This is a genomic window from Vibrio phycocola, from assembly GCF_054404255.1.
The window spans coordinates 346,029-461,371 of sequence record NZ_JBTAMQ010000004.1; the positions used below are offsets into that span (position 1 = coordinate 346,029).

Sequence of the window (115,343 nt, forward strand, 5' to 3'; positions counted from 1 at the left end):
GTTGCTTCAAATCGTTCATTCTCAAATCCTCTTACTATTAAGTCGTCGGTATTCTCAACAAATTGATGGAAATTTAAATCACCATATCTGGTGATTCTAAGCTTGGTCATGATTGTTAATCTGATTCTTTTTACAGAAAAGGAGACAGCTTGTCATGACTTCAATTAAACAGGCTCAATACGCGCTTGTCGTGAACCTAGTATGTTTTGCTTATGGTTTCGCTCTGTTGGTGGGAAATTTTACTTACCTTGACGGGCCTTTTAACCATAGTCACACGATACTCGAATCCTTGCTATCTGATGTTTATCTTTACATCAGTTGGAACGTGGCGATTTATTTTGTCTATGGCATTTCCTTATTTGTTCTGAGTCTCTCATTTTTTAATTTAACAAGAAAAGTATCTCCAGACGTCGCTATCGCGATGCTAATTATTGGCAGTATTTGGTCTGGTTTTATGCTTCTAAGTGGTGGTATTTCGATAGAAGCCATTCATCAAATTTCTAAGTTGTACCCTGAAAATAGCCAAGCTGCAATTGACCTTTGGCTAATGCTTGGCGTGATTCAAGAAAGTGTTGGTGGAGGCAATGAACTGGTTGGTTCGATATGGATTTCTTTGGTTTCTCTTTTATTGGTCGCAGAAGACAAACTAAGTCGGACGACAAAATGGATCGGGTTCTCGATAGCGATAATAGGGCTCGGAACCTTGGTTGAATCTGGAGATGTGTTTGCCAGTCTATTTGGCGTCGCGTTCATTGCTTGGTTTCTTCTAATGATTAAAGTGCTGCCATTGGCCTTTGCGGTTCAGCGTTAATGACAATGCTACGGACTAACTTGGCATCCGGTCAGAGCAACAGGTGTTGTGCGGTTATTTTTGCCGATCTTGAGTTGCACAGTGATGTCGAATATTGCATCTTAGATCTTAAATTTAGACTTCATGCTGGCTATTAATACCGATTAAGGGTGTACCATGATTATCAAAACGAAGCTCTATTGCCCAGTACTTAAATCTAACGCCATTGCTAGGCCAATATTGACAGAAAGGCTTGGTAGGGCGTTAGACATTAAACTCACGTTAGTTTCTGCTCCTGCCGGTTTTGGTAAAACTCAGTTGGTTGCCTCATGGTGCGCTGAAGCAAAAAACACGATTTGTTGGGTGTCGTTGGATTCAAAAGACAAAAATACCGATACCTTTGTGACTTACTTAATCGCCGCAATCAGAGAAATGGATAGCACACTTGTACTAGAGGCGTGGAACCTAGTGCAAGCAGGAAATGCGAACCACCAACATGTAATTACCTCCCTCACGAATGAATTAACGTATTACTCAGATCAGATCACGATAGTGTTAGATGATTATCACCTTGTGGAGTCACTACAGGTAAACGAGTTAATGAATGCCCTCATTGAACAATTACCGCATAACGTTCACATCGTGCTTATTACGCGATCCGATCCCACGCTAGCTTTGGCAAAGTTAAGGGCATCAGGTGAGCTTCTTGAAATTAGGTCGTCCGATTTAAGGTTTAGTGATGATGAAGCCAATGAGTATTTAAAGCTAAATACGACTGCAGACTTAAACCGAGCAAATATCGTTGCGGTGAATCATAAAGCTGAAGGATGGGCGGTTGGTTTGCAGTTGTCTTCTTTACTGTTTTCTAACAGTGACACGATTGAAGAAATCGTATCTCAGTTTACAGGTTCCAATACCTTTGTTCTGGATTATCTGACCGAAGAAGTTATCGCCAACCTGCCAAATTCAATTCGTCATTTCTTACTCGAAACCTCAATACTTAGCGAGTTATCTGTCGAACTTTGTAATGCTGTTTTGGATATCGACAATAGCGCTGAACACCTTAGCTATTTAGAGCAAAATAATGTTTTTTTAATTCCTCTCGATAATCAAAAAACGTGGTTTCGTTACCACCATTTATTTGCTGACGCGCTTATGACTCGAGCGCAAATGACCACAGAGCGAAGAGAAGAACTTAATTGGCGAATTGCAACCTGGTATGCGGATCGTGGGCGTCTATCAGATGCGATTTCCTATGCCTTTGCGACTCGAAACACAGAGAGAGCATTAGAGCTTATTGAAACCCATTGGCCTCAACAGCGAGCTGATGGTCATGATTCTATACTGGTTGAATGGTTATCAAACATTGATATAGACGTTATTCAGAAATTTCCCGTGTTGGCTGGCTACTATGCACTTGCCATGCTCTATTCTAACCCTGAAAAAGGCATGTATTTGCTTGATACAACCAGAATATATTTTGAGAATTTAACGTCACGATTCACTCCTCAAGAGAACACAGCATTTGGCATTGTAAATATCGGAGAAGCCTATATTCATGCTGCTCAAGGCAATACCGAAGAGGTGTTATTGAGAGTGCGAAATGCACAAGCGGTGCTCCCATTCGAAGAGCAGGTGTGGCGAGGCTCCTCCAGAGCGCTAGAAGGGATTGCCTTATGGCGCCAAGGAAACATTGAAAAAGCAGAAGATTGCCTTAAAGCCGCCGTTGCCAATATGGATCATTCCAATGATCTAAGTGCTCAAATCACCAGTCGTTTTTTACTCGGTGATTATTACTATCAATTAGGTTGGCTAAACAAGGCGAAAAAGGTTGCCGAGACAGCGGTGACAATGAATGAGCAGCACTCTGGATATACCGTCGAAGGAAGTGCAGATGTGTATCTATTGCTGGGCGAAATAGTGTTTGAACAAGGTGATATTGTTAGCGCGCAAAACCTTCTTGATATCGCTAAGCAGTTCGGTGTGCTGGGTTTTATGCCCGAGGCTCGATACCGATATCTATTAATTGAAGGGAGAATAGCCTTAGCTCAAGGACAAGATGAACAAGCACAGCGTTTGTTTTATGAAGCTGATCAATGTTTCTGTGAACCGCCTAATCCGTGCCACCGTCCACCCTCTTTTTGGTTGAAGTTATATCAACTTAACAAGGGTAACTCGACCAGCGTGACACAAACTCCTCCTTTTGAACTTTCGGTTTCTAGTCATAGTTATTCTTATCTTCTCTATATGTTGGCAGAGCCGACCTCGCGGCTTGATGTCCAACAAGCTCTGCATTCTTTACCATTGAATCGGAGTTTTCCTTGCTTACTGTTTACGCAAAAAATTTCTGAAGTGTTAAACGCTGTTGAAGCAAAGAACAGTGAGCTTGTTAGAGAGACGTTCGATCGACTAATACTCATTCAACAAGAACACCAGAATACGATTTGGATGAGTGAGATCGGTCCGATCCGTGAACTTATCGAATTGAACCAGATCAATGTTGAAAAACCTAATTCAGAGGTTATTGAAACGACGCTACTCGACCCATTAAGTACAAAAGAAACTGAAGTGCTGAAATGGCTAGATACAGAGCTAACCGGCCCTCAGATAGCATCTAAATTGTTTGTTAGCCTGAACACGTTTCGCACTCATACAAAAAGCATATATTCGAAGTTAGATGTGTCCAACCGTCGAGCGGCCATTAACAAAGCTCGCCAATACCAAATCCTCAATTAACCTAAATTATTAAATATCACATCATGTGGTGATGTGGGTAATCTGCACTGTGAGTAATCTAGTGGTTAAGCAATAAGGCTTAACCATTTTAGAAATTAAGGACTCACTATGAAGAACACTTTTAACACTGTTGCTATTGCCAGCTTATTACTTTTACCGTTCGGGTTTGCAAATGCGACCGGTGGAGACGCGTCTGTTAAAGTACTACTAGGTACCAAATCCCTTGAATCCGATTGGGGAGACGACGATGTGATGGACACTATCGGGTTTCAGTTTACCTACTTACCATCCTCTATGCCGCTAGGTGTTGCACTCGACTTTTACGGCAGTGGGAGTGAGAACAAAACCAATGGCGTGAAGACAGAAACCACTGTTGGTGAAATTAACCTAGGTTTACGTTGGCAAGCTCCTGTCTTAGCCGACTCATTTATGCCTTATTTAGGTGGTGGTGTAAGTTTCGCTGCAGCAGAACTTCAGACTGTCAATTCAGGCTCTAAGAATACTTATGAAGATGAGTCAACAGGCTACTGGGTTGGCGGCGGCGTAGATTACATTGTTGCTGACAATTGGTCTGTTGGTATTAATGCTCACTATTCAAGTATTGATGTAAAACTGAATGGTAATGAGCAAGATGCTGGTGGGGTAACTTGGGGTGCGACTGTAGGTTATCATTTCTAAGTAAGATAAAGGCAGAAGCGCATGACAGATTCAGCAATGGATACTCCTAAAGCATATAAAATCTATGTAGCCGAAGCTCTTTCGTCTGATTGGCAAAAAACATTCACAAATTTGGCAATCAGACACCGTGATGGTGGGACATGCATCACCGTTATTTGTCGTGACCAATCTGAGCTCCATGGGGTGATACGCATGGGGTTCAATATGGGTCTAACGCTGCATGCTGTTGTCGAAGAAGGCTACTTCATTGATTAGTAACAAATTTGGCATCGCGGCTTCAAGGTTTCAGTTTGTGAGCCTTTGGATAGCCGCGGTTCATTTAAAGCATCTTAAACGTTTCTAATTTTAACTTTTTATCCAGTCCGTTCACATAAAAGCGGACATGTATAAAAACGGACATGTATAGAATAGGTTACCTATGATCGAACTTGCTGCAGTTTTGTATTCTGTAATGATTGTCGCCGTGATTATCTTTCAATTTTGCTTAATTGGCGGAGCGCCTTGGGGAAGAATAACACAAGGGGGCACTCACGAAGGTTCTTTGCCAATTACTGGCCGAGCCTTCGCCCTAATATCTGTTTTTGTACTGTTCGCTATGGGAGCAGGAATTACGTCGGCTGCTAATATTGAACCGAATTGGCCGATCTGGACAACTTACGCCGCCCTAGGTGTACAAGCTCTTAGCATGATATTGAATTGGGTCACGCCATCTCAACTTGAAAGGCAGTTATGGGCACCAATTACTGCGCTGATGTTTTCATTGGCTGCTTATGTGGTACTAGGATGAAAACGATTATAGTTGCGCCACCTTTAAGGGGAATATGGCACGCCATCACCACACCAGGAGATAAAGTTCCTAGTCATGGTACTGATGAATGGGGAATGACTTATGCTTATGATTTTATTAAAACACAAGCTGGAACCGACGGTAAACAGAGCTGGCATCGAAAATCAAACAGAGATTACTATTTAGGCCAAGTGACGTTACTTGATACTTATGGTTGGGGTGAACCTATTTATGCACCGATGAAAGGAAAAATCATCGCCATTGAAAACCACGTACAGGAGCGTCATCGTTTAAATATCTTCTCTGATTTAGGTTTAGCGATTATAAATAACCTGTTTTTCTCGTATCAATCTGGTGATATAAAAAAGTTAAGTGGGAACTATCTTATGATCGAAGGTAAGTGCTGTGTTGCGTTGATCGCTCACGTGAAAGCTGGCTCCATAAAACATAGTGTGGGTGACATTGTTGAAGTGGGTGAACACATCGCACAGGTTGGACATTCAGGAAACTCGACTGCACCACACTTACACTTTCAAATAATGGACAATGCCGATATTAAACGAGCAAAGGGGCTTTTATGTGGTTTTGAGGGTTATGAAATATGCAAAAATAATGTGTGGCTTACTGCTACAGAAAAGGTCCCGCGCAGCACCTATCCAATGAAATTTCGCGTTTAACTTTTCGTTTTACATTCCAACTCTTAGTAAGGTAATCCGATGTTTAGACTAGAAACGAATCGCATGATTCTTCGAGACATGAAGCCAGAAGATGAGAGTGTATTTGTTGAAATATCTCAAGATCCCAAGTATCAGCGTTTCTACGATGAAAGGGATTGTGAACCGAGTAAGTATCGAGAGCTTACTCAGTTGTTTATCTCTCAGGCTTTTGAAAGTCCGCGCCAGACTTATCAACTTTCGGTTGAAAGTAAACGAACAGGAAAGTTTATTGGTACCGTTGGCCTACGTCTTGAAAAGAACCAACAGGCGTCTATGGGGTGCGCTTTCTCCAGGGAGGCTCAGGGAAGTGGATTAAGTCTTGAGGCAGCAAAGGCTCTTGCTCATTATGGCTTCACAGAGCTCGGTATTCATCGAATCTATTGTGAAACGATCAGTAAAAACTTAGCAGCAATTAAATTATGTTATTCGCTAGGTATGAGGCAGGAAGCGTATTTTAAAGAGCATCGATTTTTCAAACAGCAGTGGTGGGATACCGTAGTATTAGCAATGCTGCGAACGGAGTGGAACAATATTACGAGTGACCATTAAATCAGATAGGTAATCATTAAAGAGTGAGTTAATAGGTGAGAGTTATGGAAGATAAAAGTCAGGTATATTTGGATGCGTATCTAGGTTCTTTGCCTCTAGAAGATGCGAAAAAATACACCTCGTTCAGTAGCGATTATTTTTGCGCTGATGAATATAACGCCAATGTTTGTGCTGATCTTATTTTGCGTGGAGAAAAGCGCGCATCGTGCAGTATGGAATATTGGTATAGCCATGAAGGTGAGTTAATGCCAGAAGTTGGTCATCTCCAAGTCGTCACGGATTGGAATGGTAAACCAATCTGTATCATTGAACTCACTTCTGTGACCAAAAGTAAGTATTGTGATATTACCGCCGAGTTTGCTGCCGAAGAAGGCGAGGGCGATAAATCATTAGCCTGGTGGCGGGAAGCCCATTGGGAATTCTTTAGCCTAGAGTGTGCAGAATTGGGTATTGAGCCAACAGAAGATATGTTGTTGGTGTTAGAGCACTTCAAGGTTGTCTATAAGTGAATATTTGCAAATATTTCTTTCGCTTTTAGTAATCGTATATCCTGACAATCAACATCTTGATAGCTTAAGCCATCTTTTTTAGTCGGTGGCCCTTTCTTGCAAACGCAAAAATTGAGTATATGAACCTTGTAAAGATTGGATGATGTAACCGCCTTAATAATCAGTGGCCCTAGAGACCAAAATGTTTTGCTTCAAATCGTTGATTCACAAACCCTCTAACGATTAAGTCCTCGGTTTTATTTTCAACGAATTAACGGAAATTTAAGTCACCATATCGGGTGACTTTGGATTAGCAAATTGCTGGGGCAGTTACTGAGTTTGGGGTAAATGGCTAACCAGTAACGCTCAAATGGTGGATCTGTGGCGCTTCTTCTAGTGCGTTTTGGTAATACTCAAAGATAGGCGTAATGTAAGGTTGAGCATAATGTTCTTCTAGTGCAGCGTGATCTGCCCACGTTTCAACTAGAACCAATTGTTTCGTGTTTTGTTCTTCATATACCTCAAAGCGCAAGCAGCCGTCCTCCGCTCTTGTGGCCTCCACGATATTTGTGATTTTATCTTTGCAAGCTTGGTAAAACTCAACTTTAGGTGTGATAAAGGCGACGATGTTTAACATTTTAGATTTCTCCTTTGGCTAATGTATTAATTAAAAAGTGGGTAAATTTCATAACAGAAGAACTAAGTAGGTATGCTGCGGTAAATGCGGCTGGCCATGCGTTTACAAATGCAAATGCCCATCGATCAATAAAGTCATGGGTTAACCCAATATTTATGTACGTTACCCAAGCTGACACAATGAAAGAAAGGCAACATGAAAACAGAACTGTAAAAATTAATTTGGTCATATGTTTCTCCTTGTGTTTGTATGTTATGAAGATACCTTCACGCTGACTATGTCAGATTTAGAACTCTAAGATTGCTAGGATTTACATGCTTGATGACTTTTTATTATTTGTTGAAGTGGCGCGCCGAGGCAGTTATGCCAAAACGGCGCACGACCTTAAAATTACGGCTCCAACGCTTTCGAAACGTATTCAGTTCTTAGAAGAACAGCTCGGAGATTCACTTTTTATTCGTTCATCACGAGGGGTGAAGTTAACCAGTTTTGGTAAAGGGTTGTTCGATAAACTTGGAGAGATGACATTAGATTTACAGTCAGCGATATCTGAAAGTAGTGAGCAAGAAAGTGTTTCTTTTGTTTTACATTGCCCACAAAATTTAATGACAGGGCTTCTTTATCCCGCAATTGAAAAATTTGTGTTGGAAAAGCAGCAAGTCAATATGGTGATTGAGCCTGCAAATAATAATGTGTTGTTGAGTCAGACATCATTTGACTTGGCGGTTCGGATAGGTAAACAAAAAGATTCGAGTTTCTATCAAAAACGTATTGCTGATGTGGCTGTGTGCTTAGTTGCGAGGAAGGATAGTAATAACAAAGGGCGGTTACTTATCCCATATTCAGATTCACAGTTACAAGGGAGTAAATTAAGCCAAATAGACAAAATGTATGCGCAAAAAAACTTTGTAAACGATATTACCTTGGTTCGAAAATTGGTGGCGTCTGGTGCGGGTGTTGGTTTATTACCGATGACAGAAATCAGTGAGTTATGTGACGGTTTACCAGGTCAAATACAATATCAATCGGATATTCTTTTTACTCGTCCAGTCTATGCTCTATGGGCGAACAAGCCGAAACCAACTCTATTAGCGGCTTCTTTAATTCGTTCAATAGAAGAGTGTGTTGAGAATACATCTGCGTTGCAAGGCAAAATGATCGCGACGGAATAATATAACGCTCCACATTATAACCAACTACTCTAGTCCGCTTAAACTGGTATGTGTATATGTCAATTTTCATTTTGTAGGAGATAAAATGAAGTATATAACGCTATTATTTTCTCTTTTTTCATTTTCTCTGTTTGCTGGAGATAAACATATTAATGAACCATACCTAAAAGACATCTATCTGATAGGGAATACGGCTATTAAGTTACGCTTTTCAGAAAGAATGTCTGGAGAGGCGTTATTAAACTTTGAGAGTTACGTGCTAACGGGGAGCCAGCAAACAGGCGTTGATCATTACACTTCTAGAACTTTAACTATCAGTTCAATAGAAAGTGTTTTAGGGGAAAGTGAGAAGACAGTGATCCTTGTTACTTTTATTGAGCCACTTGAGTATTTTGAAACAATAGTAGTCACTGTCGTTGGGGTTAAAAGCAGAACCGGAATTATGATTAATCTTGATAGAAATTCGTTAAGTGATAATTCATTCACCCCGCCTTTACTTATATAGTAAACAGCCATTTAATAAGATATTTGGCCCCTCGTGGGCAGAATCCCTATAGCCACGTTATGTATTTCAGTTAAGGATTGAATCACCTGTGAAAAGTTCTTTAATTCAAAAGCAAAAAATTGCAGTAGAATTTATTGAAACTGCTGTTGAACTTTTTGAAAAAGGAAAATATTTTTCTTCTTTACATTTAGCGGGTGCCGCAGAAGAAATTTTTTAAGCATACAAGTGTCTCAACAAAACTTTTAACTACATCTATCTAAAGGCCTAACCATGATTAAGCTCAGACCAATGGTCTCAAATGAATACCCAGCGTATTGTGATTACTTCATTGATGATTACAGCCGTGAAATAGCTGAAAACTATGGTCACTCAATGGATAAGTCGACTGAATTGGCTAAATACGAGCTCCTTCGTAGTTTTCCCAATGGTTTGGACACCGATGACCATGAATTATTGTGTATTGAATCAGGGTCAGACTTGGTTGGTTACTTGTGGCACTCGATAAACGCAAATGAGAAATCGACGTTCATTTACGACTTCTACATTTTTCCAAACTGCCGCAATAATGGTTATGGGAAATTGGCCATGACTATTCTCGATTTACAATTGAAATCGATTGATATTGAACAAATAAAATTACGTGTTGCGTATCAAAATCAAAGAGCGTTAAAACTGTATCAAGAGGTGGGTTTTGCTATTTCTGGCTACAACATGTCAAAGAAACTCGTAAGTTAGCGGTCTCGATATAACAAATACATCAACAAAATTTACGACACCATGAACCGTTATATGTTTATTCAAATCAAGGACAAGTAAATGAAAAAATCACTTTTATTTCTTTTGGTTACATTTAGCTCTCTAGCCAATGCTTACGAAGGTACGCCTTTAGATCAAGTTGGTGCTTTCTTTAAAGAATTAGGCTCTAATTCAAACAAGGCTGTCGATGAGTTGTATGCCAGTAACCCGTCTATCTCTCAACAGCCTCAAGCATTGACTATGATGAAGGGGCAAGTAGGGCAAATAGCGGCTTTGTATGGCGAATATTTAGGGTCTGAAATTATTTCGGTTGAAGAGCTATCACCATCATTAATAAGAATCTCTGCTTTGGAAAAGCGTTTGCGGCATCCTCTTACATGGGAATTTTACTTCTATAAACCCGAAGATAATTGGTTATTGAGTCAAGCTATTTTCGTAGATCAATTTCAAAATTTGGGTGTTAAAAATTAATATATAACAATTACTTAAACACTATAGTAAGCACATTTATAGCCTTATTAATGTTTGTCCCTTTTGTGAATTTTGTCATGATTTTCGTTCTAGGTGCGAAAGGGAACGAATGGGCTTGGAAGAATCGAACTTGGCGTGATGTTGGTGCACTTCAAAGTTTGTCGAAAGATGACATGATACTCGTCTCTTAGCTAGCGTTTTCTACGCATGCTCCTAACCGGTTATGTCATCTTCCTTTTACGGTTTTTCATCTCTCCAATATAAATAAGCCCAGACAAAAATCCGGTATCGTAACTTGATTTTATTGTTGCCTAAATTAGAACAATTTGTTGGTTAAATAGCACTATTCCTGCCCGATTGCCTATGGTCTAATCAAAATAGTTCAAGTTGTTTATCTATGTATGCAAGGACGCAAGTGTAGAAACTGATTCTTTTTTATTTGCGTGAATAACATATAAAGATCGACGTAATTTATATTTAATAAGGAAGTTAACGTATGGATAACTTAAAAAATCAGTTGGGAAACTGGAAACTGCACCTTTTGGTTATTGGCATATCGGTTGTTGCTGAATTGGTTGGTGTATTAAAAGTGCCACTTGGTGGTGGAATTGTCATCGTTCTATTGCCTCTATTCTACGCTTTTATCATTGGGTTGTTGTTTAACCCGAACGTCGTTAGTAAAGCAAAAGTGGTTCTGACGTCGAAACAAGCAGAACGCGCCACTCCAATTATTATCATTTCAGTTCTGCCTTTCTTAGCCAAATTCGGTACGCTTATTGGGCCATCACTCGATAAAATATTAGCGGTCGGTCCCGCCATGATTTTTCAGGAATTGGGAAATCTAGGAACGCTAGTTATCGCAATACCTGTTGCTGTCATCATTTTGAAAATGGGCCGAGAATCCATTGGCTCGTGTTTTTCCATTGCCCGTGAGCCAAATATTGCGTTAATTTCCGATAAATATGGCCTCAAGAGTCCCGAAGGGATTGGTGTTATGGGGGTTTATGTCATGGGTACCATGTTTGGTACTTTATATTTCTCGATCTTAGCGTCTTTCTTAGCGTCCACCGGCTGGTTTGATATTCGCGCTCTTGCGATGGCTTGTGGTGTGGGTAGTGGCAGTATGACAGCAGCATGTTCAGGTTCTCTGGGTGAAATGCTACCGAATATGAAAGAAGAGATCATTGCGTTAGCTGGAGCCAGTAACTTGCTCACCAATGCGACCGGTTTATTTGTGGGTCTATTTATTGCGTTACCTTTAGCCGAGCGACTCTATAAAATTTGTTCAAAAGTAAGCACGAATAAAACCTCAGAAGAAACAGTAGCGGAGTAATGACCATGACAAATTCAGCAGTTAATAAAAACGTAAATTCATCGATTGATCTTGTGAATTATACTTCGACGTTAGTGATTGTGTGTTTGGTTGCGCTAATCAGTAACTGGGCGGGCACGGGTACGACGCCTCTCGCTTCTCTACCTGGGATGTTTATTATCTTTTTGATGGTAGTGGCGAGCTTAGTTATCGCTAAAATTGTGCCATTTTATTTACCTTCAGTTGCTTGGCTCTCGTTAATCAGTGTATTACTTACCATACCAGCGTCACCTGTTTCTGAATGGATGTTAGGATATATTAGTGAGGTGTCATTCTTAAGCCTTGTAAGTCCTGTTCTTGCTTATGCAGGTATCGCAATCAGTAAGCAAGAAATTACGACGTTTAAGTCGTCTGGCGTGAAGATTGTTGTTATTGCAGTGCTTGTGTTTTCAGGTACATTTATTGGCTCGGCACTGGTTGCGAACCTTCTACTGTAGTGCGTATTCATTAAGTTGATATTCACCAGCGTTTTTCTAAATTTAAATGAGCGAAGTTAAGGCTATGATAAAAGATATTGAACATAATTCTGAATTCCACGAACAGCTGATTCAATGGAGAAAAGATATTCATGCGAATCCAGAAACAGCTTACGAAGAGTTTAGAACATCTGACATTGTTGCTGATATTTTGAGTGCAAACGGGCTACAAATTCATCGTGGCCTCGGTGGTACAGGGGTAGTCGCAACTCTACATGGTAATTTAGGCGCTGGTGATTCTATTGCACTTAGAGCCGATATGGACGCATTGAACTTAACCGAATTAAACTCTTTTTCTCATTGTTCTAAGCACGAGGGAAAAATGCACGCTTGTGGGCATGACGGCCACACGACGATGTTGTTAGGAGCCGCGATCACGTTAGCGAAAAACCCTATATTTAAAGGTACGGTCCATTTTATTTTTCAACCTGCGGAAGAAAATGAAGCGGGCGCAAAAGCAATGATTCAAGATGGGTTATTCGATTTATTCCCCGTTAAAGCTGTTTATGGTTTGCACAACTGGCCTGCATTACCTTCAGGAAAGGCAGCCGTACATGATGGTGCAGTGATGGCCGCGTTTGATACGTTCGACATCCGTATTATTGGCTCGGGTGGGCATGGCGCGATGCCACATGAAGGTGCTGATCCTGTTTTGGCGACTAGCCTTATTATCACGGCGTTACAAGGTATTGTAAGTCGTAGTCTAGACCCTCAAAAAGCTGGCGTTGTAAGTGTAACTCAGGTCAATGGCGGTCATGCGTATAACGTGATCCCTGAAGATGTCACCATTAAAGGGACAACACGATCATTTTGTCCCGATGTTCGTGACTTGATTGAGAAGAGAATGGCCGAAGTTGTCAATAGCATCGCTGCCGCTCAAGACTGTAAAGCTGAAATTACCTACACAAGATGCTATCCCGCAACCGTCAATGTTCCTGAGGAAGCTCAGAAATGTCGAGAAGTGTTGGAATCGATGTCAGACATTGAGAGTGTCGTGGTCAATCCTGCCGCGAGTATGGGAGGTGAAGACTTCGCCTTCATGTTAGAGCAATGCCCAGGAGCGTACATTTGGCTTGGAAATGGCGATGCTGAACACTGTCATAGCTTGCATAATCCTAACTATGACTTTAATGACAAAGTATTACCTATTGGCGCGAATTTCTGGGTCAAGTTGGTACAACATATTCTGGCAGCATAATATATTTAAATGACAATTGATTAGGCTGAATTTATAAGATGGATAATCGTGCATTAAAATATTTTGAAGTGGTCTGCAATACGGGTAGTGTTCGATCTGCGTCAGAAGTACTGCACGTTTCTCCGTCGGCAATCAGTCGCAAAGTAGCTCAACTTGAATCTAAGCTGGGTGTGAAGTTGATGGAGCGAGTAGGGCGAGGGATAAAAATTACCGAGCCGGGATTAAGGTTAGCGGAATATATTCGAGATGTTAACTTGCGTCAAAACATACTCATCACAGAACTTTCAGAGTTAGATAATCTAAAAACAGGGACGCTCCAAATCTCAATTGGTGGCGGCTTTATTCCCGATTTTGTCGATACGGCTTTGTCTAAGTTTTCGAGTCGACATCCGGGAATTAAAACTATTCTTCATGTTGGTGGTGGTGATGACATCATTGAGCGTATCACCCACGATGTAACCGATATCGGAATACTGCTCAACGCTAAGCCAGATCCCAGAGTTGAGGTGCTTTATTCATGTCGTTTTCAGGAACTGAGTCTACTTGTTCCTAACTCAAGCCCGTGGGCAAAGCTTAAACGTTGTTCATCTCAACAGTTAACCGATATCCCATTAGCGATTCTGAATAATACTTTCGACATCCGAAGAGCGATTGACCTGTTTGAAGTTAGGCAGGGAATTCGTCTAAAACTGGCGATGGAATGCAACTCTTTTGAGGCTCTGAAACAATACGTTGAAGCGGGATTAGGGGGAACGTTGTTGCCACAAGTCTGTGTGACTAAAGAGTTACGTAATCATCATTTTACGACGGTACCTGTTGATGGAATGCACTCACTGGATACGACAGTAGATCTAATTATCCGCAAAGGTAAGGCACAAAGTGCGTCGGTGAAGGAAATGAAAGCGTGTATTATTGATAATATGGGAGCTTTCAATATCAAAGATAATTGCACTTGTGGGACAAAAAGCTAGCTGTTTTATTATTGATAGTGAATAATTTAGATTCTAGAGAGCTCTATATATTACGAGGATAGATAATGAAACTCCAGCAACTGCGTTATATTCGAGAGATACAAAGAAATAGATACAATATATCGTTAACGGCTGAGACGTTATTTACTTCTCAGCCGGGTATAAGTAAACAAGTTGGCTTACTCGAAACAGAGCTCGGGGTTCAGATATTCGAAAGGAGTGGTAAGCATTTATCCGGTGCAACAGAAATTGGCCAAGAGATAATTCGAGAAGCATGCCAAATGCTCGATATCGAAGATAGAATCAAGTCTATTTCTTCCGAGCTAACATCGCCCGATAAAGGTCGTCTAAATATATTTACTACCAACGCAATTGCGAATTTTCTTTTACCAGAAAGTGTCGGTTATTTTATCAAACGCTATCCCAAAGTTGCTCTACACATGGGAACGATAGAGCCAGGTTCAACGAACAATACCTTAGATGCTGGCCCACATGATTTGTTTATTATCGCCCAGGATATTGAAGAAAATAGCGATCTTAGAGTGTTACCTGTTTACAAATGGTCTCTGAGCCTTGTTGTGCCATCGGATCACCCACTCGCAACAGAAGAAAACCTCACGCTAGACTTAATCGCAAAAGAGAAACTGATCAGTTACGAACCCAAATCGACAGGGCGTATGGCCGTCGACAGTGCGTTCCAAGCTCACGGGTTAGATCCTGAATACATTATTACCGCAATGAATGTTGAAGTAATTAAAGAATATGCGAAAACGGGGCTTGGTGTTGGAATCGTTGCGTCCGTTGCGAAAGATAAAGCGGATGATTCGCTTACTTTCCGATCATTAGATGGTTTAATTCCAGATTGTTATGCTTGGCTCTGTTACAGCAAGAATACGTATTTAAAAAAACATGCTTATGACTTTATAGAGAAATTTGCCCCGCACTTAACTCGTTCCGTTATTGAAGAAACATCGACAATGAGTAAGGCAGAATTGGTCGAACGATTTAAAGATTTGGTGACGTATCGGTAGGGTGTCAGTTCAGACAATTTAAAAGTGATTCGTAACGTCTGGCATTGCACCTTTGCTTAATTCCAGCATCGTTGCGAATCACTTTTAAGCTCACAAAATATTGGACAGGAACTTTTTCAATCTTGGGTGAGAAGGGTTGTCGAAAAAGTTTTCCGGCGTGTCATCAACAAGCAGTTGTCCATCTTCCATGAACAATACTCGGTCGGCAACTTCATTAGCAAACCCCATTTCATGAGTCACCACAACCATTGTCATCCCTTCTTCTGCCAAGGACTTCATGACATCGAGAACCTCACCGACCATTTCTGGATCTAGCGCTGATGTTGGTTCGTCAAATAGCATCAGGTCGGGATTCATCGCCAGTGATCTGGCAATAGCAACACGCTGTTGCTGCCCACCGGATAATTGACTTGGGAAAACATCGACCTTGTCTGCGAGACCAACTCGCGTAAGCAGTTTTACCGCATCTTTATCAACTTGCTCTTTATCTTGGTTTAATACCTTTAGAGGAGCGAGCATGACATTTTTCTTCACCGTTAGATGAGGGAAGAGGTTAAATGATTGGAACACCATCCCGACATTTTCACGCAGCGTATTAATGTTGGTAGAGGGGTCATACATATTGATCCCATCGATAATAATCTCGCCTTCAGAAACGGTTTCTAGCTGATTTAGCGTACGTAAAAATGTCGATTTACCTGAGCCAGATGGGCCAATAATCACAACAACTTCACCACGTTTAACTGTAACGGAGACCTTTTTAAGGGCGTGACAATTATTAGCGTAGATCTTATCGACACCAGAGGCGATCACCATATCTTCGCCTTTATATTCAGTTCTAGTCACTGTTTGATAACCTCTTCTCGATACGTTGAACACCAAAGGACAATGTGGAAGTCAGTACAAGGTAAAGCGCCGCGACTGCAAACCATACTTCAAAGGTGGCGAAACTGCCGGCAACGACCTCTCGGCCTGCCTTGGTTAGATCGGTGATGGAGATAACAGACACCAGTGATGAATCTTTGATCAGGTTAATTAACTGCCCAGCCATTGGCGGTAGGGTACGTTTAAAGGCTTGAGGCAAGATAACGTAGGTCATCGCCTTTGGGTAACTCATTCCTAGAGAGCGCGCGGCTTCCATCTGCCCAGGAGGAATAGATTGAATGCCCGAGCGTATGATCTCGGCAACATACGCACCGGTAAAAATCGACAATGCGGTTATACCAGCGGTAAATCTATCTAGGTCGAAAATGGTTCCCAAGAAAAAATAGACAATAAATATCTGAACAAGCAGTGGTGTACCGCGAATTATTTCAACATATAAGAAAGAAAAATTTCGGTTGAGCGGATTACTTGAAATACGCATCAATGCTGCAATTAGACCAAGTATGATTGCGAAAAATAGAGAGATAACAGAGAGCTTAATGGTCATTAATAGACCTTTTAATAGCACCCCCATACTTTGCTGATCGACGCTAGAGATTCTGTCGCCGGCAAAAACAATGTCGCCATCACTCACAAACACTTCATCCGCTTTTTCAATCACTAAAGCGGGATCACCATTGTCAAAATTGACCGTCATAATGCCCGTATCACTAATGGATACCTCACCATCACTTTCAACAATCGTTTCTATCGGAGATGAATCGATTATATAAGGGACAATTCGACCCCATTGCCAAGTATAATCAATCTTTTGCGATGCAGAATAGACTGCATATCCAACCGCGAGCAAGGAGAGTATAAATAGTACCGTCCACTTCCAGTTGCTTTTTTTATATTGCATTTTAATACCAAGATAAACGTGACAAGTAGCCAGACACACAAAGTATCTGGCTTAATGAGCTTATTTAATTTGCTTTAACCAAGCGTCACTCTTGAACCATTTGTCGTAGATGCGATCATAAGTACCATCACCTTTGATCTGGCTAAGGAAGTTATTTAAAAAGTTAAGCATATCTGGATCGCCTTGTTTCACAGCGATACCGAGTGGCTCAAATGTGAAGGGTTCAAGTATTGATGCGACTTTATCGCTATTTTGAGCGGCATAGATAGAGACAAATGGCATATCATAAATCATGGCATCGGCTTTACCATTGATGACTTCCATTGCAGCATCGGTTTCTGTTTCAAATGCGTTGTATTTTGCTTTGCTCAGCATTCTCTTAACTACTACTTCACCTGTTGTACCAAGCTTACTGGTTACCGTGTGTTCAGACGTGTTCAGATCTTTATAACTCTTTATTTTACCCTCTAGCTTTGGGTTAAGAATAATAGATTGACCAACGATGATGTACGGGTCTGAAAAGTTCACTTTCATATTGCGCTGCGCATTGATAGTCATGCCCGCAATGATCATGTCACATTTACCTGTGATAAGAGCTGGAATAATCCCATCCCACGCGGTGTTCACTGGCACATATTTTACGCCCATCTCCTTTGCCATCACTTTACCTAAGTCGATGTCAAAACCTACGTAGCTGTTATTTTTTGATTTCATTTCAAATGGCATGTAGCCAGCGTCAAAACATGCGCGTAGCTCACCAGATTCGGCAATGCGATCCAATCCTTCACTCGCGTTTGCGGTAGCAGAGCAAAGCACTATTGCACCAAGAGCGAGAGCTTTATTTAATGTCACCTTCATTCTATCAATTCCTTGTTATATTTAAATACTATATGGTATGAATGATTATTCATTTATCTGCATAAATTTTCATTTTAGCGGAATAAAAATGTATTATATTTAATATTATTATTTAAATATTGATCTCTCAGTGTATTTATATGCATTCTGGTGGTTGTTTGAGCAATATGTCTGATGTTTGTGATGATATCCAGTTATTTGCTCTAGCTTTGACGGTGAGCTTTAGCGACTTTTTCTAGATGACAAAACGTGTTTAAACTGGATATGGGTGGTAGAAATAAGCTGGCTGGCGAATAGAAATGTTATGTTTTTGAGGAAAAATCATGTTTACATTAGAAGTAGAGCAGGGCTTAGAATTAGCGCTCATAGAACCTAAATTTGCTCCTTTATATTTTGATATCGTATCAAAGCAGCAAGAATACTTGAGTGAGTGGCTCGCGTGGCCGGCTCATGCTGAAAATGAAGAGTTCTTCCTTAGGTTTATTAAGCGTTCACTACACGACTATGCAGACGGAAAATCTCTTGTATGTGCGGTGCTGTACAACGAACAGCTGGTAGGAAATATTAGCTTTAATAGCATTGATCATTCATTACAAAAAGTTGAGATTGGCTATTGGTTGAGAAGTGACTATCGAGGTAAAGGGATAATGAGTAAATCGGTTTCTAAATTGGTCGACTTTGCTTTTACCGAGTTAGATATGCAAAAGATCCAAATTTCGGTCGCTGTTGAAAATAACCCTAGTCGGAGTATTTGTGAGCGTCTTCAATTCAATTTAGAAGGTGTTGTCACAAGAGCAGAAAACTTAAATGGTAAGGTTGTCGATCATGCTATTTATGGGCTTAGCCGTACAGAGTGGGTCAAAATTCATTGCTTAGTCCCACATGGAGTAAGGTGATCGACATACCATTTAGTTTTTTGCAAATAGTGTAATGGCTTATGGTGGAGGTTGTCGAAAAAGCTTTCATCCTGGGCTAATATGTACTCAGTTGATTAATCGTTAGATTCAGTCCGCGTTTATGATATTGCTTATATGATATATGACGAGGCGATTCATAAGATCTGCAAGTTATATTTACAGGTAAGTATGGTTACACGTAAAGAACATAGTCGAAGAGTTAAACGTAAAAGATTAATAAATAAAGTTTTAATTTCGATAGGACTGTTAGTGTTGATTCTCTTGTTAATTGGGGACTATTTTGATAACCAAAACAATGATATCACGATAAATTATGAATCTTATGAATGTAAACCTAACGTGTGTAATTATAGCTTAACTATTCAAAACACGACTAAATTAAGAAAACCCGCTTTTGTTAGAGTAACCGCATATAATAGGAAGTTCCAAGATGGTGTTGATACATATCCGATTGTGAGTTCAAAGCGTATTGAAATCAATTTAGAGCAGCTGGAAGAAAGGGAACTTACTGGTAATATAAAAGTTCCTGTAAAAGCTCATATGGTGAAGTTTAGTGTAGGAACGATAAACTGACTCGGTAATTCAAACTTATGTCAAAGTATCACTCAGAATAACTACTTTAAAAATTTAATTCTCGTTTGGTACTGCTAACAAGATTTTGTCCAAATGCTTGTTATGGCTAACTCAGAAATACCCCAAAACGTTTCAGGAGCCATGGTAAAGCCCATAGGATTAGCGAATGAGCAACTACCAAGGAATCCTCAGTAGTTGGAGAATTTGCTACAACTCCTCCATGCCCTAATTCTCCAACAGGCTGTTGGAAAAAACTCTAGTCTCCAATTTTGCAAGAGGGTCTTGCACAATTGCGAAACAACCTGTTTCGTGAATTATTTCTGCCCCATTCCCAATTTAACGCAATTACTCTGTGGGAGATCGTGCCTCTGGAATCACCATATTTTTGTTTATGGTTATCATCATAGATATCGTGACTAGCTTCCATTTTCATTTACGCTTTTCCTGTCTACTATCACATTTGCATATACCTGCGGGCGATACTGACACCGAATCCAGCTAAAATGCCTACATCGGTTAGTGGTTAATAAGAGTGTGCTTATATGCCCAATCTTCGGGCGTGTTCTATTAAGAAAGGAAAATAAGTGATGTTTAATGTATTCAAAAAACAAGTATCTTGTTATGGATTTGCTTCAAATGCTTTGAAAGTGTGCCGTTCCGTTCTAAATCATATCTCTAGGGGGGAATTTTCTATATCTCCTAATAACCCTGAAGATGGGACATTAAGTGAACATGAAACAATTAGGGCTATGCACTATGAAACTAATCATCTAACTATGATAAACGCGATCAATAACTCTCAAGATAAAGTGAGGCCATTAGTTGTTGCATTAGATAATAAATCTACAAATGAAGCTATCCAATATGCTGTATCAATGCTTACTGAACTAGATAATTGGTGGAATCACTTGGTTCCAGATGTCAATGCTACAAATAGATTTTCAGAGCTGCAGGACATGCATATAAAATTAAATGAAATATGGAGAGATACTGAATCTGGGAAAATAATCATGATTGATGATTTCGAAGAACGTAGTTAGCGTGAAAACACCTACAACAAATTACTAATGTTTGGTTGACTGTTTTTTCTTAGCTTACAATTCTGTTGTATCTTAGGTGCTTCGTTTAACGGTGCTTTTGACGTTTGAGATGCTTTTTCTAATGCTATCACTTACGCCAAGACAATTGCATTGAGCTGTCAATAAACTACGGTGTTTTGGATGAGATGCGAAACCAATTAATCCAAGGTAGTTCTAGGAATGTCTCGATTTTGTCGCCATATACGCTAAGTGTTTGCTTATATTGTGGTTTGTTGTTTTTTATCAATAAAAGTGTAATCAACTTAACTTGTAAAGTCAATCTAGATACTATATGTTGTAGCTTACTGGTTTAGATTGCACTACATATAGCATCATAAGATTCGGACGATCGAGGGGACCTATGAGCATTCAAGCAAAATTTATTAAGTTTCACGATAAGATTAAGATAAGCCGTGAAGATAGCGAGTACAAAGATGCTCGTGAAAAAGATGACAGTATCTTAAAGGCTATTAAAAGTACCTTGAAGGACGAAGGCTACCCAGTAATAGAAGATTTTCTTCAAGGGTCTATGTCAACAGCTACTGGGGTCAAGAATCCGGGTGAAGATTTCGACATTGATAGAGCTATAGTGATTGCTTTTGATGGTTCACCAGATGACCCTATCAAAGTTAAAGAAATCGTTCTGAAAGTACTAGAAGACCGAGGCTTCAAAAACGCCAAGATTAAAAAGCCATGCGTAACCGCCGACTACGCTAGTAAAAATCTACATATCGACATCCCGGTTTATCGGGAGCAAAACGGTGAGTATGAGTTAGCTGTAGGCAAAAAGAACTCTAGCGAAGGCAATAAGGAATGGTCTGGCTCGGATCCTAAAGGGCTAAAGGACTGGATAAATGACTCTTCAACTCACCTCGGTTCAGCGAGTAAAAAGCTTGGGCAATATAAGCGTATCGTTAGGTACCTTAAGCGCTGGCGAGATTACAAATTTAGTACAGATGTTTCTAAGAAAGTTTTTTCCATCGGCTTAACAGTGATGGCAAAAGAGCAATTTTCGCCAAGCTTGGATGATAGTGATAAAGCTAACGATTTAGTTGCACTTCGAAACACAGTAAATGCCATGTTGAGTGGTGGTTATTTTAGTGATCAAGGTGACGATCTTTATAAGGTGAGGGTTTATTTACCCAAATCACCATGGAGAGATATCTTTGATGGTAGCAGTCTAAATACCGGAACTCAGTTCTATAACAAGCTGAAGTCGTTAAGAGATAAGTTAGATAAAGCTATTGATGAAACAGATTTGGTTAAGCAGTGCGAGATACTGAACCAAGCGTTTGGCAATGATTTTGAAGTACCTAGTAGTTCATCCAATATTAAAAAGGCTGCATATTCAACAGCTGGAGCCTCGGGTACATCACAGGGGGCTTAATGATAGCATCTGACGAAATTGTCGAGCATTTGATCAGTAGAGGCTTTGATTGCAAAGCACAGGATTTTAATGGGGCTGGCGCTATTACAGTCAGCCTTGAAATTGCAGGAAAAAAAATATGTCTGATACATTTTCTAACATCAGAGATCACTCACTTACCTGTTTTTTTGCTTATAAATCCACGCGATATAGGGCATCTGGCGCATGTCCTAATTTTCAAAATTGCTGACGTTGAGTATGGCAGTATCTGTGTCAATGATAAGGATTCTGTTTCAGTAAACTTCAATATGCCATTGCTGGCGATTGAGGAGTCTCTTAATCGCCACATAGGTATTTTGGATAGAGCGGTTACTGACCCCGACTGGAACCGGAAAGAGCTGTTACGAGAGTTCAAGTCTTGCTGGTTAAATGTTTGTGATTTTGATGAAAGACCTGTACTTCTTACTAATGATAGCGGGGCACTGGAAGAGATAGATGTTTATAAGCCTGTAAAAAATTTTAAGTTTGGTGTTGGGTCTTACTATTTGGCGCAATCTGAAAGTACTGATCTAGCAGCAGCGGCGAAAGTTTACTGGCAGGATAGTTCAGGAAGAAATCTTGCTGGTAAAGCTGTGGTTTTGCCTCTCACTGAAATTGAGCCAGCACCGTTAGAAACAGACCAGCTTACAACTTGGTATTTAGCTGTATTGTTGAAACAAGAACCTGACCTTCTCAAAATGTTGAGTGACAATTATGGGAGGTGGAAGACTCATGAGTACTGGATTGTTTTCAATGCTCAAGTACCTTCAGGAACGGTCTGGTTTTGCTTATATTTCAAAAGTAGAAAAGGTAAAAAACATTCTCTGCCGTTAATTGAAGCTCAGTTAAGACACTGGAAGATTAAGGCTGTTCCTATAAGGCTTTTTAATAAAGGAGCTGTGCTGCCAAGAGGTGGTGCAAATTTAGATTTAGCGACAAGCAAGGTTGCCTTGATTGGAGCTGGATCTGTTGGGAGCGAGATAGCACACAAGCTTTCTGCGGCCGGGGTTCAAAACTTAGATATCTATGACAATGATATTTATCAGACAGATAACTTGTACCGGCATATTTTACCTGAGGAGTATTTAAATCTAGAGAAGTCTTATGGCCTCAGTTACCACCTAGCTCGTCAGTTCTTATGGTCTAAGGCTGTTCCCTCGAAAAAGAAACTACTGGAACTCAGAAACTCTCAGTTGATTAGCTCTTATGATTTGATTGTTATAGCCATTGGTAGCCCAACTCATGAGCGACTTTTTAAAGAGTATCTTTTGGAAAAAGGCATAAAAGTTCCGGTCATTAACACTTGGCTTGAAGGTTTTGGTGTAGGTGGGCATGCTGTATTGGATATGCCGGATAGCGCTGGTTGCTTACTTTGCGCCTATGTTTGCCCTGATATGTTGACCAGAGGGCTTAACTCTAACCTTAACTTCATCGAGCCAAACCAAGACGTCACAATTAACATGTCTGGTTGTGGTGAGCAGTTTATTTCCTATAGCGCTATTTGCTCTGCGCAAACAGCTCTAATTGCGAGTGATTTGGCTATCAAGTGCCTGGAAGGGAAGATTACTGCCAGTTCAAAAGTTAGTTGGAAAGGCAGTGAACATGATGCAGTGTCTCATGGAGTATCGCTGACTAATAGGTTCTATCAATTTAGTGACTCTTTGCAGGTTAAATCTCTGATTCATGAGGATTGTGATGTCTGTAACTGATGAAGATATCTTGTTTGTAGGTTCAAGTGTCGAACTACGAGTCAACAAGCAGGTCTATGAATGTTGGCTAGAACACCGCCAAATCAAGAGAAAGAATACAGAACAGTTTGGGGCGTTGATAGGTTCACGAGTTGAAAGTGAATGCAAGATTTGGATTGACAGGTGTACAACACCAAAGATAAAAGATATTAGCCAGCGAGCAAGGTTTGTGATGAGAGACCCATGTCATCAACAGGCAATAGACAAAGCATTTGAACAATCAAATGGTGAGCTGGGCTATATTGGAACTTGGCATACGCACCCACAATGTGTACCAGAACCCTCATCTATTGATTTGAATGACTGGGCTCAATGTACGTTGAGAAATCCTGACAGGCAACTTGTGTTTGTAATAGTGGGTAATGAGCAGGTGAACGTTTACATTAACGTTAACGGTAATTTAGAAATAGCAAAGAGGAGCATTGATGGGTAACAAGGCAGATCAATTCTGTAATCAAGCGGCAAGCTCACCATTAGATTCGATGGATACTTTTTGTCAGTATCTCGACAATCTGCGAAACTTGGTTAGTTGGAACCGTGTAGGGATTTTAACTGACGAAGGTGATAGGAATACCATCATTTTGCTAATGTTAAGCGAAGAATTGACTGCCACAATGCGCCTTTGCTTTGAGCCAAGTCAGATTAAGTCTTGTATAAATACCTTATCTGGTGGATCTGAAATAGTCACTTACAGATGTATTCAAGGTTATGCAATAACGCGCGATGATTTAACCAATTTATCTAGTATAGCGAGTATCTGGGAGAAAGCCGAGGAACAGAGCACTCAGCTAACACAAGATGATTTAGAATTGTTGTTCACTCGTTTTGAAGGAGAAAGGAAAAAAACGGGCCGTGGTCCAGATTTCACAAAAGGCACCAAGGAGACCGTTTGGCGGGATAGTTTTGGTCGTTGCATGTTTACTGGGTGCGGTGAAAAGCTTGATTACGATGAGGTTTCAGGTACTTCAGGCAACTATGCATACTTGGCTCACAATGTTGCATCGTCTGAAAAAGGCGCAAGAGGGATTACCGAGTTATCAGATAAACTGTCAAATGATCCGAGCAATGTATTGCTTTTATGTGATAAACACCATCGGTTAATTGATAAGGTTGCCGCTAGTGATTATTCTGCATCGACACTGTCTGCGATGAGGAAAGAATTCGATCTTATCGCAAATAGTTTGTTAGATGGCTTGAAGTACCAACCAATCCCTGTTTACGCTGTGTTGTGGCCTGTAAATTCTCAAACAGTTTCTCCCCCTTCATACCTGCAAGTTGCAAATAGTCTTTCTAGAATTAAAAGAAGGATGCACCAGCAGATCAATATATTGAGTCATAATGAAGAGCTTTTAGTTGATTCTCCAGATGTATTTTGGGCTCTAATGCCGAATATTATTCAGGCTTCCGCCGATAAGATTATCCAACAAACCAAAGAGTTTGGATTTAATGCTGCGTTGTTTGGTTTTGGTCCAACTTCAGCTCTTATTGGTTTCGGCGCAAAAATTGGGAACAAGAATGCGGTTACTCCGATGCTTAGATTTAGAGAATCTGGCAGTTGGTCATGGCCTGCAATAGATCCTATCGGTGAGTTTTATGAAGTGGTTGGGTTTGATGAATTAGAGAAAGGAACTGATTTTGTTATAAATATTGCCTTAACGGCTGAACCAGAAAGCTTGGTTCAAGCTTCTAATTCAGTTTGTGCGAAGGCAGGTGCCCAAATGATTACAATTCGCGCGAAGGAACAGTTTATGGGCAATAGTGCAATATCGCATCCAGATGACGGAAAGGCCTTTGCTGCTGTTCTTCAGTCAATGTTTCATACCCTCAAATCAGAGTATGGCGCACAAACTATCCATTTGTTTCCTTGCGCGTCAAACGCTGCATCAGTGTTTATTGGACAAGCATATGATGTGCACCACCCTAAGGTGATTGTATATGATTTTGACAGTGGAACGATGGTTCCAAGAATATGTTTAGAAAGTGAGAACCACAAGTGTTCTATATCATCAATTTAATACTGTTACTGAAGCTGTCCTATTAAATAGTAAGATCGTGGTAGCCCCACAGTGTCAGGATAATTGTCCAGATCTTAAAATGATCTGCACCAATTAGACTAGACACTTTACGACGCGATTTTATGATACAAAAAGTTATCTATATTCCTATAATTTAAGTAGCTACTCTAAGAAGGTTTTGTCCAAAAACGTGTTTAGGGGAAAACGTAGAACAACTCGTTTTCCTATTTCTAAGCTACTTTTAATACTTAAGGTTTCTGGGCGAGAATAGGCGTGAATTTTGGGATTTCAAACTACTGTGTTGTAGTGGTAATTTTATTTAATTACTTAGGTGTCTTAGATGTTTTAGCTCTCCAAAACGGCGAAAACCCAGATGTTGGTAGCATCTGGGTTTTCTAATTTTTAGATGTCTCGGATGGTAAGGCCGATAATCTTTATGCAAAAGGCTGGATTAAATCCGGCGTATTCCTTGGTAGGGAATTAAACGCGGATGAAGTCCATGTGTTCAACTTTTGGCTTGAAAGCGTGACGTTGAACGTCTTGAGGCTTAACTTTCACTTCTTTGCCGTCGATCACTAGAACGATACCTTCGTAGAACTCAGGCTTGTCCATTTGGTTGATCACGTTTGAGTGATCAAGAGCGATAGATACTGGTGCTGCTTCACCACCGTAAATAATAGCTGGGAATTGACCAGCATGGCGTAGGCGGCGGCTCGCACCTTTACCTAGTTCAGTACGTACTACTGCTTCAAATTTCATAGTAATTACTCTTAAATTTGTGTAATAAAATTCACGTGAATAATGCGACCTTATTCTACGCGGTTAAACTTATGACAAAATTATGCCGATAAGCGAGCGCGGATACTAACACTCACGGGTATTTTGAGCAACATCTTCACTACGAAAACCGAGTAAATTATTGAATTGCTGATTGTTAGAGATAAGTGTGTCATCAAAAGTGTTGGAATTCATGCCTACTGGCTGAGTTCGTCATCAAATATCTTATCTCGCAGTTTCCAAAAGCGCCCCGATTTTCGAGCGATAACAAATTGAGGAAGCCTAAATCGATGTTGGTTATTGGCAACTTGAGTCGGAGAGCTGTGGGAAAAAGGGCGATGTCGATCTGCAAGGTGAGGGCGTACAAACTTGCTTTCGAATGCGACTTTTTGAGCCTTCGTTCGCAACGACCAAAACTCGTGAACTTGTGCGTTGTTGTCACCAATATAGGTTACTTTGAGTTGGGTTTTATCTTGTTCATTTTTGACAACCGACAACGTCATATCTCTACACTCAAACACCAAGGCATCTTTTAAGTTTAACGCTTCTTTTAGTTTCTTGTCGGGGTCGACTAGTGTCGTGTCGCACTCATGGCATATTCTTGCGGCAATGTCGTTATCTGCGCCGCATTCAGAGCAATATTTGGCGCGAAAACGGTAGCCACAATGTTCGCGTTCCCCGGTCTCTTTATCTTCAAAATAGCCCTGACAACGGCGACCAAAATGCTCAAGTAGGAAGCCATTACTATCCAATTTCCCCCAGAAATTATTGTTAAAGCCACAGGCAGGGCAGGGAATGGTGACGATCTCACTGTCACTGTCTGGTTTTTCAGCGCCGATTTCCGGTTGATATAAATCGTATTGGTTACCCGCATAATCGAGCACCAGACACTCAGACTTACCTTCTGCAAGACGCAAACCACGGCCAATGATTTGTTGATATAAGCTGACCGATTCTGTCGGGCGCAAAATTGCAATTAAATCGACATGCGGCGCATCAAACCCAGTAGTTAACACCGACACGTTCACAAGGAACTTAATCTCCTGTTGCTTAAATTGCGCAATGATCGAATCGCGTTCAGTGGCAACGGTATCCCCGATCACGATTGCACTGTGTTCCGGTGGAAGTAACGATAGAATTTCCTGAGCGTGACGCACAGTTGCGGCGAAAATCATTACTCCTTTTCGAGTGCGAGCCTGCTGAATGATCTGTTCCACGATTTGGGGAGTCGCACGTTTGTATTGGTCGATCACTAAGTCAAGTTCCGACTCTTTATAACGACCAGTAGACGCCGGTTTAAGCTGAGAAAAGTCATAGCTAAGAACTGGAGCGTCAATTAACTTCGCGGGGGTGAGGAAACCTTCATCTAAAAGATAAAATATTGGAAGCTCGAAGATACAATCACGAAAGAAGCGGGGTGTTTCGCTGCGAATTAAACCGCGAGTGTGATATTGGTAAATCCAACCTACGCCTAATCGATAAGGGGTCGCGGTTAACCCTAGAACTTTGATGCCCGGATTGACTTGTCGAAGATGTGAAATCACCTTTTGATAGCTACTGGTTTTTTCTTCAGGAACGCGGTGGCATTCATCAATAACCAGAAGTGAAAATTTATTGGTAAATGCGTCTAAGTTGCGAACCACCGATTGTACCGAAGCAAACACCACTTGTTGATCGGTTTCTTTGCGACCGAGCCCAGAGGAAAATATCGCGCCTTGGAGGCCGTAGCTTTCGTATTTTGCGTGGTTCTGTTCAACCAGCTCTTTGACATGAGCAAGAACAAGGACGTTGCCTTTTGCTAAACGAGCCAGTTCAGCAATCACCAAACTTTTTCCGGCACCTGTTGGGAGCACAATCACTGCCGGTTCCGAGGTACGGCGGAAATAATGAATAACGGCTTTTACCGCATCGGCTTGATAAGGACGTAATGCATACATAGTAAATGAACGCTGCAACAAAGCAGTGAAATGACTCAACTAAAACCTATTGGGCGGGTATAATAGCGCACTTAATCACAATGAGGTAAGTATGCGTCTCGATAAGTTTTTATCTGACACTTTGGGAATTACGCGTAAAAACGCGACTCAGTTAATTAAATCCAAAGAAGTCGAAGTCAACAATATTATTGCCAAAAACGGCGCACTCAAGCTAACCGAAGAATGCGAAGTGACGTGGCAAAATCGCACTTTAGAGTTACGTGGTAACGTATATATCATGCTGTATAAACCCGAAGGCTATGTTTGTTCTCATGAAGACGCGTATAACCACTCCGCCTTTTTATTACTCGATGAAGCGAATGTTCAAGACCTGCATTTTGCCGGCCGGCTCGATGTAGATACCACTGGCTTAGTTTTAATTACCAACGATGGAAAGTGGTCGCACCGAGTGACGTCACCGAAACATAAGTGCGATAAAACTTACCGAGTCTGGTTAGCCGATCCCGTTCAAGATCATTATTTTTCAGCTTTTGAGAGTGGTATAGAATTACGCGGTGAGAAAAGTTTAACTAAGCCTGCACAGTTAAAGGTTCTTGATAGCAATGAGGTGTTACTCACCATTCATGAAGGAAAATATCATCAAGTAAAACGAATGTTTGCCGCGTTGGGAAATAAAGTCGTTGGGTTGCACCGCGAACGTATCGGTACGATTGAGTTAGATGATATGTTGGAGCCGGGAGAATATCGGAATTTAACTCCAGAAGAAGTGGCGTCTTTTTTGCCGTAGCGAAATGATCGCGAATAGATTAACAGTGAATGAGGGTTGGTTAAGCGAAACCATTAACAGCCTTTTAATATCGTAAATAGTGTGTGGAAGAAAAGTACCGTGACTCAATATTATCAAGAGATTCAAAATGTCGTAAACCAAGCGCTAGAAGCGATGGAAGCGTTACATCAGCAAGGAAAACTGATTGATGCTCCTAATTCAAACAAGCAGTTTTTAGTGCGTTGGGTCACCAAGGCGATTAAAGATCAGCGCTTCGATACCTGCGTCGCACGTGATCTGATTAGTTGGCAGAAAATGGGACGTTCACAAGGAAATGGCCTGGCGCTTGAGCAGATCTTTAAACGGATATCTAAGTTTTATGCTCAGTTCTTTACCGAGCAAGCAAAAAACATTACTGATGCAAATATTGAAGCGTTTCTTGATTTGATGGAAAGTTTAGATTGGGAAGTCTCGACATCGGAAGCGATTGTTGGCCAAGGTAAAGTACAGATCTATAGCGAAGGGCAAAACTCGTTCGCATTGTGTGCTGACCAATGTGATTCGTGTTTTGATGGTGAACAGTTGGTGAAACCAATGAGTTTCTTCGTCCGTGGAAATCATGCTCAATTTGTTGAACAAGCGAGTCAATCGGGCTTTATGCTGCATAAACGTACCGATTATAAATCGAACGTGAAATACCATGGCGAGTATCTTATTTTCCCGAGTAATCAGGGCAAACAATTGGCAGAGATACCTTTAAGCTTTAACGTTTAGTAGGAATTAGAAAAACGTTGGCGCACTTTTTTTGCTGGCGTTTTGGTTAGCTTTTGAACAAAGTCAAAAGGCACAGTTGAAAGTTGGTAGCTGTGCTGAATCTGAATGAGCATTTCGAGCCAAACTTTTGCTGTCATCTCTGAATCGTATAGTGCGCGGTGAAACTCTCCATCGCTGGGAAGGTTAGTGTATTCAACTAATGTACCCAACTTATGATTGGGCGCATCTTGCAATACTCTTCTCGCTAACAGCATCGAACAGACAAATTGCCCGCTATATTGATGCGAAATACGCTCAAATTCAGCATCGAGAAAACGTTTATCGAATGATGCGTTGTGTGCGACTAGGTTGGCGTTTCCAATGAAATTAGCAAACTCTAACATCACCTCATCCGCTGGTGGGGCATCCATCAACATCGCATTACTGATACCAGTATAGTTTTCGATAAAGGGGCTGATTCGTCGGCCGGGATTCATCAGAGCTTGAAAACGATCGGTAATCTCTCCGTTTTCTATGCGCACAGCACCAATCTCGATGGCACGATCCCCCATATCTGGTGATAACCCGGTGGTTTCAAAATCGAGTACGACAACGGAATATGCATTGGCCATGGGAACGTTCCTTACTAACTAGAGCCGGATGTTGTGGAGAATATTGTCACTAACGGTAAAGTTAAGCGGCGATTTAACCGCTTTGAAAGCTGCTACACACGAAGCGCTTTTTTCACAATGGCACGTACCATACCACGAAAAATAAATAAGTGAGCAGGCATCATGGCAAACCAATAAAGTAACCCACGGAAGCCTTGTGGGTGCCACCAAGCGGTAATGTTTAGCTCGCGCGTATCGCCATGGTCGACAACCGTGAACTCCAACCGGCCTAATCCTGGGCCTTTTAGACCAAATAATAGTGAAAGAAAACGCTGTTCTTCACAGCGGATAACTTTCCAAGAATCAATAAAATCGCCCGCTTTGACTTCGTCGCCGGCAGGAGAACGCCGAACAGGGACTCGTCCACCAAAGGGTACATCGAGCCATTCACGTATACGCCAGAGTGCATTGGCGTAAAAATACTCTTCTTCTCGACTGCCTATTTTTTTGATGACTTGCCATAACTGCTGGGCAGATGCCTGAGTGGTTATCTTGGCTCCGGTCTGTTTAGGGTAATAGCCATATCCGGGTTGCCAACGTTTTAACGCATTCGGGTCAAACCCCCACACTTGGCTCCGAATGAAGGTGCCTTCTTCTGCAATTGTATGGTGAACCGAATCGTAATAACTCAACAGTGACTGTGGATACTTAGCGTGAATTTCTCTGTTGTTGGCAACGTAATCATGAGATAGGCCAGCCAAGAGCGCTTTACCAATATTACTGGGTACAGATGTCACCATGCCTAGCCAATAAGAGGCGAGCTTTGGCGTTAGCAGTGGCGTTGAATGGAGTCGAAATGGTTTATGTGCAAGTTGACAAATAATTCGAAACTGTTCTCGATAAGTCAACGTATCAGGGCCGCCAACTTCAAATGTCTGGTGTTGATCTGGCGTGTCGTCGATAAGTTTAAGCAGGTAAAAATTGAGGTTTTGCAGCGCGATTGGGTTTGCACTTGAATATACCCACTTCGGCGTAATTAATACGGGTAAATTGTAGACAAAGTCACGCATAATTTCAAACGCTGCTGAGCCGGGACCGATGACGACACCGGCGCGTAATTCTGTTACCGGAATCGGTAATTGACGCAGGAGTTCTCCTGTTGCTTTGCGAGCTAATAGGTGCTCTGATGCTGCCGATTGCGGCTGAATGGCACTGAGATAGATAACATGTTGAGTCGTACTTTTTTTGAGTGCAGCGACCACGTTTTTGGCCATGGATATTTCGTAGTCGAGAAAATCATCGCCGTGGTTCATACCATGAACAAGAAAAAAGACGAGATCGTAACCTTGGAGCTGCTCTAGGGTTGAGTCTGGATCGCTAAGATCGAGGTATTGTAGCTGCAAATTAGGGTGCGGTTTTGTCCGTGCGCTTAAGTAATCTATTTGTCGACCAGATGCGGTGACATGGTGGCCTTTGTTGATCAGCAGTGGCAGAAGTTGAGAGCCAATATATCCAGAAGCGCCTAAAACCAAGATCTTTTTCATTTTATAGTCTCGCGAAAATGAGCTCTTTAATCTAGCGTGATTGATTCAATCAGTGAATGAATATTCCAGAGAAGAGTCACAAAACCTTTATTTCGGCTGATTCTAGAGAACAATTTGGTGTTAATTTTACTATTTCATGTCGACATCTAGCACGAAAATAGCCCGAACACTAGCTAATTAGTCTCAATTTTACGGCTAAAACTTCCTCATTTCTATTTTTTGGTGTAGATTCACATTCCCATACGGAAATTATGTGAGTTGGTTAATGTTATCTCTGAAAGATCTCTGCAAAGGTTACGTTGATGGTGATGAATTTCATCCTGTCTTGCAGGGTGCCAATCTTACATTAGAACGCGGCCAACAATTAGCATTAATGGGAGAGAGTGGTTCTGGAAAAAGCACATTGCTCAACCTTATTTCAGGTCTCGATAAAATAGATTCAGGTGAGATATGGTTTCCTAACTTTTCGATGCATAAAACATCGGAGCATAAAAGGGCTGCATTTCGTCGACATACTATTGGCCATGTATTCCAGCAATTCAATCTTCTTCCCACGTTGAATGTTGCAGATAACATTCGATTCTGCCGTCAATTACGCGGATTGCCTGAGGATAACAACCTATGGCGACAAATCATTTCTAATTTAAACTTAATGCCGTTGCTTGGTCGTTATCCAGAAGAAGTTTCGGGTGGTCAGCAGCAAAGAGCAGCCATTGCAAGGGCGCTCTATATGGAACCCAAGTTGCTACTTGCCGATGAACCTACAGGCAGTTTAGATGAACGCAACGCAGATGCGGTTATGCGCCTCTTAACATCGCTGACTCGAGAACTCGATTGTACGCTTTTGCTTGTGACACACAGTGAAACTGTCGCCAGCCATATGGACGGGTGTATCCGGTTGCAAGGGGGCCAGCTGCATGTTGTTGCCCGTAGTTAAAGCACTATTAGGACACTATCGTCGCTACCCTTTACAATTTATTCTGGTTTGGTTGGGGTTAACACTGGGTGTTTCTCTGCTGATTGGTGTTACCACCATTACCTATCATGCCCAGGTCGGTTATCAAGAAGTTGATCAGCTCACGGCGAATCCATTTCCGTATCAAATAAAAGCTAAAAAAGGGGAGGCGATTCCGAACTCTCTGTTTGAAACTGTTTCAAATGCTGATGTTGGCCAGTGTACCCCTTATGCTCAAGCTAAAGTTACGACTGACTTTGGCGCAGACCTGACTATTATTGGGATTGATAGAACGATAGCGAATCGCGCTTTTAGCTCGCCTATTCCAGATAAGTATCTGGTTGTCGTTAGTCGAAAATTTGCGCAACAGGCGCTACTTGATTCCGGCGATTCTTTGGTTTTAAAAAACGGAAAAACACTTGGGCCAGTTTGGGTTGAAGATAACAATATTGTTTATGGTCTTCGTGCGGCTTCCAGTATTCAATTGGTTCAATCTCTCAATGACAAACAGTCTTTATCTATGGTGGCATGTGCTGATATGCCTCCGTTTAAACTCACAAAACTCAAATCGATCTTGGGAGATAAATACAAAGTTAAGCGCAATTATCGCTCGGAATTAAGCGCATTAACTCAAGCTTTCAATATGAATTTAAAGGCGATGGGTCTGCTTGCTTTCTTAGTGGGGCTGTTTATCTTTTCTCAAGCCATTTCACTGTCGTTTATTCAACGCCAGCGTTTGGTCGGGATGCTACGTCAGGCGGGTGTTGCGAGACGAGACCTTACCAAAGCGATCGTTATTGAATTATTGTTTTTTATTATCATTTCTTGGTTGTGTGGCAATATTTTCGGATTGGTGTTAGCGAACCAATTACTCCCTAGTGTCTATGGCTCTGCAGGGATTGTGGAAAATCCGAATATGTTTTATGGAATCGATCTGTGGTGGTGTTTCTATAGTTTGATATTAACCATCGTCGGAGCTGCATGCGCATGTATCTGGCCGTTAATTCGCCTACTAAAATCCGAGCCTATTCGATTAACCGAACGTTTATCTTTGATCCGGTTTGCTGGCTCTGAGTTTACGGTTCAGACCTATTTTTCTATCGTATTTGCGATACTGGCCATTGTGCTTTTTTACTATATCCATATCCCAGAGGTTGGGTTAGGGGTGTTGGTGTTAGTGCTGGTGAGTGTGGCATTTATTACGCCTTTTATCGTATGGAAGTTATTTGATTTTCTCTCTTATAGTTTGAGTTCGGTTAGGCTTCGATGGTTTTTTGCCGATTCCGCTGCCAGTATGAGTTACCGTGGTATTGCGACCATGGCATTTCTGATTGCACTTGCTACTAACATTGCCGCAGAAACCTTGGTTGGCAGTTTTCGAGAAACCACTTCTCAATGGTTAGAACATCGTCTTGCAGCTGACCTCTATTTTCATGGTACCGCAGAGCAGTCTCAGTATATTGATGAATGGTTACGAGATCAGCCAGAAGTGAGAGATTTCTGGCAACGCTGGGAAACGGATGTCACTACCGATAATGGAACTGTGCAAGTGGTGAGTGTCGGAAGAAGTGACGTTGAGCTTCAAGCGTTAACCATTAAAGTGGGCGCTCCTGATTATTGGTATAAGTTACATCACAGTAAGACCGTATTACTGAACGAATCAACGGCGAGTAAATTGGATTTGCGACCTGGAGATCACCTGAATTTGCCAAGTGAAATGGGTGATGATTGGCTAGTGGGGGGGATCTATTATGATTATGGGAATCCACACTTCCAAGTCGTGATATCCGACTTTGAATGGCGGCATCATTTTCAGACTAATGGAGATTTGATTTACGCTGTTGATCTTCATCACTCAAGCTATTCAGACTCAGTTCGCTCTAAGTTGGATAACATGTTCCATCTGACGCCTGACCAAATTTATGGCAACAGTCAGATTTATAATGCGGTGATTCGAGTTTTTGATAAGACATTTTTGGTGGCAAAGAAATTAGGAAATATCACACTTTTCATTGCTATCTGTGGTGTGTTTGTTGCAACACTCGCCGGAGAAGCCGCCCGTCAACGTCATTTTACTCTGTTACGTTGCTTCGGAGTATCTGGTAAAGAGCTCATTCTTATCGGAAGTTTGCAGCTTCTGACGTTTGGGCTTATCTGTTTAGCGATAGCAGTACCGCTTGGTATCGGACTCGCTCAGTTAATTATTAGCACTTCTATAAAAGGCTCGTTTGGTTGGTCTATTCCTTTAGATTACTTCAGCGCAGACCTATTTTCTATGGCGGCATGGTCGTTGGGCGCCTTAGTGATTGCAGGCGCATTTCCTATCATCCGCCTCGTTCGTCGGTCACCAATGAACATTTTACGCAACTCAATGTAACCTCAAAAATCATTTAGTTCGATATTTCCGAGGTTTAACGCTTTTTAAATCGATTTTTATATTCCTTTCAATCCGACTAAACTTTTACTATAACTAGTTAAGTCAGTGTTGGTTAAAAAAGGTACGAATATGGATAATTTTCTTCGCGATTTTTTCAAGAACGACTCATCAGGTGGGATTCTACTCGTTCTCGCGACCGCGGCAGCTATGATGTTGGCTAATTCAGGTTTTTCTGATGTGTATCACGGATTTCTTCATGCCAAAGTTGTCGGTATGTCATTGAGCCACTGGATCAATGATGGTTTGATGGCGGTCTTTTTTCTTTTGATTGGGTTAGAAGTTAAAAGAGAATTGCTTGAAGGTGCTTTAAAAACACGAGACAGCGCCATTCTTCCGGCTGTGGCAGCATTAGGTGGTATGGTAGTACCTGCGTTAGTGTACGCCAGTTTTAACATGGGTGACCCAGTGACCTTGAGTGGTTGGGCGATACCTGCGGCAACGGACATTGCGTTTGCTTTGGGTGTTATGGCACTGTTGGGTGATCGCGTACCTCTGAGTTTGAAAGTATTTTTGCTCGCACTCGCGATTATTGATGACCTTGGGGTTATCGTTATTATTGCTTTGTTTTACAGCAGTGACCTATCCACACTTGCGTTGACAGTTGGTTTTATTGCAACGACTGCCTTATTAATCATGAACTATTTAGGTGTGACTCGTTTGGCAGCTTACCTTGTGGTTGGGTCAATCTTATGGATTGCGGTGTTGAAGTCCGGGGTTCATGCCACATTGGCAGGGGTTGTTATCGGTTTTGCGATTCCTTTAAAAGGTAAAACTGAAGATGCACCATCACCATTGAAATCTCTTGAACATGCATTACACCCCTATGTCACATACGCGATTCTACCTTTATTTGCATTGGCCAATGCAGGGCTAAGCCTAGAGGGCGTTTCTATCGAAAGCTTGAGTAGCGCTGTTCCAATTGGTGTTGCGTTAGGCTTGGTGTTCGGCAAACCTGCTGGTATCTTCTTGTTCAGTTGGCTAGCAATTAAGTCGGGTGTGGCAAGTTTGCCCGTTGGTGCCAATTTACGACAAGTGTTTGCTGTTGCGTTACTCTGTGGTATCGGGTTTACGATGTCGATCTTCATCTCTTCGTTGGCCTTCGGTCAATTGCATCAAGACTTGGATACATTGGCGAGAATGGGGATTTTGATGGGTTCAACTATTGCGGCGGTCTTAGGTTATGTAGGACTTTCTCTATCACTACGAAAAGCCTAATGTAAAAGATTAATACACACTGGTTCCCATCGGATAAATCCCTAGCTTGGTCATTGGCTAGGGATTTTTTATTAGCGCTAACATTTTGATTTTAGAATGACTTCATTTCTTATGTTGATTATGTTGTTAATTACACAGCAAAATTCATTGCTTTTATCTCTATTTTTGTGGTAATTTCCGCAACAATCTCGGAGTAATTGTGATCTGGGGGATACGCGAAGTGAGCATTCAAGCTGATTGTGTCATTTCGTAGGGTAGGTACTGATAAAAGCCTATTTATCAGTAGAAGGGATACTCTTGTCGTGGGAACGGCATTAATTATGGGAAACCCAACAGTGAATATACGTACAATACCTTCAATAATCAGCTTTTTGCTACCAGAATGCCCTGTTTTAGAAAATAGAAGCATTACCGAACCTTGATTATCTAGGTCTATTCAAGTTTGCCATTTTAATTGGCTATTAACTCATCCTATTTTGCGAAATTTGGGTGGTTTGATGTTCGTCCGTTTTATTAATTCTTCAGTTTGATGGATGAAAACGGTTCGGTTTTGACATTTTTATAAGGGGCGCCTAATGAGCACAGCCTTTATCGTTGATGATACATTATCATCTCCATTTTCTAATCAAGTTCCTACGCCAACAGGAATTTATGATCTTACACCCGATCAAGTCTTGCTTGATCAAGAAGAGAATGAGTCTGCTGTTCGCTCATATCCTCGTCGTTTACCGATAGCGATTAAACGCGCCTCAGGTTTGCTGGTGGAAGATACGCGTGGTCAGGTTTATCTAGATTGCTTAGCGGGTGCAGGTACTTTGGTACTGGGCTATAACCATGCTGAGATTAATCAAGCATTAAAAGATCAACTTGATTCCGGTTTACCTTATCAAACACTTGATATTACTACTGAAACGAAACGAGATTTCATTAATCAAGTTAATGCGTTTCTGCCTAAAGAATTAGCTGATAACAGTGTGATTCAGTTCTGTGGTCCCTCTGGTGCCGATGCTGTAGAAGCGGCGATCAAGTTGGCGAAACAGACAACAGGTCGCAATACCATGTTTTCGTTTCGCGGTGCTTATCATGGTATGACAAACGGAACCATGGGCATGATGGGCAACTTAGGAACAAAAGCGCGCCGCACTGGCTTGATGTCAGATGTGCACTTTATGCCTTTTCCATATAATTTACGCTGCCCATTCGGCCTTGGCGGTGATGAGGGGGCGAAAGCCAGCATTCGTTACATCGAGCGCCTATTAAATGATGATGAAGCTGGGATAATGAAGCCAGCTGCCATTATTGTAGAGCCGGTTCAAGGTGAAGGCGGTGTTATTCCTGCACCTGCATTTTGGTTACGCGAATTACGTCGTATTTGTGATGATCACGGAATCTTATTAATTTTTGACGAAATTCAGTGTGGCGTTGCGAAAACCGGATACAACTTCGCCTTTGAAGAGTCGGGTATCGTTCCTGATGTTTTGTGCTTGTCAAAAGCGATTGGTGGTGGTTTACCCATGTCTCTTCTTGTTCTTAAGAAGGACATTGATACATGGAATCCAGGAGAGCACACTGGAACGTTCCGTGGTAATCAATTAGCGATGGTGTCTGGCGCAAAGGCACTCGAAATTATTCAACGCGATAATTTAGTCGAACATGCCAATATTGCGGGTCAATATTTGCGCATGGGATTGGAAAAAATCCAAAGCCGAGTTAATTGTATAGCGGAAGTACGTGGCAAAGGGTTGATGCTTGGCGTTGAAGTTAAGCAAACAAGTGGAGAGCTCAATAAGTTTGATGAGCCTCTACCGGATGGTGATCTAACCCTAAGAATTCAACGCGCAGCTCTGGAACGAGGATTGATGGTAGAAAAGGGTGGCCGAGACGGTTCGGTAATTCGATTCTTGCCGCCTATTATTATCTCGTTTGAGCAGATTGATTTTGCACTACGTGTACTTGAAGAGGCCATAATTGTGGCTGGTGGTGACTATAAGTCATCAAGCGATACGACCAGTGATTGGAGTGATCACTTTGTTCAAACTGGTCTATCGGGAAGCAATGAATTTGCGGCAGTACTCAATCACACTGCTTCATCTTTGAAGACCGTTTTTGAATCTGTGGATGCTCCTTATTCTGGCTTTGAACCCAAATTATTAGAAAAGATAATTCATGAAGTCGATATGGATCATCAAAATGCGCCATTGAAAGATGTGGTAAGCAATATGTCGGAATTGATCGCAAAAAATTCCATTATTGTTCAACATCCCGACTGCATTGCGCACTTGCATACACCACCACTTTTAGCATCGATTGTTGCTGAAACCATGATCGCGGCGTTAAACCAATCGATGGACTCTTGGGACCAAGCTTCGGCGGCAACGTACGTTGAACAGCGGGTGGTTGATTGGGTTTGTGATAAATACGATTTGGGTGATCAGGCTGATGGTGTGTTTACCAGTGGCGGAACTCAAAGTAATCAAATGGCGTTGCTGCTTGCTCGTGATTGGATTGCAGATAAACTCTCAGATCATTCTATCCAAAAACTCGGCTTACCGGATTATGCAGATAAGCTGCGAATTATTTGTTCCGAGAAGGCGCATTTTACGGTGCAAAAATCTGCATCGTGGATGGGATTGGGAGAGAAATCCGTCTTAACCGTTAGCTCTAACGCAAATGGCACAATGGATGTTTCATTGCTTGAACATGAGGTTACAAAGGCAAAAGAGGAAGGACTCATTCCGTTTGCGATTGTAGGCACAGCAGGAACGACCGACCATGGTGCGATCGATAACTTAAATGCTATTGCAGATGTCGCTGAAAAACATCAGCTGTGGATGCATGTTGATAGTGCTTATGGTGGCGCGCTGATGTTGAGTAGCCATAAAGCGCGGTTATCTGGTGTGGAGCGGGCGGATTCGGTGACGGTAGATTTCCACAAGATGTTCTTCCAAACAATCAGTTGCAGTGCGGTGCTGTTGAAAGATAAGTCACGCTTTAAGTATTTACTTCATCATGCGGATTACTTAAATCGTGAGCATGATACTTTGCCAAACTTGGTGGACAAATCGATGTCGACAACCAAGCGCTTTGATGCTTTAAAAGTCTTTATGACAATGCAAAGTGTTGGCCCTACAGCCTTGGGTGAGATGGTTGATCATCTCATCACACAGACAAAACGGGTTGCGGATAAAGTAGATGCGCTACCTTCGTTTGAGTTATTGGCAGAGCCGTCTTTATCGACTGTACTGTTCCGAGTTGTAAATGAAGAAGTAACAGATCTGGACGCCTTGAATCAAGAATTACGCCTTGAAGCGTTAACTCGTGGTATTGCAGTACTTGGTGAAACGGTTGTTGATGGAAAATCAGCACTTAAATTTACAATTTTGAATCCATGTTTAAAAATGTCGGATTTCGACGCATTGTTAACAAAAATTGAAGATCTAGCCGTGAGGCTAATCCAACAAAGGGACAGAAACTAATGTCTATTTTACAGATTGGCGCAGGTGGCGTCGGTTGGGTTGTTGCACATAAAGCAGCACAGAATAACCATATTCTCGGTGATATTACGATTGCCTCTCGCACGATAGAAAAGTGTGAAAAAATTATTGAGTCAATTAAAGGTCGTAATAACTTAAATGACTCGGCTAAGAAGCTCGAAGCTCGCTCGGTAGATGCCGATGATGTCGGAGCATTGGTTGTTCTCATTCAGGATGTTAAACCGGACTTGGTGATAAATGTCGGTCCTCCTTGGGTTAATATCACCATCATGGAAGCGTGTCATCAGGCGAAAGTGTCGTATCTTGATACCTCAGTAGCCGTCGACCTGTGCTCTGAAGGACAACAAGTACCACAAGCTTATGATTGGCAGTGGGAATTCCGTGACAAATTTAAAGAGGCGGGTATTACCGGTATTTTAGGGGCCGGCTTCGATCCTGGAGTGGTGAGTATTTTTGCCGCTTACGCAGTGAAGCACCTTTTCGATGAGATCGACTCAATTGATGTGATGGATGTTAATGCTGGCGATCATGGCAAAAAATTTGCGACTAACTTTGACCCAGAAACCAATATGCTTGAAATTCAGGGAGATTCGTTTTTCTGGGAAAATGGTGAATGGAAGCAGGTAGAGTGTCACTCACGGATGCACGAGTTTGATTTCCCGGTTGTTGGCAAGCATAAAGTGTATTCAATGGCGCATGATGAAGTGCGTTCACTAAAAGAATTCATTCCCGCGAAACGCATTGAATTTTGGATGGGCTTTGGCGACCGTTACTTAAACTACTTTAACGTGATGCGTGATATTGGTTTGTTAAACCCAGAACCAGTAACGCTACCGGATGGTCGTGAAGTTCAACCTTTGCATGTCTTAAAAGCACTTTTACCAGAGCCGACTTCTTTGGCTCCGGGATACAAAGGTAACACCTGTATTGGTACTTGGGTTCAAGGCACCAAAGATGGAAAACCTCGTAGTGTATTTATCTATAACATTGCGGATCATGAAGTGGCGTATAAAGATGTTGAACATCAAGCTATCGCTTATACCACAGGTGTTCCTGCGATTACAGCCGCGATTCAATATTTTGCTGGGAAATGGGCAGAGCCTGGCGTGTTTAATATGGAACAGCTCGACCCGGATCCGTTCTTAGACACAATGCCTACGCTTGGTCTTGATTGGGATTATCAAGAGTTGGATGTGCGTCAACCGGACATTCAGATTCTTAAGTAACGTTGTAACAGAATTAAAAGCACTTTATGTAAGTGCGCTTTTGTTATTGTAAACCTCAGCCATGGTAAATACTGTGGCTGTTTTTATTTTATTCGGAGCGATGAGCTGCTGAGCCATTATTCCGATGATTAGGAGTCGAGTAAGATGGAACTATCATCTCTTAATACACCTTATTTTATGATCGATGAATCTAAGTTGATTCGAAACCTCGAGATAGCGGCACGGTTGAAGACACTCTCTGGGGTTAAGCTGGTGCTTGCTCTTAAGTGTTTCTCGACGTGGGGCGTGTTTGACATCATTAAACCCTATTTGGACGGTACAACAAGCTCTGGGCCTTATGAAGTAAAATTAGGGCATGAGACGTTTGGTGGTGAAACGCACGCGTATAGTGTTGGCTACAGTGAGCGGGATGTTGTTGAAGTTGCGGATATCTGCAACAAAATGATTTTCAACTCGCAAAGTCAACTTGCCGCATACCGTCATCTTGTTGAAGGTAAAGCTTCAATCGGACTGCGATTAAACCCGGGTGTGAGTTATGCGGGGCAAGATTTAGCGAATCCAGCGAGAACTTATTCACGCCTAGGGGTACAAACGAATCATATTGAACCAGCGGTGTTTGAGACAATCGATGGTGTGATGTTCCATATGAATTGTGAGAATAAAGATGCCGACGCTTTTATTTGGTTACTTGATTCAATATCTAACGACTTTGGAGAGTACCTCGATCAATTAGATTGGGTCAGTTTAGGTGGTGGTGTGTTCTTCACATGGCCCGATTATGAAATTGAAAAGCTTGCTGCGGCACTGAGAGCCTTTGCTGATAAACATGGAGTTCAACTTTACCTAGAGCCGGGAGAAGCCATTATCACCAAGACGACAGACTTAGTGGTGACGGTTGTCGATATTGTCGAGAATGAAATGAAAACTGCCATCGTCGATTCTGCGACAGAAGCTCATCGGCTTGATACGTTAATTTATAATGAACCTGCGGAAATTTTAGAAGCTTCAGAAAATGGGCAATATGAATATGTCATCGGGTCGTGCTCTTGTTTGGCGGGGGACCAGTTCTGTGTTGCCAAGTTTGATCAACCCTTAGAGATTGGACAAAAGCTTCATATCTTAGACAGTGCAGGTTACACAATGGTCAAATTGAATTGGTTTAATGGTTTGAAGATGCCTTCGGTGTATTGTCAACGCCAAGATGGACGAATCGAAAAACTTAATGAGTTTGGCTATGATGATTTCAAACGTTCTCTTTCTCAGTGGTCGGTGAGCTAAGTGCTAGTGTTTGAAGTAACTGAAGCAAGCTAACTGATTGATTTAAGGTAATAAAAAACGCCAAAAGATTATTCATCTTCTGGCGTTTTTATTATCCTGTTGTTTTAGGATCGAGTATTGTTTGACCGAGTGTTTAAATCGTGAACTGGGCAAGCCTGTCATCGAGTTGACGAGACATATCCGCAAGTGTTTCACTCTCGCTGGCCAAATGATTGGCCGCTTGAGACATTTCTAATGCTGAATCACTGATTCCAGCGACATTACGGTTCATGTCTTCTGTCACGGCATTCTGCTCTTCAGCAGCGGTTGCAATCTGTACAACACTTTCATTAACATGGCGAATGTGTCCTTCAATTAAATCAAGATCAGAACCACAACTCTCTGCTTGTTTAACACTGTTATGAGCTAAGTCTTGACTGCGCTTCATTACATCAGCAGTACCCAAAGCTAAACCTTGTAAGCGGTTAATGGTGCTTTGAATTTCTTCGGTTGACTGGCTGGTTCTTGCAGCTAGGTTCCTAACTTCATCAGCAACAACGGCAAAACCACGACCTTGTTCACCGGCACGAGCTGCTTCAATTGCTGCATTAAGTGCTAGTAGGTTGGTTTGCTCTGAAATACCGGTAATTACGGAGGTGACTTCACTAATTTCCATCACGCCTTCTTTGAGCTTTTCGACTTGATCTGTTGCAGAATCTAGTTCAGTAACCAATGACTGAATACTCTCGACATTTGAAACTAAATCTTGGCTGCCTTTTCCTGCTTCACGAGTCGCTTCTTCTGTGTCATTTGCAGTGGATTCGGCATTATTGGCAACCTCAGCGACTGTCGTGCTCATTTGGTTCATCGCCGTGGCTAATTGATTTAATTGGTCGCGTTGACTCATTACAGCGGTCGATGTTTCTTCGGCTGAAGAAGCAATTCGAGTCGCTGCGTCAGCAAGGTTTCTCGATGACTGAACTGAGCTACCCAATGCTTCTCGAATTGACGCTAAACTTTTGGTAGTCTGTAACGCGACTACGCCAATCTCGTCAGTTCCATACGTGGGAATTTCGGCAGTAAGATCGCCCTTAGCAACTTTGTCCATAGCGCCCTGAATGGCTTTAAGTGGCACAACAATCGCTTTGCTAATAATGTACCCGCATATGCCCATCACAGCAGATATTGCTAATGTAATAAGCCCCATTTGAAGGTATTGCTGATTGATTTCTGCATTGATGGTATTTGTTAACATTCCAGCGCCAACAATCCAGCCAAGTGATGGAACCGAATCAACATAAGCGAGCTTGTCTGCTGGTTTACCATTGGTATCTTGCCATGGATACATTACAGTGCCACCTGCCACACCTACCTCGACCATCTGAAACCAAAAGTGATCCTTGGCATTGACATCACGACTCCCCATCTGTTTACCAATCAAACCTGCATTGGGGTGAGCCAAAAGATAGCGATTTGTGTCAATTACGTATAGATAATTATCTCCGTCAAAGCGAGTTGCATTGATAAGTGCTTTCGCTTGAATTTCAGCTTGGTCAGTGGGAAGTGTATTGGTGAGGTACTCGATTTGTGAAATAGTGGAATGAACGACCGCACTAAGACGTGCTTCTTTTTCATGGAATAAGTTTCGTTTAAGAGCGTTTTCGGATATGACGAGTAGTGCGATAAACCCTACAACACCCACACCAATGATCAAAGCAGGCTTGCAGCTCACTCTCATATTTTTTAAAAACATCAATGTTACCACCTTAGCCAAAGGACAAATTAGTTATTACTTTAAATGTATATATTTGAGTCTAAATTTATATTTTTTATTATGAGTATTGGTTTATATAAATATGCAATCAATTTCGTATTAATATTATGTGTTTAAGTTCGTATGTATATTATTGTCATTTAAATCATTAGCTTAAATAATAATAACTATATTTTTTATTCTTCTAACATATAGTTTTGAAATAGGTGATTTGCAAGATTTATTCGTCATAAGTGTATGAATTAAATAATATTTAGCATATGGCATTAATGTTTTATTTACATTGTCTATTTTCAAGCATTACCTTAGTTTCTTCACTTAATGATTCCAGCTCTTTTATTATGTCGTCGATAGAGAGTAGTTTTGGAAGTTTTACCGAAATATTAGCGGTAAAAATGGTTGAGCTTATTCCTGAATTACCCGTTATAAAAACACGCTGACAATTGAGATCGAGCACACGTACTCGTTGGCTGTCGAGCAGATGAGTAATGTCATTTACAATTCCAGCTCGATCTCGAGCATCCATACGTAGTTGGTAGATATGTTCATCGTTGTTATCGATGATTTGATTGCATTCGCTAACCTTGGCAGTTAAATTGGGATGAGAAATAAACGCATCAATTACCGCGTCCTTATGTTCAGTGGGTAATTCAATTTTAATTACGGCAGCGACTTGGCTATCGAGAAAATTGACTTTGCTGACGAGCCAAGTTCCAAAGTTTTCATGAGTTATGGTTGCCAGCTGTTGAATATCGCTCGGGTTTGCTTCACCGATGAAACTCACGATAAATGTAGACATCATAATTATTCTCCGACAGTTATATATGAGGTGATTCGTTTTATTCCTTATACTGTAATAGTTTAGATGCAGCAGTTTGAATTGCCGTGTTGTCGCTAGAAATTGCTGTTGGGATCTAACTTCATTGCGATTAAAATACAAAAAATGTGGATTAGGTAAAGTAAACCGTTATGTCCATTTCATTAAGTTCGCGTCATTATTGTCGATAGCACTAACCATCTAAGTTGAGAGTAAAAAATGTTAAAACTGGCAATGTTAAGTACTGGTGAAGAAGTGTTGCATGGGGATATTGTTGATACCAATGCTTCATGGTTGTCGGGTCTTCTTTTTGAAGAGGGATTTAGCTTATCAAAACGTTCTACGGTCGGCGATAGTCACCAAGCTTTAACCGAAGAGTTGATCTTACTGACGTTGAATTCAGATGTCCTAATCGTCAATGGGGGGCTTGGTCCTACATCCGATGATGTTACAACAGAAGTTGCTGCTAATGTCGCTGGTGTGGAATTAGAGCTGTTTCCAGATTGGCTCGAGCAAATGAATGCTTTTTTCGCAACTCGCAACCAAGTTATGCCCGATAGCAATGTCAAACAAGCCATGTTGCCAGCGGGCTCAACATTTATTGATAACCCAATTGGAACCGCATGCGGTTTTCAGTGCGTGATCAATGAGTGCCTTTGTTATTTTACACCAGGTGTACCGAGTGAATTTAAACGGATGGTTGTAGAACAAATTGTTCCTGATCTTCAACATCGTTTTCCAGAACTTGTTGGGTCGGATTGTCATCGTATATATACGGTCGGGAGTTCTGAATCTGAACTTGCTCAGTGGTTAGAGACCATTCCGTTACCTCCTGAATATCAACTTGGCTATCGTTCTTACATTCCTTTTATTGAAATCAAGGTTTTTGGGCCTAAAGGGGATTATGAAGGTGCGCTAGAGCTGATTGAACAGATTAGAGATAAGGTAGAAGACAAGGTCGTTAGTATCGATCAGACCATGTTGACTCGTTTAGGAGATTGCGTTGCCAAAACTGAAGTAACTTTAGCACTCGCGGAGCAAAGTACGCGTGGTTGGTTAAGTAATTGGTTATTTTCAGACCCGAGTATCAGCGAAGCGCGAGGCAGTTGCTGGATACTGAGTTCACACGTTGCTGGTGCCATGGATGATAAGGATGCGTTAAGTGCAGCATTAGCATTAGCTGCAGCGACAAAAGAGAAAAGTGCAACAGATATCGCCATCGCGACCGGAGAATATCGTAACCGAACCTTTACTTTAGCCCTGTCTACACCATACGGAGAATGGGCTCAGAGTCATTCATTCAATCGAGATTATTCCGATGAAGATAGTAAAATTGTTATTGGTACCATTGCCGCTGATATGTTGTTGCGCTATCTAACAGGTAAACCGGTATTTGGCGAATATCGTTTTTCTAAAACAATTAAGAAAATCTATTTGCCTATCGAATCATTAAAGTAGGTGAATTTTGAGGATTTATCAGCGACTCAAATGGGCAACATGCCCACTTGGGAAGCGATAAGACTGGAAGGTATAAAAAAGGGCAGGCTATGCCCTTTTTACATTTAAATGAACATTAACTTCTTCAAGTTCTACATCACCATTGGCTCGGCTAATACATGGGAGTACTTCGTCTCCAGAGGTATAGGCCATGGCAAAACCAACGTAATCGACGTTGCCTTTCGCTAATTTGCAGCGACACGCACCACAATGCCCTTCTCGGCATTGATATTCGACTTCTAAACCTGACTGTTCCATGGTTTCAAGAAGTGTGTTGGACGAGTTAGACTCGACGACGATTTTTTGGTTTATCCGTAGTTGTGACATTAGAGTTCGAAGTCCTCAAAGTCATCTAGGCTAACTTCATTATCAATTTGACCGACAAGGTATGAGCTTATTTCAGCTTCTTGTGGTGCAACTTGTACGTTATCAGAAGAAAGCCATGCATTGATCCAAGGAATAGGATTGCTAGTCGAATCTGGGTAAGCCACGCCTAAGCCAACGGCTTGCATTCGAATATTTGTGATGTATTCAACGTATTGGCACAGAATATCTTTGTTTAATCCAATCATTGAACCGTCTTTAAAGAGGTAGGATGCCCACTCTTTTTCTTGTTCTGCAGCTTGCTTAAACAGGTCAAAGCATTGCTGTTTACATTCCTCAGCAATTTGAACGAACGCAAAGTCATCTTGGCCATTGCGCAACATATTAATCATATGCTGTGTACCCGTTAAGTGAAGAGCTTCATCACGGGCAATAAGTTTGATGATTTTTGCATTACCTTCCATGAGCTCTCGTTCAGCGAATGCGAAAGAACAGGCAAAACTAACGTAGAAGCGGATGGCTTCTAAAGCATTTACGGACATTAAACAGAGATAAAGTTTTTTCTTCAAATCCATCAATGAAACTGTGACGTTGTCACCATTTAGTTTGTGTGTGCCTTCACCAAAGCGATGATAGTCATTGGTTGCTTGAATCAATTCATCATAATAATACGCAATATCTTTTGCTCGTTTGATGATTTCTTCATTTTCGACAATGTCGTCAAACACAGTACTAGGGTCATTAACGATATTACGAATGATATGAGTGTACGAGCGTGAATGTATTGTTTCAGAGAATGACCATGTTTCGATCCAAGTTTCGAGTTCTGGAAGCGATACCAAAGGAAGGAGAGCAACGTTAGGGCTGCGGCCTTGAATCGAATCGAGTAGAGTTTGATATTTTAGGTTAGAGATAAAAATATGTTGTTCATGCTCAGGAAGCTTATTGTAATCGATGCGGTCGCTTGAAACGTCGACTTCTTCTGGACGCCAAAAGAAGGACAGTTGCTTTTCGATTAGTTTTTCGAAGATTTCATATTTTTGTTGATCATAGCGAGCAACGTTAACCGGTTGCCCAAGAAACATTGGTTCTTTTAATTGATCATTTTTGTTCTGAGAAAAAGTGCTGTAAGCCATGTTTTGCCTCAACTTTCATAAGCCCTCTACCGAGGGCAAATAAGTGGAATCTAATAATTAGGGAAATGCAGGTTAGATTTTGCACGCTCCGCCGGAACAATCATCGTCTGCTGATGCAACGTCTTTCTGATCATCTTGAGCACCGTCACGCGTATTATGGTAATAAAGCGTTTTAACACCATATTTGTATGCAGTCAGTAAGTCTTGAAGAAGTTGCTTCATAGGAACTTTGCCGGAGTCGTAACGACTTGGATCGTAATTCGTATTGGCAGAAATCGCTTGGTCGACGAATTTTTGCATAATACTAACGAGATGCAGATACCCATTATTTGAACCGATATTCCAAAGCAGTTCATAGTTATCTTTGTATTCGATGAACTCAGGGACAACCTGTTTCAAAATACCGTCTTTAGACGCCTTAATCGAAACATAACCACGCGGTGGTTCAATCCCGTTGGTCGCATTTGAAATTTGTGAAGAAGTTTCAGATGGCATTAATGCGGTCAACGTTGAATTACGTAAACCATATTCCATGATCTCTTCACGCAATGCATCCCAATCGTAATGTAATGGCTCATCACAAATATCATCGATATCTTTTTTGTAGGTATCGATTGGGAGTAACCCTTTCGCATAATTGGTTTCGTTGAAGAGAGAGCAACGGCCTTGTTCTTTTGCAAGTTCCACTGATGCTTTGAGTAGGTAATATTGCATCGCTTCAAACGTACGGTGGGTCAGATTATTGGCGCTACCATCAGAGTATTTCACGCCATTTTTCGCTAGGTAATAAGCGTAGTTGATTACACCAACACCTAACGTTCGGCGATTCATCGATGAACGGTGTGCTGCTGGAAGCGGGTAATCTTGATAATCGAGTAGTGCATCAAGTGCACGAACGACTAGATCCGATAACTCAGCAAAATCATCGAGAGACTCAATAGCACCAAGGTTAAACGCCGACAGTGTACACAGGGCGATTTCACCAGATTCATCTTCTACGTTTTCAAGAGGCTTGGTTGGAAGCGCAATCTCAAGGCATAAGTTTGACTGACGTACAGGAGCCACAGAGGCATCAAATGGGCTGTGTGTATTACAATGGTCGACATTTTGGATATAAATGCGGCCGGTTGACGCTCGTTCTTGCATTAATAACGAGAATAGCTCGATTGCTTTAACGGTTTCCTTCTTGATTGAAGGATCGTTTTCGTACTTAACATATAGGCGTTCGAATTCTGCCTGATCTTCGAAAAAGGCATCGTACAAACCGGGGACATCCGAAGGGGAGAATAACGTAATGTCACCGCCTTTTACCAAGCGCGCGTACATTAACTTATTTAACTGAACGCCATAATCCATATGACGGACGCGGTTCTCTTCAACACCACGGTTGTTTTTTAACACGATTAACGATTGGGATTCACGGTGCCAAAGTGGGTAGAAAACAGTTGCTGCACCACCACGTACGCCACCTTGAGAACAACATTTTACAGCTGTTTGGAAATACTTATAGAATGGTACACACCCAGTATGGAATGCTTCGCCGCCGCGAATTTCTGATCCTAATGCACGAATTCGTCCCGCATTGATACCAATTCCGGCGCGTTGCGAGACATAACGTACAATTGAGCTTGCGGTAGCGTTGATTGAGTTTAAGCTATCACCACATTCCACCAATACACACGAGCTAAATTGGCGCGTAGGAGTACGAACGCCTGACATAATCGGCGTTGGTAATGAAATTTTGAAGTTAGATGTCGCATCGTAAAAGCGCTTTACGTAGCTCAGGCGAGTCTCTTTTGGATAGTTAGCAAATAGACAGGCTGATACTAGGATATAAAGAAACTGAGCGCTCTCATAAATATCTCCAGAGACTCGGTTTTGGACAAAATACTTCCCCTCTAACTGCTTAACAGCCGCATAGGAAAAATTAAGATCACGACGATGATCAATATACTTTCCAAGTTCGATCCACTCTTCTTTCGAGTAGTCTTCCATTAAGTGCTTGTCGTACTTACCTAACTCAACTAGCGCAGTAACATGATCGTACAACTCTGGTGGAGTGTACTGACCATACGCTTTTTTACGTAAATGGAAGACGGCTAGGCGAGCGGCAAGATACTGATAATCTGGCGATTCTTCAGAGATTAGATCGGCGGCTGATTTAATTATGGTTTCGTGAATGTCGGATGTGGTAATGCCATCATAAAATTGAATTTGAGCTTTAAGTTCAACTTGGGATACAGATACATTGTTGAGATCTTCTGCTGCCCATGTGATCACTCGGTGGATCTTTTCAAGATCGATGGTTTCTTTGCGGCCGTCACGCTTGGTGACTGTAAGTTGCTGGTTCATTCTACTATATTTCCCTAACAAAACTGAAAAGCCGAAGGGTTAAATTTCTTATTGTAAAGTTTCTACTGTCGGCTTTGTGATATAAATTCACGTCTACATATAATGCTTGAGACACTATATGTAGGGGTAAAATCAATTTCGAGTACCAAGATAGTGCTATCGTAACGTCATTGCAAGTAACAATCGTTGGACAGGTTGTGGATAAGTAAAATTTTCCATCAAGAAAGTTAGTGGTTACTTACTGATGGTTTTAGAAATGAAAAGCACTTGAAGAAATGTAATGATAAAGTTGCTTAATTTATAACTGGTAACAAAAAAAAACAGCTTGATCTTTGACAAAAATTTGTCGTGAAAGATCAAGCGTTAAAATGAGATCCTAGTACACAAATGTTGCACAATAATGTGACCATATACAAGTGATGTGCTAGCGGAATTTTATGGTTTCAATGTGTGTACAATATAGTTCACGTCAACATTTTGACTGAGCTTGTAAGAGTCGGTTAAGGGGTTATAGGCAATGCCTGTAATACCATTAGATTGAAGCGGGGTTTTGTCAATTTTCGACATCAATTCTGAAGGCCGAATAAACTTTTCATGATCGTGCGTACCTTCAGGAACGATTTTTAGCAGTTTTTCTGCTCCTACGATCGCAAACAGGTAAGATTTAAAATTTCGGTTGAGCGTGGAGAAAAATACGTGACCGCCAGGTTTAACGAGCTTAGAACATGCTTGGATAACAGATAAAGGATCTGGAACATGTTCTAACATTTCCATACATGTTACTACATCATAGCTTTCTGGGTGCTCATTGGCATGAACCTCCACAGGACACTGGATATAGTTGATGTTCTTGGTTCCTGTTTCGAGCGCATGTAATCGAGCAACTTCAAGTGGCTCTTTACCCATATCAAGTCCAGTAACGTGAGCACCTTGTTGCGCCATACTTTCTGATAAAATGCCGCCACCGCAGCCTACATCAAGAACTTTTTTACCGAACAAGCCATCGCTTTTGGTTAAAACATAGTGCAATCGCAGCGGGTTGATTTGATGCAACGGTTTAAATTCACCATTTAGATCCCACCAGCGAGATGCCATATCAGCAAATTTTTGTATTTCTTTTGGGTCGACATTGTGTGGTTGATTCATGTTTAACTCTTTTTAACACATCAATACTCATTGATACCGACGAACGATACCAAGGTTGGGTTTAAGCTCTTAAGATTAAAATAATATACCTAGTCGATGCAATCTGGCTAGAGAAAGCCAATTTAAAGCAAAATACGGTCGTAAAATAGGGAGGTGAATCGACATTTAACTATGGATTGAGTATATTATAACCAATTGATTCACAACAAATGTCACATCCCATTAAAACCGATGGGAAAGAGATGCCCCCATGTGTAAATCTATGCTATATTTTCCAACCTTATACGTATAAGAATACGAAAGAACAAATAGAGGGATATTGGCTCTATGAGCGAGTTAGCTAAAGAGATAACACCCGTCAACATCGAAGAAGAGCTACGTGGTTCTTACCTTGACTATGCGATGTCAGTTATCGTTGGTCGTGCTCTTCCAGATGTACGAGATGGCTTAAAACCAGTACACAGACGCGTACTTTTCGCGATGAATGTACTAGGCAATGATTGGAATAAAGCATACAAAAAATCAGCCCGTGTGGTTGGTGACGTAATCGGTAAATATCACCCTCATGGTGATGGTGCAGTGTACGATACTATCGTTCGTATGGCTCAACCGTTCTCGCTACGTTACATGTTAGTGGATGGCCAAGGTAACTTTGGTTCCATTGACGGTGACTCAGCTGCTGCGATGCGTTATACCGAAGTTCGTATGGCAAAAATTGCGCACGAGCTTTTAGCTGATCTAGATAAAGATACGGTTGATTACGTACCTAACTATGATGGCACGGAACAGATTCCTGACGTTTTACCAGCAAAGATACCGAACCTTCTTGTCAATGGTTCATCGGGTATCGCGGTTGGTATGGCAACCAATATCCCACCGCATAACTTAACTGAAGTAATCGATGGTTGTCTTGCTTATATTAATAACGAAGACATCACGATTGATGAGCTTATTGATTATATTCCCGGACCGGATTTTCCAACTGCAGCTTTGATCAGTGGGCGCAAAGGTATTATTGACGCTTACAAAACGGGTCGCGGTAAAGTTTACATGCGCTCGAAAGCGGATATTGAAGCCGATAAGAACGGTCGCGAAACGATTGTGATTACGGAAATTCCTTATCAGGTTAACAAAGCTCGTGTAATCGAAAAAATTGCTGAGTTAGTAAAAGATAAGAAAGTCGAAGGCATTAGTGCACTACGTGACGAATCTGATAAAGAAGGTATGCGTATTGTTATTGAATGTAAGCGTGATGCTGTGGGCGAAGTTGTATTAAACAACCTATACGCTCAAACTCAGCTTCAAACCACATTTGGTATCAATATGGTTGCGCTCGACAATGGCCAACCAAAACTGTTCAACTTGAAAGAAATGTTGAAGTGTTTTGTTAACCACCGTCGCGAAGTTGTAACTCGTCGTACTATATTTGAATTACGCAAAGCTCGTGACCGAGCTCATATCCTTGAAGGACTTGCACTCGCGCTTGCGAATATTGATGAAATCATTGAATTGATCCGTAAAGCGCCAAGTCCAGCAGAAGCGAAAGCTGGCTTGTTGGCTCGTGGCTGGGACCTGGGTAATGTTGCTTCGATGCTCGAACGTGCAGGAACAGATGCAGCACGTCCTGAGTGGCTAGAGGCTGAGTTTGGTATTCGTGATGGTCAATACTTCCTCACAGAGCAACAAGCTCAAGCGATTCTAGATCTTCGCCTACACCGCTTAACCGGTTTAGAGCACGAGAAGATTTTGAACGAGTACAAAGGACTATTGGAAGATATCGCGGCACTAATGCTGATTCTTTCAAGCACTGAGCGCTTGATGGAAGTTATCCGTGAAGAATTAGAGACAGTTCGTGATGCCTTTGGCGATGCTCGTCGTACCGAGATTACCGCTGCTACCCATGACATCGATATGGAAGAGCTTATCGCTCGTGAAGATGTTGTAGTGACGTTGTCACACGAAGGTTACGTGAAGTATCAATTGCTTAATGAGTACGAAGCGCAGCGTCGTGGTGGTAAAGGTAAGAGTGCCACTAAGATGAAAGAAGAGGATTACATTGAGCGTTTATTAGTTGCGAATACGCACGATAACATTCTTTGTTTCTCGACACGTGGCAAAACGTATCGTCTTAAAGTATATCAACTACCACTAGCGAGTCGTACTGCTCGTGGTAAACCAATCGTGAATATTCTTCCGTTAGAGGAAAACGAGCGCATTACCGCTATCTTGCCTGTGAGTGAGTTCTCTCCTGAGAAATTTATCTTTATGGCAACAGGTGATGGTACGGTTAAGAAAACGTCATTAGACCAGTTTGCAAATGTTCGTTCTAACGGATTGATAGCGTTGAACCTGCGTGAAGATGATTCATTAATCGGCGTAGACATTACCAATGGCGACAGTGAAATTATGCTGTTCTCGAAAGCGGGTAAAGTTGTTCGCTTTAAAGAAGCAGAAGAAATTCCTGTTGTTGATGAAAATGGTAACCCTGTTCTTGATGAAAACGGTAATCCTGAAATCAAGTTTAAAGGTGTTCGCCCAATGGGTCGTACTGCTGCTGGTGTCCGTGGTATGAAACTCGCAGAAAATGATCAAGTTGTTTCTCTGATCATTCCATCGAGTGAAGCTGATAATGTACTAACAGTGACCGAGAATGGCTACGGCAAACGTACAGCTTTGACAGAGTACCCAACCAAAGGTCGTGGTACTCAAGGTGTGGTTTCTATCAAAGTGTCTGAGCGAAACGGCAGTGTTGTTGGCGCAGTTCAAGTCTCAGATGGTGATGAGTTTATGATGATCACCAACGCAGGTACATTGGTACGAACTCGCTCGGCCGAAGTAAGCCAAGTAGGACGTAACACTCAAGGTGTCACATTAATCCGAACGTCTGAAGAAGAGCAAGTCGTTGGTTTACAACGTATTGATGAGATCGAAGAGTTGGAATTAACAGAAGAAGAGCAAGCGGTGTTAGATGCCGATGCTGACGATTCTGCCAACAGCGTTGATAGCTCTAACCCTGAAGATGATAAAAATGACAATGACGTCGACGAGAAATAAACTCTAGACCGTACATTGATACCGGGTCGATAAGGCCCGGTATTTTTTTATCCTTATTTCGTTGAACACTGCGTCGAAATGATTCTTTGATATAACGAGATTCAAGGTTATTTCTAAGTTGCTTTGTTATAATATAACAAACGTATTTGGTCGTTTTATTGAATTTAACTGCATGTCGACTCATGGTTGTCTAGGTTACAATTGACGATACAGTGCTAGTAACAATCATTATAATGTTTAAAGCTAATTTTCTGAGTGAGAGTATGTATGGCGGAAGTTAGAGCCAGAGTTGATCTAAAAGTCGGTGCAAAAAGTAATATAGAGGCTGAAATCCTCTCGTTTAGTGGTCTTAAGACGGAAAAAGAACACGTAGCGATCATATTCAAATCTGCCGATAAGTCGCAGTCTACGCCATTTGTGAGAATGCACTCCGAATGTCTGACGGGTGATGTGTTTCATTCGTCTCGTTGTGATTGTGGTGAACAGCTTGAAGAAACCATCAATAAGATGGGTGAGCATGGTGGGATTATTTTGTATCTGCGTCAGGAAGGGCGTGGCATCGGTTTATATAATAAGATCGATGCTTATCGTTTACAGAGTGAAGGATTAGATACCTATCAAGCGAATCGTCACCTCGGTTTTGATGATGATATGAGAGACTTTAGTGAAGCGGCGCAAATGTTAGAAGCGTTGAATATCAATTCGATTAAGCTAATCACTAATAATCCAAAGAAAGTTCGTGAACTTGCCGAGCATGGTATCGAAATCGCAGAAGTGGTTAATACACTTGCTCACATAAAGCAGGGTAATGAAGACTACCTAAAAGCGAAAGTTGATCACGGGAACCATAACCTCGATATTTAATCATTGAGCCTATTTTTTCAAAAGTAAGAAAGCCCTAACGTTTGTTGGGGCTTTCTTACTTTTTGTAGTTGAAAAAAATATTTTTATCATTAGTATAGTCGATACAATTGCCAATGATAATAATTTGCATTAACATTTATAGCAACAAAATAACAAGGAAGAGTCATTAATGAAAGCCAGATTAACTCTATCAGTATCGACAGCTGTGGCACTTGCCCTTTCAGCAACCAACGTAAATGCAGCTCAAATTACCGAAAGCCAAGTTGTAGAACACTATGCGAATGTGGCACACGCCGTATTTGAAGATTCGTTGATAAGTGCTAAAAAACTCAACAATTCTATTGAAAATTTCTTAGCAAATCCGACTCAAGAAACTTTTGCACAAGCGAAAGTCGATTGGCTTGCTGCTCGAGTTCCATATCAACAGTCTGAAGTGTTCCGTTTCGGTAATGCCATTGTTGATGATTGGGAAGGTCAATTAAACGCATGGCCTCTTGATGAAGGTCTGATTGACTATGTGGCAAAAGACTACCAACACGAATTAGGTAACGAAGGTGCAAGTGCAAATATTATTGCTAATACCTCTTTGACTATTGGTGCAGCGACGGTTGATGCTAAAGAGATTACCCCTGAGCTTATCGCCAGCTTAAATGAAGTCGGCGGATCTGAAGCCAACGTTGCATCTGGTTATCATGCGATTGAGTTTCTTTTGTGGGGACAAGATCTCAATGGAACCAATGCCGGTGCCGGCAATCGCTCATACACCGACTATCTGAATGGCGATCAGTGTACCAATGGTAATTGTGAACGTCGCGGTGATTACTTACAAGCGACGGCACAACTATTGGTTCAAGACCTTGAATGGATGGAGCAGCAATGGTCTGCACAACAATCTGATAATTACCGTCAGACATTACTAGCAGAAAGTGCCGAAAATGGCCTACGTAAAATGCTGTTTGGTATGGGGTCGCTTTCACTAGGCGAACTGGCTGGTGAGCGTATGAAAGTGGCTTTGGAAGCGAATTCAACAGAAGATGAGCATGATTGTTTCTCAGATAACACTCATAACTCTCACTTCTATAATGCTCAAGGCGTATACAATGTCTTTACTGGAGAGTATGCCCGTATTAATGGTGAAGTGGTTTCTGGTCCAAGTATCAAAGATCTTGTCGAACAAAAGAATGATACTGAAGCTGTAGCTATTCAAGGCGAATTTGATAACACCCTGAAGCAAGTACACGCGCTTGTTGATTCTGCTGAGAAAAATAATGTCTATTTTGATCAGCTTATTGCAGCAAATAATAGCGAAGGGCATAAAATTGTAAACAGTGCTATTTCTGCTTTAGTTATGCAAACAGCCGCTATTGAAAAAGCAGCAGGAATCTTGGCTATCGATAATTTGAACCCTGATACCGCAGATCACGAATTTTAATATATTTGACGTTAATATATTAGGTAATTCAGAGTAAATATTGAACCCAGAGCCTCGCAATTTTATATAATTCGAGCTCTGGGTTTTGTCGTGTTAACCAAAAGAGTAATTTATGATACAACTTCTTCCAACAGTGGCTCGTCTATCGATTGGCTCAATGATGGCGTTGATGATTGTTGGTTCCGTATTTGCTGAGGCTCCGTATTCGGGTGGGAAAACGACGACTCAGCAACGTGGAGCGAATGCTTATTCTCAAGCAGCACCCAATTTACCTCTTTCCAAGCAATTGGATTTTAGTGTTGGCAACAGTTTTTTTCGTAATCCTTGGGTGCCAGCACCGTCATCAACCGATGCGCGAGATGGCTTAGGACCGCTGTTTAACACAAACGGTTGTGAAAACTGCCATCTCAAAGATGGGCGAGGCCATGCTCCTTCGAATCAAACCGATCTTGCTGTTTCGATGTTGATTCGAATGAGTATACCTGTTGAGTCGGAAGAAGAACGGCGGTTGTATGCAAAATTGGGTGTTAACCCAGAGCCAACATATGGAACTCAGTTGCAAGATTTCGCGTTACCAAACCAGATGCCGGAAGGTCGGGTTGAAGTGAATTATCAACCCGTAACGGTTACCTTTGAGGATGGCGCTACGGTTGAATTGAGAAAACCAAGCGTTACGATTGCAGACCTTAATTATGGGCCACTTCATCCCAATACAATGATCTCGGCTCGTATCGCTCCAGCCATGATTGGACTGGGTTTGTTAGAGAATATTAGTGAAGAGACTATTTTGTCATTCGCTGACCCTGATGATTTGGATGGTGATGGTATCTCCGGTCGACCAAATCGTGTATATAACGTTGAAACTGAGCAACAAGAATTAGGGCGATTTGGATGGAAAGCTGGGCAGCCGACATTAATGCAACAAAATGCCGCCGCGTTTAGCAATGATATTGGCCTCACAAGCCGTTTGTTTCCCGCGGCTAATTGTAGCTCTAAGCAAGAGATATGTGCAGAGCAGCCTAATGGCGGTGAGCACGAAGTTAGTGATAATATACTCAATTTCGTCGAATTCTATAGTCAGCATCTTGCTGTCCCTGCTCGTCGAAATATGAGTAATGAAGAGGTTGCTCGTGGAGAAACGATATTCAATGAAATCGGGTGTGCTGGGTGTCATAAGTCGAATATTCGAACCGCAGAAAATGCAGAGTTACCAGCACTTAGTCAGCAGCTTATTGACCCGTACACAGATTTGCTTTTGCACGACATGGGGCCAGACCTAGCAGACAATCGCCCTGAAGCGTTGGCCAATGGTCGTGAATGGCGTACCGCCCCATTATGGGGGATAGGTTACAGCAAAGAAGTGAGCTCAGAGGCTAACTTCCTTCATGATGGCCGAGCACGAACACCATTTGAAGCCGTATTGTGGCATGGTGGTGAAGCGGACTTAGTGAAACAACGCGTATTAAAGCTCTCTCGTAATGAACGTGAAGCATTGAAAGCGTTTATAAATTCTTTATAGGTGAAATGAATGCGAATAAAAAATCTGATCATAGGCTTGGGATTTCTCGGGTTGGCAGGATGCTCAACATCTGACACGCTTTCTGGGTTTAAGCCTCAACAAACAACGCATATTAGCCAACCTGTGTATCTTGCCGAGTTTAATGCGGCTCAGGAGTTCTATACACAAACTGAAGCTCTTACTTCTAGTTTTCAGCAATACTGTAGTCGTGAAACATCACTTGAGGATGTGCAACAAGCATGGCGCGCGACTGCTTCAAAGTGGATGGCACTTCAAGGACAGGAGCGCGGCCCAGTAGACGCACTTGAGCAAAATTGGAATATTCAATTTTGGCCAGATAAGAAAAATACCACTGGGCGTAAGATGACTGAGTTAGTCAATACGAGTGAATCTCTTAGCTCGGAATATATGAGTCAACAGAGTGTGTCAGTCCAGGGGTTAGGTTCAATGGAGTGGCTCTTATTTGACAGTGCTTCACCCATCTTTAGCAGTACTCAAGCTGATGCGTGTCGAGTTGGTATCGCGGTTACGGAGCATTTGTCTAGCAACAGCAGCATTATTGTTGATGCATGGCAGAGTAATCCGTGGTTAGAGCTGGATGAGACTACATGGGAGTCGGAATACCTGTCCTTAATGTCAAATCAGCTTTCATTTGCGACGTCGAAGTTGACACGTCCTCTCGCTAATATCGGCCAACCTCGACCATATTTTTCTGAAGCGTGGCGATCGAAATATTCGTTGCATTTACTGCGGCTCAATATAGAAGCACTGAGTAGGTTATATCATGTAGAGAATGATGGTTTGGATACTCACCTCAGAGCAGAAGGGCATCAGGTAATCGCAGATAGAGTCGAACAGCAATTTTTGAGCATACTTAACGAATGGCCAGAAAATGACGATCTGTTTGACTCTCTGCAAACTAAGGCTGGCTACCGCCAAGCTTTAGCTTTATTGAATAAAATTGAACAGCTTGATTACTTATTGAACCAAGAAGCGGCAGTAGCGCTTGGTGTTGTGATAGGGTTTAATGCTACCGATGGTGACTGATCGTTCGAGACGAACTTTATTAAAAGCGGCGTTATTGGGTTCGAGCTTACCACTATTGCCTCTAGGTTGTGCGAGTACGGCAATCCAAAAGAGATCAGCGCTGATAGGGTGTTCGTATTCTTCTCGCAGTGATTATCGCGTGGTGGTGGCCAGTCTTGATGGCAAGATGCAGCGAGAGTTGCCATTGCCGGGCCGAGGACACGGCATTGCGATTCACCCTACTCAGTCTCATGCTGTTGCGTTTGCTCGACGACCAGGGCAATACATGTTGGTGTTTGACTACTTGACTGGTGAGACGATTAAGCTGCAGTTAGCCACAAAAGATCGTCACTATTATGGTCATGGTGTGTACAGCTTAGACGGTGCTCTACTTTACGTTACGGAAGGTGAAAGTGCGACTAGCCAAGGTATTATTGGTGTCTATTCAATTGAGCAAGGATATAAGAAAGTAGCTGAATTCACTGAGTTTGGTATCGGACCTCATGAGATTGTTATTAAAAATAATGGACAGTTAGTGGTTGGTGTTGGTGGTGTTCAAACTCAGAATCGAAAACCGACCAATCTTGATAGCATGTCACCATCACTGGCGTATCTCTCTGATGAAGGTGAGTTGCTCGATCAAGTGAGGCTAGGGGATCATCACCTTAGTATTCGCCATCTTGCCCACGATGGTGCTGAAACCATTCTTTGTGGTCAACAATACCGAGGTGAACCCGATAACTATCCAGCTTTAGTCGCCATGCATAGGCCGGGGCAAGCGATGGTTGAACTTAATGCGGAGCCGGAGCAATGGGCTCGATTTAACCATTATATTGCGAGCATCGCGGCGAATAACGACTACATTGTTGCCACGTCGCCTCCCGGTAATTGTTATGGCATTTGGGATAAACACAGTGGTGACTTAGTTGAATTAGCCTCCTTACCCGATGCGTCTGGAGTTGTCGTTGCTGATGAGGCTTTTTATATAAGTTCCGGTTCCGCTAAAATTGTGGAAAGTCATTTCCCGGCATCTCCCATTATACATTCGGGTTCTATTCAGTGGGATAACCACTGGTCATCGATTCCTAGTCAACCAAATTCGTTTCTTTCGTAATCGACGTTGAAAAATCAACGCTGTATTAGGGTGTAATGTTTACTTGTCAAGTTACCGGAGCAGTGTCATAGTTCCAGTATAAAAATACAGTAAATAAGGTGAACTATGTCTCTTAAATATCAGATTGTTCCAGTGACATCCTATGCGCAAAATTGTTCGATCGTTTGGTGCGATGAAACGATGAAGGGTGTTGTGGTCGATCCCGGTGGCGATGCTAAACAACTTGGAATGATGATCGAAGAGTTGGGCGTCGAGGTTGAGCAACTTATATTAACTCACGGACATCTCGATCACGTTGGTGGCACATTAGCGCTATCTGAAATTTTAGGAGATGTTTCGATTGTTGGGCCTCATAAAGATGACAACTTCTGGTTACAAGGGTTAAAAAACCAATGTGAAATGTTCGGTTTTCCTCAAACCGAGGTGTTTGAACCATCAACATGGTTGGTTGAAGGCGATACCATAGCATTCGGCAATCAAACGTTGGATGTTTTGCATACTCCGGGTCATACACCAGGACATGTGACATTTTATAGCCAAGGTGCTCAGCTTGCGTTTGTTGGTGATGTTCTATTCCACGGCAGCATCGGGCGCACTGATTTTCCAAAAGGGGACTTTGATACCTTGATTAGCTCTATCAAAACCAAACTGTGGCCTTTAGGCAACGATGTCACGTTTGTACCTGGTCATGGACCAAACTCCACGTTTGGTAAAGAACGTGCTTCCAACCCATTTGTTGCAGATGAAATGCCGCTTTACTAGTGTGATATTAATCGGGCTCGGCGGCAGCGATATAGCGCCGAGCCAGACCGATAAACTCGTCTGCATCGCAACCTAAATCATGAATCGAAATAAAGATGTCAAAACCAATCGCTTGTCGTTGGTAGTGCATTCGATTTGCCATCATAGCCAGTAACCCTTTATACATCTTGCCGTTTGGACTGGTATATGGGCTGTCATCGAGCATATAGTCTTCAAACTTACTTCGCATCCCTTGTTGTTTTAATCCAGAATACAAAAGTGCACGTTGCTCTAGTAATTGGTCACTAATGATACGGGGACAAATACTATCCAAATATGGGTCTGGTTGTTTTAGTCTAATGCCAATCCATGGTAATGGATGCGAGTAACCTTGCTGATCGATGTAACACATTTCAATGCTTGAGATGTTATTCCATTTTACCACCCAACCACCTTTAAAAAAGTGCTGCTGAAAGTGGCTTGGTGTCATGGTGTACTTCACTAATAACTTCTGAATAATAAACCAAGCTATTAACGCTATTCCGGAAAAAAGCATGAGGATGGCGATCGCATTGCTGAATTTATCGACTTGAACCGCGGCGATCAGAGCGATGGCTAGGTACAAATAAAAAATGAGTACGCGCCAGCGTGGTGTTAGGCCAATTTGTAGGTTTGCGAATTGACGAGTCTGCATTTAATCACTCTTAAATAACGTTGGACTCACTATATAGTTATCGTAAGGAATCAACCAACAAGTTTTTATCAATGATGAGAGCCCGAGTCTTAGCATTATGGCTATATTCAATCAGCACTGAGTGTTTTTGCGGCAAATCGCCTAAATAACTATTGAAAGGTGAAAGCAAAGTCTTGTTTTTTGTCTCTCTTTCTAGTTGAATACTCGTTCAGTTATTATTTTCTCAATTTTAAGGCATTGTGTAATGGGTCGTCCTAAGATTCCAAGAATTATATGCGGTTCTCCAGCAGATAGTTGTTTTAAGCCTAACGGTATTCCTATGAAACAGCTAGACCAAGTTTTTTTACAACCTGATGAATTTGAAGCGTTACGCCTTGTTGATTATCAAGGAATGTTACAACAAGAGGCGGCAGTTGTTATGGGCGTCTCACGCCAAACACTGGCCAACTTAGTCAAAGCCGCTCGTTTAAAAGTGACAGATTGCTTGGTAAACGGAAAAGCGCTCATGATGCACACCGCCGAGTCGTAAGAACAGCCACCTCCTTACGCGTCTTTCCTTACGGCATTTCATTTAATGCTGTAGGGCTTCCACTGATTACTCCCACTCTTAATCGATTTTTTATCTCATTTCTTTGGTCAAAATAATTGGCATATGATATTTACACGTGTATGTTTAGCATATGCTATTTAAATAAGGAGTACATTATGTACATAGCGATGCCATTACAAGATAAATCTCTATCAAATCATTTTACTAAAGCAAGCTCATTTGCGTTGTTTAACCAAAACGGTGATTTCATCAAGCAGTTTGAAAATCCTGGATTGCAAAAAGGCTGTGAAGGAAAGAGCAAACTGGTTGAATTACTCAATTTGTATCAAGTGAGTCAAGTTGTCGTAAAAAACGTTGGTGAAAGAATGTTAGGAAAACTTCTCGATTCAAAAATTGTGGTTAAGCAGGTCAATCAACGTGGATTGGACGTGGTGAGTATTTTTGAACATATGGAAGCATTGCCTACGTTAGCCACTGCTGACCAAGGGCGTGAATCAATAAACTATCGTGAAAAGCAAAAAACGGGAGGTTGTTGTAACCACGAACACAAACATGCGCATAAACACGAACACAAGCACAAGCACATACATGGGCGAACTAACGGTGGTTGTTGTAGCGATGACGAACGTCAACAACATGGACAAAAACAGGGTAAAGGAAGATGTTGCCAACGATGAGTCAAATTATGGTGGGTGTAACACAGGATTTAGACAGTCTAAACGACGCTCAAAGATTGCACCAACACTGTTTTGTATGTGGTTCGAGTATTGATGTGCCCGCTGGGCTCGGGATTAGCTATTCACCGGTAGATGAGCAGTCGGTACAGGCTGAGTTTGTGGTTGAAGTGAGACATCAAGGTTACCAAGGGTTACTACATGGTGGAATAGCAAGCTCACTAATCGATGGAGCAATGACACATTGCTTGCTTCAGCAGAATATTCCCGCGTTAACGGCTGAATTGAATATGCGATTTCATCAACCTATTAAGCTCGGTGATACTGTCAATATCAGTGCGACGGTTACTCGTCAACGACGAGGTATTTATTGCGTAGAAGGGGAGTTGACGGTTTCTGGGCTGTGTTGTGTGAGTTCAAAGGCCAAATTCTTACAGCCCAAGCTAGCGTGACAGTTATTGAAATTAGTACGACTCGTGAAATTGTTTTCGAATGAGTAAAGTAAAAGTGCCACCAGTAATCCCAGTTACTATAAGGTGGCACTTCGTTTATGTTATGCGCTAAGCTTAAATTCTTTCAGTAGTGAGACCATCTCTTGTGCTAGTTCATTTAATTGGTCTGCGTGTTGATAAATTTCACTCGATTCGGATTGGAAAGAGTGCGTTGTTTTAGCTGCGTCATCGGTGTTGCCTGAAATTTGTCCATTGGTAACCGCTTGCTGTTCCGCTGCAGCTGCAATTTGTTCAATTCGAGCATTAATGGAGGAGATGGCGCTCGAAATTGACGAAAAGTTATGATGTACCGTATCGGCTCCGCCAACGGTTGAGTCGGCTAGATTCTGACATTTATTCATGGTATCAACAGCTTGGTTGGTTGTGGTTAATAGACTAGAAATCATCTTGGTTATTTCTTCAGTAGAGTCATGAGTTCGTTGGGAAAGTACACGAACTTCATCAGCAACTACGGCAAACCCACGACCTTGATCTCCAGCTCTCGCTGCTTCAATTGCAGCATTAAGCGCGAGTAGGTTCGTTTGTTCAGCGATGCCACTGATCGTAGCAACAATACTATTAATATGTTGACTGCCTTTTTCAAGCTCTTTAATGATACCGGATGCTTGATTAACCGATCCTGCGAGAACGTGAATGGTTTCTTTAAATTCTCCAGCGGTTTGCATACCTTCAGATGCGAGATTGACGCATTCTGCAGAGCTAAGAGAGGTTTGCTCGGCACTTTCCGCGACTTCATTTGTTGCGGCAGACATGTCTTGAAGTGAGTCAGATATCGTTGTCATGCTTGCTTGTTGATTCGAAGCATCATCCGATAAGCGCTCTGCGGATTTATTCAAGTTAGACGTGTGCTGAGCGAGGTTGGTTGAGACTGTATTCATGCTTATCAAAGTGCTTGATAACTTACTAAACAAACTGTTGGTTTGATCAATGAGCACGGAATCATCAACATTTTCAATTCGAGTAGAAACATCACCTTGATAACCTTTTTCAATCGCACCGATGACAGACTCAGATTCCACAAACTTTTTATTTCCTTCCAGTACATAGAATGACGCAACTGCAAATGCCAAGATGCCAAGAACTAGATGGTAGGCAAGTGGTGCCAACAAACCATACGCCGTTTCATCACCCCAAGAGAACATTATCAATGGGATGTTGCCAAGCTCGGCTCCGATAGACTGACAGTAAGTAAGACCAACGTGATAAACTACACCAAGAACTAACCCTACAAGCGTAGGAAGGTAATCGCGATATCGTGAAAGTATCATAAAGTTTAGAAAGTAAGCGAAATGACCTTCACCTAGGCCATTGGCTTGTTGAGCGGTAATGGCGAAGAAAGCGGTAATAGCTGTAGCCATAATTACTCGAGATGCGACTGTTCCCCGGATTGTCATATAAGCGATGACTGAAATTGCTGTGATAATACCACCGCCGATGAGACCGAGGTAAAAATACCCGTTTTGCCAAGAGGTCACACACGTTACTAGGAAGAAATAAGCAAATATAATCTTCAACATGACGCCATCAGTGAGTTTAAAGTCACGATTAAATGCCTCGTTGATATTCGTTGATAGCTTATTGCTATAGCAGATAAAAAAGTATTTAAGCATAGTTATGGTTCCAGTTTTTGAAGGTCTGAACTTAATTGCGCAAGCGTGTATTCATTTGGGTTATAGGCTCTAATTATCGACCACTCGTCTTGCTCTCGTTTTAAAAGGTAACTCCTGGCCATATGAGTGATATCATCTTTTAGTTTGTGAATATTCAATCCAAAGTCGGCTTTATATTGGGCAAACTCTGTTTCACTCGGCATATGACCAATAAATTCTGAATTGTATGCTTGTGCATATTCCATCGAAGCATACTGGGTACTGTCTTTATCGATGTTAATAAAGATAACTTGAGGCATTTTCACCTCATCTTTATCCCAATTCTGTTCCAGTTGAGATAAATAACTCAATGTTAGAGGGCAAGCGCCACTGCAGCTGGGAAAGCCGAAAAACACAATTGCATAGGGATCAGGAATGTCAGTATTAGGTAAGCGCACTTTCTGGTTCAGTGTGGCAGGAAGCAAGGCCACAGCAGCAATTACACCGACCAACATAAGCCATAGTGAGCTCCCAATGAGCCACATTTTTGTTTTTGCCATAGGTTTCCTAGTTATTGCGTTTCGCTACTAATTTAAGCGTAGGCGCATAACTGAAAAACTGCCAAAAATCTATAATATTAATAAGGCTGGGAAATGAGTCAAACCAACAACGAACGATAGAGACTAGATAAAAAAGAAGTGGACAATATTTTACGTATATTGACGTTATTTAAATTTAGTTTCCTTCTAAAATTCGGATGGAAACACTCGCCGCTGCGGTGCGGTTGTCTACGTTTAATTTCTTGTATACCTGTTCTAAGTGCTTGTTAACGGTCCTCGGGCTCATTTCTAGGATTTGTGCGATTTCCCAATTTGTTTTACCAAAAGATAGCCAATACAAAACTTGAGACTCGCGTTTGGTTAACCCCAGTGCGGCTTGCAAATCCTGTTCTGAACCTGTTTTCTTTGGTGTAGAAATACGCACCAATGAATGCAAGCTATTGTAATTACCCGCATAGTGGGCTTCTAAATTTGGGGTGAACTGCTTGAGAATCAATGGCGTAGATTCAGGGGTTTGCATTAACCAAAGCGCAATATCTTGCTGGATGGTTTGCCAAGTATCAGAGCTCTCTTCACCAAGTTCATTGAGCAACTCTTGGGCATGAGGAGTTGCCCATTCAAGATTACCGTTATTGGATACGCAGAAAATATACTGACCAGCATAGTCGAGTGCAGCTTGTGCGGATTTAGCTAATTGCGCGGATTGGCTGTGAACGCGGATCCTTGCCAGTACTTCATCGGGGACCACTGGCTTAGTAATATAGTCTGTGCCACCTGACTCAAAACCTTGAATAACGTGTTTAGAATCATCAAGCCCGGTCATAAAAATAATCGGTGTAGCAGGCAGTTGTTCCTTGAGTTTGATGCAGGTTTCAAACCCATCCATTTCTGGCATCATCGCATCAAGCAAAATTACATCGGGTTGAACTCGCTCGACGATCGACAGCGCTTGCTGACCGCTCAATGCCACGAGCACCGTGAGCCCTGCTTGATTGAGCGTGGCGTTTAACATTCCCAGTGATTCGGGGGAATCATCCACAACCAAAACAATAATATTATTACTCGGGATAATGCTCATTTAATAGTCCGTTAATGTGGATGATGATGTTATCAAAATGGCAGTTTTGAACTTCCTCTTTGAAGTATTTAATTAAACTTGGCGAGATACTTTGATTTTGTTCTATCGTCGTAAGAGTTTGGCTAAATCCGGACATAAATCCTATTTCAGCTTGCTCGCGTAATATTATTAATTGCTGCTTTGTCGGTATGGTATGGCAGACGTCGTTGTCGACATAAGCGTTTCGAACACTACTTTCATCATAACACCACTCAATATCGAGCAAGCGGCTCAATTTTGCCAGCAACAAGGAAATCGACACTGGTTTGGTAAGGTAATCATTGTGATAACGTAAGAGCTGGTTGTTGGTTTCTAATTCTTGGATATTGGCCGATAGCATTAAAATAGGTTGTTTACATTCAAGTTTTCGAAGCTGAATAGCGAGTTGCCAACCATTAACTTGTGGCATGAAAATATCGAGCATAAACAGGTCAATTGTCTGAGAATTTACGAGTGAAAGAGCCTGCTGAGCACTATCAGCAGTAAGAACATTAAAACCAAGAGGGGTGAGGATACGCTGAATCAGCAAGCGTTGATCCTCTATATCATCGACGACTAAAATCGTTTTTCGGTTACCCAGATAGCCAGTTACTGCTTCGTTAATGAGTTCCGGTTCGGGCAATTGATTACTAACCTCAGGTAGCATTAACTTTAATACGAATACACTGCCGAACCCGCTTTGACTTGTGCAGGATATTTCGCCCCCCATCATATCGGCCAACGCATTTGAGATGGTTAACCCTAAGCCAGTACCCGGTATCGCATTTGTAGCTTCATTTTGAATGCGTTCAAAGGGTTTGAATATCTGCAGCAATTCACTTTTGGATAACCCGACTCCGGTATCTTGAACAGTAAAGCGTACTACTTGATTGCGATAGTCGATACGAAACGTTATCTTTCCACTCTCTGTGTATTTAATCGCATTGCTTAATAGATTAATTAATATTTGGCGTAAACGTTGTTTGTCCGCAGCAACAAACACAGGAACATGGCTAGCGATCTCGAATTCAAATTCAATACCTTTCCGTGTTGCCTGCATTGAGAACATATCAGCTAATTGATCCAATAAGACGCTGAGACTGAATTCGTCTCTATGAAGTTCAAGTCGTCCAGCTTCTATTTTTGAAATCTCGAGTAATCCTTCAATGAGATCGGACAGATGCTTGCCATTTCGCTTCAGGATTTCGGCATACTGGCGTGTTTGCTCATCCAATTTTTGATCATTGCTTAATAGCTGAGCATACCCAAGTAAGACGTTTAATGGTGTGCGTAGCTCATGACTTAGACCCGCCAAATATCGACTCTTTGCATTATTCGCAGTTTCAGCACTTTTCTTCGCTTGCTTTAACGCTAAGGACGTTTTTTGGTGCGCGTTGACTTCTGTTGTTAGAAGGACCGTGTGAGCTTGAACCTCTTTTAATGCTGTGCGATTACTTGTTCGTGCAAGAACAAACAACCAGCTTACGATTCCAATGGGGATAAGTAACAAAGCAAATGCTTTCAACAACCCGCTTGATACCGCTTCCATTTGAGCAGAATCCAATTGTGGAACATGTGCATAGGCAAGGGCGAGTATTGCTCCCATTGCCGCGCTGACAATTATCATCACGCCGATAAACTGAGCGACGGTGGATGAAAGGCCATCAATCCAGCGTTGCGGCATGTAAGGGGCAAGTAGCTGTTTTGTTTGAGCGTTAATCGTGGCGTCGGGGCGACATTGATCGTGGCAACGAACATCTAGAGAGCAGCAAAGTGAGCAAATATGACCTCCATACGCAGGACACCAAGCCATATCTTCATGTTCAAAATGTAGCTCGCAGACACTGCACTCGTGCTCTTCTTTATCTGTAACAATCGTCGTCTCGGATTCAACAAGGTAGTAACGGCTCTTGGTCAGCAAGGCAATAAGTGGCACTGTCACAAATGGTAAAAGAAAAGCAATATATGACGCAAAGGCTTTGAATATTTCGCCATAACTGTTGAGGTGTGCAAATATACCAATAACCGAGGCTATGATCATTGAACCTACGCCAACAGGGTTGATGTCATATAGCTTCGAGCGTTTAAATTCGATAGTTTTGGGGCTTAACCCAAGTGGTTTGTTGATGACTAAATCGGCGACGATAGAGCCAATCCATGCCAATACCAAGACAGAATATACCTGCAGTGTTTCCTCAATTAGCTGATAGACACCAAGTTCCATGAGTAAAAGCGCGATAATGACATTAAACACCATCCATACGACACGACCGGGATGATGGTGGGTTAAGCGCGAGAAGAAATTTGACCATGCCAATGAGCCGGCATAAGCATTTGCAACGTTGATTTTAAGCTGAGAAATGATGACAAATAGCCCAGCACACACGATCGCAAACTGAGTATTATCCGAGGTATAGGTAAACACTGTGTAATACATATGAGAGGGATCGCCAGCTAGGTTAGGCAGTACGCCATGGCTTATTGCGAGCCATGCCAAAAAACTACCAAGCACCAATTTTGCTGAGCCAAATAACATCCACCCTGGACCGCCGAGTAACATGGCACTCCACCATTTAACTTTGCCACATTTTTCTTTTTCGGGTAGAAATCGAAGAAAGTCGACCTGCTCACCAATTTGAGCGACAACGGATAGCAAAACCGCAGACGCTGAGCCAAATAAAAGCCAATTAAACTCACTACCAGAATCATTGATTCCGGCATAGTCAAGCCATTGGTCAATATCAGCATCGGCGTGAGTGAATACATACATTAGAGGTACGATTTGCAGCAGTAGCCATATGGGTTGCGACCACATTTGAAAGCGGCCGATATTGGTAATTCCAAGAATAACCAGTGGAATAACAACAACCGCACTAATGATATAGGCAACGGGTAAAGGAATACCAAATAGTAACTCAATGGCCATCGACATGATTGCTGCTTCAAGAGCGAAGAAAATGAATGTAAAAGAAGCATAAATCAGAGAAACAATCGTCGAGCCAATATAGCCAAACCCCGCACCACGGCTGAGTAAGTCGATATCAACCCCATGTTTGGCTGCGTAGTAACAGATGGGGATACCAGAAAAGATCACCACGATGGCGACAGCAAAAATAGCCCATAGGGAGTTTGTGACACCGTAATTAAGAGTGATGGTGCCGCCAAGAGCTTCTAACACTAAGAAAGAGACAATGCCGAGGGCTGTATTGGCTATCCAGCTTGCCGACCACTTGCGCGCTCGTTTTGCAGTAAAACGTAACGCGAAATCTTCGAGTAATTCGTTGGCGACGAGTTTGTTATAACGGCGTCGTGTTACCGGGACTTTTTCCATACTACTGTACTATCTTCCTTGATAGAGCAAATGTAACGATAACCTACTAACGCGCGATTATACCGCGGTCGTTTTATTAAGACTATGCGTCATTCTACGTAGTTTTTGTGCCCTAACTGCGCATACCCATTCTGTCTAAAGTGGTAAATACTAATTCCAGTTCAATTTTGTGTTCATCATGAAATGAACCAACCCCCGATACTTAATGTTGTTATTTCAAAACGAATGGAAGGAAGAAGACCAATGAAAAGGAATTTTCTCGCGACTTCAGTACTAGCGGCAACGCTACTTAGTGGTCATGCAATGGCTGAAGACACTATCAAGGTAGGCGTTCTCCACTCTTTATCTGGCACTATGGCGATCAGTGAAACGACGCTAAAAGACACCATGCTAATGCTTATTGATGAGCAAAATAAAAAGGGCGGCCTTCTTGGTAAGCAGCTCGAAGCCGTTGTTGTTGACCCAGCGTCGGACTGGCCATTGTTTGCAGAAAAAGCACGAGAGCTAATATCAAAAGAGAAAGTAGAAGCTGTATTTGGTGCTTGGACTTCCGTATCACGTAAGTCAGTTCTTCCGGTATTTGAAGAGCTTGATAGTCTACTGTTCTACCCAGTTCAGTATGAAGGTGAAGAGTCGTCGAAAAACGTATTCTACACTGGTGCTGCGCCAAACCAACAAGCCATTCCAGCGGTTGATTATTTGTTCGACCAAGGTGTCGAGCGTTGGGTTTTAGCGGGTACAGACTACGTTTACCCACGTACCACCAATAAGATTTTAGAAGCATATTTAAAATCGAAAGGCGTGGCTGAAGAAGACATTATGATCAACTACACCCCGTTTGGTCATTCGGACTGGCAGTCAATCGTATCCGACGTTAAGAAGTTTGGATCGGCTGGCAAGAAAACCGCCGTTGTTTCGACCATCAATGGTGATGCTAACGTTCCGTTCTACAAAGAATTAGGGAACCAAGGCGTATCAGCAGATGATATTCCAGTGGTTGCTTTCTCTGTTGGTGAGGAAGAATTGTCAGGTATGGATACATCTGCACTTGTTGGTCACTTAGCGGCGTGGAACTACTTCATGAGCGTTGAATCCGACGTCAATGATGAGTTTATTGATAAGTGGCATGCGTTTATTAAAGATGAAGCGCGTGTAACAAATGACCCAATGGAAGCGCACTATATTGGCTTTAACATGTGGGTAGAAGCGGTTAAGAAAGCTGGAACAACGGATCCATCTGTCGTCGGCGATGCACTGATTGGTGTGACGGTACCTAACTTGACTGGCGGTTATTCTGCGATGATGCCAAACCACCATATTACGAAGCCCGTTCTTATTGGTGAAATTCAAGACGATGGTCAATTTGAAACGGTTTGGGAAACATCTGGCTTAGTTCCTGGCGATGCTTGGTCTGATTATCTTCCTGGTTCAAAAGACCTGATTTCAGATTGGAGACAACCTCTTTCTTGTGGTAACTACAACATCACAACAGGAAAATGTTCTGGCCAGAACTTCTAAATTAGCTAAGGAGTTCTCGTAAGAGTTCCCCAACGTTAAACGTAATTTTGCAAAATGTGGTGACAGTGATATCTATAGTTACGCTGTCACCACTTTGCAGCTTGCCAGTTTATTATTTCTCCTTCAACTCGAGTATGTATCGATACTGTTTTATGAAGAAGAATTATTCGTTTAACCTGAGGTATGTCAGTGATGTCTTTCACTATTTTTCAGTACTTAATAAAACAATTTCGGCATTGGAGTTCATCTTTGATAACTCTCTTCGCCACAATACTTCTTTGCTGCGCACCATTTGTTAGTGCAGCCACCTCTGATTTTGAGCAACAACTCGAGCGCCTTACAACGCGCGATTTCAAAGAAATTACCCTTGCAGTCACCGAACTTGGTAAGAGTCAAGATGCGCGAGCGATCACCGTTCTAGAATTGTTATTGGACGGGAGTATCTATCTCGACAAATCAAAGAAAACACTGGTAGAGGTTGTCGATAAGAAAAGTGGTCGTTACGCCATAAGACCATTACTCACAGAAGATGCGACCACATCGGTTAAATCCAGAAGTGTTAAAAAAATAAGCATTAATAACCGCTTACGAGGCCAAATAAAGGCGACGTTGGCAGGGTTAAATATTTCTCACCCTAATGTCGATGTCCGTATCGCGGCAGTGACGCAATTAATGGGCTCGCTGGATGAATCTGGATACGCTCTATTAAACAACGCGCGTCAAACAGAGCAGGATTCCAGTGTTATTGATGTACTCGATACCGCTATGGCGATTTATCAACTCAATACGTCGGAGCAAGAAAGTGAGCAAGCACAGGCAATTGAGCTATTAGGACAAAGTTATCAACCGACTGCACGAAATGCACTCACTCGCTTTTTAGAAAAAGAGCCGAGTGATGAGCTTGCTGACGCGACGAATAAGGCGTTAGGTCTTATCGAGCAACGAGCCAATATCGCCAATTTAGGAGAAACCCTGTTCTTTGGTTTAAGCCTAGGCTCGGTGTTGGTTTTAGCTGCAATTGGTTTGGCGATCACATTCGGTGTAATGGGCGTGATTAACATGGCGCATGGTGAACTGATCATGCTAGGGGCCTATACCACATATATGATGCAGTTGCTGATGCCAAATCATATTGGTTGGGCTGTTGTGTTGTCGATACCGGTTGCTTTTCTAGTGTCGGGGTTTGTCGGTATTTTAATCGAACGCGGTGTGATGCGATTTCTCTATGGTCGTCCACTTGAAACCTTACTCGCTACCTTTGGTATCAGTTTGATTCTTCAGCAAACGGTACGAACTATTTTCTCACCTTTGAACCGCTCAGTTTCAACTCCAGATTGGATGCAAGGCGTGATTGAAATTAACCCATTGCTAAGTCTCACACTTAACCGACTCTACATTATTGTGTTTTGCTTAATTGTTTTTGCACTGCTGTTTATGGTGCTGCGATACACACGTTTAGGAATTGAAGTTCGTGCCGTATCGCAAAACCGAAGTATGGCTCGAGCGATGGGAGTTCGTTCTGAGTGGGTTGATGCCATGACATTTGGTTTAGGCTCGGGTATCGCAGGTATTGCGGGTGTTGCCCTCAGTCAATTAACCAATGTTGGTCCAAATCTTGGACAAGCCTATATCATCGATTCATTTATGGTGGTGGTGTTTGGTGGCGTGGGTAACTTGTGGGGAACGCTCGTCGCAGGAATGTCGCTTGGGATTGCGAACAAGGTTCTCGAACCGTGGGCAGGTGCAGTATTGGCGAAGATCCTTGTACTGGTCTTTATCATTCTATTTATTCAGAAGAAACCTAGAGGCTTATTCCCTCAGAAAGGTCGCTCAGCGGAGGGCTAAAAATGAATCTTCAATCAAAATTGTTCGACCGCTCTACCTTAATGTTTTTAATCGTGTTGAGTGCTGCTCTTTGCCTAGTTCCGAGTTTGAACCTATTTTTTGAACCGGGTAGCGCACTGCATATTTCAACCTACACCATCACTTTAATGGGTAAATATTTAACCTATGCACTGTTGGCGGTTGCCGTCGATCTCGTATGGGGTTACCTAGGTATTTTAAGCCTTGGGCACGCGGCATTTTTTGCACTTGGTGGCTACGCCATGGGGATGTACTTAATGCGTCAAATTGGCGACCGTGGTGTATATGGAAATCCAGAGTTACCTGATTTCATGGTGTTTCTAAATTGGCAAGAATTACCATGGTTCTGGCAAGGTTTTGACCAATTCTGGTTCGCTATGTTGATGGTGGTTCTAGCACCAGGCTTACTCGCGTTTGTCTTCGGGTGGTTTGCCTTTCGTTCTCGGGTAACGGGAGTGTATTTATCCATTATTACACAGGCACTGACTTATGCATTGCTCTTGGCATTCTTCCGCAATGAGATGGGATTTGGCGGTAATAATGGTTTAACCGACTTTAAAGACATACTTGGATTCGACCTTAAATCTGATATGACGCGCCTTACTTTATTTGGATTATCAGGCATTGCGTTAGGGCTCGGTTACATTGCTTGCCGATTTATTGTGGTGAGCCGTTTGGGGCGCGTTGCGATGGCCGTGCGAGATGCCGAATCTAGGACTCGTTTTACTGGGTATAAAGTGGAATATATCAAGCTAGCGATATTTACTTTTTCTGCGGTGTTAGCAGGGATAGCAGGGGCTTTGTACGTTCCACAAGTTGGAATCATTAACCCTTCAGAGTTTTCACCGCTCAATTCAATCGAATTGGTTGTGTGGGTTGCATTAGGTGGGCGAGCAACTTTATATGGTGCGGTAGTGGGGGCTCTGGCAGTGAACTACGCCAAAACTTATCTAACCGCAGCATTACCGGAAGTTTGGTTGTTTAGCCTTGGTGCCATGTTTGTTTTTGTTACATTATTCCTACCTAATGGGGTCACAGGTCTTATTAAACGCAAAGAGGTTCAGTCATGAGTGTAGTGGATTATGCCAAAGCCTTAACCGATCGTAACCATGTCTACGACTTCATGCAGCCAGTAGTAAATCCAATGCTTACCGTTGGGCAAGGTTATTTGCTCTATCTCGAAGGTATTAGTGTTTCGTTTGACGGTTTTAAGGCGATTAATGACTTGAATTTGTACGTCAAAGAAGGGGAGTTACGTTGCATCATAGGCCCAAATGGAGCGGGGAAAACCACGATGATGGATATCATTACCGGTAAAACTCGTCCTGATTGTGGTAGTGCATGGTTTGGTCAAAACATCAATTTGTTGTCGATGAATGAGCCTGAGATTGCGCAAGCGGGGATTGGTCGCAAGTTTCAAAAGCCCACCGTATTTGAAAGCCAAAGTGTGTTTCATAACTTAGAGTTGGCCATGGCGGGCCCGAAAACGGTGATGTCGAGTCTATTCGCCACGCTAACGTCGAGTGAAATGGATCATATTGATCACGTACTCAAGCAGGTTGGGCTCTATGACCAACGCACTTTGTTGGCTGGCGCGTTATCTCATGGGCAAAAACAGTGGTTAGAGATTGGAATGTTGTTGATGCAGAATCCGAAGTTGCTCTTGGTCGATGAGCCGGTGGCAGGAATGACACACCAAGAGATGGACCGAACCGGAGAACTCCTCACTTCTCTTGCTGGCGAACGAACCATTATTTTGGTTGAGCATGATATGGATTTTGTTCGTTCCATCGCACGAGACGTGACAGTGTTACATCAAGGTCATGTGCTTGCCGAAGGGACGATGGATCAAGTTCAAAGTAACCGAAAAGTGGTCGAAGTGTATCTTGGAGAAGAGGCATGATTGAGATTAAAGGTTTAAACCAATTTTATGGCCAAAGTCACACGCTGTGGGACCTCGATATGCATATTCCAGAAGGTCGATGCACCGTGCTTATGGGGCGTAACGGGGTAGGTAAAACGACATTATTGCAATGCATTATGGGGCTTCTTCCGACCAAGAGTGGCGAAATTAACTTTTTGGGTAACAACATTGCGACGAGCGCTGCAGAAAAACGAGCTTCGATGGGGATTGGCTATGTACCGCAAGGGCGTCAGATTTTTCCCCTGCTCACTGTAGAAGAAAACTTACGGATTGGGTTGCCAATGCGTGGCGATAAAGCCAAACACGTCCCTGAATTTATTTATGAGTTGTTTCCTGTATTGAAAGAGATGTTACATCGTCGAGGTGGTGATTTATCGGGTGGTCAACAGCAGCAGTTGGCGATTGGTCGAGCCTTGGTGATCAACCCTAAATTACTGATCCTTGATGAACCCACAGAGGGTATTCAACCCAATGTCGTTGCTGAAATTGGCGATATTATCCGACGACTAAATAAGGAGATCGGATTAACCGTATTGCTAGTGGAGCAGAAGCTACCCTTTGCCCGCAAAGTGGCCGACAACTTCTGCATATTGGACCGAGGACGTCAGGTTGCAATGGGCGAGATGGGTGAGCTCAGTGACGAGCTCGTAAAAAAATACTTAACGGTGTAATGGATATGAGTAATACCTTTGATATGTCTACCCAAGCTCAGCGCCATTGGCCAGCGTATTTGTCGTTAGGATTTGATAAAGCCGCGGATAAGACACGAATGAAGCACATGGAGTTTCATGGACCACTGCGCGTGCAACGCCCTTTTTATCCAGAAGACGACGTTTGTCATGTGTATTTGCTTCATCCACCGGGTGGGCTGGTTTCCGGTGATGATCTTAGTATTCATATTCATTGCCAAACCGACAGTCATGCACTGATCACAACACCATCGGCAGGAAAAATTTACAAAGCTGACAGCAAAGCGATTGAGCAAAAACAGCATGTCGACATTGAAGTCGATCATGCCGTTTGTGAATGGATGCCAATGGAAACCATCGTATTTGATGGCGCACATGGCAAACTGAGTACCCAAGTCAACTTATACGGCAATGCCAAATTTGTTGGCATCGATGTGTTCTGTTTGGGCCGACCGAAAAGTCACCTTCCGTTTGTTCATGGCAGTGTCGAACAACGTCTTTCTATATATCAAGATGGCAAACCGATATTACTTGAACGTCAATTTCTTGCGGCAGACGATCCCTTATTAACGGCAGTAAGTGGGTTCAATGGCCACTTAGTCTCGGGAACATTGGCGATCGTTGGTTTGGAACAAACTGGTATAGAACAGGGCAATGAGATGGTCAATCAACTTAGAACGCATTTTCAAGCGGACCAAAAAGGGTGTTTAAGCATTACCTATCGCTTGAATGTATTGTTGGTTCGTTATCTTGGCGATTGTAGTGAGCAAGCACAGCAGCAATTGCGTCAGTGTTGGGAGTTGGTTCGTCCAACCCTATTAGAGCGACCAGCTTGTGCCCCCCGTATTTGGTATACCTAACAACTTGGTTTATCAGGATAAGAACGATAGAAAACCACCTGGCTAGAGGAATAATACATGGAACTCTCTCCAAGAGATAAAGATAAGCTTCTGCTTTTTACTGCGGCTTTGGTTGCAGAGCGACGTTTAGCACGAGGCGTGAAGCTTAATTACCCTGAAGCATCGGCTTATATTTCAGCAGCGATTATGGAAGGGGCGCGCGATGGAAAGTCGGTTGCGCAATTAATGAGTGAAGGACGAACATTACTCAGTAAAAACGATGTAATGGATGGAATCGCCGAACTGCTTGAAGAAGTCCAAGTCGAAGCCACATTTCCCGATGGAACCAAACTGGTTACCGTCCATAATCCAATTCAATAGGAGGAATGATGAATCCTGGTGAATATATTTTGGGAACCGACTCTATCGAGCTTAACAAAGGCCGTAGAACGGAACAAATTGCCGTAATTAATCATGGTGATCGCCCAGTGCAAGTTGGCAGTCATTATCATTTCTTTGAAACCAACCCCGCACTTGAATTTGACCGAGAGAAAACTAAGGGCATGCGCTTGAATATTGCCGCTGGTACAGCGGTGCGCTTTGAGCCTGGACAAACTCGTAATATTGAGTTGGTTGAGATTGATGGTGACAAGACCATCTACGGTTTCCGTGGCGATGTGATGGGCAAACTTTGACAGTGATATCACTAGACAAAAATGGTTAGGGAGAACAAATAATGGCAGAAATTTCTCGTCGTGCGTACGCAGATATGTACGGCCCTACTGTCGGCGATAAAGTCAGACTTGCAGATACAGAGCTGTTTATTCAAGTCGAAAAAGATTTCACGACATATGGCGATGAAGTGAAATTTGGCGGTGGTAAGGTGATCCGTGATGGTATGGGACAAGGTCAATTGTGTCGTGATCAAGTGGTCGACTGTGTGATTACTAATGCGCTGATTCTTGATCACTGGGGTATCGTTAAAGCGGATATCGGAATTAAAGATGGCAAGATTGCCGCCATCGGTAAAGCAGGCAACAAAGACATTCAACCCGATGTAACAATTAACGTTGGTGCGAGCACCGAAGTCATTGCCGGTGAAGGCCACATTGTTACCGCGGGCGCTATTGACGCGCACATCCATTTTATTTGTCCTCAGCAGATTGAAGAAGCACTGATGTCGGGAACGACGACTATGATTGGTGGCGGTACTGGTCCTGCAACCGGGACGAATGCAACCACCTGTACCCCGGGCGCGTGGAATATGCAGCAAATGCTCCGCAGTACCGATCAAATGCCAATGAACTTTGGTTTCTTGGGTAAGGGCAATGCAAGCTTGCCCGAGCCACTCGCTGAGCAAGTAGAAGCAGGTGCATGTGGCTTGAAGCTACATGAAGATTGGGGAACCACACCAGCTTCTATTGATAATTGTTTATCGGTTGCCGAACAATACGATATTCAGGTCGCTATCCATACCGACACACTCAATGAGTCTGGTTTTGTTGAAGACACACTCGCGGCATTTAAAGATCGAACCATTCATACTTACCATACCGAAGGTGCGGGGGGGGGACACGCGCCAGATATTATCGTTGCTTGTGGCCAACCCAACGTTTTGCCTTCCTCAACGAATCCAACTCGCCCATACACTGTGAATACGGTTGATGAACATTTGGATATGCTGATGGTATGTCATCACCTTGATCCAAATATTCCCGAAGATGTTGCGTTTGCCGATTCTCGGATTCGTAAAGAAACCATTGCTGCTGAAGATATTCTGCATGATTTGGGGGCATTCTCGATGATTGCATCAGATTCTCAAGCCATGGGGCGTGTTGGCGAAGTGATTTGTCGAACCTGGCAGACGGCTCACAAAATGAAAGTACAACGTGGTTATCTTGAAGAAGATAAAGAGATTGAAGCGGATAACTTTCGCGCAAAACGTTACATCGCTAAATACACGATTAACCCAGCGATAGCCCATGGAGTATCACACATGGTTGGTTCATTGGAAGTTGGTAAAATGGCTGATATCGTCTTATGGAAACCGGCTTTTTTTGGAATTAAACCTGCTCTGATCATTAAGGGTGGCTTTATAGCAGCTGCACCAATGGGAGATGCAAATGCGTCGATTCCAACGCCTCAGCCAGTTCATTATCGTTACATGTTTGGCGGCTTTGGCTCTGCTGCCTCTGCAACCTCGGTAACCTTTACTAGCCAAGCGGCGACAGAAAATGGTCTAAGAGAATCACTTGGCTTACAAAGAGAACTCGTCGCGTGTAAAAACTGCCGGGATGTCACTAAAAATCACATGATTCACAATGATTATATGCCAACGATTACCGTCGACCCGCAAACTTATGAAGTGAGAGCTGACGGCGCGTTATTGAGTTGTGATCCGGCAACTGAATTGCCATTGGCCCAACGTTATACGTTGTTCTAAACACGCATTTACTAGAAGGATAATGAGTATGTTTCGAGTAGTAAGTCGATCTGATCACCATCATGGCGAAGTTCTGGATTCGGTTGTGTTAGCGTACGAAATGCGCCAACGTGGACGTTTTAGAACAGAGAGCCACAAAGGACACGATGTCGGTATTTTTCTTCCGCGCGGTGATGTATTGCAACACGGAGATTGTCTGTTTACAGAATGCGGCAAAGTATTCCAAGTTGTCGCCAAAGAAGAGCAAGTTGTTACCGCGGTTGCAAAAGATTGGATTTCATTTTCTAAAGCGTGTTATCACATGGGGAACCGTCATGTCCCCATGGAAATTGGTGAACAGTGGCTTCGCTTTCAGCCGGATCATGTTCTAGAAGAGATGGTTGAGCTGTTTGGACTCGAATGTCGCCACCATAAAGGTATGTTTAATCCAGAAAATGGGGCGTATCACGGTAGTGGGCATTCGCATGGACATTCACATAGTGATCATTCCCATAGCCACTCCCATAGTCACGGGGAGCATAGCCATTAATGAATGTTCAATCTCTGCTTTCACTGTTACACCTCAGCAGCCCAAGCTTACCTATCGGCGCATTCGCTTACAGTCAGGGCTTGGAAACTGCGGTTGAGTTGGAGTGGGTAACGGATGAGGCTTCGCTCCAAGAGTGGTTAGAACCAATATTAAATTTTGCACAAGTACATCTTGAAGTTCCGCTATTGATTCGTTGTTATCACGCATGGGAGAACAACGATCTCGTCGCTCTAGAGCATTGGCAAGCTGTGTTGCTTGCCAATCGTGAAACCGCGGAGTTGGTACAAGAAGAGCGAATGTTGGGCCAAACTTTTTTTCGATTGCTAAAGAGTTTGGATGTTGAATTACCGCCTGAAGCAAAAGGTATGAGCTATTTGCCATTGTTCGCTAAGGCGTGCCAGCATTTTGGTGTCTCAGCCGAACAAGCGGTTACAGGTTGGCTTTGGTCTTGGTTAGAAAATCAAATTACAGTAGCGTGTAAAACAGTGCCGCTTGGCCAAACCTCTGCACAACGAGTATTACTGGTATTGATGCCACAAATTGAACAAGTTTTATTAAAAGGGGTTAAGGTAGAGGACGAAGCGATCGGCTTGACTCTGCCAAATTTTGCCATGGCTTGTGCCTGGCATGAAACTCAATATTCACGATTATTTAGGAGTTAACCATGAGTTCTCAATGTCTACGAATTGGGGTTGGCGGCCCTGTTGGCTCGGGTAAAACCGCATTATTACGCCAGTTATGTCTAACGTTGCGTCAGCACTACGACTTTGCTGTTGTGACTAATGACATATACACCAAAGAAGATGCCGAATTTTTATTGCGTAATGAAGCTCTGGAAGCCGATAGAATTCTTGGGGTAGAAACTGGCGGATGTCCCCATACGGCGATCCGAGAAGACGCATCTATGAATTTAGCGGCGATTGATGAACTGCAAGATCGTCACCCAAAACTTGAATTTGTTTTGGTCGAAAGTGGCGGTGATAACCTAAGCGCGACGTTTAGCCCAGAGTTATCTGATTTGACGTTGTACGTGATCGATGTGTGCGCAGGAGATAAAATACCGCGTAAGGGTGGGCCTGGAATCACCAAATCAGATTTGTTGATTATCAATAAGACGGATCTTGCCCCCATGGTTAATGCGTCACTTGAGGTAATGGACCGAGATGCGAAAAAGATGCGTGGTAACAAGCCCTTCGTATTTACGAACTTGATTCGTGGAGATGGGTTAGAAGTTGTTATCGATTTTATTATTGAACGCGGCATGTTAGAGAAGCGCGACGTCGTGATTGAAGTTACAGAAGTATAAGGAAAAAAGTATATGAAGGGATTATTAAGAGGTTTGTCTGTAGGGTTGGTTTTGGTGAGTAGTAGCAGTTTTGCGCATACAGGTCATAGCGCACACGGAAGTTTTGTCGAGGGCATATTACACTCATTAACTGGATGGGATCATCTGTTAGCTATGGCATTGATTGGCTTGTTTCTTTCTGAGTTCACGTTCCGTAATGCAAGCAAGATTTCTGGTGTTATTATGGCTGCGATCGCGAGTGGTTACATTATTGGTCTTTCTTGGGGTGGGGCGAGTTCTGTGGAAGCGTTAGTCACAACATCGATCTTAGGACTGCCATTGGCTTTAGTTGCGTTAAAAAAAGGCGGAACGAAAAGTGTGATGGCGATAGCCGCTGTTGCGTTGTTTAGTGTTTCACATGGTTTAGTGCAAGGTGCAGAAGCACAAGGTGGCGCAGTTCAATTTGGCCTTGGTGTCATGCTAGCAAGTACACTCGTCATCAGTTTGACTTACGCTATCGGTCGACAGGCTGTCGCCGCTAAAGCTCGTTCAGTACATCAATAAACTTAATTTTGTAGTGTTGCTTTCAATGCCGGCTAACGTCGGCATTGTTGCTTAGTGTATAGCGACTTTCAACGAGCTCCATTTCATTCTAATCCGATATATTTTCTAGTACCGGACCTTCTCCAGATTAATTATTTCTCCTCACTAACGAAAGACGTATCGTACTTAAATTTGAGTCACCTTAAATTTTAACGGTTTCAACGAGTTGCATTACCTCTTCCTAATTTAAAAACATATTGAGTGTTAAATGTACAAATTGCACCAATTCCCCACCTTGGTTTCTTGAGAATGAAACATGTGTTTCACAAACCATACATGTCAAACATAACAATTATTAACAATTCACATACAAATAAATAGGTGTTATACGAAAAAACAACCTCTTTAATTGAGTTTATTGTCAATAGGGTTGTGTCTATTGGTATCTTAACGAGTGATTGTCTCGAATTTGATACTATGGGGTTTTACTCGATTAAGGTGGCCGATTAGTATTGTGCAAGTAATATAAGATGCCGATAATGAGTGCCAATGTGAACTTTCCGTCATAAGCAATACAGAGGAGTGTAAGCGCAAGTTATCGTTGAGAGAATTTAGAGGCCTTCAAATACGCAACCATACGCCGTTTGCCGCCAAATTAACCCATTGCTTAAGATGAAATTGAAGAATTTATACACGATAAGAGTAACTCTGCTCTCTCTGGTTCAGCAGGTTCTGGAAATACTCTTGATGTCATCACAACTTTTGGGTAAGCCCTTATTAACTTTAGATTTAAGTTAGTTTTAATAACATAAATAATTAGGTTTTTTGCATGCAAGATGAACTTAAAGATTCAAACTCAGAAGCTATCGTTGACTTCTCGCATTACATCAAAGTGATAAAACAGAGCTGGGTAAAGATAGCGCTATTTTGTTTCATGGTTTCAATATTATTGGTTCTGATCGTTCTGCAACTCGCACCAAAATACACTGCAACTGCAACACTGTTGATTGAAGCCCAAGAGAAAAAAGCAGTATCGATTGAAGAGATGGTAGGGTTTGATTCCAGTCAAAAGGAATACTATCAAACTCAATATGAAATAATGCAGTCAGATCCGATTGCTCAACGAGTTATCGAGAAACTGAAACTTGCTAAAAATCCAAAGTTCAATAAAAGTCTTACGGAATCACAATCGATTGCCGAATTCTTCAGCTGGTTGCCTTTTACGTCTTCAACGGTTGATGAGAGTGATTTCGGACCAATGCCAAAATCTGAATATGAGCAGATTGACGATAAGGTTAGTCAAGACATTTTACGCGACTTTAAGAAGAGTCTCGAAATCATACCTATTCGTAATACCCAGTTAGTAAAAATCAGCTTTACCGCTGAAGAGCCTGAGTTGGCAGCCAAAATTGCGAATGAAATTGGACTTGCCTATATCGAGAAAAACTTAGAGGGGCGATTAGCGGTTACTAAATACGCATCTAATTGGATCAATGCGCGAGCGGCTGAGCTGCAATTACAATTAGAGAATTCAGAGAAAGCTCTGTCTGATTATCTAGTAAAAGAGAAATTGATTGATGATAGTGGCATTGATGCATTAGCCAGTCGAGAGCTCGCTAATTTAACACAGCGCTTATCGGATGTAAGAGACCGACGTATTGAAGTAGAGTCAGCATATTCTGCATTGAGTACGTCAAGTACGAAAAATGTGGCTTTGATTTCATCAATTCCTTCGATTTCATCTCACCCACAAGTTGTCGCAATCCGAGCTGCTGAGCTGGAAGCGCAAAATGAAGTTAATGAATTACGCAAACGTTACGGCGAAAAACACGACAAGATGATTGCTGCACAAGCTCGCTTGGATGCGGTTAAAGAACGTGCATCGACGACGACTAACTTACTTATTAGTGGTTTTAATAAAGAGCTTCAAGCCCTTCGTAAACAAGAAAATTTAATTCAATCGACGATCAATCAACGTCGTGGGGATTTCCAAGCTTTATCAATTAAAAGAAATAAGTATGAATCGCTTAAGCGTGACGTTGCAACTAACCGCGATTTATTAAATGTATTTTTAACTCGTCAGAAGGAAACAACTGCGACTAAGGACTTTAATTCTACGATTGCTAGTGTAGTCGCTGAAGCAAGGACGCCACATTATCCAAGTGGAACAAGTCGATTATTGATCGTAATCGCTGGCTTAATATTGAGTTTTGGTTTTGCAGTCGTATTAGTGATTATTAATGACTCCCTAAGAAACACCATTACGTCGAGCGCCGACTTCGAAGACCGTTTTGGTTTAATTCCACTCGGGGGAATTCCGAAAGTCAAAGCGGCACGTTTTGAGAAAAAACCTCTCGATAATAGCGTTTTTCATGATGAAAATGAGAATACGTTCATCGAATCGATACGTTCGATACGCACATCCTTAATGCTGAGTAACCCAACTCATAAGCGTTTAGCGATTACCTCTTCAGTTGCATCGGAAGGGAAAACGACGATTGCGATCAACGTAGCCATCGCACTCGCCAATATGGAAAGTACTATTTTGATTGATGGTGACTTACGTAAATCGGCGATCGGCGAACGTTTTGGGTTGAAAAAAAACCAACAAGGTTTGAACAATCATTTGATTATGGGCACCGATTTATCTGAATGCTTATATAAGGATGAAAAATCAGGGTTAACAATTTTACCAGCAGGTATGCTCGCTAGCGATACACAAGAATTACTAAGCTCCGATCAATTTGCTGAACTGCTTAATACTTTAGAAAAGCAGTTTAAATACATCATTATCGACACGCCACCGACGCTACCAGTGAGTGACTCGCTAATTATTGGCCAGCTTACCCAGAAAATGCTGTTGGTTGTGAAAGCGAATGAGACTAAGCAAGAATCAGTTAAAAAGACGTTCGCTAAATTACGTAAACACGATATCAAGATTGAAGGTGTGGTTGTAAACCAGATTAGCCGTAAATTAGCAGGAGCTGAATACGGTTATGGGGAATATGGTCAATACGTCAATACAAACGACAAAGCATAGGACAAAAGAGTATGAAATTTTTAGTCACAGGAGCCGCAGGCTTTATCGGAAATTTTGTCGCTGAGCGTCTTTGTAATGAAGGTCATGAAGTGGTGGGCATTGATAATTTAAATGACTACTACGACCCTAAATTAAAACATGCTCGCTTAGAACGCATTCAATACTTAGATAACTTTCGTTTCATAGCGATGGATGTGTCGGATAGAGAAGCCGTAGCTGAATTATTTTTAAACGAAAAGTTTGAGCGAGTGATTCATCTAGCGGCTCAGGCGGGAGTTCGTTATTCCATCGAAAACCCTATGGCTTATGTCGATTCGAATTTAGTTGGTATGACGACGATTCTCGAAGGTTGCCGCCATAATAACGTTGGCCATTTAGTTTACGCATCTTCAAGCTCAGTCTACGGCATGAATGATAAAACCCCGTTTTCAGAAGATGACCGTGTCGATAGCCCTGTTTCTTTGTACGCTGCGACAAAGAAAGCGAATGAGTTAATGGCTCATACATACAGTCACTTATATAAATTACCAACGACAGGGTTACGCTTTTTTACGGTTTATGGGCCGTGGGGAAGACCCGATATGGCACCGTATCTGTTTACAGATGCTATCGCAAATAACAGGCCAATCAATGTTTTTAATAACGGTAAAATGAAAAGAGATTTTACGTATATTGATGACATCGTCGAAAGTTTAATCAGAATTCAAGATGTCACTCCTTCTGAAAAGTCGAACTACTACAGTCTATACAACATCGGAAACAATAGCCCTGTCGAGTTAGGGTACTTTATTGAATGTATAGAAAATAGTTTAAATACTAAAGCAGAAAAGAATTTAATGGCTATGCAACCAGGCGATGTAAAAGTGACTTATGCTGACTGCTCCAAGTTAGAAGCCGCAACCAATTTTACACCTAGTACTGAGCTACACGTTGGTATCGATAAATTTGTACAGTGGTTTAAAAACTATAATAAAGCGTGCGATTAACCATGAGAAAAAAGATAGCATTCTTGATTAACTCTTTGGAAGGCGGTGGTGCAGAAAGAGTTTTTACTAACTTGGTCAATTATCTTTCTGACAAAGATGAATATGAGATCGTTGTTATTCTCATTGATAACTTAGAGCAGAAATACGAAATTAATTCAAACATTGAACTCAAGGTTATTGCAAATAGCGGAAACATTACCAAGTTAGAATTATACAAACTGTATAAAGAGCTTAAACAAGGTGACTATGATTGTGTTATATCCTTTTTAACCCGAGCGAATATATTAAATTGTATTTGTAAGAAGCTAATTGGATATAAATCTATAATCAGCGAGCGAGTTAATACATCCACTCATTTAGAAAGTGGACGATTTTCTGACTTAAAAAAACGCTTAATTTCGATTACCTACCGACTATCAGATAAGATTTTTGCGGTATCAAATGGTGTTAAAACAGAGCTGGTCGACAATTTTAATATTGAGAAAGAAAAAGTTGAAGTGATCTACAACTCGATTGATATCGACCGAATATCTGCGTTGGCCAATAATAATTCTCTTGTTTCTGATATTGATGATTTTATCTCATCAAATACCTTGGTTTGCGTTGGGCGTTTAGTTGAAAATAAGAACTTTCAATTGGTCATTGAAGCTATCAAGAGCCTTCCAAATAATTTAATTATTATAGGTCAAGGACACCTTGAACCTGAACTAAGAGCGTTGGTAGACGAGAATGATTTAAACGACCGTGTAAAATTCACAGGCCATATGTCTAATCCTTTTTGCGTAGTGCAAAAATGCATGGCTTATGTTCAAACTTCAAACTCAGAAGGTTTTCCTAATTCATTAACTGAAGCTATGGGTTTAGGAATCCCTGTTATTTCCACAGATTGTAAGTCTGGGCCAAGAGAAATTCTAAATCCAGATTGTAAAGATAGTACATTATTCTCTCAAGATGTTGAATTGAGTGAGTATGGTATTTTATATCCAGTAAATGATGTCGAAAGCTTAATTAAAGCAATAAAAATAATAAATACATCTCCAGAAATATTAAGTAGATATTCAAAACTGTCAACGGATAGGGCTAGTACATTTAAACCTAATGTAATTTTTGATCACTATTTAAATAGTATTCAGGAGATAATATCATGAACGAGCAAATTGCAGTTATAGGATTGAGAGGAATCCCTGGCATAATGGGAGGTATTGAAACACACTGTGAAAAACTTTACCCATTAGTCAAAGAATTAGATCCTGATTTAGATATAACCGTATATTGTAGAAAGTCCTATGTTTTCGATCGAATACCGTATAAAGGTATAAATCGAATTTCAATATTTAGTACAAAAAATAAAAATATTGAGACGCTGTTGCATACATTTCTTTCTATATTACATGCTCGTTTTATTAAAAATATAAGAATTGTTCATATTCATGCTATTGGGCCTGGGTTGTTATCTCCGTTTGCTAAGTTACTTGGTATGAAAGTAATCGTTACTCATCATGGTGCTGACTACAATCGGCAGAAATGGGGACCGTTTGCAAAATTCGCTTTAAAAGCAGGCGAGTTTCTGTGTGTTAAATTTGCTAGCCGAGTGTTGATAGTCAGTAATAGTTTAAGTAACAAGCTGAGTGCTGTGTATAAATCAGATAACATGTTTTTTGTGCCTAATGGTGTGAAAAATATTGAATTTGAACCGAGCGCTTGTTCTATTGATGATGATGTACTGAGCTTAATTAATAATGACAATAGCCCTGGTTACATATTAGCTGTAGGGCGATTAGTCCCAGAAAAAGGCTACCATGATTTAGTCGAAGCCTATAAAAAATTGACGAATAAAAAGTACAAACTGGTGATTGTTGGGGATGCAGATCATCCTAACTTTTATAGCAAAGGTTTAATCGCAAACCAAAGTGACGACATACTCTTTCTTGGACGTCGTAGTGGTGCGACTCTTGATATTCTTTATAGAAAAGCATCGCTATTTATATTACCAAGTTACCATGAAGGGCTGCCTGTGGTTGCTTTAGAGGCTGTAAGCTATGGGCTGCCGATCCTCTTAAGTAATATCGATGAGAATTCTGATATTGGCTTGAATCATCCATCTTACTTTAATGTGGGTAATGTTGATGAGTTAAGTGCTAAATTAGGTGTGGATAATTTTGATGCTTATAAGAGTGATTATGAAATCATACTTGATAAATACGATTGGAAAAAGATTGCCAAATCTTTAGTTGGTCATTACGAAGATATTAGGTAATTTCTATGTCGGTATTATCAGCTGCAGTCATTATCCTTAGTATAATTATATCATTATACTATGCAGCACGATTAAAGTTGGACGATTCGGTTTGTTTTTTAATCTATGCCCTTGGTGGTCGATACGCACTTTCTTTTGTCCATGAGTTTTCATTTAGTCCTGCTTTAGCTGGTCAATCTCTGAACTCTTTATTTTCTATTTCTGTCGTATTATTGGGATTGATGTTTTTTATTAGGTTTTATGTAAACCTCAAATACATCAATTCGGTTGGTGTTTTAATTCTAGTTGCATTCACTAGTTCCTTTATTAATTCAACTCTTGGTGAGTTTTTACAAGAGTTTACCAAATGGGGTTACTTTTTCTCATTAACGCTCTCAATTTATCTATTGATGAAAAAACATAGTGGCGAAGTCATATTAAAAGTTATTGCTCCTATATTTATTGGCGTTGTTATTAGTCAACTATTATCAATAGTATTGAATACCCCAAAAATGACCGAGCAAATACTATCGGATTCTAATTCGGCAAGTTATATTGGCGGATATGGTCATGAATCGGCTTTTTCATTTATTTTGTTGACAGTCGGGGTGCTGATTTTACAAGCTTCAAAATATTGGAATAAGTCATCTACTGCGTTTTTTTGCTTAACCGTATTGTTTATTTTAATTGTCTTTGCAAACTATCGTACGAGCTTGATGGCATATTTAGTTCTATTTATTATGTATATCATTTATTTTATTGGAAGAAAGCAGGTCCCAGTTAAAATTATAAGTTATTCTATCGCCATACTTGTTGGTTTTTTAGTCACTACTTTATTTTTAAACGAAATAACAAGCCGGTTTTCCGATATCGGTGATCTGTTTACTAAATTAGATTTCAAACTCATATTGGACCCGTCTACTTTCACGGTCGAAGAAAAAAGGCTGCTGTCTTCTCGTTTGTATATCTGGAACTTATATTATTTTGAGTATAAATCCTTTCCATTGATCAATTTGATTTTTGGGTCTGGTCCTGGTTCATGGAAGCAGTATTTTGATCTTTATGCACACAATAGTTTTGTGGCGTATTTGTTTGATATGGGGATTGTTGGAGTCCTATGTTTGATCGTTTTCTATCTTCAGATTTACTTTACCTTATTTTTTAGAAAGCTATGTAATGCGCATATGCAAGGTGCATTTTTCAGCTTTATCGTATTAAACTTAGCAACTATGCCGTTATGGAATATTGAAGGCCTAATTCTGCTGGCATTTATCGTTGGAATTTCAATGTATAATTTAGAAAATGAGAGTGGACATGATAAGAGATAAGCACAGTTACTTGCTCTATAAAAATGAAGATAAAAAGGCTTTGGAGCTCACTCGTAATATTTACTTTGAATGGTTATTCAATGATATATGGAGATTTCAAAGAAATTTACGTAGAACAGAGTATTGGTTCAATTGTAAAAACGGCATCGTTAACAAGGTTATCTACTATATGCTAGCGTTGAGGACAAAAAAATTGGGCACCAAGCTCGGTTTTTCTATCCCAATCAACGTTTTTGGTAAAGGGCTCTCTATAGCTCACACCGGTACTATAGTCGTGAATTCTAACGCTCGAGTAGGTGACTATTGTCGTATCCACGTCTGCGTCAATATAGGTGCTGATATTTCAGATGGAACTCTAGCTCCTTGTCTTGGCGACAACATTTACATTGGCCCAGGAGCTAAAATATATTCAAACATTGCGATAGGTGATAATACGGTCATCGGAGCCAATAGCGTTGTAAATAAAAGCTTCACTGATGGAAATTGTACGATAGCCGGTATTCCTGCAAAAAAAATCAAAGACGTTGGTAAAGACGTTATTCGCGAGACTTCAGTTTAAATATATAACGATCGGTGAATTGGCATAAATGATAAATAATAGAATATTGCAGCTAATATGGGTGTTCACCGAAAGGTTTGGATTGATTGTTTTAGCGACAATCTCATTCTATGTGTTTGCGTTAGAGTTAACTCCAGAACAGTTAGGTAAAGGCGTTCTCGCGTTATCTATTATTGAATTTGCCGGCTTGTTTTTTACCGCAGCACTCGAAGACCCATTTGTCCGGCAAACAAAGTTAGATTCAGAGAAGGACGGGACTTTATTTTGGTCCAGTCTGATCATCTCGCTTGTTTGTTCAATCTTAATTATTTCTGGAATTGCTATTGTTAGTGATGACAGTGCATTTATCTACTTAGTAGCCTTCGCGACTCTTAAACTTCCAGTACTATTATGTTCACGTGTTTTCGTAGCGCATTTACGTCGTGCGGGGAAATTTAAAGCGTTAATGATAAGAACCATATATGGCAAAGTACTTGGTTCGATATGTGCGATTTATCTTGCGATGACCGGAGCTGGAGCGTGGGCTATTGTCGTTCAAGCGGTTGTTATGGATGTTGTAGCCTTTGTTATTCTTCTGTCCGTTGATCGCAGACCATTGCCACTTAAAATTAATTTTAAATTCTTACATGAACTGCTTTCAGTAGGGGTTGTGACAAGCCTTAAAGCGATCAGTATGGATATGATGGGACGCGGTATTAACCTGATGGTTGGTGTCGTTGCTGGTAACGAGGTGTTGGGTATTTTTAATATGGCCCAGCGTCTGATAGAGCTCTTACGTAGCTCTATATATACAGGTTTAGCGAGCTATGCCTTACCTGTTATGTCTAGGCGGCAAAATGATATTGCGCGTCTATCTAAGTTTTTTATGTCAGCAACAAAGTACACGCACTTAATGATTCTACCGCTTTTCTTAGGGCTAGCTGTCGTCGCCGATGATGTGGTTGTGCTTATTTTCGGTATGAAATGGCAACCTTCTGTAGTGGTATTACAGTCTTTGGCTGTTATCACCGCTGTCGGTTCAATACTGGTTCTTGTTCCTAGTTTGTTACTTGCAGTTAAAAAACCACAATTGACTCTAAAATCGGAAGTACTCGGCTCGTTGATTGCTGTAGCGAGTATTTTTATCTTTGGGCCATTGTATGGTGCATTAGCCGGTGCTATTGCGGTAATCGTGAGGTTCATTTTAATTTTACAGCCTAACTGTCGTGCGCTTAATCAAGTTGCCAATATTGGTTCTCGCGATTTTTTCAAACAGTTAATTCCCATTTATCTATCAGGGTTCTTGATGGTATCAACCGTTTTAGTATTGAATAACTATTTTCAATATGACGCTTTGATGTTACCCGTTAAAATAGTCGTTGGTATGCTCAGCTATGTTGTTGCGTTGTTTATATTTGATCGATTTTGGTTGAAGGATATGATGAGATTTATTAAAAATGATTAATATCCTTGCAGACTGTAATCTGCATTTAGATAAACTAGAGACTTAACAATGAATAAGTTGGTTGTGGTTTTTTTTGTAATCCTGTTTTCCTCGCAGACATTCGGGGCTAAAGATACGGAAAGCAGCATTACGATAAGCCACACTCATAATATAAAGCATAGTATTCAATTGCTTATAAATAGGTTGGAAACGCAGAAGGTCAAGACGGAGAGAGAAGTAGAGAGTATATTGCTACAACTCGAATCCAAAGGAGAGCTCAGTTATTATATTCCTAGTTCATTAAATGTAGACGTAAAATTAGCCGCTTTTCTCTTATTCACTGCTGTTGCGAACGAACGACTGGTCGATGTTATTGAAGAAAGCGTTAGCCAACATTTCGATGTCAACTCTCTTCTACATCTAGCGTTTATTCTCAATACTGATGATCCATTACAATTCGCTAAAAACATTCTTTATTCACGATCTCTAGATTTCGAGAAAGTGATCGAATCATTTTCTCAATATACGGGCATCAATTCGCAACCATTGAGCGCTTATGCGGAATCTTTGACGGAATCATATCGAATAACACCTCTAATCGAATCGGCGAGTATCACACTATACCGTCGCTCTGAACATGAAACTGCACAGGTTTCATTTCGAAAGAAACACTCACAGCAATGGAAGCAATCCTTCGATTTACAGTGGGAACCAATCAGTCGTTCACTATCTGGCAGCATTGTATATCTAGAGCCGAATACTGAATATGATGTAAAGGTTACGTTGTTCAATTCATCAGAGAGGCTTAGTACGAGCTTCTATTCATTTACAACTTGGCCTAATACTCCTCCTATAGACAACAATAAAGTATTTAAATTATCAGATATCTATGAAGGTGGGCCGTTAGATTTGACCAAACTCGGTATATCTGGCAGTAAATCGGGATGGGCCGTGATTGAGGGGGATCCCACTACGCCGATTGTGGTTGAAGAGGGAAGTGACTCTGCGATTAACATCGGATCCAATTCATATGTGTACTTCAAAAATATAACGGTAAACGGAGGAGTTAGAAACGCAATTCGTAGCGAGCAAGCTCATCATTTATGGTTTGACGGGTGTGATATCTCCGGCTGGGGAAGAACTGGTGAGAAACTCAATGATGGCCGCTATTATGATGAGAAAAGCAGAGACTTAATTAACTACGATTCCGCATTTTATCTCAAGCAGACAGGGGTTGTAGTTGTCGAAAATTGTCATGTACACAGTCCAAAAGGCAGTGCAAATAATTGGTCATCCGGTCATCCTGCTGGTCCAAACGCCTATTTAGCATGGGCAAGTCATCCTAATTCTGAGCTTAGTGGACAAGTGGTACTGCGAAATAATCACTTTTATGGCAAATCAGATCATCGATTTAACGATGTAATCGAAGGATACAAAAATGGCTATGTTTATGGTGGCTTTGTTCGAGACTCTGCTATTTATAACAATAAGCTGGAATATGCTAACGACGATATTATCGAAATCGATGGTGGGCAAAGTAATGTATTACTTTACAACAACGATATATCAAATGGATACGTTGGTATTAGCGCTATTCCCAATGTAAAAGGACCATCATTTATATTCAATAATCATGTCTATAGCTTAGGTGACGATTCAGGGAAATCATGGGCCTCGATTAAGCTTGGTGGTTTAAAAAGCCGACCTAAAGGAAAGACTAATATCTTTTACAATTTGATTCGTACTAACAGCAACGGTATTTCTTATGCTGGATATTTAGGGGATTCAAGCTTTTGGGCTGACGCTCGTTCGAACGTTATAATTCATGACTTTTACTCAAAAAATCGTGGGTTTAGTATTTACGATAAATACCCATCTGGCTTGTCTAACTTTTCAAACAATTACATGTTTAATATAATAACTAAGCAACCATTATTTGATGCCCAAATAGCAGCAGACTTTTATGATATTGAGTTAGTTAACGATAATATTGCTAATAGTATTTGGCATTCACCGGAGTTATCGACAACATTCAATATACCGGAAGCGCTGAGAGTACCCAATATGACCAAGGTCGATGGTTCAGGTGCTGTCATCATTGGGTATACCTACCCTTAATACACTTTTAATAACAGGTGCTAAGATTTAAAAATCTGGATAATTAATACATGCGATAAATAAAAGTGTGTAGCAGATCATTCTAAGTAATATCTGATACAACGACTCTCAGTATTGAAACCCACAATTGACATATTTTAAAAATTAACGACTAATCAAAACTTATCTCGTTGGGCGTAAAATTCCATTTATTAGTTACATCAAAGGACGATTCGCCATTTTGATATAATCTATTTTCAGATAATCTTCCAGAAACAAATTTATTCCTTTCATTACGAATATGGAATAAGCTCATTCCATGCAATGGTGATATTTTTTTCTCTGTGTAACCAAAATACTTTGTTAATGTAGGAAAAATATTAAAGTGAGACAATTTATTTCTGTTGAATTCTGCGGCATTGGCTAGGTTCAACAATTCTTCTTTATTATCAGTAAATACAATAAATGGAACTGTAGTTTCATAAGGAACAATACTTTCTACTGAGCAATGTGTTATAGAACGGCCGTTATCAAATAAGTTTTGCCCATGATCCGATGTATAAATAATTATTGTGTCTTTATATGAAACACCGTCTAATAAATTTTTAAAGAAAGAGTCAGTCAAATAATGAATAGAATTTTTATAATTTAAAATTCTTCTTTCTTTTTTATTTTTTTCTTTCCTTTTAAACTTAAATAATCTCTCATTATCTGGTGTTAATGGACGATAGGGGAAATGCACACCGCTTTTCACTGCGTAAATAAAAACAGGTTTGTTACTCTCTTGTGATGTGTACTGTTTAATCAACTTAGCAATATTCGTGTCTTTGTCATAACTCGTTTCGCCTTGGATGCTCAAATAATCATCGATGTATCTTTTTTCTTTAAGTTTCATGCCATTGTTCAATTGGCCATCATCCATTTGCCCCTCCAACATAACTGTTTTATATCCAGCATTTTGCGCGTATTGCCAGATGTATGGATTGGTAACATAGGTCTGACTAAAGTTATCTTCATTGGGACCGAATCGTAAAATTTGATTACTTGCCGAACTGCAGTTTGAGCCCGATATGGCGGTTCCGAAATTCACAAATCTATTTTTTTGAGAAACCAAGTAGGGAGTAATACCTTGATCTTTGTTGATATCTAAATAGTCTGCGCGGACACTTTCATCAACAATTAATATGATGTTTTTTCTTTTAACTTGAGTAGATGAAATGTGTTCATTAACGGGTAATCTTTTTGGAGAGGAAATTACAACTTTTTCAAAATATATGATCGAAGCTAGAACAGGAAGCTTGTATTGAATTGGAGTTTGCTCTAATCCATACCCACCTCTTGGCCATGAGACCGCAAATAAAATAAAGAACGGGAGAATGGCGAATATATAGCTCACTTTTCCAATAAAAAACCTGTCTTTTATCTTAATAGTAACTTTGGGGGGAGGTAAAAGTAACGTAAGACTGAACAATGAAATTGCGACTGCAGATGCTATTTCGGTAGAAAAATGCTTTATGCCTTTAGAGGCAAAACTTATGTTTTCGATTAATACATAGAGACTATCGTATGTGATAGAAATACCACTGATATCTAAATAACTAAGGCTTATCAATGTTGATGAAAAAAATAAAATCGTTGCGAACAAGCGAATAACGAAGTGTGAAAAGAAAGAAAATGAAATAAGTGAAATAAAACATAGCAACCACAAAGACAAAAATATGCCTAAATAAATTACACCGTGAGCTTTTAGAAGATCATCAATACGTTCACCAAAAAAATAATTATCTGAAAGAAATAGTAACGCAATAATACCAATTAGTTTAAAGATAACGAGAAACGTATTTTTGTGCAAACTCATAAAAATCCTACGAAATTTTTCGTTCGATATAAAAAACGAGCCAATAATAGTGAGAATAATTGGGTCGGTCAATCAAATATAGTCTCAAAGCTAGGACTATAGAGAGTATAGCTCAAATTTTTTTTAATACTCGGGTATCTCATCTATATTGATGAATTAGTTAATAAAACATAACGCCATAGTGTTTGTAGAAAGACATGAATACGATAAAGTAACTAATACATGATATAAATTAATAAGGTATACAATGATAGTCGGCTTTCATGATATGGAGGACACCGTTAGCTTGGGATTCTCCGTTATTGTTGCGAAGGACAGTGATGGTTTTGTCTACGTCAAACACCAAGATAGAACGACATGGGAAATCCCCGGAGGTCATATTGAACCTGGTGAAACTGCTAATCAAGCCGCTTGCCGAGAATTAAGAGAAGAAACAGGTGCTTTGGAGTTTGATATTCAATCTGTGTGCGATTATTCCATAACATTAAATGGTAAGGTTTCTTATGGTCGATTGTACTATGCTGAAATTCATTCTTACACAGGCATACTTGAATTTGAGACTGAGCAAGTTTGCTCCTTTTCTAAGATGCCAATCAATTTAACCTATCCAAATATCCAGCCATATATCTTTGATGAGGTGCTTCGTCGGTTAGCGAAATAGTTTGGCTGATCCATGTTTATCGTTCGATGTGAAAATACAAATGGTATAAACGAAATGAGTTGTAATATGTGCTTATTGTGTCAGTAGTGAAACTCTTATATTCAAAGACAAATAATATACGAAAGTGATCTGTTGTCGATAAATGAGGTTTTACTGTTACTTGTATGAGAACAACGGAATTTAATCGATAGATTCTTATTTTCTTACTATCAATCTAAAATTTATACGATTAAGTTAGCGCTCTCATAGCAACATGTTTCTTAAATGGAACTCCAAACTATCGTTAAAAATTTAGGTAATTATATAGAGGGTAATAAATGACGTTAACAAAAAAGTTAGGTGCTGAGTTTATCGGTACGTTCTGGTTAGTACTTGGTGGTTGTGGCAGCGCAGTGTTGGCGGCTGCGTTTCCAGATGTTGGTATTGGTCTAATGGGTGTTTCATTGGCGTTTGGTTTGACCGTTTTAACCATGGCTTACGCGATTGGCCATGTTTCTGGCTGTCATCTTAACCCAGCAGTATCATTTGGGTTATGGTCTGGTGGACGCTTTTCTTCAAGCGAACTCGCTCCTTACATAATTGCGCAAGTGGCTGGAGGTATTGCAGGGGCTACTGTCCTATATGTTATCGCTTCTGGGCAAGCTGGTTTTGATGCTTCAGCAGGTTTTGCTTCGAATGGCTTTGGTGAGCATTCTCCAGGTGGTTATAGCCTTGTCGCTGCTTTAGTGACTGAAATTGTTATGACGTTTATGTTTTTAATTATTATTTTGGGTGCAACAGATAGTCGTGCGCCAAAAGGTTTCGCACCTATCGCGATAGGATTGGGTTTAACGCTAATTCACTTGATTAGTATTCCGGTTACGAATACGTCGGTTAACCCTGCCCGAAGCACTGGGGTAGCATTATTCCAAGGTGATTGGGCTATATCTCAATTGTGGCTATTTTGGGTAGCTCCTATTATTGGTGCAGTGCTAGCTGGTATCGTCTATCGCTGGTTTGAAAGCGAAGAATAATATTAGATACTGACGATGTGGGCCATTTGAAAACTTCAGATGGCCCATTTTTTATGAGAATAGGCAAGACGCTATAATTAGGTGTCGCTCCGGCTTTCACATTCGGCAGCACATAATATCGGAGGTTTCATTACGTAAGGGGAACCATTTAAACCTTAGATACTCTAAACTAACTATGAAGGTGGGTGGACACTTCATGTTCTCAATGTGTTCGCTTTCGATGTTTAACAGTTTGAGGTATTACTAAGAGAGGTTGATATGAGTAAATTGGTGGTTTTGACAAAATTTTCTTTTCCTCTCGATGCAAATATTGCGAAAGCAAATTTGGAAAGTGTCGGAATTCCTGCGTTTATCGCTGATGAGCATACGATCAATATGCAGTGGCTCTATTCCGATGCAATGGGTGGGGTTAGGTTGCTGGTTCCAGAGGAGCACTACGATGAAGCGCTCGAACTCATTGGAGAAGATTTTTCTAACGTTGTCGAACCTGAAGAACAAGATACAAACCCAAGTGATCTGCATGAGATAAAATGTTGTGGAGAATGCCAAAGTACGAATATCAAAGAGTACACTAAAGGTAAGCAATCAGCTTTTGTGGTTTTTCTTCTTTTAGGATTCCCATTATTTTTTTATCAGCATGGCGTTAAATGTGAAGACTGTGGGAGCTTTAAAAAACACGCTTAATTTATATCTTAATACTTTGCGCCTCTAATCTACGTCTTAATGTAAACCTGAAAATAATATGTGAATTGATTTACGTTCACTCAATTCAACTATTACCTGTCCATTATCTACGCCTAAATGTGATTAAATAACATAAAACGAATTAGAATAGGGAAGTAACACTTCACTATTCTATTGAGTTGCCGATCATTCGTGGTAAAGTAAATTTTGTGATGTGGTTCAATAAATACTTTTAATAGTACTTCATACTGTTAATTGTCATTGCAATTCATTTTCCACATAATTAAGAAACGATCGAGCGCAGAACGGAGTCTGGTAATGGAATCAAAATCTTTTAGCATTATATTAGTTATATCTACGATGTTGACAGGTTTGCTAGCTGGATTTTTCTATACGTGGTCTTTTACTATTATGCAAAGTTTGGATCTCGCGGGGCCAATTTCAGCTTCTAGAGCTATGGTATCAATTAATGCACATATTAGGGACGGATGGTTTGGTACTATTTTCTTTGGGGCACCAATTTCAGTAATAATATCATTAGTGGTGCTCTTAAGAACAAATCAGAATGGTGTGAAGTGGGCATTTATTGCAATGTTTTTTGCCATGTGTTCATTAGCGGTGACATTCACTCAACACCTGCCTCTAAATGAACAATTGGCAAATGGTCTTCGCTGGAGCGAATACTTTGAAGTTTGGACACAATGGAACCATGTACGAATGACAACATCAACGTTGGCTTTTATCTGTATGTTGTTTGTATTGATATCGAGAGATTAAGTTGTTGATATTATTGAGATAATTTCATTGGTGTGATAAGCGTTTACATACTTCTGCTATGAGGTCATCAACTGCTAGTTCTCTTTTATATACTATAAATTACCGAACAAACGCACATAATATCTATCATTTACTTCAACAGTGTAAAATATCTACTCTTCAAAAACTTGCTAATACTGGGCATGATTTTACTGATTTAAATGCGATCTATATCTCAATTTAAATACTTTTTAGTCGTAATCATTATACAATTATAGAATAACTTCCTGTGTATTATGTATGACTAAATGAATAACTTCATATTACATTACCATACTCTTCCTTAGTTCTAATACTGTGCTTTTAGGGCGGAAATCTTTCAAAATTCCTATCCTTCTTGTAGAAGGATAGGGATGCACTGGTTGACGTCATCTCACATCAATCAAACTTCAAACTGAATAAAATAAATATGAAATGAAATAATTCGATGTGTATAACGTTATTGATTTGGGTAATTGATTATGATCAATTATTACAACCATAAACGGTTATTAAAGGACTAAGTTAAGGTTTTTTTATAACTTTTATTACGTTTTCTAAACTTTATTTAAGTTTTTGTTTAGAGTTCTTCAATCCGAATTAATATCAAATTAACGGGTATCTCAATTAGCATTTTTAAAGTATTAATAATTTCACGTTATAAATTTAATACCTTAAATTGAAGATCATGATCACAAAATTGTACAGAACAATGCGTGACTTCAAATTAGCTATCTAATCACATTTACAGTAGTGCTCTCTCTATAGTAAAACGGACTTTATATTGTACTACAATATTATTTCCATACAGGAGTATTGTCGTACAAAAGTACTTATAAGTGGAAGTTCAATTCCCTCTTTGAGACCTATGGAGTAATCATGTCTACTGTTAAACTAAAAAATCTTGTAAAGCGTTACGGCGACGTAACTGTTGTTCAAGGAATTGACCTAGAAGTTCAATCTGAAGAATTCGTTGTATTGGTTGGGCCTTCTGGTTGTGGTAAATCTACCACGTTAAGAATGCTTGCTGGATTGGAAGAGATTAGTGATGGCCAAGTAACTATCGCTGACCGCGTTGTTAACGATGTAGCACCAAAAGATCGTGACGTTGCAATGGTTTTCCAGAACTATGCGCTTTATCCGCATTTAACGGTTGCTGACAACATTGCATTTGGTCTGCGTATTCGTAAAGTGCCAAAACCTGAGATTGAAAAAGCAGTAGCGGATGTAGCTGAAATTCTTGAGCTAACACCTTTATTAGATCGTCGTCCTGCAGACCTATCTGGTGGACAACGTCAGCGTGTTGCAATGGGACGTGCGATTGTTCGTCACCCTAAGGTCTTCCTATTCGATGAGCCGTTATCCAACCTTGATGCTAAGTTACGTACACAAATGCGTGCTGAAATTAAAACTCTTCACAAACGTCTTGGTGTTACGAGTGTTTATGTAACGCACGATCAGGTTGAGGCAATGACGCTCGCTGACCGTATTGTTGTAATGAGTGCTGGTAAGATCGAACAGGTAGGTACACCGATGGACCTGTTTAATAATCCAGCGAATACTTTCGTTGCTACCTTTATTGGTTCACCACCAATGAACATGATCGAAGCTACTGCCGAAGTAACTAGCGAAGGCTCATTTGCATTGTTTGATGGACAACGTTGTCGTATTCCCGCATATGAAGAGTTAAACAATGGTGACGAAATCATTGTTGGTATTCGTCCTGAATATATCGACATCGAGCCTTCTGAAACTGCAAGCGAAATCAACATCAAGATAGATTTAGTTGAAACATTGGGTTCAGAAGCATTACTTCATGCAAAAATTCAAGATAAACCGTTCGTAATCAAAGTGGACACCCACGGCGAGCTAACTCACTTAGATAATCTGAATAAGCTCTATTTCCGTCAAAATGTAATGGCTGTTTTCGATAAGAAAACGACCAAAGCTATGACTCGTTCAAAATAACGCTTATTAGTTAGGGAAATATTATGCAAGATATTGATAATTCACTAAAGCAAGAGTCTGAGTTAGCCAGGAAATTAAAATGGGCGAAAATGCATTTTAAGAAAGAATGGCAGCTTTACGTAATGCTTTTACCGACGGTGCTTTGGTTCGTAATCTTTTTATACAAACCGATGTACGGCTTACAAATTGCCTTTAAAGACTACAGTGTGTTTAGAGGTATTACTGGAAGTCCTTGGGTTGGATTCGAACACTTTTATACACTCTTTGAAAATGATCAATTTATCCGAGCGATAAAAAACACGGTCATGATTAGTGGCGCAAGCTTAATTTTTGGATTCCCGATGCCGATTCTTTTGGCTTTAGGTTTTAACGAAATTATTAATGCCAAATTTAAAAGAGCCGCACAAACCATCGTTTACTTGCCGCACTTTATTTCAGCAGTAATCATCGCGGGTATTGTTATTACCGCATTTGCACCATCAACGGGTGTGATTAACCTGATATTGAATGCATTCGGTTACGACTCTGTTTACTTCTTAACCAAACCAGAATGGTTCCGCACAATATTCGTCGGTACTGGTATTTGGCAGGAGGCAGGTTTTGGTTCCATCGTGTTCTTGGCGGCTATTGCTGGCGTTAACCCATCGCTCTATGAATCAGCTGTAGTTGATGGTGCGACTCGTTTCCAAATGATGTACAAAATCACTCTACCTTGTATATTGCCGACCATTTTAATCATGTTGATTATTCGTATCGGTAACATCCTAGAAGTTGGTTTTGAAATGATCATTATGCTTTACCAACCTGCAACGTACGAAACTGCTGACGTTATTAGTACCTTTATTTATCGTCAGGGTTTACAAGCAGCTCAATATGATTTAGCCGCTGCTGCTGGATTATTTAATGCTGTGATTGCGTTCTTCTTAGTTGTTGCTGCAAATACAATTAGTAAACGTGTATCTAAAACGTCTCTTTGGTAAGGAAATATTATGAGCGTAATAACAAATATGAATTTATATTCAAAGAGCGATAAAGCATTTGTTTATTTGAATATGTTCTTAATCGGTATGTTTACTATTAGTACTCTATACCCATTTATATATGTTGCTTCATTGTCATTTAGTTTAGGTGATGCGGTAACGTCTGGGCAGGTCTTATTAACTCCGGTAGATTTCACATTAGCGGCTTACGAAAAAGTATTATTTGACCCTGCATTTTGGCAGTCATATATGAATACTTTTATCTATACAATTGGCGGTACAATTACCAGTCTTTGTATTATTATTCCAGGCGCCTATGCACTTTCAAGACCGCAATTATTCGGTCGAAAATACTGGAATATGTTGATTGCATTTACCATGTGGTTCCATGCAGGTATGATTCCTTTCTTCTTAAATATTAGGGATTTAGGCCTGCTAGATAGCTACTTCGGTATTATCATTGCGTTCGCATGTAATGCGTTCAACATTATCTTGTTAAGAAACTTTTTTGAAGCGGTTCCATCGTCATTTGAAGAAGCGGCTCGTATGGATGGTGCAAATGATTTTCAAGTACTGTGGAAAGTATTTATTCCACTTGCGAAGCCTGCACTTGCAACCATTACTTTATTCTGTATTGTTGCTCGATGGAATGGATTCTTCTGGGCAATGATCTTATTACGAGATGAAAGTAAGGTTCCTCTTCAAGTATATTTACGCCAGATAATTACACAATTATCTGATGATGATACATTTGCAAGTACATTGCTTACTGCCGACTATTCATTTGAAACGGTGAGCTCAGCAATAATGGTATGTTCTATTATTCCAGTATTATTAGTTTACCCTTGGATCCAAAAATACTTTAATAAAGGTATTATGTTGGGCGGTGTGAAAGAATAACACCAACTTAAGTGTTAGAAGTTAGTTATAACAAACAGTGAAACAATAAATATATTATAAAAGGTAGAATTTATGAAAAAAGTTAATACCCTACTTACCACAATGGCGATTGGCTCTGCTGCTCTAGCTATGCCTGTTATTGCCGCTTCACCAGACGGCGCATACAGCGTAACTGATAAGCCGCTAACGCTAGATATTCACTTTCACACCAAAAAGTATGTATATAACAACGATTGGCCGGTAGAGAAAGAAGCTGCACGTCTAACAGGTGTTTCTCTGAACAACGTTGCTTCAATGGCAACAACGAAAAGTGAAGAAGCGTTTAACTTGCTTATCGCTTCTGGTGACTTACCAGATATCGTTGGTGGTTCAGCGATTCGTGATAACGTAAACCGCTATGGCCCTGAAGGTGCTTTCATTCCGATGAATGACCTTATTGACAAGCATGCTCCAAACATTAAAGCGTTCTTTGAAAAAAACCCTGATATCAGAAGTTCGATTTTGGCGGCAGATGGAAATATTTACTACATTCCATATCTTCCAGATGGTAAATACGGTCGTTCTTACTTCATTCGTTATGACTGGCTGAACAAGCTAGGACTTGAAGTTCCTAACACCATCGATGAACTGCATGATGTACTAGTTGCTTTCCGTGACCAAGATCCAAACGGCAATGGCAAGAAAGACGAAGTGCCACTGTTTATGCGTAACTGGGAAGAGTTAATTCGTATGGTTACCCTATGGGGCGGTCGTATGTCTGGTTCTGATATGTTCCATGATTTTTACGTAGATAATGGTGCTCTTAAGCATGGTTATGTTGGTGAAGGCTACCGTGATGGTATTCGTGAGCTAGCAAAATGGTACAAAGAAGGTTTGATTGATGCTGAAGTATTTACTCGTGGTAGCCGTTCACGTGAATACCTATTATCTAATAACCTAGGTGGTATGACTCACGATTGGTTTGCATCAACAGCGGGTTACAACGATTCATTGGCTGATAAAGTACCAGGGTTTAGCTTCAAAGGAATGCTTCCACCAATCGGTACTACTGGTAAGCGTATCGAAGAACACCAGCGTGCTAAAGTGAAAGTTGAAGGTTGGGCAATGTCGTTTACGAACGAGCACCCAGTTGAAACTATGAAGTATTTAGATTTCTACTTCACTGAAGAAGGTCGTCGTTTGGCTAACTTCGGTATCGAAGGCGTAAACTACGACATGGTTGATGGTAAAGCAATCTTCAAGAAAGAAATGTTAGAAGATTCTAAGCCACTTAACGCTCAACTGTGGGAAATTGGTTCTCAGATCCCACGTGGTTTCAAGCAGGATTATGGTTACGAGCTACAGTGGTCTAACAAAGTTGCTCTAGAAGGTATCGCGCTTTACGATACCGTTCCAGACCTATTAACTGAACCGTTCCTAGGTGTGTCACTTAACGAAGAAGAGAAAGCGACATTCGATAAGAACTGGGCAACAATCCGTGACTATATGCTTGAAAAACAACAAGCTTGGGTACTCGGAACTGGCGATATCGATGAAGAGTGGGATAGCTACTTAGCTCAAATCGAACGTATGGGTTACGCAGACGTAATTAAAGTAATGAACTCTGCATATACACGTGCATACGGCAAGTAAGATCTAGTTAACTTAGTTAATTAGTAATACAACGGAGAAAGGCGATGGTTGATACCATCGTCTTTTTTCGTTTATAGGGTGTGAAAAATATGTTCTTAAGCAATTTAGCAGGATAATATGAAAATAATAAGTAACTAGTGCGTATTAAATGGACTAAATGTGGCTAAATATTTCCCTATTTTTGGACTTGCTTATCCTCAAGAAGAGTGGATAACTGTCGATCTGTCAGAGACAAATTCATATCTAGATTATGCTCGTACGGCTGAACCTGAGTATCTTGCTCAATTCATTAATAAACAACTCTCGGTCGAGCACCCAGTAGCTTACGGAGGCTACCAAGAAAAAAGAGCAACCTATAGAAATGCAGCACATTTTTCTGATAAGCCCGAAGAGCAGGTTCGTTGTATTCATCTTGGTATCGACTTATAGGTTGAAGCTGGGGCTTCAATTTACGCACCATTGATGGGTGAAGTACATAGCTTTAGTTTTAATGATCTACCGTTTGATTATGGTCCAACAATCATACTTAAACATGGTTCGGGAGAAGAGGTATTTTATACGCTGTATGGTCATTTGAGCTTAGATTCATTAGAGGGAATTGAAGTAGGGCAGATCATAAATAAAGGTCAAGGCTTTGCTACAGTAGGAAGCTCTGACGTGAATGGTGGTTGGCCTCCACATCTCCATCTTCAAGTTATGAAGAACATGTTTGGTTGGGAGGGAGATTTTCCAGGGGCGACAAGCGAAAAAGAAAGAGAGAAGTATTTAAACAACTCCCCAGATCCCTCGTTTCTGCTCAATCTTTAAAACAGCTCGATTTTCGAGAGCGAATTCACTGCATGTTTGTTAAGTTTCATTTAATAAAATAAATTGATAAAACACACTAATTATTGGAATAAGAATGGATACATTGGATCTAAACATATTGGCGTTGTATCGACATGACACTAAAATTAGTGCAGAAAAAATAGGTTCAATGGTTGGATTGTCGATCTCTGCTGTTCAACGCCGAATCAAACACCTTAAGAACTCTGGGATCATACAAAGGGAGCTTGCACTACTTGATAGTGACAAGTTGTCGTTTCAGATGCAGTTTATCATCAATGTTGATCTAATCAATGAACGGGTCGATGACATACAACTTTTTGAAAATAAAATGAAATCCAATCCGAATGTAATGCAGAGCTATTACGTGACGGGACAAGCCGACTTTTGCATCGTGATTGCAGTAAAAAATGTTACTGAATTTGATTTATTCACGCAGACAATATTGATGTCAGATGAAAATGTTCGTAATTTCACATCCTCATTAGTAATTCGAAAAACTAAATTCGATCCTTCTTCCTACGTCGATCTTTTGCTTGATTAGACCAATTTTGCCGCTCTTTGCTTTAATTAGTCATTTCTACAGTGCAACGCGCTTAATAGCTGCAATTTTTGTTGAATATATAGAGCACTTCGTTGTCGATGTTGCTTAGCATAATGACTCTAAGTTGAGGTTATACAAGACTTACAATTCATTAATAATACGACAAAAATAGGATATAGACTTATGTCAACAGTGATGACTATATTAACTCCCGACACCGATCATTCTGGCTGCCTTCGACAAATAGCGGACCCTGTTACGTTGTTTGACAGCAATTTTTTACAACTCACTGCCGACTTGCATGCGTCACTAACTGAGGTGCGTCAACGTCTTGATTTTGGTCGAGCAATGGCAGCGCCACAAGTGGGAGTGTCGTTAAGAATTGTGGTGATAAATCTTGGTGCAGACCCGATTACATTAGTAAACCCGGAAATTATTTGGCGCAGTGAAGAACATCAAGAAGTTTGGGATGATTGTCTGAGCACTCCAGAGACTCGAGTCAAAGTTAGGCGTCACAGCAGCATCAGTATCACGTTTCAAAACGAAGTGGGAGAAATCCAATGCTGGCACCATTTACCTGCTGACATTTCTGAGCTTCTTCAACATGAGTTAGAGCACCTAGATGGCATATTGATGGTCGATTATGCTAATGAAAACAATACCGTTTTGGCCCACGAATCACATTTACTTTCTCAAAATTTAACATCACATCGACTTAGCCTCAACAATATAAAGCAATCACGAGGACGAATTGATCCCCTATTTTTAAATGGATCATTAAGAGAATCTAAAGTGTTAGGGAATATGTTTGGAACGAAGTTGTATTTGAAGGATGAAACAGACAACCCATTACGTTGTTTTAAAGGTCGAGGTGCTGAAAACTATTTGTCGCTTCTTGAGCAAAAGAATGAAGTGACACCGTTAGTGTGTGCGAGTGCGGGCAATTGGGGAATGGCGTTAGCTTGGAGTTGTCGTGAACGTTCTTATCCATTAACCGTTTTCGTCGCAACCAATGCCAGTCAAGTGAAAGTCGAAAAAATTAAGGAACTTGGAGCAAATGTGATCGTATTTGGTGACGATTTTGATAGTGCCAAAAGTAGAGCTAAAGCGTATAGCCAAGCAAGAGGGTATCAATTTGTCGAGGATGGTCAGATTGGCGCTGTATCTGAGGGAGCAGGCTCTGTTGGTGTAGAGCTAACGTCGAGCGGCATATTCTTTGACGCGATATATATTCCGGTCGGCAACGGAGCCTTGATCACTGGAGTGGCACGTTGGATTAAAGCGTCGTCTCCGGGAACTAAAATTGTGGGGATAGTGCCGAAAGGAGCTGACTCTATGTATTGCAGTTGGAAGAGTTCATCACCAATCAATCGTGAGAAAGTGAATACTATCGCTGACGGCCTCGCAATTCGTGTGCCTGTTCCTGAATCTGTTGAAGATATGATTGGACTTGTTGATGATATCATCCTCGTCGACGAAGAACAGATCGAATCAGCAGTTAAATTGGCTGAATTTGAAGAAAGAATGTTGCTTGAGCCATCAGGTGCAGCAGGAATTGCTGGAGTTATGGCTGCACATCAACAAGGGAAATTAGACGATAGGATTGCCGTTATTATAACGGGAGCGAATCGAGCTTGAGGCTTTAATCTAAAGCCGAAAAAGAGTAATAACAAAGCTCACGCCTGAGCTTTGTTATTTTAACTTATGATTAAGCGAGAATATCTTAGTACACTCAATCAGAGCACTTTACAGGCAAACCCTTTCAGATAGAAACCTTCAGGGTAAGCGGAGTCAGTTGGGTGGTCTGCTGCTTGTTCAAAACGCTCCACAAATTTCACTTCGCGCTTAGCATCGAGAGCTGCATCTGCGATGATTTTTTGGAACAAACCATGGTCCATAAGGCCAGAACATGAATAAGTGAGTAGGGTGCCACCTGGTTTTAAGATTTGCATCGCCAACATGTTGATGTCTTTGTAACCACGGCATGCACCATTTAGCTGAGCTTTGGATTCAGCAAATTTTGGCGGATCCATAATAACGACATCAAACTGAGTACCTTGGTCACGATATTCACGCAGCAGTTTAAAAACGTCGGCATTAAGAAATACCGCGCGTTTCTTCGATATGTCGAAGTCGTTAAGAATTGCATTTTGCTTGGCATTATCCAGTGCGGGTTGTGAGACATCTGCATTTATAACGCGTTTGGCTCCACCTTTTAGAGCGTACAAACCAAAACCACCCGTGTATGAGAAGCAGTTTAAGACTTCTTTGTCCTTAACGTATTTTAGTGACTGCTGACGGCTATCTCTTTGGTCTAAATAAAAGCCTGTTTTGTGGCCATTAACAATATCTACGCCAATTTTTACGCCATTTTCTTCAATAACAACGATCTCTGGTGGCTCTTGACCATGCAATACGCCTACAGAAGGTTTTAATCCTTCTTTTTTACGAACGGCCACATCAGAACGCTCGTAAATTGAACAGGTAGGGAAGCATTGTTTTAAAGCTTCAACTAGCTTATCTTTCTGATGCTCGGCTGGGGCACTTAATATTTGGCATACAAGAAAATCTCCGTAACGATCGATGGTTATACCTGGTAAACCATCATTTTCAGCAGCAATCAGGCGATAGCCTGTTAAGCCATCCCGTTCAATGATATCGTCTCGTAACAATTGAGCTCGTTTGATCTTTCCAACAAAGAATGAAGTATCTATCTCTTGTTTGATAAAGCTCCATACTCGTGCGCGGATTTGAGATTCTGGAGAATATCCAGCCTTTGCCAACCACTGTCCTGAATGAGTATAAACATCGACAGTTTGTCCGAGAGTAACATCGCCTTCGATTCTCTCTATGCCTCGTGAAAAAATCCAAGGGTGTCGACGTTGTAGAGATTTTTCTCTTCCTTTTGCTAAGTAGATAGCGGCTGTCATGGTAAATGCTCAATCTGAATAAGGGGCTGTATTGTTATAGAAGTATTGGTAAAAATCAAACTTGATTACGATGAATATGCGTCATAAATTCGTAATTGAATATTGAGATGCTAATCAAATTCAAAATCCCTAAAAAAGCCGATAATAAATGTGTTTAATTTGAAACAGAGAAGGTGAAACTAATGAATAATTACGAGAAATTTACCGTGTCTGGAATGGTTCAAGGTGTTGGCTTTCGTTATTTTACTTCTCATCAAGGGTTGAAGTTAGGTTTGACTGGGTACGCTAAAAATTTATACAACGGGGATGTGGAAGTTGTAGCTTGTGGAGATGAAGAAAAGCGTGAAGCACTGTTTCAATGGTTGCATCAAGGCTCACCTGCAGCGCAAGTCGCTCGTGTAAAGCGAGCAACATATCAAAGTGACAAAATCTATCGTGGGTTTGCAATCATCTGATGCATTAGAGACATTTAGCTGGCTTGGGCAATCCAGCCAGTTTGGTGGCTTGCTTAGCAGGGCCTTTACGAAACAACTTAAACAGGTATTTGCTGTTTCCTTTTTCAGGACCGTACTCTTTCTCCATCGCTTTTACTAGCATCCGAATGGCTGGAGAGGTGTTAAATTCTTCGTAAAAGCGACGTACAAACCATATCACTTCAAGATGATCAGAGGTTAATTCTATTCCTTCATCAACCGCTAGCAGTTCTATCATTCCCTCATCCCACAGGGTGTAGTCAAGTAAGTAACCTTGATTATCTGTTTCGATTAAATTTCCGTTGTAGTTGAGCATGATGACCTCGGTATTCAGACTTGCAGCGTGGTTTTCGAAAAGGGAGGGGATTATAATATGAGTTCAGGAAATAAAAAAGCTCGGACAGAGTGTCCGAGCTTTGTTTAATCAAGATGTTCAACGAGAGATTAGTCGTCGTTCATAACACCAAGTATGCTTAGTAAGCTAATGAACAAGTTATAGATTGATACATATAAACTTACTGTTGCAGAGATGTAGTTAGTTTCACCGCCGCGAACAATGTTTTGCGTAGTAAGCAAAATAACACCAGTAGAAAACAGCACAAACATGCCGCTCATTGCTAGGTGTAGCATTGGCATTTGAATGAAGAATGAAGCGATCATTCCAACGACAATGACAACGAAGCCAGCCATTAACATACCATTTAGAAATGATAAATCACGCTTAGTGGTTAGAGCATATGCTGATGCTGCAAAGAATGTAAGTGCAGTACCACCTAATGCGGTAGTAACAACTTCACCCATACCTGCGCCAATATACATATTGAGTATTGGACCTAAGGTATAACCCATGAAACCAGTAAGCGCGAAAGTAAACACTAAGCCAAGGCTACTATCTCGATTTTTTTCAATCATGAATAGTAGGCCATAAAAAGCAACTAACATGATAATCATGCCAGGGTGAGGAAGGTTGTAGGCCATCGCTACCCCAGCAATAACTGCAGACCATAACAATGTCATAGAAAGCAGGGCATAGGTATTTCGTAATACCTTATTCGTTTGCAGAACACTGTCTTGAGTTGACGTGCGAGAATACATTGGACTGTTCATACTCTTCCTCGAATGGTTATTGTATGTATTTATATAGACCTTTATGGGGCAAAAAGTTCATCTATTCAACCCCTAATCATTTTTTCTTTCATTTATAATAAATAAAAACAAAAAATAATGTTGAGTAAAGTTGTAACACAATTTTACGTTTCTACAGGTTCAAATAAAAAGGGCGCTCTTTGCGCCCTCATATCATAATTAACACTGTCGTTTAAATAAAAACTAGTGGCTTAAAATCTGAGACAAGAAGTTTTGCGTTCGATCAGATTGTGGGTTTTCAAAGAATTCAACAGGGTTGTTTTCTTCGATTATTTCCCCTGCATCCATGAAAATTACTCTGTCAGCGACTTCTTTAGCAAAGCCCATTTCATGAGTTACACATAACATTGTCATCCCTTCGCTCGCTAATTCGACCATAACATCAAGTACTTCACGAACCATTTCAGGATCGAGCGCTGAAGTAGGTTCATCAAATAGCATTACTTGGGGGCTCATACATAATGAACGAGCAATCGCAACACGCTGTTGTTGACCACCTGAAAGTTGACCTGGGTACTTATTGGCTTGATTCGGGATCTTTACGCGTTCCAAATATTTCATCGCGATTTCTTCCGCTTCAGCTTTAGGCATTTTCTTAACCCAAATAGGCGCTAGAGTGCAGTTTTCCAAAACTGTTAAATGTGGGAAGAGATTAAAGTGTTGAAAACACATTCCTACTTCGCGGCGAACGGCTTCGATGTTTTTGAGATCTTCAGTAAGCTCGGTACCGTTAACGACGATCTTACCTTTCTGGTGCTCTTCTAGGCGGTTGATACAGCGAATCATCGTTGATTTACCAGACCCAGAAGGACCACAGATGACGATTTTCTCGCCCTTGGTGACTTTTAGGTTGATATTCTTTAATACATGGAACTCACCGTACCACTTATTCATATCCTTAATACGGATCATGAGTTCTTCTGATTTTTGTTGCGTCATAATACGTTCCTTTAAATTTTATTATCGTTTGTGGCCGGTGTGTAGTTTGTTTTCTAACCACATCGAGTATCTCGACATGCTAAAACAAAATATCCAGAACACTAACGCGACAAAGATGTAACTTTCTGTTGAGAAGCCTAACCATTCTGGGTCAGTGTTGGCGGCTTGACCGATACCCAACACATCGAACATACCGATTATCAATACAAGACTGGTGTCTTTAAATAGACCGATAAAGGTATTCACAATGGAAGGAATCGTAATCTTAAGAGCTTGTGGCAAAATAACCAGTCGTATCTTCTTCCAATAACCGAGTCCTAGAGCATCGGCGGCTTCATATTGCCCACTTGGAATCGCTTGTAGGCCACCACGTATTACTTCAGCCATATAAGCAGCACTGAACAGTACGACCCCAATCAACGCTCGAACCAGTTTATTTGTTTCAGAACCCTCTGATAAGAACAGAGGTAACATAACTGATGCCATAAACAATACTGTGATTAATGGTACACCACGCCAAAGCTCAATATAAACTGTACTCAAACTTCGGATTACCGGCATTTCTGAACGGCGGCCTAATGCGAGCACGATTCCGATAGGTAGCGAGACAACAATACCCACTAGAGCGATAATTAATGTCACTAATAATCCGCCCCATTTATGGGTTTCTACTACTGGCAGTCCAAATAACGATCCTTCTAGCAACTCACCAATAAAAATTGGGTAGACTGTAACAGTGAATAGAAAAATCCAACCGCGTTTTGGTGTTTTGTCATACGCCAGCAAACCCACGAGAATCGCTAGAGATGCGAAAAATAACTGTGGTCGCCAAAGTTCTGCTTCTGGGTAAAAACCATACATAAACTGGTCAAAACGAACGCTAATAAATACCCAACAAGCGCCGTCACTGGTACAGGCATCGCGAGTTGTACCAACCCAATCTGCATTAATAAATGCCCACTCTGCTAAAACCCACAATCCTTCAAAGGCCAATATTCCAATTAGAACCGTCGCGATAGAGTTAATTGGATTATTGAATAGGTTTTTCAGCATCCAACCCATCACACCAGTAGTATTCGACGGTGGTGGTAAATCAGGTTGAAATTGATGTACTTTTTGTACTTTCATATTATCTCTCCACCAAACTAACTTTACGGTTATATAGGTTCATTAGCACTGAAGTTAAGATACTCAATGTTAAATAGACACCCATCGTCATCGACATGATCTCAATGGCTTGTCCGGTTTGGTTTAGTGTTGTACCCGCGAATACCGCAACTAAGTCAGGATACCCAATCGCCATGGCTAATGACGAGTTTTTGGTTAAGTTTAAATATTGACTGGTTAACGGCGGAATAATGATACGTAGTGCTTGAGGAATAATAATTAATTTAAGTGTTCTAGTTCGAGGGAGTCCTAGAGACATTGCCGCCTCAGACTGACCATGACTCACTGCGTTAATACCTGAACGTACAATTTCAGCAATAAATGCCGCGGTATAAATTGAAAGTGCGATAAGCAACGCGCCTAGCTCAGGAAGAATACTAATTCCTCCACGGAAATTAAATCCTTTTAATTCTGGATAATCGGCAGAGATTGGCATTCCAGTAATAAAGTAAACCGCAAGAGGCATAACAATACATAAGCCAATAAAATAGCGATAAACAGGTGTAATTTGCCCAGTTTGCTTTTGTCTTTGGCTCGCCCATCTCGCTACCCAAATCGTGAGTGCAATACCGATAATCAAGGTAGCCAAAATTAGACCACTACCTGATTCAAATATTGGAGCTGGAATGGATAGACCGCGAACATTTAAGAAAATGGCCTCGCCAAGTGACATACTTTGTCTTGGTGATGGCAGTGCTTGTAAAACGGCAAAATACCAGAAGAAAATCTGAAGTAGTAAAGGAATATTACGAAATGTTTCAATGTAAACCGCAGCTAAGCGACTTATTAACCAGTTACTCGAAAGTCGAGCAATACCTAATGAAAATCCGATGATGGTCGCAAAGATGATGCCTAAAACGGACACCAATGCAGTGTTTAATAATCCAACAACAAAAGTGCGCCCATAGGTATCGGTTTCAGTGTAGTCAACCAATGATTGGCTAATGCCGAACCCAGCAGGTTGATCTAGAAAAGCGAAACCCGTTGCGATACCGCGTGATTCTAAGTTAGTCAGGGCATTGTTGACGATCGTAAATATAAAAAGAACCAATGCACATATTGCAATGATTTGAAATGCTATCGATCTAAAAGTGGGGTTGTAAAAAATATTTGTGCTTGTTGACGGCAATGTTTCGTCCGCTTCAGACACTTTATCATTATTGGGTTTCATACAGCGTTAACCTCTAATCCATGTTTAAAAATACATGTTCAAAAATAAAAGGGCGGACAGCGTCCGCCCATTTATCAATATTTCTATTACGGATTTAACTATTAACGAATTGGTGGAGCATATTGGAAGCCACCTGCATTCCATAATGCGTTAACACCACGTGAAATCTGTAGTGGAGAACCAGTACCTACCGTACGCTCAAAAGACTCACCATAGTTACCAACTTGTTTAATTACTTGGTAACCCCAGTCATCGCGAATCCCTAAGCTTCCGCCTTTCGGTCCATCTTGGCCAAGAATGCGAAGAACGTTTGGATCGTTAGACTTAAGCATTTCATCAGCATTCTCAGATGTTATACCGTATTCTTCTGCGTTAATCATCGCAAATAGAGTCCATTTAGCAACGTTAAACCATTTGTCATCATCTTGACGGACAACAGGACCTAGAGGCTCTTTAGAAATGATTTCAGGTAATACTTGTGCAGAGTCTGGAGCAGCAAGGTTTAGACGAAGAGCATAAAGACCCGATTGGTCGGTGGTTAGTACGTCACAACGACCAGAATCAAAACCAGCAGAGGTTTGAGCTGATGTATCAAATACGACTGGCTTATAGCTCATACCTTCTTTGCGGAAGTAATCAGCAAGGTTGAGTTCTGTTGTTGTACCAGATTGGATACATACTGACGCACCATCTAGCTCACTTACACTGTTTACACCCAGATCTTTCTTCACCATGAAGCCTTGGCCGTCATAGTAGTTAACACCAACGAAGTTAAGTCCTAACGCCGTATCACGTTGAAGAGTCCAAGTTGTGTTGCGAGACAGTACGTCGATTTCACCTGATTGTAGAGCAGTGAAGCGTTCTTTAGCCGTTAGAGGAACATATTTAACTTTAGTTTTATCACCGAGAACAGCTGCTGCTACTGCTTGGCAGTATTCAACATCAATACCTTCCCATTCACCTTTTGAGTTAGGGTTTGAGAATCCAGGTAAGCCAGTACTTACGCCACAAGAAACAAATCCTTGAGAGAGTACTTTGTCTAACGTTGAATCTGCAGCTGAAGCGCTTGCTGACATCATAGTAGCTGATGCAGCTACAATTGAAGCGATAAGTGTTAATTTTTTAGCCATTATATCCATCCTGTATGTTCTGTATGTTACCAATTTATTTTTGATACAAAATACCTAACGTAGTGGTCAATTAGTTATTTCGGTAACTTGAGTAGCTCCGCTATTCTAGAATGCTTTCTAAAAGCAGTAATGATTAAGTAGTTCACAGTATTTGTGAAAAAAGTATACTTAATAATTAAACCTTAGGATGGCGAATTGTTATTCGAATGTAAATAGTGCAATTGAGGATCATTTTGGTGCAACAGAATGTATTGTTCATCTGACACTTTATGGTTAGAGTTTAACTTTGATTTAAAGTGTTGTTTTGAAGTTTTCAATTGCCTATCGTGAAAAATTTAGATAATTAATTTGAAATACCCCGTGTACCCCTAGTGTATTGCACTGATATTGGTAGGGTTAAATGTGATCAATGTAACGAGAGAGTTAATATTTAATGCGATACTTTTCGATTTTTATGGATATTTGTGAAAAACCAGTGTTGGTGGTAGGTGGCGGCGAGGTAGCAACCCGGAAAGTCGAAGCTTTGATAAAGGCAAATGCCAAAGTGACAATTGTGTCACCGACTATTTCAGAGACCTTACGCTCATTTATTGAATGTAAAAAATGTGAGTGGATTCACGAAAAATATCACAAAAGTCAGCTCTCAAATGAGCTTGTACAGGTATGGGCGACCACTGATGATACCGATCTTAATCACAGAATTTATCACGATGCTCATGAACGTAACCTTCTAGTCA

The 115,343-nt window shown here is 41.1% G+C and carries 107 protein-coding genes and 1 pseudogene (2 of these 108 cut by a window edge); 79 read left to right on the top strand and 29 right to left on the bottom strand.

What is annotated here, in order from left to right; genetic code table 11:
- Nucleotides 1–19: the 5' portion of an SDR family oxidoreductase gene (locus tag ACXJY6_RS07810; RefSeq protein WP_458767970.1), read on the bottom strand. 854 nt of this gene lie to the left of the window's left edge; 19 of the gene's 873 nt are visible here — the first part of the coding sequence; its start codon is at nucleotides 17–19; the stop codon falls past the left edge of the window.
- A 135-nt stretch (nucleotides 20–154) separates the two neighbouring features.
- Here ACXJY6_RS07810 and ACXJY6_RS07815 point away from each other — a divergent pair, with 135 nt between their 5' ends.
- The 8 genes from ACXJY6_RS07815 to ACXJY6_RS07850 all read left to right on the top strand — a co-directional run bounded on the left by ACXJY6_RS07815 (nucleotide 155) and on the right by ACXJY6_RS07850 (nucleotide 6,765).
- Nucleotides 155–811 carry a hypothetical protein gene (locus ACXJY6_RS07815; RefSeq protein ID WP_458767971.1) on the top strand — a complete coding sequence of 219 codons (657 nt, stop codon included), beginning with the start codon at nucleotides 155–157 and terminating at the stop codon, nucleotides 809–811.
- Between the two features lie 156 nt (nucleotides 812–967).
- Nucleotides 968–3,526: a winged helix-turn-helix domain-containing protein gene (locus ACXJY6_RS07820; RefSeq protein WP_458767972.1), complete on the top strand. Its 2,559-nt coding sequence runs from the start codon at nucleotides 968–970 to the stop codon at nucleotides 3,524–3,526.
- Nucleotides 3,527–3,634: 108 nt separating this feature from the next.
- Nucleotides 3,635–4,204 carry an outer membrane protein gene (locus ACXJY6_RS07825; RefSeq protein ID WP_458767973.1) on the top strand — a complete coding sequence of 190 codons (570 nt, stop codon included), beginning with the start codon at nucleotides 3,635–3,637 and terminating at the stop codon, nucleotides 4,202–4,204.
- Nucleotides 4,205–4,225: 21 nt separating this feature from the next.
- The gene (locus ACXJY6_RS07830) at nucleotides 4,226–4,459 is read left to right on the top strand and encodes a DUF8691 family protein (protein ID WP_456049585.1); all 234 of its coding nucleotides are present in this window, start codon (nucleotides 4,226–4,228) and stop codon (nucleotides 4,457–4,459) included.
- Nucleotides 4,460–4,622: 163 nt separating this feature from the next.
- Nucleotides 4,623–4,991, top strand: coding sequence for a hypothetical protein (locus ACXJY6_RS07835; RefSeq protein ID WP_458767974.1), 369 nt, complete (start codon nucleotides 4,623–4,625; stop codon nucleotides 4,989–4,991).
- Entirely contained in the window at nucleotides 4,988–5,668 is a 681-nt protein-coding gene (locus ACXJY6_RS07840) for a M23 family metallopeptidase (protein WP_456049587.1), read from the top strand. The genes ACXJY6_RS07835 and ACXJY6_RS07840 overlap by 4 nt, the downstream gene beginning before the upstream one ends.
- Nucleotides 5,669–5,707: 39 nt before the next feature.
- Nucleotides 5,708–6,256 carry a GNAT family N-acetyltransferase gene (locus tag ACXJY6_RS07845; RefSeq protein ID WP_456049588.1) on the top strand — a complete coding sequence of 183 codons (549 nt, stop codon included), beginning with the start codon at nucleotides 5,708–5,710 and terminating at the stop codon, nucleotides 6,254–6,256.
- Nucleotides 6,257–6,300: 44 nt separating this feature from the next.
- Nucleotides 6,301–6,765, top strand: a complete 465-nt coding sequence (locus ACXJY6_RS07850) for an ASCH domain-containing protein (protein WP_458767975.1) — start codon at nucleotides 6,301–6,303, stop codon at nucleotides 6,763–6,765.
- A 331-nt stretch (nucleotides 6,766–7,096) separates the two neighbouring features.
- Here ACXJY6_RS07850 and ACXJY6_RS07855 read toward each other — a convergent pair whose 3' ends face one another.
- Complete coding sequence (locus tag ACXJY6_RS07855; RefSeq protein WP_458767976.1) at nucleotides 7,097–7,381, bottom strand: putative quinol monooxygenase; 285 nt, start codon at nucleotides 7,379–7,381, stop codon at nucleotides 7,097–7,099.
- Between the two features lies 1 nt (nucleotide 7,382).
- A complete protein-coding gene (locus ACXJY6_RS07860) occupies nucleotides 7,383–7,610 on the bottom strand; it encodes a DUF2798 domain-containing protein (RefSeq protein ID WP_456049591.1) in 228 nt (75 codons plus the stop codon).
- Between the two features lie 85 nt (nucleotides 7,611–7,695).
- Between ACXJY6_RS07860 and ACXJY6_RS07865 the strand changes: the two genes are divergently transcribed.
- From ACXJY6_RS07865 to ACXJY6_RS07910, 10 genes are all read left to right on the top strand, one after another.
- Nucleotides 7,696–8,553, top strand: a complete 858-nt coding sequence (locus tag ACXJY6_RS07865) for a LysR family transcriptional regulator (RefSeq protein WP_458767977.1) — start codon at nucleotides 7,696–7,698, stop codon at nucleotides 8,551–8,553.
- An 85-nt stretch (nucleotides 8,554–8,638) separates the two neighbouring features.
- On the top strand, nucleotides 8,639–9,058 hold the full coding sequence (locus ACXJY6_RS07870; RefSeq protein ID WP_458767978.1) for a hypothetical protein: 420 nt from the start codon (nucleotides 8,639–8,641) through the stop codon (nucleotides 9,056–9,058).
- Between the two features lie 88 nt (nucleotides 9,059–9,146).
- Nucleotides 9,147–9,275 carry a hypothetical protein gene (locus ACXJY6_RS07875; protein ID WP_458767979.1) on the top strand — a complete coding sequence of 43 codons (129 nt, stop codon included), beginning with the start codon at nucleotides 9,147–9,149 and terminating at the stop codon, nucleotides 9,273–9,275.
- 53 nt (nucleotides 9,276–9,328) lie between these two features.
- Nucleotides 9,329–9,793, top strand: a complete 465-nt coding sequence (locus ACXJY6_RS07880; RefSeq protein ID WP_458767980.1) for a GNAT family N-acetyltransferase — start codon at nucleotides 9,329–9,331, stop codon at nucleotides 9,791–9,793.
- An 81-nt stretch (nucleotides 9,794–9,874) separates the two neighbouring features.
- The gene (locus ACXJY6_RS07885) at nucleotides 9,875–10,285 is read left to right on the top strand and encodes a hypothetical protein (protein ID WP_458767981.1); all 411 of its coding nucleotides are present in this window, start codon (nucleotides 9,875–9,877) and stop codon (nucleotides 10,283–10,285) included.
- Nucleotides 10,286–10,781: 496 nt separating this feature from the next.
- Nucleotides 10,782–11,618, top strand: a complete 837-nt coding sequence (locus ACXJY6_RS07890; RefSeq protein ID WP_458767982.1) for a DUF3100 domain-containing protein — start codon at nucleotides 10,782–10,784, stop codon at nucleotides 11,616–11,618.
- 5 nt (nucleotides 11,619–11,623) lie between these two features.
- Nucleotides 11,624–12,094, top strand: coding sequence for a hypothetical protein (locus tag ACXJY6_RS07895; protein ID WP_456049597.1), 471 nt, complete (start codon nucleotides 11,624–11,626; stop codon nucleotides 12,092–12,094).
- 64 nt (nucleotides 12,095–12,158) lie between these two features.
- Nucleotides 12,159–13,331 carry a M20 aminoacylase family protein gene (locus ACXJY6_RS07900; RefSeq protein WP_458767983.1) on the top strand — a complete coding sequence of 391 codons (1,173 nt, stop codon included), beginning with the start codon at nucleotides 12,159–12,161 and terminating at the stop codon, nucleotides 13,329–13,331.
- A gap of 38 nt (nucleotides 13,332–13,369) precedes the next feature.
- Nucleotides 13,370–14,302 (top strand): LysR family transcriptional regulator, encoded by a 933-nt coding sequence (locus ACXJY6_RS07905; protein WP_456049599.1) that lies wholly within the window; start codon nucleotides 13,370–13,372, stop codon nucleotides 14,300–14,302.
- 65 nt (nucleotides 14,303–14,367) lie between these two features.
- Entirely contained in the window at nucleotides 14,368–15,333 is a 966-nt protein-coding gene (locus tag ACXJY6_RS07910) for a LysR substrate-binding domain-containing protein (protein ID WP_456049600.1), read from the top strand.
- Nucleotides 15,334–15,423: 90 nt separating this feature from the next.
- On the opposite strand, the gene ACXJY6_RS07915 is transcribed toward ACXJY6_RS07910, so the two are convergent.
- Genes ACXJY6_RS07915 through ACXJY6_RS07925 form a run of 3 tightly spaced genes read right to left on the bottom strand, consistent with a single transcriptional unit; the run spans nucleotide 15,424 to nucleotide 17,977 of the window.
- Nucleotides 15,424–16,149 (bottom strand): amino acid ABC transporter ATP-binding protein, encoded by a 726-nt coding sequence (locus tag ACXJY6_RS07915; protein ID WP_456049968.1) that lies wholly within the window; start codon nucleotides 16,147–16,149, stop codon nucleotides 15,424–15,426.
- Between the two features lie 22 nt (nucleotides 16,150–16,171).
- Nucleotides 16,172–17,119 (bottom strand): amino acid ABC transporter permease, encoded by a 948-nt coding sequence (locus ACXJY6_RS07920; RefSeq protein WP_458767984.1) that lies wholly within the window; start codon nucleotides 17,117–17,119, stop codon nucleotides 16,172–16,174.
- Nucleotides 17,120–17,179: 60 nt separating this feature from the next.
- Entirely contained in the window at nucleotides 17,180–17,977 is a 798-nt protein-coding gene (locus ACXJY6_RS07925) for a transporter substrate-binding domain-containing protein (protein ID WP_458767985.1), read from the bottom strand.
- 323 nt (nucleotides 17,978–18,300) lie between these two features.
- Here ACXJY6_RS07925 and ACXJY6_RS07930 point away from each other — a divergent pair, with 323 nt between their 5' ends.
- The 7 genes from ACXJY6_RS07930 (at nucleotide 18,301) to ACXJY6_RS07960 (ending at nucleotide 25,714) form a co-directional block, all read left to right on the top strand.
- Nucleotides 18,301–18,873, top strand: a complete 573-nt coding sequence (locus ACXJY6_RS07930) for a GNAT family N-acetyltransferase (protein ID WP_458767986.1) — start codon at nucleotides 18,301–18,303, stop codon at nucleotides 18,871–18,873.
- A gap of 189 nt (nucleotides 18,874–19,062) precedes the next feature.
- A complete protein-coding gene (locus tag ACXJY6_RS07935; protein ID WP_458767987.1) occupies nucleotides 19,063–19,467 on the top strand; it encodes a hypothetical protein in 405 nt (134 codons plus the stop codon).
- A 584-nt stretch (nucleotides 19,468–20,051) separates the two neighbouring features.
- On the top strand, nucleotides 20,052–20,507 hold the full coding sequence (locus tag ACXJY6_RS07940; RefSeq protein ID WP_458767988.1) for a hypothetical protein: 456 nt from the start codon (nucleotides 20,052–20,054) through the stop codon (nucleotides 20,505–20,507).
- A gap of 400 nt (nucleotides 20,508–20,907) precedes the next feature.
- Nucleotides 20,908–21,933, top strand: a complete 1,026-nt coding sequence (locus ACXJY6_RS07945) for a cyclic GMP-AMP synthase DncV-like nucleotidyltransferase (protein WP_458767989.1) — start codon at nucleotides 20,908–20,910, stop codon at nucleotides 21,931–21,933.
- Nucleotides 21,933–23,660 carry a ThiF family adenylyltransferase gene (locus tag ACXJY6_RS07950; RefSeq protein WP_458767990.1) on the top strand — a complete coding sequence of 576 codons (1,728 nt, stop codon included), beginning with the start codon at nucleotides 21,933–21,935 and terminating at the stop codon, nucleotides 23,658–23,660. Before ACXJY6_RS07945 ends, ACXJY6_RS07950 begins: the two co-directional genes overlap by 1 nt.
- Nucleotides 23,647–24,132 (top strand): Mov34/MPN/PAD-1 family protein, encoded by a 486-nt coding sequence (locus tag ACXJY6_RS07955; protein WP_458767991.1) that lies wholly within the window; start codon nucleotides 23,647–23,649, stop codon nucleotides 24,130–24,132. The genes ACXJY6_RS07950 and ACXJY6_RS07955 overlap by 14 nt, the downstream gene beginning before the upstream one ends.
- Entirely contained in the window at nucleotides 24,125–25,714 is a 1,590-nt protein-coding gene (locus ACXJY6_RS07960) for an SAVED domain-containing protein (protein WP_458767992.1), read from the top strand. Before ACXJY6_RS07955 ends, ACXJY6_RS07960 begins: the two co-directional genes overlap by 8 nt.
- Nucleotides 25,715–26,194: 480 nt before the next feature.
- Here ACXJY6_RS07960 and rplY read toward each other — a convergent pair whose 3' ends face one another.
- Both rplY and ACXJY6_RS07970 read right to left on the bottom strand, forming a co-directional pair.
- Complete coding sequence (gene rplY, locus ACXJY6_RS07965) at nucleotides 26,195–26,473, bottom strand: 50S ribosomal protein L25 (protein WP_458767993.1); 279 nt, start codon at nucleotides 26,471–26,473, stop codon at nucleotides 26,195–26,197.
- A gap of 215 nt (nucleotides 26,474–26,688) precedes the next feature.
- Nucleotides 26,689–28,428 carry a DNA repair helicase RadD gene (locus ACXJY6_RS07970; protein WP_458768087.1) on the bottom strand — a complete coding sequence of 580 codons (1,740 nt, stop codon included), beginning with the start codon at nucleotides 28,426–28,428 and terminating at the stop codon, nucleotides 26,689–26,691.
- A 91-nt stretch (nucleotides 28,429–28,519) separates the two neighbouring features.
- On the opposite strand from ACXJY6_RS07970, the gene rsuA reads away from it, so the two are divergent.
- Both rsuA and ACXJY6_RS07980 read left to right on the top strand, forming a co-directional pair.
- Nucleotides 28,520–29,215: a 16S rRNA pseudouridine(516) synthase RsuA gene (gene rsuA, locus ACXJY6_RS07975; protein WP_458767994.1), complete on the top strand. Its 696-nt coding sequence runs from the start codon at nucleotides 28,520–28,522 to the stop codon at nucleotides 29,213–29,215.
- Nucleotides 29,216–29,314: 99 nt separating this feature from the next.
- Nucleotides 29,315–29,968, top strand: a complete 654-nt coding sequence (locus ACXJY6_RS07980) for a DUF2913 family protein (RefSeq protein ID WP_458767995.1) — start codon at nucleotides 29,315–29,317, stop codon at nucleotides 29,966–29,968.
- On the opposite strand, the gene ACXJY6_RS07985 is transcribed toward ACXJY6_RS07980, so the two are convergent.
- Together ACXJY6_RS07985 and ACXJY6_RS07990 are read right to left on the bottom strand one after the other, a co-directional pair.
- A complete protein-coding gene (locus ACXJY6_RS07985; RefSeq protein ID WP_456049613.1) occupies nucleotides 29,965–30,579 on the bottom strand; it encodes a 3'-5' exonuclease in 615 nt (204 codons plus the stop codon). The two genes, ACXJY6_RS07980 and ACXJY6_RS07985, sit on opposite strands and share 4 nt — an antisense overlap.
- Nucleotides 30,580–30,671: 92 nt before the next feature.
- Nucleotides 30,672–32,102 carry a DUF2867 domain-containing protein gene (locus ACXJY6_RS07990; protein WP_458767996.1) on the bottom strand — a complete coding sequence of 477 codons (1,431 nt, stop codon included), beginning with the start codon at nucleotides 32,100–32,102 and terminating at the stop codon, nucleotides 30,672–30,674.
- Nucleotides 32,103–32,367: 265 nt separating this feature from the next.
- On the opposite strand from ACXJY6_RS07990, the gene ACXJY6_RS07995 reads away from it, so the two are divergent.
- The 6 genes from ACXJY6_RS07995 (at nucleotide 32,368) to nspC (ending at nucleotide 42,707) form a co-directional block, all read left to right on the top strand.
- On the top strand, nucleotides 32,368–33,039 hold the full coding sequence (locus ACXJY6_RS07995) for an ABC transporter ATP-binding protein (protein WP_458768088.1): 672 nt from the start codon (nucleotides 32,368–32,370) through the stop codon (nucleotides 33,037–33,039).
- Nucleotides 33,020–35,434 (top strand): ABC transporter permease, encoded by a 2,415-nt coding sequence (locus ACXJY6_RS08000; RefSeq protein WP_458767997.1) that lies wholly within the window; start codon nucleotides 33,020–33,022, stop codon nucleotides 35,432–35,434. The genes ACXJY6_RS07995 and ACXJY6_RS08000 overlap by 20 nt, the downstream gene beginning before the upstream one ends.
- A gap of 129 nt (nucleotides 35,435–35,563) precedes the next feature.
- The gene (nhaA, locus tag ACXJY6_RS08005; RefSeq protein ID WP_456049616.1) at nucleotides 35,564–36,709 is read left to right on the top strand and encodes a Na+/H+ antiporter NhaA; all 1,146 of its coding nucleotides are present in this window, start codon (nucleotides 35,564–35,566) and stop codon (nucleotides 36,707–36,709) included.
- A 575-nt stretch (nucleotides 36,710–37,284) separates the two neighbouring features.
- Nucleotides 37,285–40,185, top strand: coding sequence for a pyridoxal phosphate-dependent class III aminotransferase (locus tag ACXJY6_RS08010; RefSeq protein ID WP_458767998.1), 2,901 nt, complete (start codon nucleotides 37,285–37,287; stop codon nucleotides 40,183–40,185).
- The gene (locus tag ACXJY6_RS08015) at nucleotides 40,185–41,429 is read left to right on the top strand and encodes a carboxynorspermidine synthase (protein ID WP_458767999.1); all 1,245 of its coding nucleotides are present in this window, start codon (nucleotides 40,185–40,187) and stop codon (nucleotides 41,427–41,429) included. Before ACXJY6_RS08010 ends, ACXJY6_RS08015 begins: the two co-directional genes overlap by 1 nt.
- A gap of 144 nt (nucleotides 41,430–41,573) precedes the next feature.
- Nucleotides 41,574–42,707 (top strand): carboxynorspermidine decarboxylase, encoded by a 1,134-nt coding sequence (gene nspC, locus ACXJY6_RS08020; protein ID WP_458768000.1) that lies wholly within the window; start codon nucleotides 41,574–41,576, stop codon nucleotides 42,705–42,707.
- A gap of 133 nt (nucleotides 42,708–42,840) precedes the next feature.
- Here the strand turns inward: nspC and ACXJY6_RS08025 are convergent, their stop codons facing one another.
- Together ACXJY6_RS08025 and ACXJY6_RS08030 are read right to left on the bottom strand one after the other, a co-directional pair.
- Nucleotides 42,841–44,442, bottom strand: coding sequence for a methyl-accepting chemotaxis protein (locus tag ACXJY6_RS08025; protein ID WP_458768001.1), 1,602 nt, complete (start codon nucleotides 44,440–44,442; stop codon nucleotides 42,841–42,843).
- A gap of 292 nt (nucleotides 44,443–44,734) precedes the next feature.
- Nucleotides 44,735–45,262, bottom strand: coding sequence for a glycine cleavage system transcriptional repressor (locus tag ACXJY6_RS08030; protein WP_456049621.1), 528 nt, complete (start codon nucleotides 45,260–45,262; stop codon nucleotides 44,735–44,737).
- A 234-nt stretch (nucleotides 45,263–45,496) separates the two neighbouring features.
- Between ACXJY6_RS08030 and ACXJY6_RS08035 the strand changes: the two genes are divergently transcribed.
- Nucleotides 45,497–46,735: a CinA family nicotinamide mononucleotide deamidase-related protein gene (locus ACXJY6_RS08035; protein WP_458768002.1), complete on the top strand. Its 1,239-nt coding sequence runs from the start codon at nucleotides 45,497–45,499 to the stop codon at nucleotides 46,733–46,735.
- An 87-nt stretch (nucleotides 46,736–46,822) separates the two neighbouring features.
- On the opposite strand, the gene yfaE is transcribed toward ACXJY6_RS08035, so the two are convergent.
- The 4 genes from yfaE to ubiG all read right to left on the bottom strand — a co-directional run bounded on the left by yfaE (nucleotide 46,823) and on the right by ubiG (nucleotide 51,732).
- On the bottom strand, nucleotides 46,823–47,101 hold the full coding sequence (gene yfaE, locus ACXJY6_RS08040) for a class I ribonucleotide reductase maintenance protein YfaE (RefSeq protein ID WP_456049623.1): 279 nt from the start codon (nucleotides 47,099–47,101) through the stop codon (nucleotides 46,823–46,825).
- Nucleotides 47,101–48,234: a class Ia ribonucleoside-diphosphate reductase subunit beta gene (nrdB, locus tag ACXJY6_RS08045; protein WP_456049624.1), complete on the bottom strand. Its 1,134-nt coding sequence runs from the start codon at nucleotides 48,232–48,234 to the stop codon at nucleotides 47,101–47,103. Before nrdB ends, yfaE begins: the two co-directional genes overlap by 1 nt.
- Nucleotides 48,235–48,306: 72 nt before the next feature.
- Nucleotides 48,307–50,586: a class 1a ribonucleoside-diphosphate reductase subunit alpha gene (nrdA, locus tag ACXJY6_RS08050; protein ID WP_456049625.1), complete on the bottom strand. Its 2,280-nt coding sequence runs from the start codon at nucleotides 50,584–50,586 to the stop codon at nucleotides 48,307–48,309.
- A gap of 435 nt (nucleotides 50,587–51,021) precedes the next feature.
- On the bottom strand, nucleotides 51,022–51,732 hold the full coding sequence (ubiG, locus tag ACXJY6_RS08055; protein ID WP_456049626.1) for a bifunctional 2-polyprenyl-6-hydroxyphenol methylase/3-demethylubiquinol 3-O-methyltransferase UbiG: 711 nt from the start codon (nucleotides 51,730–51,732) through the stop codon (nucleotides 51,022–51,024).
- 327 nt (nucleotides 51,733–52,059) lie between these two features.
- On the opposite strand from ubiG, the gene gyrA reads away from it, so the two are divergent.
- The 7 genes from gyrA to ACXJY6_RS08090 all read left to right on the top strand — a co-directional run bounded on the left by gyrA (nucleotide 52,060) and on the right by ACXJY6_RS08090 (nucleotide 61,503).
- On the top strand, nucleotides 52,060–54,786 hold the full coding sequence (gyrA, locus tag ACXJY6_RS08060; RefSeq protein ID WP_458768003.1) for a DNA topoisomerase (ATP-hydrolyzing) subunit A: 2,727 nt from the start codon (nucleotides 52,060–52,062) through the stop codon (nucleotides 54,784–54,786).
- Nucleotides 54,787–55,053: 267 nt separating this feature from the next.
- Complete coding sequence (locus ACXJY6_RS08065) at nucleotides 55,054–55,650, top strand: GTP cyclohydrolase II (protein WP_456049628.1); 597 nt, start codon at nucleotides 55,054–55,056, stop codon at nucleotides 55,648–55,650.
- 169 nt (nucleotides 55,651–55,819) lie between these two features.
- Entirely contained in the window at nucleotides 55,820–57,082 is a 1,263-nt protein-coding gene (locus ACXJY6_RS08070) for an imelysin family protein (RefSeq protein ID WP_456049629.1), read from the top strand.
- A 112-nt stretch (nucleotides 57,083–57,194) separates the two neighbouring features.
- Complete coding sequence (locus tag ACXJY6_RS08075) at nucleotides 57,195–58,601, top strand: di-heme oxidoreductase family protein (protein ID WP_458768004.1); 1,407 nt, start codon at nucleotides 57,195–57,197, stop codon at nucleotides 58,599–58,601.
- 9 nt (nucleotides 58,602–58,610) lie between these two features.
- Nucleotides 58,611–59,648, top strand: a complete 1,038-nt coding sequence (locus ACXJY6_RS08080) for an imelysin family protein (protein WP_458768005.1) — start codon at nucleotides 58,611–58,613, stop codon at nucleotides 59,646–59,648.
- Nucleotides 59,629–60,741 (top strand): DUF1513 domain-containing protein, encoded by a 1,113-nt coding sequence (locus tag ACXJY6_RS08085; protein ID WP_458768006.1) that lies wholly within the window; start codon nucleotides 59,629–59,631, stop codon nucleotides 60,739–60,741. The genes ACXJY6_RS08080 and ACXJY6_RS08085 overlap by 20 nt, the downstream gene beginning before the upstream one ends.
- A gap of 105 nt (nucleotides 60,742–60,846) precedes the next feature.
- A complete protein-coding gene (locus tag ACXJY6_RS08090; RefSeq protein ID WP_458768007.1) occupies nucleotides 60,847–61,503 on the top strand; it encodes an MBL fold metallo-hydrolase in 657 nt (218 codons plus the stop codon).
- A gap of 7 nt (nucleotides 61,504–61,510) precedes the next feature.
- Here the strand turns inward: ACXJY6_RS08090 and ACXJY6_RS08095 are convergent, their stop codons facing one another.
- Nucleotides 61,511–62,176: a DUF2982 domain-containing protein gene (locus ACXJY6_RS08095; protein ID WP_458768008.1), complete on the bottom strand. Its 666-nt coding sequence runs from the start codon at nucleotides 62,174–62,176 to the stop codon at nucleotides 61,511–61,513.
- A gap of 244 nt (nucleotides 62,177–62,420) precedes the next feature.
- Here ACXJY6_RS08095 and ACXJY6_RS08100 point away from each other — a divergent pair, with 244 nt between their 5' ends.
- From ACXJY6_RS08100 to ACXJY6_RS08110, 3 genes are all read left to right on the top strand, one after another.
- The gene (locus ACXJY6_RS08100; protein ID WP_456049635.1) at nucleotides 62,421–62,705 is read left to right on the top strand and encodes a DUF134 domain-containing protein; all 285 of its coding nucleotides are present in this window, start codon (nucleotides 62,421–62,423) and stop codon (nucleotides 62,703–62,705) included.
- A gap of 176 nt (nucleotides 62,706–62,881) precedes the next feature.
- Nucleotides 62,882–63,403 (top strand): NifB/NifX family molybdenum-iron cluster-binding protein, encoded by a 522-nt coding sequence (locus ACXJY6_RS08105; protein ID WP_458768009.1) that lies wholly within the window; start codon nucleotides 62,882–62,884, stop codon nucleotides 63,401–63,403.
- A complete protein-coding gene (locus ACXJY6_RS08110) occupies nucleotides 63,400–63,852 on the top strand; it encodes a PaaI family thioesterase (RefSeq protein WP_458768010.1) in 453 nt (150 codons plus the stop codon). The genes ACXJY6_RS08105 and ACXJY6_RS08110 overlap by 4 nt, the downstream gene beginning before the upstream one ends.
- Before the next feature lie 101 nt (nucleotides 63,853–63,953).
- Here ACXJY6_RS08110 and ACXJY6_RS08115 read toward each other — a convergent pair whose 3' ends face one another.
- The 4 genes from ACXJY6_RS08115 to ACXJY6_RS08130 form a co-directional block, all read right to left on the bottom strand.
- Nucleotides 63,954–65,522 (bottom strand): methyl-accepting chemotaxis protein, encoded by a 1,569-nt coding sequence (locus ACXJY6_RS08115; protein WP_456049638.1) that lies wholly within the window; start codon nucleotides 65,520–65,522, stop codon nucleotides 63,954–63,956.
- Between the two features lie 2 nt (nucleotides 65,523–65,524).
- Complete coding sequence (locus ACXJY6_RS08120; protein ID WP_458768011.1) at nucleotides 65,525–66,061, bottom strand: SCO family protein; 537 nt, start codon at nucleotides 66,059–66,061, stop codon at nucleotides 65,525–65,527.
- Nucleotides 66,062–66,236: 175 nt separating this feature from the next.
- Nucleotides 66,237–67,139, bottom strand: coding sequence for a response regulator (locus ACXJY6_RS08125; protein WP_458768012.1), 903 nt, complete (start codon nucleotides 67,137–67,139; stop codon nucleotides 66,237–66,239).
- Nucleotides 67,120–70,488 carry a hybrid sensor histidine kinase/response regulator gene (locus ACXJY6_RS08130; protein ID WP_458768013.1) on the bottom strand — a complete coding sequence of 1,123 codons (3,369 nt, stop codon included), beginning with the start codon at nucleotides 70,486–70,488 and terminating at the stop codon, nucleotides 67,120–67,122. Before ACXJY6_RS08130 ends, ACXJY6_RS08125 begins: the two co-directional genes overlap by 20 nt.
- Before the next feature lie 243 nt (nucleotides 70,489–70,731).
- On the opposite strand from ACXJY6_RS08130, the gene urtA reads away from it, so the two are divergent.
- From urtA to ACXJY6_RS08235, 21 genes are all read left to right on the top strand, one after another.
- On the top strand, nucleotides 70,732–72,006 hold the full coding sequence (gene urtA / locus ACXJY6_RS08135) for an urea ABC transporter substrate-binding protein (protein WP_458768014.1): 1,275 nt from the start codon (nucleotides 70,732–70,734) through the stop codon (nucleotides 72,004–72,006).
- Nucleotides 72,007–72,198: 192 nt separating this feature from the next.
- Complete coding sequence (urtB, locus tag ACXJY6_RS08140; RefSeq protein ID WP_458768015.1) at nucleotides 72,199–73,851, top strand: urea ABC transporter permease subunit UrtB; 1,653 nt, start codon at nucleotides 72,199–72,201, stop codon at nucleotides 73,849–73,851.
- Nucleotides 73,852–73,853: 2 nt separating this feature from the next.
- Nucleotides 73,854–74,939, top strand: a complete 1,086-nt coding sequence (gene urtC / locus ACXJY6_RS08145) for an urea ABC transporter permease subunit UrtC (RefSeq protein ID WP_458768016.1) — start codon at nucleotides 73,854–73,856, stop codon at nucleotides 74,937–74,939.
- Entirely contained in the window at nucleotides 74,936–75,772 is an 837-nt protein-coding gene (gene urtD, locus ACXJY6_RS08150) for an urea ABC transporter ATP-binding protein UrtD (protein ID WP_458768017.1), read from the top strand. Before urtC ends, urtD begins: the two co-directional genes overlap by 4 nt.
- Nucleotides 75,769–76,464 carry an urea ABC transporter ATP-binding subunit UrtE gene (urtE, locus tag ACXJY6_RS08155; RefSeq protein WP_458768018.1) on the top strand — a complete coding sequence of 232 codons (696 nt, stop codon included), beginning with the start codon at nucleotides 75,769–75,771 and terminating at the stop codon, nucleotides 76,462–76,464. Before urtD ends, urtE begins: the two co-directional genes overlap by 4 nt.
- Nucleotides 76,465–76,469: 5 nt before the next feature.
- A complete protein-coding gene (locus ACXJY6_RS08160) occupies nucleotides 76,470–77,342 on the top strand; it encodes an urease accessory protein UreD (protein ID WP_458768019.1) in 873 nt (290 codons plus the stop codon).
- 57 nt (nucleotides 77,343–77,399) lie between these two features.
- Complete coding sequence (gene ureA, locus ACXJY6_RS08165) at nucleotides 77,400–77,702, top strand: urease subunit gamma (RefSeq protein ID WP_458768020.1); 303 nt, start codon at nucleotides 77,400–77,402, stop codon at nucleotides 77,700–77,702.
- 8 nt (nucleotides 77,703–77,710) lie between these two features.
- Nucleotides 77,711–78,016, top strand: coding sequence for an urease subunit beta (locus ACXJY6_RS08170; RefSeq protein ID WP_456049648.1), 306 nt, complete (start codon nucleotides 77,711–77,713; stop codon nucleotides 78,014–78,016).
- A 41-nt stretch (nucleotides 78,017–78,057) separates the two neighbouring features.
- Nucleotides 78,058–79,764, top strand: a complete 1,707-nt coding sequence (gene ureC, locus ACXJY6_RS08175; protein WP_456049649.1) for an urease subunit alpha — start codon at nucleotides 78,058–78,060, stop codon at nucleotides 79,762–79,764.
- 28 nt (nucleotides 79,765–79,792) lie between these two features.
- A complete protein-coding gene (gene ureE, locus ACXJY6_RS08180; RefSeq protein WP_458768021.1) occupies nucleotides 79,793–80,293 on the top strand; it encodes an urease accessory protein UreE in 501 nt (166 codons plus the stop codon).
- A complete protein-coding gene (locus ACXJY6_RS08185) occupies nucleotides 80,293–80,955 on the top strand; it encodes an urease accessory protein UreF (RefSeq protein WP_458768022.1) in 663 nt (220 codons plus the stop codon). The genes ureE and ACXJY6_RS08185 overlap by 1 nt, the downstream gene beginning before the upstream one ends.
- A 2-nt stretch (nucleotides 80,956–80,957) precedes the next feature.
- Nucleotides 80,958–81,599: an urease accessory protein UreG gene (ureG, locus tag ACXJY6_RS08190; RefSeq protein ID WP_458768023.1), complete on the top strand. Its 642-nt coding sequence runs from the start codon at nucleotides 80,958–80,960 to the stop codon at nucleotides 81,597–81,599.
- A 12-nt stretch (nucleotides 81,600–81,611) separates the two neighbouring features.
- Nucleotides 81,612–82,142, top strand: coding sequence for a HupE/UreJ family protein (locus tag ACXJY6_RS08195; RefSeq protein WP_458768024.1), 531 nt, complete (start codon nucleotides 81,612–81,614; stop codon nucleotides 82,140–82,142).
- An 808-nt stretch (nucleotides 82,143–82,950) separates the two neighbouring features.
- Nucleotides 82,951–85,161 (top strand): GumC family protein, encoded by a 2,211-nt coding sequence (locus ACXJY6_RS08200; protein WP_456049654.1) that lies wholly within the window; start codon nucleotides 82,951–82,953, stop codon nucleotides 85,159–85,161.
- 11 nt (nucleotides 85,162–85,172) lie between these two features.
- Nucleotides 85,173–86,147, top strand: a complete 975-nt coding sequence (locus ACXJY6_RS08205; RefSeq protein ID WP_458768025.1) for an NAD-dependent epimerase — start codon at nucleotides 85,173–85,175, stop codon at nucleotides 86,145–86,147.
- 2 nt (nucleotides 86,148–86,149) lie between these two features.
- Nucleotides 86,150–87,295 (top strand): glycosyltransferase, encoded by a 1,146-nt coding sequence (locus ACXJY6_RS08210; RefSeq protein ID WP_458768026.1) that lies wholly within the window; start codon nucleotides 86,150–86,152, stop codon nucleotides 87,293–87,295.
- Nucleotides 87,292–88,404 (top strand): glycosyltransferase family 4 protein, encoded by a 1,113-nt coding sequence (locus ACXJY6_RS08215; RefSeq protein ID WP_458768027.1) that lies wholly within the window; start codon nucleotides 87,292–87,294, stop codon nucleotides 88,402–88,404. Before ACXJY6_RS08210 ends, ACXJY6_RS08215 begins: the two co-directional genes overlap by 4 nt.
- 5 nt (nucleotides 88,405–88,409) lie before the next feature.
- Nucleotides 88,410–89,711 carry an O-antigen ligase family protein gene (locus ACXJY6_RS08220; protein ID WP_458768028.1) on the top strand — a complete coding sequence of 434 codons (1,302 nt, stop codon included), beginning with the start codon at nucleotides 88,410–88,412 and terminating at the stop codon, nucleotides 89,709–89,711.
- On the top strand, nucleotides 89,698–90,270 hold the full coding sequence (locus ACXJY6_RS08225) for a serine O-acetyltransferase (protein WP_456049659.1): 573 nt from the start codon (nucleotides 89,698–89,700) through the stop codon (nucleotides 90,268–90,270). Before ACXJY6_RS08220 ends, ACXJY6_RS08225 begins: the two co-directional genes overlap by 14 nt.
- 28 nt (nucleotides 90,271–90,298) lie before the next feature.
- Nucleotides 90,299–91,714, top strand: coding sequence for an oligosaccharide flippase family protein (locus ACXJY6_RS08230; protein WP_458768029.1), 1,416 nt, complete (start codon nucleotides 90,299–90,301; stop codon nucleotides 91,712–91,714).
- Nucleotides 91,715–91,942: 228 nt separating this feature from the next.
- Entirely contained in the window at nucleotides 91,943–93,811 is a 1,869-nt protein-coding gene (locus ACXJY6_RS08235; protein WP_458768030.1) for a right-handed parallel beta-helix repeat-containing protein, read from the top strand.
- A 151-nt stretch (nucleotides 93,812–93,962) separates the two neighbouring features.
- Here the strand turns inward: ACXJY6_RS08235 and ACXJY6_RS08240 are convergent, their stop codons facing one another.
- Entirely contained in the window at nucleotides 93,963–95,648 is a 1,686-nt protein-coding gene (locus tag ACXJY6_RS08240) for a sulfatase-like hydrolase/transferase (RefSeq protein WP_458768031.1), read from the bottom strand.
- A gap of 247 nt (nucleotides 95,649–95,895) precedes the next feature.
- Between ACXJY6_RS08240 and ACXJY6_RS08245 the strand changes: the two genes are divergently transcribed.
- The 12 genes and pseudogenes from ACXJY6_RS08245 to ACXJY6_RS08300 all read left to right on the top strand — a co-directional run bounded on the left by ACXJY6_RS08245 (nucleotide 95,896) and on the right by ACXJY6_RS08300 (nucleotide 107,288).
- Entirely contained in the window at nucleotides 95,896–96,309 is a 414-nt protein-coding gene (locus ACXJY6_RS08245; protein ID WP_456049663.1) for an NUDIX hydrolase, read from the top strand.
- A 317-nt stretch (nucleotides 96,310–96,626) separates the two neighbouring features.
- Nucleotides 96,627–97,322, top strand: coding sequence for an aquaporin Z (gene aqpZ / locus ACXJY6_RS08250; protein ID WP_458768032.1), 696 nt, complete (start codon nucleotides 96,627–96,629; stop codon nucleotides 97,320–97,322).
- A gap of 267 nt (nucleotides 97,323–97,589) precedes the next feature.
- The gene (locus ACXJY6_RS08255) at nucleotides 97,590–98,006 is read left to right on the top strand and encodes a putative signal transducing protein (protein ID WP_458768089.1); all 417 of its coding nucleotides are present in this window, start codon (nucleotides 97,590–97,592) and stop codon (nucleotides 98,004–98,006) included.
- A gap of 318 nt (nucleotides 98,007–98,324) precedes the next feature.
- The gene (locus ACXJY6_RS08260) at nucleotides 98,325–98,783 is read left to right on the top strand and encodes an anthrone oxygenase family protein (protein ID WP_458768033.1); all 459 of its coding nucleotides are present in this window, start codon (nucleotides 98,325–98,327) and stop codon (nucleotides 98,781–98,783) included.
- Between the two features lie 897 nt (nucleotides 98,784–99,680).
- Complete coding sequence (locus tag ACXJY6_RS08265) at nucleotides 99,681–100,769, top strand: ABC transporter ATP-binding protein (protein WP_456049666.1); 1,089 nt, start codon at nucleotides 99,681–99,683, stop codon at nucleotides 100,767–100,769.
- A 23-nt stretch (nucleotides 100,770–100,792) separates the two neighbouring features.
- The gene (locus tag ACXJY6_RS08270) at nucleotides 100,793–101,749 is read left to right on the top strand and encodes an ABC transporter permease (RefSeq protein WP_456049667.1); all 957 of its coding nucleotides are present in this window, start codon (nucleotides 100,793–100,795) and stop codon (nucleotides 101,747–101,749) included.
- Between the two features lie 9 nt (nucleotides 101,750–101,758).
- On the top strand, nucleotides 101,759–102,649 hold the full coding sequence (locus tag ACXJY6_RS08275) for a carbohydrate ABC transporter permease (protein ID WP_456049668.1): 891 nt from the start codon (nucleotides 101,759–101,761) through the stop codon (nucleotides 102,647–102,649).
- 72 nt (nucleotides 102,650–102,721) lie between these two features.
- Nucleotides 102,722–104,281 carry an extracellular solute-binding protein gene (locus tag ACXJY6_RS08280; protein WP_456049669.1) on the top strand — a complete coding sequence of 520 codons (1,560 nt, stop codon included), beginning with the start codon at nucleotides 102,722–102,724 and terminating at the stop codon, nucleotides 104,279–104,281.
- A gap of 159 nt (nucleotides 104,282–104,440) precedes the next feature.
- Nucleotides 104,441–104,710, top strand: coding sequence for a hypothetical protein (locus ACXJY6_RS08285; RefSeq protein ID WP_458768034.1), 270 nt, complete (start codon nucleotides 104,441–104,443; stop codon nucleotides 104,708–104,710).
- A 15-nt stretch (nucleotides 104,711–104,725) separates the two neighbouring features.
- Nucleotides 104,726–105,088: pseudogene (locus ACXJY6_RS08290) on the top strand (peptidoglycan DD-metalloendopeptidase family protein); the annotation flags it as partial.
- Nucleotides 105,089–105,182: 94 nt separating this feature from the next.
- A complete protein-coding gene (locus ACXJY6_RS08295; RefSeq protein ID WP_456049671.1) occupies nucleotides 105,183–105,650 on the top strand; it encodes an Lrp/AsnC family transcriptional regulator in 468 nt (155 codons plus the stop codon).
- Between the two features lie 183 nt (nucleotides 105,651–105,833).
- Nucleotides 105,834–107,288, top strand: a complete 1,455-nt coding sequence (locus ACXJY6_RS08300) for a pyridoxal-phosphate dependent enzyme (protein WP_458768035.1) — start codon at nucleotides 105,834–105,836, stop codon at nucleotides 107,286–107,288.
- A gap of 98 nt (nucleotides 107,289–107,386) precedes the next feature.
- Here the strand turns inward: ACXJY6_RS08300 and ACXJY6_RS08305 are convergent, their stop codons facing one another.
- Entirely contained in the window at nucleotides 107,387–108,580 is a 1,194-nt protein-coding gene (locus ACXJY6_RS08305) for a class I SAM-dependent methyltransferase (protein WP_456049673.1), read from the bottom strand.
- Between the two features lie 182 nt (nucleotides 108,581–108,762).
- Between ACXJY6_RS08305 and yccX the strand changes: the two genes are divergently transcribed.
- Entirely contained in the window at nucleotides 108,763–109,035 is a 273-nt protein-coding gene (yccX, locus tag ACXJY6_RS08310) for an acylphosphatase (RefSeq protein WP_456049674.1), read from the top strand.
- Between the two features lie 4 nt (nucleotides 109,036–109,039).
- Here yccX and ACXJY6_RS08315 read toward each other — a convergent pair whose 3' ends face one another.
- The 6 genes from ACXJY6_RS08315 to ACXJY6_RS08340 all read right to left on the bottom strand — a co-directional run bounded on the left by ACXJY6_RS08315 (nucleotide 109,040) and on the right by ACXJY6_RS08340 (nucleotide 114,606).
- Nucleotides 109,040–109,369 (bottom strand): TusE/DsrC/DsvC family sulfur relay protein, encoded by a 330-nt coding sequence (locus ACXJY6_RS08315; protein WP_456049675.1) that lies wholly within the window; start codon nucleotides 109,367–109,369, stop codon nucleotides 109,040–109,042.
- A gap of 128 nt (nucleotides 109,370–109,497) precedes the next feature.
- Nucleotides 109,498–110,160 carry a Bax inhibitor-1/YccA family protein gene (locus ACXJY6_RS08320; RefSeq protein WP_458768036.1) on the bottom strand — a complete coding sequence of 221 codons (663 nt, stop codon included), beginning with the start codon at nucleotides 110,158–110,160 and terminating at the stop codon, nucleotides 109,498–109,500.
- A gap of 222 nt (nucleotides 110,161–110,382) precedes the next feature.
- The gene (locus tag ACXJY6_RS08325) at nucleotides 110,383–111,138 is read right to left on the bottom strand and encodes an amino acid ABC transporter ATP-binding protein (protein ID WP_456049677.1); all 756 of its coding nucleotides are present in this window, start codon (nucleotides 111,136–111,138) and stop codon (nucleotides 110,383–110,385) included.
- Nucleotides 111,139–111,159: 21 nt separating this feature from the next.
- Nucleotides 111,160–112,266, bottom strand: a complete 1,107-nt coding sequence (locus tag ACXJY6_RS08330; protein WP_456049678.1) for an amino acid ABC transporter permease — start codon at nucleotides 112,264–112,266, stop codon at nucleotides 111,160–111,162.
- 1 nt (nucleotide 112,267) lies between these two features.
- Nucleotides 112,268–113,476, bottom strand: coding sequence for an amino acid ABC transporter permease (locus ACXJY6_RS08335; protein WP_458768037.1), 1,209 nt, complete (start codon nucleotides 113,474–113,476; stop codon nucleotides 112,268–112,270).
- A gap of 101 nt (nucleotides 113,477–113,577) precedes the next feature.
- Nucleotides 113,578–114,606, bottom strand: a complete 1,029-nt coding sequence (locus ACXJY6_RS08340; RefSeq protein ID WP_456049680.1) for an amino acid ABC transporter substrate-binding protein — start codon at nucleotides 114,604–114,606, stop codon at nucleotides 113,578–113,580.
- A 433-nt stretch (nucleotides 114,607–115,039) separates the two neighbouring features.
- Here ACXJY6_RS08340 and ACXJY6_RS08345 point away from each other — a divergent pair, with 433 nt between their 5' ends.
- A protein-coding gene (locus tag ACXJY6_RS08345; RefSeq protein WP_456049681.1) for a precorrin-2 dehydrogenase/sirohydrochlorin ferrochelatase family protein crosses the window boundary here: on the top strand, nucleotides 115,040–115,343 show its start. Its footprint extends 638 nt past the window's final position; the window shows 304 of its 942 coding nt (coding positions 1–304); the start codon lies at nucleotides 115,040–115,042; its stop codon lies beyond the right edge, outside the window.

Bases quoted from the DNA above. Each gene is read 5' to 3' on its own strand.
- ACXJY6_RS07815 (WP_458767971.1), top strand. From the start codon at position 155: ATGACTTCAATTAAACAGGCTCAATACGCGCTTGTCGTGAACCTAGTA.
- ACXJY6_RS07820 (WP_458767972.1), top strand. From the start codon at position 968: ATGATTATCAAAACGAAGCTCTATTGCCCAGTACTTAAATCTAACGCC.
- ACXJY6_RS07825 (WP_458767973.1), top strand. From the start codon at position 3,635: ATGAAGAACACTTTTAACACTGTTGCTATTGCCAGCTTATTACTTTTA.
- ACXJY6_RS07830 (WP_456049585.1), top strand. From the start codon at position 4,226: ATGACAGATTCAGCAATGGATACTCCTAAAGCATATAAAATCTATGTA.
- ACXJY6_RS07835 (WP_458767974.1), top strand. From the start codon at position 4,623: ATGATCGAACTTGCTGCAGTTTTGTATTCTGTAATGATTGTCGCCGTG.
- ACXJY6_RS07840 (WP_456049587.1), top strand. From the start codon at position 4,988: ATGAAAACGATTATAGTTGCGCCACCTTTAAGGGGAATATGGCACGCC.
- ACXJY6_RS07845 (WP_456049588.1), top strand. From the start codon at position 5,708: ATGTTTAGACTAGAAACGAATCGCATGATTCTTCGAGACATGAAGCCA.
- ACXJY6_RS07850 (WP_458767975.1), top strand. From the start codon at position 6,301: ATGGAAGATAAAAGTCAGGTATATTTGGATGCGTATCTAGGTTCTTTG.
- ACXJY6_RS07855 (WP_458767976.1), bottom strand. From the start codon at position 7,381: ATGTTAAACATCGTCGCCTTTATCACACCTAAAGTTGAGTTTTACCAA.
- ACXJY6_RS07860 (WP_456049591.1), bottom strand. From the start codon at position 7,610: ATGACCAAATTAATTTTTACAGTTCTGTTTTCATGTTGCCTTTCTTTC.
- ACXJY6_RS07865 (WP_458767977.1), top strand. From the start codon at position 7,696: ATGCTTGATGACTTTTTATTATTTGTTGAAGTGGCGCGCCGAGGCAGT.
- ACXJY6_RS07870 (WP_458767978.1), top strand. From the start codon at position 8,639: ATGAAGTATATAACGCTATTATTTTCTCTTTTTTCATTTTCTCTGTTT.
- ACXJY6_RS07880 (WP_458767980.1), top strand. From the start codon at position 9,329: ATGATTAAGCTCAGACCAATGGTCTCAAATGAATACCCAGCGTATTGT.
- ACXJY6_RS07885 (WP_458767981.1), top strand. From the start codon at position 9,875: ATGAAAAAATCACTTTTATTTCTTTTGGTTACATTTAGCTCTCTAGCC.
- ACXJY6_RS07890 (WP_458767982.1), top strand. From the start codon at position 10,782: ATGGATAACTTAAAAAATCAGTTGGGAAACTGGAAACTGCACCTTTTG.
- ACXJY6_RS07895 (WP_456049597.1), top strand. From the start codon at position 11,624: ATGACAAATTCAGCAGTTAATAAAAACGTAAATTCATCGATTGATCTT.
- ACXJY6_RS07900 (WP_458767983.1), top strand. From the start codon at position 12,159: ATGATAAAAGATATTGAACATAATTCTGAATTCCACGAACAGCTGATT.
- ACXJY6_RS07905 (WP_456049599.1), top strand. From the start codon at position 13,370: ATGGATAATCGTGCATTAAAATATTTTGAAGTGGTCTGCAATACGGGT.
- ACXJY6_RS07910 (WP_456049600.1), top strand. From the start codon at position 14,368: ATGAAACTCCAGCAACTGCGTTATATTCGAGAGATACAAAGAAATAGA.
- ACXJY6_RS07915 (WP_456049968.1), bottom strand. From the start codon at position 16,149: ATGGTGATCGCCTCTGGTGTCGATAAGATCTACGCTAATAATTGTCAC.
- ACXJY6_RS07920 (WP_458767984.1), bottom strand. From the start codon at position 17,119: ATGCAATATAAAAAAAGCAACTGGAAGTGGACGGTACTATTTATACTC.
- ACXJY6_RS07925 (WP_458767985.1), bottom strand. From the start codon at position 17,977: ATGAAGGTGACATTAAATAAAGCTCTCGCTCTTGGTGCAATAGTGCTT.
- ACXJY6_RS07930 (WP_458767986.1), top strand. From the start codon at position 18,301: ATGTTTACATTAGAAGTAGAGCAGGGCTTAGAATTAGCGCTCATAGAA.
- ACXJY6_RS07935 (WP_458767987.1), top strand. From the start codon at position 19,063: ATGGTTACACGTAAAGAACATAGTCGAAGAGTTAAACGTAAAAGATTA.
- ACXJY6_RS07945 (WP_458767989.1), top strand. From the start codon at position 20,908: ATGAGCATTCAAGCAAAATTTATTAAGTTTCACGATAAGATTAAGATA.
- ACXJY6_RS07950 (WP_458767990.1), top strand. From the start codon at position 21,933: ATGATAGCATCTGACGAAATTGTCGAGCATTTGATCAGTAGAGGCTTT.
- ACXJY6_RS07955 (WP_458767991.1), top strand. From the start codon at position 23,647: ATGTCTGTAACTGATGAAGATATCTTGTTTGTAGGTTCAAGTGTCGAA.
- ACXJY6_RS07960 (WP_458767992.1), top strand. From the start codon at position 24,125: ATGGGTAACAAGGCAGATCAATTCTGTAATCAAGCGGCAAGCTCACCA.
- rplY (WP_458767993.1), bottom strand. From the start codon at position 26,473: ATGAAATTTGAAGCAGTAGTACGTACTGAACTAGGTAAAGGTGCGAGC.
- ACXJY6_RS07970 (WP_458768087.1), bottom strand. From the start codon at position 28,428: ATGTATGCATTACGTCCTTATCAAGCCGATGCGGTAAAAGCCGTTATT.
- rsuA (WP_458767994.1), top strand. From the start codon at position 28,520: ATGCGTCTCGATAAGTTTTTATCTGACACTTTGGGAATTACGCGTAAA.
- ACXJY6_RS07985 (WP_456049613.1), bottom strand. From the start codon at position 30,579: ATGGCCAATGCATATTCCGTTGTCGTACTCGATTTTGAAACCACCGGG.
- ACXJY6_RS07990 (WP_458767996.1), bottom strand. From the start codon at position 32,102: ATGAAAAAGATCTTGGTTTTAGGCGCTTCTGGATATATTGGCTCTCAA.
- ACXJY6_RS07995 (WP_458768088.1), top strand. From the start codon at position 32,368: ATGTTATCTCTGAAAGATCTCTGCAAAGGTTACGTTGATGGTGATGAA.
- ACXJY6_RS08000 (WP_458767997.1), top strand. From the start codon at position 33,020: ATGTTGTTGCCCGTAGTTAAAGCACTATTAGGACACTATCGTCGCTAC.
- nhaA (WP_456049616.1), top strand. From the start codon at position 35,564: ATGGATAATTTTCTTCGCGATTTTTTCAAGAACGACTCATCAGGTGGG.
- ACXJY6_RS08010 (WP_458767998.1), top strand. From the start codon at position 37,285: ATGAGCACAGCCTTTATCGTTGATGATACATTATCATCTCCATTTTCT.
- ACXJY6_RS08015 (WP_458767999.1), top strand. From the start codon at position 40,185: ATGTCTATTTTACAGATTGGCGCAGGTGGCGTCGGTTGGGTTGTTGCA.
- nspC (WP_458768000.1), top strand. From the start codon at position 41,574: ATGGAACTATCATCTCTTAATACACCTTATTTTATGATCGATGAATCT.
- ACXJY6_RS08030 (WP_456049621.1), bottom strand. From the start codon at position 45,262: ATGATGTCTACATTTATCGTGAGTTTCATCGGTGAAGCAAACCCGAGC.
- ACXJY6_RS08035 (WP_458768002.1), top strand. From the start codon at position 45,497: ATGTTAAAACTGGCAATGTTAAGTACTGGTGAAGAAGTGTTGCATGGG.
- yfaE (WP_456049623.1), bottom strand. From the start codon at position 47,101: ATGTCACAACTACGGATAAACCAAAAAATCGTCGTCGAGTCTAACTCG.
- nrdB (WP_456049624.1), bottom strand. From the start codon at position 48,234: ATGGCTTACAGCACTTTTTCTCAGAACAAAAATGATCAATTAAAAGAA.
- nrdA (WP_456049625.1), bottom strand. From the start codon at position 50,586: ATGAACCAGCAACTTACAGTCACCAAGCGTGACGGCCGCAAAGAAACC.
- ubiG (WP_456049626.1), bottom strand. From the start codon at position 51,732: ATGAATCAACCACACAATGTCGACCCAAAAGAAATACAAAAATTTGCT.
- gyrA (WP_458768003.1), top strand. From the start codon at position 52,060: ATGAGCGAGTTAGCTAAAGAGATAACACCCGTCAACATCGAAGAAGAG.
- ACXJY6_RS08065 (WP_456049628.1), top strand. From the start codon at position 55,054: ATGGCGGAAGTTAGAGCCAGAGTTGATCTAAAAGTCGGTGCAAAAAGT.
- ACXJY6_RS08070 (WP_456049629.1), top strand. From the start codon at position 55,820: ATGAAAGCCAGATTAACTCTATCAGTATCGACAGCTGTGGCACTTGCC.
- ACXJY6_RS08075 (WP_458768004.1), top strand. From the start codon at position 57,195: ATGATACAACTTCTTCCAACAGTGGCTCGTCTATCGATTGGCTCAATG.
- ACXJY6_RS08080 (WP_458768005.1), top strand. From the start codon at position 58,611: ATGCGAATAAAAAATCTGATCATAGGCTTGGGATTTCTCGGGTTGGCA.
- ACXJY6_RS08085 (WP_458768006.1), top strand. From the start codon at position 59,629: ATGCTACCGATGGTGACTGATCGTTCGAGACGAACTTTATTAAAAGCG.
- ACXJY6_RS08090 (WP_458768007.1), top strand. From the start codon at position 60,847: ATGTCTCTTAAATATCAGATTGTTCCAGTGACATCCTATGCGCAAAAT.
- ACXJY6_RS08095 (WP_458768008.1), bottom strand. From the start codon at position 62,176: ATGCAGACTCGTCAATTCGCAAACCTACAAATTGGCCTAACACCACGC.
- ACXJY6_RS08100 (WP_456049635.1), top strand. From the start codon at position 62,421: ATGGGTCGTCCTAAGATTCCAAGAATTATATGCGGTTCTCCAGCAGAT.
- ACXJY6_RS08105 (WP_458768009.1), top strand. From the start codon at position 62,882: ATGTACATAGCGATGCCATTACAAGATAAATCTCTATCAAATCATTTT.
- ACXJY6_RS08110 (WP_458768010.1), top strand. From the start codon at position 63,400: ATGAGTCAAATTATGGTGGGTGTAACACAGGATTTAGACAGTCTAAAC.
- ACXJY6_RS08115 (WP_456049638.1), bottom strand. From the start codon at position 65,522: ATGCTTAAATACTTTTTTATCTGCTATAGCAATAAGCTATCAACGAAT.
- ACXJY6_RS08120 (WP_458768011.1), bottom strand. From the start codon at position 66,061: ATGGCAAAAACAAAAATGTGGCTCATTGGGAGCTCACTATGGCTTATG.
- ACXJY6_RS08125 (WP_458768012.1), bottom strand. From the start codon at position 67,139: ATGAGCATTATCCCGAGTAATAATATTATTGTTTTGGTTGTGGATGAT.
- ACXJY6_RS08130 (WP_458768013.1), bottom strand. From the start codon at position 70,488: ATGGAAAAAGTCCCGGTAACACGACGCCGTTATAACAAACTCGTCGCC.
- urtA (WP_458768014.1), top strand. From the start codon at position 70,732: ATGAAAAGGAATTTTCTCGCGACTTCAGTACTAGCGGCAACGCTACTT.
- urtB (WP_458768015.1), top strand. From the start codon at position 72,199: ATGTCTTTCACTATTTTTCAGTACTTAATAAAACAATTTCGGCATTGG.
- urtC (WP_458768016.1), top strand. From the start codon at position 73,854: ATGAATCTTCAATCAAAATTGTTCGACCGCTCTACCTTAATGTTTTTA.
- urtD (WP_458768017.1), top strand. From the start codon at position 74,936: ATGAGTGTAGTGGATTATGCCAAAGCCTTAACCGATCGTAACCATGTC.
- urtE (WP_458768018.1), top strand. From the start codon at position 75,769: ATGATTGAGATTAAAGGTTTAAACCAATTTTATGGCCAAAGTCACACG.
- ACXJY6_RS08160 (WP_458768019.1), top strand. From the start codon at position 76,470: ATGAGTAATACCTTTGATATGTCTACCCAAGCTCAGCGCCATTGGCCA.
- ureA (WP_458768020.1), top strand. From the start codon at position 77,400: ATGGAACTCTCTCCAAGAGATAAAGATAAGCTTCTGCTTTTTACTGCG.
- ACXJY6_RS08170 (WP_456049648.1), top strand. From the start codon at position 77,711: ATGAATCCTGGTGAATATATTTTGGGAACCGACTCTATCGAGCTTAAC.
- ureC (WP_456049649.1), top strand. From the start codon at position 78,058: ATGGCAGAAATTTCTCGTCGTGCGTACGCAGATATGTACGGCCCTACT.
- ureE (WP_458768021.1), top strand. From the start codon at position 79,793: ATGTTTCGAGTAGTAAGTCGATCTGATCACCATCATGGCGAAGTTCTG.
- ACXJY6_RS08185 (WP_458768022.1), top strand. From the start codon at position 80,293: ATGAATGTTCAATCTCTGCTTTCACTGTTACACCTCAGCAGCCCAAGC.
- ureG (WP_458768023.1), top strand. From the start codon at position 80,958: ATGAGTTCTCAATGTCTACGAATTGGGGTTGGCGGCCCTGTTGGCTCG.
- ACXJY6_RS08195 (WP_458768024.1), top strand. From the start codon at position 81,612: ATGAAGGGATTATTAAGAGGTTTGTCTGTAGGGTTGGTTTTGGTGAGT.
- ACXJY6_RS08200 (WP_456049654.1), top strand. From the start codon at position 82,951: ATGCAAGATGAACTTAAAGATTCAAACTCAGAAGCTATCGTTGACTTC.
- ACXJY6_RS08205 (WP_458768025.1), top strand. From the start codon at position 85,173: ATGAAATTTTTAGTCACAGGAGCCGCAGGCTTTATCGGAAATTTTGTC.
- ACXJY6_RS08210 (WP_458768026.1), top strand. From the start codon at position 86,150: ATGAGAAAAAAGATAGCATTCTTGATTAACTCTTTGGAAGGCGGTGGT.
- ACXJY6_RS08215 (WP_458768027.1), top strand. From the start codon at position 87,292: ATGAACGAGCAAATTGCAGTTATAGGATTGAGAGGAATCCCTGGCATA.
- ACXJY6_RS08220 (WP_458768028.1), top strand. From the start codon at position 88,410: ATGTCGGTATTATCAGCTGCAGTCATTATCCTTAGTATAATTATATCA.
- ACXJY6_RS08225 (WP_456049659.1), top strand. From the start codon at position 89,698: ATGATAAGAGATAAGCACAGTTACTTGCTCTATAAAAATGAAGATAAA.
- ACXJY6_RS08230 (WP_458768029.1), top strand. From the start codon at position 90,299: ATGATAAATAATAGAATATTGCAGCTAATATGGGTGTTCACCGAAAGG.
- ACXJY6_RS08240 (WP_458768031.1), bottom strand. From the start codon at position 95,648: ATGAGTTTGCACAAAAATACGTTTCTCGTTATCTTTAAACTAATTGGT.
- ACXJY6_RS08245 (WP_456049663.1), top strand. From the start codon at position 95,896: ATGATAGTCGGCTTTCATGATATGGAGGACACCGTTAGCTTGGGATTC.
- aqpZ (WP_458768032.1), top strand. From the start codon at position 96,627: ATGACGTTAACAAAAAAGTTAGGTGCTGAGTTTATCGGTACGTTCTGG.
- ACXJY6_RS08260 (WP_458768033.1), top strand. From the start codon at position 98,325: ATGGAATCAAAATCTTTTAGCATTATATTAGTTATATCTACGATGTTG.
- ACXJY6_RS08265 (WP_456049666.1), top strand. From the start codon at position 99,681: ATGTCTACTGTTAAACTAAAAAATCTTGTAAAGCGTTACGGCGACGTA.
- ACXJY6_RS08270 (WP_456049667.1), top strand. From the start codon at position 100,793: ATGCAAGATATTGATAATTCACTAAAGCAAGAGTCTGAGTTAGCCAGG.
- ACXJY6_RS08275 (WP_456049668.1), top strand. From the start codon at position 101,759: ATGAGCGTAATAACAAATATGAATTTATATTCAAAGAGCGATAAAGCA.
- ACXJY6_RS08280 (WP_456049669.1), top strand. From the start codon at position 102,722: ATGAAAAAAGTTAATACCCTACTTACCACAATGGCGATTGGCTCTGCT.
- ACXJY6_RS08295 (WP_456049671.1), top strand. From the start codon at position 105,183: ATGGATACATTGGATCTAAACATATTGGCGTTGTATCGACATGACACT.
- ACXJY6_RS08300 (WP_458768035.1), top strand. From the start codon at position 105,834: ATGTCAACAGTGATGACTATATTAACTCCCGACACCGATCATTCTGGC.
- ACXJY6_RS08305 (WP_456049673.1), bottom strand. From the start codon at position 108,580: ATGACAGCCGCTATCTACTTAGCAAAAGGAAGAGAAAAATCTCTACAA.
- yccX (WP_456049674.1), top strand. From the start codon at position 108,763: ATGAATAATTACGAGAAATTTACCGTGTCTGGAATGGTTCAAGGTGTT.
- ACXJY6_RS08315 (WP_456049675.1), bottom strand. From the start codon at position 109,369: ATGCTCAACTACAACGGAAATTTAATCGAAACAGATAATCAAGGTTAC.
- ACXJY6_RS08320 (WP_458768036.1), bottom strand. From the start codon at position 110,160: ATGAACAGTCCAATGTATTCTCGCACGTCAACTCAAGACAGTGTTCTG.
- ACXJY6_RS08325 (WP_456049677.1), bottom strand. From the start codon at position 111,138: ATGACGCAACAAAAATCAGAAGAACTCATGATCCGTATTAAGGATATG.
- ACXJY6_RS08330 (WP_456049678.1), bottom strand. From the start codon at position 112,266: ATGAAAGTACAAAAAGTACATCAATTTCAACCTGATTTACCACCACCG.
- ACXJY6_RS08335 (WP_458768037.1), bottom strand. From the start codon at position 113,476: ATGAAACCCAATAATGATAAAGTGTCTGAAGCGGACGAAACATTGCCG.
- ACXJY6_RS08340 (WP_456049680.1), bottom strand. From the start codon at position 114,606: ATGGCTAAAAAATTAACACTTATCGCTTCAATTGTAGCTGCATCAGCT.